At 44.4% G+C, this 115,343-nt stretch carries 91 protein-coding genes, 1 other RNA gene and 5 pseudogenes (2 of these 97 cut by a window edge); 59 read left to right on the top strand and 38 right to left on the bottom strand.

The features are described from left to right. Both NLZ44_RS13210 and mfd read right to left on the bottom strand, forming a co-directional pair. On the bottom strand, positions 1–397 hold the 5' portion of the coding sequence (locus tag NLZ44_RS13210; protein ID WP_493752995.1) for an energy-coupling factor ABC transporter ATP-binding protein. It extends 347 nt beyond the left edge of the window; the window shows 397 of its 744 coding nt (coding positions 1–397); it begins with the start codon at positions 395–397; its stop codon lies off the left edge, out of view. 268 nt (positions 398–665) lie between these two features. Continuing rightward, positions 666–4,169 (bottom strand): transcription-repair coupling factor, encoded by a 3,504-nt coding sequence (gene mfd, locus NLZ44_RS13205; RefSeq protein ID WP_493750071.1) that lies wholly within the window; start codon positions 4,167–4,169, stop codon positions 666–668. A 275-nt stretch (positions 4,170–4,444) separates the two neighbouring features. Between mfd and NLZ44_RS13200 the strand changes: the two genes are divergently transcribed. From NLZ44_RS13200 to NLZ44_RS13160, 9 genes are all read left to right on the top strand, one after another. Next, entirely contained in the window at positions 4,445–5,653 is a 1,209-nt protein-coding gene (locus NLZ44_RS13200) for an alginate O-acetyltransferase AlgX-related protein (RefSeq protein ID WP_493750070.1), read from the top strand. Next, on the top strand, positions 5,650–6,771 hold the full coding sequence (locus NLZ44_RS13195; RefSeq protein WP_008054075.1) for an SGNH/GDSL hydrolase family protein: 1,122 nt from the start codon (positions 5,650–5,652) through the stop codon (positions 6,769–6,771). Before NLZ44_RS13200 ends, NLZ44_RS13195 begins: the two co-directional genes overlap by 4 nt. A gap of 433 nt (positions 6,772–7,204) precedes the next feature. Next, complete coding sequence (locus NLZ44_RS13190) at positions 7,205–7,873, top strand: FeoB small GTPase domain-containing protein (RefSeq protein WP_493750069.1); 669 nt, start codon at positions 7,205–7,207, stop codon at positions 7,871–7,873. Next, positions 7,797–9,248 carry a ferrous iron transporter B gene (locus NLZ44_RS13185; protein ID WP_006669497.1) on the top strand — a complete coding sequence of 484 codons (1,452 nt, stop codon included), beginning with the start codon at positions 7,797–7,799 and terminating at the stop codon, positions 9,246–9,248. Before NLZ44_RS13190 ends, NLZ44_RS13185 begins: the two co-directional genes overlap by 77 nt. Beyond that, positions 9,248–9,478, top strand: coding sequence for a FeoA family protein (locus NLZ44_RS13180; protein ID WP_111893674.1), 231 nt, complete (start codon positions 9,248–9,250; stop codon positions 9,476–9,478). Before NLZ44_RS13185 ends, NLZ44_RS13180 begins: the two co-directional genes overlap by 1 nt. Positions 9,479–9,709: 231 nt before the next feature. After that, complete coding sequence (locus NLZ44_RS13175) at positions 9,710–10,018, top strand: hypothetical protein (protein WP_493750068.1); 309 nt, start codon at positions 9,710–9,712, stop codon at positions 10,016–10,018. A gap of 502 nt (positions 10,019–10,520) precedes the next feature. Beyond that, a complete protein-coding gene (locus tag NLZ44_RS13170) occupies positions 10,521–11,111 on the top strand; it encodes a hypothetical protein (protein WP_493750067.1) in 591 nt (196 codons plus the stop codon). Positions 11,112–11,122: 11 nt separating this feature from the next. After that, complete coding sequence (locus NLZ44_RS13165; protein WP_493750066.1) at positions 11,123–11,431, top strand: hypothetical protein; 309 nt, start codon at positions 11,123–11,125, stop codon at positions 11,429–11,431. 11 nt (positions 11,432–11,442) lie between these two features. Continuing rightward, entirely contained in the window at positions 11,443–11,784 is a 342-nt protein-coding gene (locus NLZ44_RS13160; protein WP_493750065.1) for a hypothetical protein, read from the top strand. A gap of 70 nt (positions 11,785–11,854) precedes the next feature. Here the strand turns inward: NLZ44_RS13160 and NLZ44_RS13155 are convergent, their stop codons facing one another. Next, the gene (locus NLZ44_RS13155; protein WP_006623610.1) at positions 11,855–12,109 is read right to left on the bottom strand and encodes a DUF8620 family protein; all 255 of its coding nucleotides are present in this window, start codon (positions 12,107–12,109) and stop codon (positions 11,855–11,857) included. A 57-nt stretch (positions 12,110–12,166) separates the two neighbouring features. Between NLZ44_RS13155 and NLZ44_RS13150 the strand changes: the two genes are divergently transcribed. From NLZ44_RS13150 to NLZ44_RS13140, 3 genes are all read left to right on the top strand, one after another. Further along, a complete protein-coding gene (locus tag NLZ44_RS13150; RefSeq protein ID WP_111893668.1) occupies positions 12,167–12,691 on the top strand; it encodes a hypothetical protein in 525 nt (174 codons plus the stop codon). Positions 12,692–12,760: 69 nt separating this feature from the next. Then, on the top strand, positions 12,761–13,864 hold the full coding sequence (gene thiO / locus NLZ44_RS13145; RefSeq protein ID WP_493750064.1) for a glycine oxidase ThiO: 1,104 nt from the start codon (positions 12,761–12,763) through the stop codon (positions 13,862–13,864). Between the two features lie 2 nt (positions 13,865–13,866). Continuing rightward, positions 13,867–14,475 (top strand): hypothetical protein, encoded by a 609-nt coding sequence (locus tag NLZ44_RS13140; protein ID WP_008054084.1) that lies wholly within the window; start codon positions 13,867–13,869, stop codon positions 14,473–14,475. A gap of 164 nt (positions 14,476–14,639) precedes the next feature. On the opposite strand, the gene rlmD is transcribed toward NLZ44_RS13140, so the two are convergent. Beyond that, on the bottom strand, positions 14,640–16,025 hold the full coding sequence (gene rlmD, locus NLZ44_RS13135) for a 23S rRNA (uracil(1939)-C(5))-methyltransferase RlmD (RefSeq protein WP_006623606.1): 1,386 nt from the start codon (positions 16,023–16,025) through the stop codon (positions 14,640–14,642). A 396-nt stretch (positions 16,026–16,421) separates the two neighbouring features. Here rlmD and NLZ44_RS13130 point away from each other — a divergent pair, with 396 nt between their 5' ends. Then, a complete protein-coding gene (locus NLZ44_RS13130; RefSeq protein ID WP_315765984.1) occupies positions 16,422–16,907 on the top strand; it encodes an allophycocyanin subunit alpha-B in 486 nt (161 codons plus the stop codon). Between the two features lie 162 nt (positions 16,908–17,069). After that, positions 17,070–17,690 (top strand): hypothetical protein, encoded by a 621-nt coding sequence (locus NLZ44_RS13125; protein WP_493750063.1) that lies wholly within the window; start codon positions 17,070–17,072, stop codon positions 17,688–17,690. 548 nt (positions 17,691–18,238) lie between these two features. Here NLZ44_RS13125 and phaB read toward each other — a convergent pair. From phaB to NLZ44_RS13110, 3 genes are all read right to left on the bottom strand, one after another. Then, positions 18,239–18,961 carry an acetoacetyl-CoA reductase PhaB gene (gene phaB, locus NLZ44_RS13120; RefSeq protein WP_006623602.1) on the bottom strand — a complete coding sequence of 241 codons (723 nt, stop codon included), beginning with the start codon at positions 18,959–18,961 and terminating at the stop codon, positions 18,239–18,241. A gap of 27 nt (positions 18,962–18,988) precedes the next feature. Further along, entirely contained in the window at positions 18,989–20,179 is a 1,191-nt protein-coding gene (gene phaA / locus NLZ44_RS13115) for an acetyl-CoA acetyltransferase PhaA (protein WP_369299304.1), read from the bottom strand. A 199-nt stretch (positions 20,180–20,378) separates the two neighbouring features. Further along, on the bottom strand, positions 20,379–23,555 hold the full coding sequence (locus tag NLZ44_RS13110) for a sll1366 family intein-prone helicase (RefSeq protein WP_493750062.1): 3,177 nt from the start codon (positions 23,553–23,555) through the stop codon (positions 20,379–20,381). A 322-nt stretch (positions 23,556–23,877) separates the two neighbouring features. Between NLZ44_RS13110 and NLZ44_RS13105 the strand changes: the two are divergent. Both NLZ44_RS13105 and NLZ44_RS13100 read left to right on the top strand, forming a co-directional pair. Then, positions 23,878–24,266 (top strand): annotated as a pseudogene (locus NLZ44_RS13105) (zinc ribbon domain-containing protein); the annotation flags it as partial. A 370-nt stretch (positions 24,267–24,636) separates the two neighbouring features. Further along, positions 24,637–26,799: a polyribonucleotide nucleotidyltransferase gene (locus NLZ44_RS13100; protein WP_493750061.1), complete on the top strand. Its 2,163-nt coding sequence runs from the start codon at positions 24,637–24,639 to the stop codon at positions 26,797–26,799. A gap of 265 nt (positions 26,800–27,064) precedes the next feature. Here the strand turns inward: NLZ44_RS13100 and NLZ44_RS13095 are convergent, their stop codons facing one another. Both NLZ44_RS13095 and NLZ44_RS13090 read right to left on the bottom strand, forming a co-directional pair. Continuing rightward, positions 27,065–31,486: a Calx-beta domain-containing protein gene (locus tag NLZ44_RS13095; protein WP_493750060.1), complete on the bottom strand. Its 4,422-nt coding sequence runs from the start codon at positions 31,484–31,486 to the stop codon at positions 27,065–27,067. A 126-nt stretch (positions 31,487–31,612) separates the two neighbouring features. Further along, the gene (locus NLZ44_RS13090; protein ID WP_008052563.1) at positions 31,613–31,825 is read right to left on the bottom strand and encodes a hypothetical protein; all 213 of its coding nucleotides are present in this window, start codon (positions 31,823–31,825) and stop codon (positions 31,613–31,615) included. 125 nt (positions 31,826–31,950) lie between these two features. On the opposite strand from NLZ44_RS13090, the gene NLZ44_RS13085 reads away from it, so the two are divergent. Then, complete coding sequence (locus NLZ44_RS13085) at positions 31,951–32,145, top strand: hypothetical protein (RefSeq protein ID WP_006669505.1); 195 nt, start codon at positions 31,951–31,953, stop codon at positions 32,143–32,145. Between the two features lie 93 nt (positions 32,146–32,238). Here NLZ44_RS13085 and ssrS read toward each other — a convergent pair. Further along, a non-coding RNA gene (gene ssrS / locus NLZ44_RS13080) (6S RNA) lies at positions 32,239–32,423 on the bottom strand. 555 nt (positions 32,424–32,978) lie between these two features. Between ssrS and NLZ44_RS13075 the strand changes: the two genes are divergently transcribed. The 3 genes from NLZ44_RS13075 to NLZ44_RS13065 all read left to right on the top strand — a co-directional run bounded on the left by NLZ44_RS13075 (position 32,979) and on the right by NLZ44_RS13065 (position 36,602). Further along, entirely contained in the window at positions 32,979–33,980 is a 1,002-nt protein-coding gene (locus NLZ44_RS13075) for a pentapeptide repeat-containing protein (protein WP_493750059.1), read from the top strand. Positions 33,981–34,131: 151 nt separating this feature from the next. Continuing rightward, positions 34,132–34,296 (top strand): hypothetical protein, encoded by a 165-nt coding sequence (locus tag NLZ44_RS13070; RefSeq protein ID WP_493750058.1) that lies wholly within the window; start codon positions 34,132–34,134, stop codon positions 34,294–34,296. 1,361 nt (positions 34,297–35,657) lie between these two features. After that, positions 35,658–36,602, top strand: coding sequence for an Hpt domain-containing protein (locus tag NLZ44_RS13065; RefSeq protein ID WP_493750057.1), 945 nt, complete (start codon positions 35,658–35,660; stop codon positions 36,600–36,602). 8 nt (positions 36,603–36,610) lie between these two features. Here the strand turns inward: NLZ44_RS13065 and NLZ44_RS13060 are convergent, their stop codons facing one another. From NLZ44_RS13060 to NLZ44_RS13050, 3 genes are all read right to left on the bottom strand, one after another. After that, the gene (locus NLZ44_RS13060) at positions 36,611–37,246 is read right to left on the bottom strand and encodes a hypothetical protein (RefSeq protein WP_493750056.1); all 636 of its coding nucleotides are present in this window, start codon (positions 37,244–37,246) and stop codon (positions 36,611–36,613) included. 4 nt (positions 37,247–37,250) lie between these two features. Continuing rightward, positions 37,251–38,627 (bottom strand): magnesium transporter, encoded by a 1,377-nt coding sequence (gene mgtE / locus NLZ44_RS13055; protein ID WP_493752994.1) that lies wholly within the window; start codon positions 38,625–38,627, stop codon positions 37,251–37,253. Between the two features lie 276 nt (positions 38,628–38,903). Continuing rightward, complete coding sequence (locus NLZ44_RS13050) at positions 38,904–40,217, bottom strand: RNA-guided endonuclease InsQ/TnpB family protein (protein ID WP_493750055.1); 1,314 nt, start codon at positions 40,215–40,217, stop codon at positions 38,904–38,906. Between the two features lie 45 nt (positions 40,218–40,262). On the opposite strand from NLZ44_RS13050, the gene tnpA reads away from it, so the two are divergent. The 3 genes from tnpA to ald all read left to right on the top strand — a co-directional run bounded on the left by tnpA (position 40,263) and on the right by ald (position 42,687). Further along, entirely contained in the window at positions 40,263–40,667 is a 405-nt protein-coding gene (tnpA, locus tag NLZ44_RS13045; protein ID WP_006668333.1) for an IS200/IS605 family transposase, read from the top strand. Positions 40,668–41,065: 398 nt separating this feature from the next. After that, a complete protein-coding gene (locus tag NLZ44_RS13040; RefSeq protein WP_493750054.1) occupies positions 41,066–41,386 on the top strand; it encodes a hypothetical protein in 321 nt (106 codons plus the stop codon). Positions 41,387–41,601: 215 nt separating this feature from the next. After that, complete coding sequence (gene ald, locus NLZ44_RS13035; RefSeq protein WP_493750053.1) at positions 41,602–42,687, top strand: alanine dehydrogenase; 1,086 nt, start codon at positions 41,602–41,604, stop codon at positions 42,685–42,687. Between the two features lie 298 nt (positions 42,688–42,985). Here ald and NLZ44_RS13030 read toward each other — a convergent pair whose 3' ends face one another. Together NLZ44_RS13030 and NLZ44_RS13025 are read right to left on the bottom strand one after the other, a co-directional pair. Beyond that, positions 42,986–43,567, bottom strand: coding sequence for a TIGR04376 family protein (locus tag NLZ44_RS13030; RefSeq protein WP_493750052.1), 582 nt, complete (start codon positions 43,565–43,567; stop codon positions 42,986–42,988). Between the two features lie 99 nt (positions 43,568–43,666). Further along, positions 43,667–44,359, bottom strand: a complete 693-nt coding sequence (locus NLZ44_RS13025; RefSeq protein WP_493750051.1) for a ComF family protein — start codon at positions 44,357–44,359, stop codon at positions 43,667–43,669. Between the two features lie 89 nt (positions 44,360–44,448). Between NLZ44_RS13025 and NLZ44_RS13020 the strand changes: the two genes are divergently transcribed. Then, a complete protein-coding gene (locus tag NLZ44_RS13020; protein WP_493750050.1) occupies positions 44,449–45,369 on the top strand; it encodes an NAD(+) kinase in 921 nt (306 codons plus the stop codon). Positions 45,370–45,452: 83 nt separating this feature from the next. Then, positions 45,453–46,857, top strand: a pseudogene (locus tag NLZ44_RS13015) (site-specific integrase). A 414-nt stretch (positions 46,858–47,271) separates the two neighbouring features. On the opposite strand, the gene NLZ44_RS13010 reads toward NLZ44_RS13015, so the two are convergent. The 8 genes from NLZ44_RS13010 to NLZ44_RS12975 form a co-directional block, all read right to left on the bottom strand. Further along, positions 47,272–48,894: an adenylate/guanylate cyclase domain-containing protein gene (locus NLZ44_RS13010; RefSeq protein ID WP_111891040.1), complete on the bottom strand. Its 1,623-nt coding sequence runs from the start codon at positions 48,892–48,894 to the stop codon at positions 47,272–47,274. 9 nt (positions 48,895–48,903) lie between these two features. Next, positions 48,904–50,505: an iron uptake porin gene (locus tag NLZ44_RS13005; protein ID WP_493750049.1), complete on the bottom strand. Its 1,602-nt coding sequence runs from the start codon at positions 50,503–50,505 to the stop codon at positions 48,904–48,906. 161 nt (positions 50,506–50,666) lie between these two features. Then, the gene (locus tag NLZ44_RS13000; protein ID WP_006619291.1) at positions 50,667–50,879 is read right to left on the bottom strand and encodes a ssl0294 family protein; all 213 of its coding nucleotides are present in this window, start codon (positions 50,877–50,879) and stop codon (positions 50,667–50,669) included. 102 nt (positions 50,880–50,981) lie between these two features. Continuing rightward, on the bottom strand, positions 50,982–53,102 hold the full coding sequence (locus NLZ44_RS12995; protein WP_493750048.1) for a transglycosylase domain-containing protein: 2,121 nt from the start codon (positions 53,100–53,102) through the stop codon (positions 50,982–50,984). A 10-nt stretch (positions 53,103–53,112) separates the two neighbouring features. After that, the gene (locus NLZ44_RS12990) at positions 53,113–53,289 is read right to left on the bottom strand and encodes a hypothetical protein (RefSeq protein WP_199456412.1); all 177 of its coding nucleotides are present in this window, start codon (positions 53,287–53,289) and stop codon (positions 53,113–53,115) included. Beyond that, positions 53,279–54,271, bottom strand: a complete 993-nt coding sequence (chlG, locus tag NLZ44_RS12985) for a chlorophyll synthase ChlG (protein WP_493750047.1) — start codon at positions 54,269–54,271, stop codon at positions 53,279–53,281. The genes NLZ44_RS12990 and chlG overlap by 11 nt, the downstream gene beginning before the upstream one ends. Positions 54,272–54,495: 224 nt before the next feature. Next, a complete protein-coding gene (locus NLZ44_RS12980) occupies positions 54,496–56,208 on the bottom strand; it encodes a hypothetical protein (RefSeq protein WP_493750046.1) in 1,713 nt (570 codons plus the stop codon). Between the two features lie 39 nt (positions 56,209–56,247). Further along, the gene (locus NLZ44_RS12975) at positions 56,248–57,462 is read right to left on the bottom strand and encodes a glycosyltransferase family 4 protein (protein WP_493750045.1); all 1,215 of its coding nucleotides are present in this window, start codon (positions 57,460–57,462) and stop codon (positions 56,248–56,250) included. 83 nt (positions 57,463–57,545) lie between these two features. Here NLZ44_RS12975 and NLZ44_RS12970 point away from each other — a divergent pair, with 83 nt between their 5' ends. The 9 genes and pseudogenes from NLZ44_RS12970 to NLZ44_RS12930 all read left to right on the top strand — a co-directional run bounded on the left by NLZ44_RS12970 (position 57,546) and on the right by NLZ44_RS12930 (position 76,440). Then, complete coding sequence (locus tag NLZ44_RS12970; protein WP_493750044.1) at positions 57,546–58,550, top strand: Npun_R2821/Npun_R2822 family protein; 1,005 nt, start codon at positions 57,546–57,548, stop codon at positions 58,548–58,550. Between the two features lie 54 nt (positions 58,551–58,604). Further along, positions 58,605–59,435 (top strand): hypothetical protein, encoded by an 831-nt coding sequence (locus tag NLZ44_RS12965; protein WP_493750043.1) that lies wholly within the window; start codon positions 58,605–58,607, stop codon positions 59,433–59,435. 58 nt (positions 59,436–59,493) lie between these two features. Beyond that, on the top strand, positions 59,494–60,441 hold the full coding sequence (locus tag NLZ44_RS12960) for a glycosyltransferase family 2 protein (RefSeq protein WP_493750042.1): 948 nt from the start codon (positions 59,494–59,496) through the stop codon (positions 60,439–60,441). Positions 60,442–60,713: 272 nt separating this feature from the next. Further along, positions 60,714–61,922, top strand: a pseudogene (locus tag NLZ44_RS12955) (protein kinase domain-containing protein); the annotation flags it as partial. A gap of 844 nt (positions 61,923–62,766) precedes the next feature. After that, positions 62,767–67,437, top strand: coding sequence for an ATP-binding protein (locus tag NLZ44_RS12950; protein WP_493750041.1), 4,671 nt, complete (start codon positions 62,767–62,769; stop codon positions 67,435–67,437). Positions 67,438–67,495: 58 nt separating this feature from the next. After that, entirely contained in the window at positions 67,496–70,699 is a 3,204-nt protein-coding gene (locus NLZ44_RS12945) for a PAS domain-containing sensor histidine kinase (RefSeq protein WP_493750040.1), read from the top strand. Positions 70,700–70,793: 94 nt separating this feature from the next. Further along, complete coding sequence (locus tag NLZ44_RS12940) at positions 70,794–72,035, top strand: MFS transporter (protein ID WP_006625318.1); 1,242 nt, start codon at positions 70,794–70,796, stop codon at positions 72,033–72,035. A 72-nt stretch (positions 72,036–72,107) separates the two neighbouring features. Beyond that, positions 72,108–74,168 (top strand): single-stranded-DNA-specific exonuclease RecJ, encoded by a 2,061-nt coding sequence (gene recJ, locus NLZ44_RS12935; protein ID WP_493750039.1) that lies wholly within the window; start codon positions 72,108–72,110, stop codon positions 74,166–74,168. Positions 74,169–74,343: 175 nt separating this feature from the next. Further along, positions 74,344–76,440, top strand: coding sequence for a M3 family metallopeptidase (locus tag NLZ44_RS12930; RefSeq protein WP_493750038.1), 2,097 nt, complete (start codon positions 74,344–74,346; stop codon positions 76,438–76,440). Between the two features lie 78 nt (positions 76,441–76,518). On the opposite strand, the gene NLZ44_RS12925 is transcribed toward NLZ44_RS12930, so the two are convergent. Beyond that, entirely contained in the window at positions 76,519–77,217 is a 699-nt protein-coding gene (locus NLZ44_RS12925) for a pentapeptide repeat-containing protein (RefSeq protein WP_493750037.1), read from the bottom strand. 148 nt (positions 77,218–77,365) lie between these two features. Between NLZ44_RS12925 and NLZ44_RS12920 the strand changes: the two genes are divergently transcribed. The 6 genes and pseudogenes from NLZ44_RS12920 to NLZ44_RS12895 form a co-directional block, all read left to right on the top strand. Next, a complete protein-coding gene (locus NLZ44_RS12920; protein WP_493750036.1) occupies positions 77,366–78,085 on the top strand; it encodes a lysophospholipid acyltransferase family protein in 720 nt (239 codons plus the stop codon). A 19-nt stretch (positions 78,086–78,104) separates the two neighbouring features. Then, complete coding sequence (locus tag NLZ44_RS12915; RefSeq protein WP_493750035.1) at positions 78,105–78,947, top strand: Rpn family recombination-promoting nuclease/putative transposase; 843 nt, start codon at positions 78,105–78,107, stop codon at positions 78,945–78,947. Positions 78,948–79,098: 151 nt separating this feature from the next. After that, positions 79,099–79,977 carry an Rpn family recombination-promoting nuclease/putative transposase gene (locus NLZ44_RS12910; protein ID WP_493750034.1) on the top strand — a complete coding sequence of 293 codons (879 nt, stop codon included), beginning with the start codon at positions 79,099–79,101 and terminating at the stop codon, positions 79,975–79,977. 151 nt (positions 79,978–80,128) lie between these two features. Then, positions 80,129–81,043: an Rpn family recombination-promoting nuclease/putative transposase gene (locus NLZ44_RS12905; RefSeq protein WP_493750033.1), complete on the top strand. Its 915-nt coding sequence runs from the start codon at positions 80,129–80,131 to the stop codon at positions 81,041–81,043. 34 nt (positions 81,044–81,077) lie between these two features. Further along, the gene (locus NLZ44_RS12900; RefSeq protein ID WP_493750032.1) at positions 81,078–81,584 is read left to right on the top strand and encodes a DUF4351 domain-containing protein; all 507 of its coding nucleotides are present in this window, start codon (positions 81,078–81,080) and stop codon (positions 81,582–81,584) included. Continuing rightward, positions 81,559–82,077: pseudogene (locus NLZ44_RS12895) on the top strand (Rpn family recombination-promoting nuclease/putative transposase); the annotation flags it as partial. The gene NLZ44_RS12900 and the pseudogene NLZ44_RS12895, both read left to right, overlap by 26 nt. Positions 82,078–82,135: 58 nt before the next feature. Here NLZ44_RS12895 and NLZ44_RS12890 read toward each other — a convergent pair. After that, positions 82,136–84,754 carry a M1 family aminopeptidase gene (locus tag NLZ44_RS12890; RefSeq protein ID WP_493750031.1) on the bottom strand — a complete coding sequence of 873 codons (2,619 nt, stop codon included), beginning with the start codon at positions 84,752–84,754 and terminating at the stop codon, positions 82,136–82,138. A gap of 273 nt (positions 84,755–85,027) precedes the next feature. On the opposite strand from NLZ44_RS12890, the gene NLZ44_RS12885 reads away from it, so the two are divergent. Next, positions 85,028–86,194 carry a pyridoxal phosphate-dependent aminotransferase gene (locus NLZ44_RS12885; RefSeq protein WP_493750030.1) on the top strand — a complete coding sequence of 389 codons (1,167 nt, stop codon included), beginning with the start codon at positions 85,028–85,030 and terminating at the stop codon, positions 86,192–86,194. A 34-nt stretch (positions 86,195–86,228) separates the two neighbouring features. On the opposite strand, the gene NLZ44_RS12880 is transcribed toward NLZ44_RS12885, so the two are convergent. Further along, positions 86,229–86,531, bottom strand: coding sequence for an acylphosphatase (locus NLZ44_RS12880; protein ID WP_006625310.1), 303 nt, complete (start codon positions 86,529–86,531; stop codon positions 86,229–86,231). A gap of 108 nt (positions 86,532–86,639) precedes the next feature. Between NLZ44_RS12880 and NLZ44_RS12875 the strand changes: the two genes are divergently transcribed. After that, on the top strand, positions 86,640–88,397 hold the full coding sequence (locus NLZ44_RS12875; protein ID WP_493750029.1) for a HEAT repeat domain-containing protein: 1,758 nt from the start codon (positions 86,640–86,642) through the stop codon (positions 88,395–88,397). Positions 88,398–88,595: 198 nt separating this feature from the next. Here the strand turns inward: NLZ44_RS12875 and NLZ44_RS12870 are convergent, their stop codons facing one another. Then, positions 88,596–89,090 (bottom strand): SgcJ/EcaC family oxidoreductase, encoded by a 495-nt coding sequence (locus NLZ44_RS12870; RefSeq protein WP_493750028.1) that lies wholly within the window; start codon positions 89,088–89,090, stop codon positions 88,596–88,598. A 101-nt stretch (positions 89,091–89,191) separates the two neighbouring features. After that, complete coding sequence (locus tag NLZ44_RS12865) at positions 89,192–89,545, bottom strand: hypothetical protein (RefSeq protein ID WP_493750027.1); 354 nt, start codon at positions 89,543–89,545, stop codon at positions 89,192–89,194. 73 nt (positions 89,546–89,618) lie between these two features. Here NLZ44_RS12865 and NLZ44_RS12860 point away from each other — a divergent pair. The 4 genes and pseudogenes from NLZ44_RS12860 to pruA all read left to right on the top strand — a co-directional run bounded on the left by NLZ44_RS12860 (position 89,619) and on the right by pruA (position 94,707). Then, a pseudogene (locus NLZ44_RS12860) lies at positions 89,619–90,227 on the top strand (IS607 family transposase). Then, positions 90,184–90,333: a helix-turn-helix domain-containing protein gene (locus NLZ44_RS12855; protein ID WP_493752974.1), complete on the top strand. Its 150-nt coding sequence runs from the start codon at positions 90,184–90,186 to the stop codon at positions 90,331–90,333. The pseudogene NLZ44_RS12860 and the gene NLZ44_RS12855 overlap by 44 nt, the downstream one beginning before the upstream one ends. Then, positions 90,323–91,300, top strand: a complete 978-nt coding sequence (locus NLZ44_RS12850) for an RNA-guided endonuclease InsQ/TnpB family protein (protein ID WP_493750026.1) — start codon at positions 90,323–90,325, stop codon at positions 91,298–91,300. Before NLZ44_RS12855 ends, NLZ44_RS12850 begins: the two co-directional genes overlap by 11 nt. Before the next feature lie 428 nt (positions 91,301–91,728). After that, positions 91,729–94,707 carry an L-glutamate gamma-semialdehyde dehydrogenase gene (pruA, locus tag NLZ44_RS12845; RefSeq protein ID WP_493750025.1) on the top strand — a complete coding sequence of 993 codons (2,979 nt, stop codon included), beginning with the start codon at positions 91,729–91,731 and terminating at the stop codon, positions 94,705–94,707. A gap of 54 nt (positions 94,708–94,761) precedes the next feature. Here pruA and NLZ44_RS12840 read toward each other — a convergent pair whose 3' ends face one another. Then, positions 94,762–95,811 carry an anthranilate phosphoribosyltransferase family protein gene (locus tag NLZ44_RS12840; RefSeq protein WP_493750024.1) on the bottom strand — a complete coding sequence of 350 codons (1,050 nt, stop codon included), beginning with the start codon at positions 95,809–95,811 and terminating at the stop codon, positions 94,762–94,764. 85 nt (positions 95,812–95,896) lie between these two features. Then, a complete protein-coding gene (locus NLZ44_RS12835) occupies positions 95,897–96,892 on the bottom strand; it encodes a LysR family transcriptional regulator (protein WP_493750023.1) in 996 nt (331 codons plus the stop codon). A gap of 109 nt (positions 96,893–97,001) precedes the next feature. Between NLZ44_RS12835 and NLZ44_RS12830 the strand changes: the two genes are divergently transcribed. Continuing rightward, a complete protein-coding gene (locus NLZ44_RS12830) occupies positions 97,002–97,463 on the top strand; it encodes an SRPBCC family protein (RefSeq protein ID WP_006670478.1) in 462 nt (153 codons plus the stop codon). Next, the gene (locus NLZ44_RS12825) at positions 97,447–97,635 is read left to right on the top strand and encodes a CPXCG motif-containing cysteine-rich protein (RefSeq protein WP_035759523.1); all 189 of its coding nucleotides are present in this window, start codon (positions 97,447–97,449) and stop codon (positions 97,633–97,635) included. Before NLZ44_RS12830 ends, NLZ44_RS12825 begins: the two co-directional genes overlap by 17 nt. Here the strand turns inward: NLZ44_RS12825 and menD are convergent. Further along, positions 97,632–99,374: a 2-succinyl-5-enolpyruvyl-6-hydroxy-3-cyclohexene-1-carboxylic-acid synthase gene (gene menD, locus NLZ44_RS12820; RefSeq protein ID WP_493750022.1), complete on the bottom strand. Its 1,743-nt coding sequence runs from the start codon at positions 99,372–99,374 to the stop codon at positions 97,632–97,634. The genes NLZ44_RS12825 and menD overlap by 4 nt on opposite strands. A 186-nt stretch (positions 99,375–99,560) precedes the next feature. Here menD and NLZ44_RS12815 point away from each other — a divergent pair, with 186 nt between their 5' ends. The 3 genes from NLZ44_RS12815 to NLZ44_RS12805 all read left to right on the top strand — a co-directional run bounded on the left by NLZ44_RS12815 (position 99,561) and on the right by NLZ44_RS12805 (position 101,384). Then, complete coding sequence (locus NLZ44_RS12815) at positions 99,561–99,896, top strand: DUF565 domain-containing protein (protein WP_493750021.1); 336 nt, start codon at positions 99,561–99,563, stop codon at positions 99,894–99,896. A 13-nt stretch (positions 99,897–99,909) separates the two neighbouring features. Then, the gene (locus NLZ44_RS12810; protein WP_493750020.1) at positions 99,910–100,953 is read left to right on the top strand and encodes a glycerate kinase; all 1,044 of its coding nucleotides are present in this window, start codon (positions 99,910–99,912) and stop codon (positions 100,951–100,953) included. 257 nt (positions 100,954–101,210) lie between these two features. After that, complete coding sequence (locus NLZ44_RS12805; protein ID WP_008051279.1) at positions 101,211–101,384, top strand: hypothetical protein; 174 nt, start codon at positions 101,211–101,213, stop codon at positions 101,382–101,384. Positions 101,385–101,497: 113 nt separating this feature from the next. Here NLZ44_RS12805 and NLZ44_RS12800 read toward each other — a convergent pair whose 3' ends face one another. Further along, positions 101,498–101,950 carry a pentapeptide repeat-containing protein gene (locus tag NLZ44_RS12800; protein WP_199325023.1) on the bottom strand — a complete coding sequence of 151 codons (453 nt, stop codon included), beginning with the start codon at positions 101,948–101,950 and terminating at the stop codon, positions 101,498–101,500. Here NLZ44_RS12800 and NLZ44_RS12795 point away from each other — a divergent pair. Further along, positions 101,919–102,509, top strand: a complete 591-nt coding sequence (locus NLZ44_RS12795; protein ID WP_008051284.1) for a YraN family protein — start codon at positions 101,919–101,921, stop codon at positions 102,507–102,509. The two genes, NLZ44_RS12800 and NLZ44_RS12795, sit on opposite strands and share 32 nt — an antisense overlap. 42 nt (positions 102,510–102,551) lie before the next feature. On the opposite strand, the gene NLZ44_RS12790 is transcribed toward NLZ44_RS12795, so the two are convergent. After that, on the bottom strand, positions 102,552–102,941 hold the full coding sequence (locus NLZ44_RS12790; protein ID WP_006670471.1) for a hypothetical protein: 390 nt from the start codon (positions 102,939–102,941) through the stop codon (positions 102,552–102,554). 336 nt (positions 102,942–103,277) lie between these two features. Here NLZ44_RS12790 and queA point away from each other — a divergent pair, with 336 nt between their 5' ends. Further along, complete coding sequence (queA, locus tag NLZ44_RS12785) at positions 103,278–104,396, top strand: tRNA preQ1(34) S-adenosylmethionine ribosyltransferase-isomerase QueA (protein ID WP_223064827.1); 1,119 nt, start codon at positions 103,278–103,280, stop codon at positions 104,394–104,396. Between the two features lie 58 nt (positions 104,397–104,454). On the opposite strand, the gene rpmF is transcribed toward queA, so the two are convergent. Beyond that, complete coding sequence (gene rpmF / locus NLZ44_RS12780) at positions 104,455–104,631, bottom strand: 50S ribosomal protein L32 (RefSeq protein ID WP_006618712.1); 177 nt, start codon at positions 104,629–104,631, stop codon at positions 104,455–104,457. A 133-nt stretch (positions 104,632–104,764) separates the two neighbouring features. Then, positions 104,765–105,268 (bottom strand): 2TM domain-containing protein, encoded by a 504-nt coding sequence (locus tag NLZ44_RS12775; RefSeq protein WP_035759515.1) that lies wholly within the window; start codon positions 105,266–105,268, stop codon positions 104,765–104,767. 139 nt (positions 105,269–105,407) lie between these two features. Here NLZ44_RS12775 and NLZ44_RS12770 point away from each other — a divergent pair, with 139 nt between their 5' ends. Beyond that, the gene (locus NLZ44_RS12770; protein WP_493750019.1) at positions 105,408–106,556 is read left to right on the top strand and encodes an AAA family ATPase; all 1,149 of its coding nucleotides are present in this window, start codon (positions 105,408–105,410) and stop codon (positions 106,554–106,556) included. 249 nt (positions 106,557–106,805) lie between these two features. Then, positions 106,806–108,758 carry a methyl-accepting chemotaxis protein gene (locus tag NLZ44_RS12765; RefSeq protein WP_493750018.1) on the top strand — a complete coding sequence of 651 codons (1,953 nt, stop codon included), beginning with the start codon at positions 106,806–106,808 and terminating at the stop codon, positions 108,756–108,758. A 59-nt stretch (positions 108,759–108,817) separates the two neighbouring features. Here NLZ44_RS12765 and NLZ44_RS12760 read toward each other — a convergent pair whose 3' ends face one another. After that, positions 108,818–109,666, bottom strand: a complete 849-nt coding sequence (locus NLZ44_RS12760) for an alpha/beta hydrolase (protein WP_493750017.1) — start codon at positions 109,664–109,666, stop codon at positions 108,818–108,820. A 147-nt stretch (positions 109,667–109,813) separates the two neighbouring features. On the opposite strand from NLZ44_RS12760, the gene NLZ44_RS12755 reads away from it, so the two are divergent. From NLZ44_RS12755 to NLZ44_RS12740, 4 genes are all read left to right on the top strand, one after another. After that, positions 109,814–110,518, top strand: a complete 705-nt coding sequence (locus tag NLZ44_RS12755) for a RibD family protein (protein WP_493750016.1) — start codon at positions 109,814–109,816, stop codon at positions 110,516–110,518. Positions 110,519–110,554: 36 nt separating this feature from the next. Continuing rightward, on the top strand, positions 110,555–111,751 hold the full coding sequence (locus NLZ44_RS12750) for a GNAT family N-acetyltransferase (protein ID WP_493750015.1): 1,197 nt from the start codon (positions 110,555–110,557) through the stop codon (positions 111,749–111,751). A 157-nt stretch (positions 111,752–111,908) separates the two neighbouring features. Then, positions 111,909–112,166: a hypothetical protein gene (locus NLZ44_RS12745; protein ID WP_008051295.1), complete on the top strand. Its 258-nt coding sequence runs from the start codon at positions 111,909–111,911 to the stop codon at positions 112,164–112,166. 93 nt (positions 112,167–112,259) lie between these two features. Continuing rightward, positions 112,260–113,822 carry a tetratricopeptide repeat protein gene (locus NLZ44_RS12740; protein ID WP_493750014.1) on the top strand — a complete coding sequence of 521 codons (1,563 nt, stop codon included), beginning with the start codon at positions 112,260–112,262 and terminating at the stop codon, positions 113,820–113,822. Positions 113,823–113,912: 90 nt separating this feature from the next. On the opposite strand, the gene NLZ44_RS12735 is transcribed toward NLZ44_RS12740, so the two are convergent. Next, complete coding sequence (locus tag NLZ44_RS12735; RefSeq protein ID WP_493750013.1) at positions 113,913–114,749, bottom strand: hypothetical protein; 837 nt, start codon at positions 114,747–114,749, stop codon at positions 113,913–113,915. Then, on the bottom strand, positions 114,740–115,343 hold the 3' portion of the coding sequence (locus NLZ44_RS12730; RefSeq protein ID WP_008051302.1) for an AAA family ATPase. Its footprint extends 506 nt past the window's final position; the window shows 604 of its 1,110 coding nt (coding positions 507–1,110); its start codon lies beyond the right edge, outside the window — the gene reads right to left on this strand; the stop codon is at positions 114,740–114,742. The genes NLZ44_RS12735 and NLZ44_RS12730 overlap by 10 nt, the downstream gene beginning before the upstream one ends.

The raw sequence follows: 115,343 nt of genomic DNA, 5'->3' as shown, positions 1-115,343 counted from the left end.
ATTGGGCTAACAATTGATGGGCGATTTCTGAGGCTTGCTCATTACTAACCCCATAATTACAGGGACCGAACATGACATCCTCAAAAATGGTCGGCATAAATAGCTGGTCGTTAGGGTCTTGGAAACCAAAACCTATCTGGCGGCGTATCTGTCGCAGGCTTGACGGTTCTACCAGGGTTCCCTGAATCCAAATCTTGCCACTATTAGGGCTTTTTAAGCCAATTAGGGTTTCCATCAGTGTACTTTTACCCGTCCCCGTTGGTCCGAGAAGCCCTAGACGTTCTCCTGGGTTCAAGCTAAAGGAAATTTCCCGCCAAATTGGCTTTTCACCACCATAGCTAAATGTCAGATTCTCAACTCTTATGCTACAATTAGATTCCCAATGCGATCGCTTCATCAAAACGCCGTCTATCTTCAAACTCCTAAATAGTCATCATTAATTATCCATTATCCATTATAGCCCGTGGGGCGGGTTTATTAAGATGGTCGTCAGCCATTTATAATTCACAGCGGAGGCGCGCCCCTACCTAATTATTTATTAGAAGTCAAGAAACCGGGTTTCTAACCGGTGATTATTATTCGCCGTGGGGCGGGTTTATTAAGATGGTCGTCAGCCATTCATAATTCACAGCCGAACCCGCCCCTACCTAATTATTAATTATTAATTATGATTGGATTCCCTCCTGCATAATTTGTAACCATTGAATGAGACAATCGAGCTGCTTACTAGGAGGTAACGCCCCCAAGCCACGAATCTTTACCTGTTGGCGACCGTAGATAAAACGAGGCTGTAAATGTTCAGGTAAATTCTGCTTTAATAAATTCCAGGCGGGTTCTTCCATAGGTGTTTCTAAAACAATATTCTGCTTAGAATCATCCAGTCTAATGCGAGCGAAACCCAACTTTTTAGCAATTTGTTTTAACTCCATTACCCGGAGTAACTGTTGGGCTGGTGCGGGAATTGTACCATAGCGATCGCTCCAATCTTCCTCAATTCTACTTAACTCTTCCGAATCCTGACAAGATGCCACTGCCCGATAAGCACTCATTTTTTGATCTAAATCTGTGATATAATCTGATGGGATGAATGCCGTCAAAATCAGATCCACCTGAGTATCATCGACCTGGGGAATTTCCTGTCCGCGTACCTCTTGGATAGCTTCCTGTAGCATTTCGGTATATAAATCAAAACCGATCGCATTCATTTGACCCGACTGTTGAGCGCCCAAAATATCCCCAGCGCCGCGAATTTCCAAATCTCGCATCGCCAATTGATAACCAGACCCCAACTGGGTAAACTCCTTAATCGCCCTCAGTCGCTTAACCGCATCTTCTGTCAAAGCCACCTGTCCGTCACCTTTAACCGGATAAAATAGCCAAGCGTGGGCTTGAACTCCCGCCCTCCCCACACGACCGCGCAACTGATACAATTGTCCTAGCCCGAATTTATGGGCATCCTCGACCAGAATAGTATTAACGCGGGGGATATCTAAGCCCGACTCAATAATGGTCGTACAGACGAGAATATCAGCCTCTCCGGCGCTAAAAGTGAGCATGATCGACTCTAACTCTCCAGCTTCCATTTGACCATGAGCGATCGCCAATCTAGCGCTAGGGACCATTTCTCTAATCGCCGCCGACTTCTCCTCAATACCCTCAATACGGGGAACCACATAAAACACCTGTCCTCCCCGATCTAGTTCCTGACAAATCGCCGCCCTAATAGTTTCCTGGTTTAATGGTCCTAAATGGGTTTGAATTGGGCGACGAGAGGGTGGTGGGGTTGCAATTAAACTCATTTCTCGAATACCTGATAACGCCATATACAGCGTCCTGGGAATGGGAGTCGCCGTCAGAGTCAAAACATCCACATGAGTTTTTAGGGCTTTAATTTTCTCTTTTTGATTCACCCCAAACCGCTGTTCTTCATCCACTACCAACAGTCCCAAATCCCGAAATTTAATATGTTTCGATAACACCGAATGCGTACCCACAATAATATCTATTTCTCCGGTCGTTAACTTTTGTTGAATTGACTTTTTTTCACTAGCGCTACGGAAGCGATTAAGCAATCCAATTTCAATGGGATAAGGCGCAAAACGTTCTTTGAGTGTGTGATAATGTTGTTGGGTGAGAATCGTTGTGGGGGCGAGAAATGCCACTTGTTTCCCCGCCGTAACTGCTTTAAAAATTGCCCTAATTGCTACTTCCGTTTTCCCAAAACCGACATCTCCACACACCAGACGATCCATAGGGCGATCGCTTTCCATATCCCGTTTCACATCTTGGCTACATTTCAGTTGGTCGGGAGTCGGTTGATAGGGAAAAGAATCTTCCATTTCCTGCTGCCAAGGTGTATCATCGGGATAGCTAAATCCAGTTTTTTGGGAACGTTCGGCGTAAAGTTTCAGCAAATCAACCGCCAATTTTTTAATGGACTTACCCACTTTTTCCCGACTTTTTTCCCAGGCTTTACCCGTCAACTTATTGAGTTGGGGAACCTTCGACTCTGACCGCCTTAGACGGGATAAAGTTCCCACCTGATCCGCCGCCACTCTTAGGGTTCCATCTGCATATTGTAACACTAAATAATCGCGGATTTCTTGATTAATAGTCAGGCTTTCCAACTTCACAAATTTACCGATTCCATGTTGGCGGTGAACCACATAATCTCCCGGTTGTAGTCGATTCGGATCTACCTGTTTGGAGGCGGCGCGGCGGCGTTTGCGGATATAACCAGAAGTAGCTAAAGCGTGTTGACCATAAAACTCTCTGTCCGTGATAATAACTAAACGGAAGGTGGGGAGAATAAACCCTTCTAATTCGGCTAGTCCCGTATATTTTAAAGCAATGGGGGTATTACGGATTAATGAGTCTATGGCTGGATAGTCGCGGGGGTTGGGTATAAATTTAGATGGGCAATCATGTTCCGATAACAAAGCCACTGAGCGGCTAGGTTGGGCGGAAATTAGAAAGACTGTAAATTGGCGATCGCGTTGTTGGCGAATCACCTCCGCAATTTTTCCGAATTGGTGGGGAGTCACCGGGACGGGACGACTGGCTAAGTTTATCGATGCTGTGGAAGCCGGAATAAGAGGGGATTTATAATCGACCAGTTCACTCAGATACAGCCTATCAAAACGATTTTCAACCGCCGCTAGGGACTCCCGGAAGCATTGATGAATTGCCGGAATTTCCAGGGATATCCCTTCTGCTGTTACCAGCTTACCTTGTTCATTTTGCCACTGTTCATCGATATGTTCAAACCAGCGATCGCCATGACCTGCACATTGGTCAGGTTCATCAATTACCGCTAAAGTTAATTCCGGTAGATAATCAATTAAAGAAGCTGGCTTGTGATATGCTAATCCTAACAGATGAGATAGTCCGGTTTTCGTCTCCGATATCTGAGCCGATTTGAGAGTTTCTAGGGTCTCCGTAGATAGGGATAAATTCGCTTCGATAATGGGAGCAAAATTCGTCGGCGTGAGAATTAGTTGCTCAACCCGATCAAGCGATCGCTGTGTCACCGGGTCCAGTTCCCTAATTCTTTCTAACTCATCCCCAAACCATTCCAGACGCACCGGAAGTTCTGAAGCCACAGGGAACACATCTACAATATCTCCCCGGCGACTCCACTGCCCCTCAGTTTCCACCACTGCCACCCGTTGATATCCCAACCGGGCGAGTTTTTCGTCTATGGTTTTTCCTTCCCAGGTCATCCCCAACTTCAGGGTTAGACAATAACTCTGGAAGTCACTCACCGGAGGGAGATGGGGTTGTAAAGACCTCTCTGTAGCTACCACCGCCACCGGGTCCGCTTTCCCCGTGTTTCTTGTCACTAAGTCCGCTAATACCTGCATCTGTCCCCAGACCATCTCTTCGCTATAACTGGGTTCATAGGGGGATGCTTCCGAGGTCGGGTAAAAGTGTACTGTCTGCCACCCCATCACCTCTAGCTGGGCTGACCACCTACCAGCCTCTTCCAAAGTAGCTGTTATCACCAATAGGTTTAACCCCGCTTCCTGGGCTAAAGCTGAAGCCGTCAGTCCTTTGGGAACACGGGGAAGACCGTTAAGGTGAAGGGCTTGCTGTTGGTTCAGTTTAGTCAGAAGTTCAGCCGTCAGAGGCGATCGCCCCAAGGCCCGAACTACAGCAGAAAAGGTCATAAGTTAGCCGACTGACAACAAAATATTTTTATATTCTATAACCTTTGGGCTATTTTGACGGCAACTTCTCTGATTTCCCCCACTTACCCTGATTGCCTATTTATCAACTCCACATCATCCGCCCATTTCCCTTCTGCCTTTTGATTACACTATTATCAAGTATTTATACCCCTAAACCACGCCCCTCCCTATTCCCTGTTATCATAGGTATGGACAATATCCGTCGGGACTGCTATCCTAATCAATCATCCGAGGAAGTAAATCCATAAGACTTCATGAAAAAATTATTACCATCTGTAAAATTACCCCCCTGGCGGCAAATTTTACTCCTACTGTTTTGCTGGACAATTCTACCGTTCTTCTTAGTAGAAGTAATCATGATTGTCTCTGAACCCTATTTATTTCGCGGACTCTATCAATACGACCCTGATATGGGGTTTAAAATTCGCGGTCATGCTAACGGTAATAATCAATTTGGTTTCAATGACCGAGACTATCCCCTCCAACCAGATCCTGATATATTTCGGATGCTCATTCTCAGCGACTCTTTTAATTGGGCTGGTGGTCAAGAAGGCAACTATACCGCCTTATTGGAAAACCAATTTAGCCAACATTACGGACAGCATCAAGTCGATGTCATTAATGCTGGATATCCCGGAACCCATACCGCCGAACAACTAGCCTTATTGAAAAAATATGGATTGCAGTATAATCCCCATTTAGTCGTCTTGGGTTTTTTTGTGGGGAATGATTTTGTTGATGCTGACCCCTATCGAAAACGAATCATTGTGAACGATCTTTACATTGATATAGACCCTCGCCAAGAGTTAATTATATTTGGTTATCCGATTATTCCTAAATCACGACTATTACTGTTTATTCAACAAAAATATAAAATCTTTCGAGAAGCCGCTAGGTCTCAACAGTCTCAACAGTCTCATCAACTCCCCCAGAGTCAGTTAGTCGCGACTACTGAGGCGATCGCCTTAGACGAACCCGAAACATCCCCAGGTATTCTGTCCCTGGAGAAATTTCTGGATGTAGAACGTGGTCGGATGAGTTTCTGCAATATCGAGAAGCTACAAAATGGCGATCGTGATGCTAACATTAACTATATCTTGGATAGCATCTCAGAAATGAATGCCATTCTCCAAGACAGGAACATTAAGTTTATCGTGGCTATCTATCCCGACGAATACCAGGTTAACGACCACTTGTTAAATCAACTCCAGTCTACCTTTTACCTAAACTTAGATGATTATGACATTACCTGTCAGCAAAATATCCTCATCCCACATTTGGAGTCAAACAACATTCCCTATATTGACCTCACTCCTAGATTTAGAGTAGAACAACAAAACCGCCATCTCTATCTATTCCAAGAACCCCATTGGAACTCCCACGGAAACAAACTGGCTAAAGATATCTTGTTTGAACACTTAGTTAAAATTACCGACTCCGTATTCGCACCCGAGGAAAAATGAACCAAGAAAAGTTAAAAATTTCCCAAAAATTACCGATAAAAGCCATTGTTAATAACCCAGTTTGTAAATTTTTTAGCCAAACCTTAATTATCGCGGGAATTACATTTCTGCTAACCGAGGCTACCTTCAGGATTTATCACAGAATTAATCCCACATTTGTTTTCTATAACCGTTCATATAATCGTTGGCGAGGAAGACCCCACGCCCAAGATTTTGACTTTCAACTAAACTCCCATGGCTTTAAAGATGTGGAATTTACACAAGCAAAACCGGAGGGTATTTATCGAATGTTGGGAATTGGTGATTCCTTCGCCTTTGGAATAGTTCCCTATCACTATAATTATTTAACCTTGATTGAGAAACAGCTAAACAGCCAAGATAAAAATATCGAAGTGATCAATATGGGAATTCCTGGCTTAGGACCCGCCGCCTATTTGGCTTTATTGATTAATGAAGGGTTAGTGCTTAATCCTGATAAAATACTCCTATCCTTTTATATTGGTAATGATTTTATCGACAATCACCTAACTTCCCTCGATAGAAATAAGGAAACCTTCTATACCGTCGCCTTTTTACAATCTTTGATTAAACTCCAAACTCAGTTTGAAGGGACTGTCTATAACCCCAATAACCTCGAATATAAAGACGACCACCCCACCTTAACTGATGAGTCCTATCTTGAACAGGTTTCTAACCTAAGTCGTATGTTTGATATTAGGACAAGGGACGGCATTTTCCTAGGGTTTTTTGAAGACGCTATGGCGGATATTCGCCGCATTAAGGAGATTTGCGATTATCGAAATATTGACCTAACCATTGTGATTATTCCTACCGAGGTACAAGTCAATAAACAACTACAATCCCAAGTTATTGATATCCTCAAGCCTGATGACCCCCAAGGTTTGGATTTTGAGCACCCTAACCGCCTCCTACGCGATCGCCTTTCTCAATACAATATCAACTATATCGACTTATTAGATGATTTTAGGCAGGTTTCCCAGACTACCCGACTCTACCGACCTAATGACAGCCACTGGAATATCGCCGGAAACGCATTGGCCGCGGAATTAATTACCAAACATCTACTTACTCACCACTTCAACTCTGACGGGGATTAGCATAAATGTGGAATTTTGTCAAGCCCCCTAATTTTGGCCTAAAAAATACTCGTGCATCGCGGCGAAATCTTCTCGAGTCTCTATTCCCGAAATTGGTCAATGTCACTACGGCTTTACTGGCTTTGGGTTCCTATAATCTCTCTTGTAGCTGACATAACCCACACCAAGAGGAGCATAACCTATAGATTCCACTCTATCATTAACATTGGGGCTTGTCAAGTACCGATTCTCTCGTCAGATTTTTTGCGATAATGAGAACCATTATCACCCCAAAATTTACAGATTGATTTAATGTTTGTATCTAAAACCATGTTTAGATAATCCTAGATTATGTTTTATAGCCAGAAACCGGGAATTTTTGTGATTGACGATATTGTAGTGATATTCTATAATTCATGGATTAAATAAAAGTGAATTATTACTAATAATCTACATGAGTTGTAATTACTGCTCTAAAAACTGTTCAGGTAAAACGTCTAGCTCACCGAGACCTTGGTGGAAGTGGTGGAGACCGAAAAGCGATCGCCATTTCTCGGCGGTGTCAAATAAGCCTACAGTCGCCCTAGTGGGTTCTCCGAATGTGGGAAAAAGCGTATTATTTAATGCCCTAACTAGCCATTATGCCACAGTTTCCAACTATCCGGGAACCACCGTAGATATTTCCACAGGAGACATGATAATTGGAGACAAAGCGATCGCCATTGTAGACACCCCAGGGATGTATTCTCTCTTACCCATTACCGAAGAAGAAAAAGTCGGTCGAGACCTATTGATGACTAGGGGGATAGATTTGGTCATTCATGTAGTAAATGCCCAACATTTAGGGAGAATGCTAAACCTAACCCTACAATTACTAGAAGCCGGATTACCAGTTTTATTAGCAGTTAATCTGATTGACGAAGCCGACCATCTTGGTATTAAAATCAATGCTGAAGACTTAGAGGAAAAGCTAGGTATTCCCGTAGTGTTAATGGCTGCAGCCCATAATATTGGAGTTCAAGAATTAAAAACCAAGGTAGTAGATTATGTTGAGTCCAGTAGTGTATCCTCCGACCATAGAAATAGCGATCGCTCACATCGAATCTCTGTTATTGAAAGATAATAGTCTCCCCTCCTATACCCTCTCCCATAGAAGTTTAGCCCTACTAATTTTGCAGCGAGATCCCCAATTTTTGGAGACCATAAAAACCAGCCCCTATCGGGAAGAATACGATCTGGCTATTATGGAAGCCCAGGTCAGTCTTGATGTTCCTATTAGTCGTGCGATCGCCATTACCCGACAAGAAAAAGCCGGGAATATTGAAAAAGAAGTCTTAACCGAATCAGCCTCCGACACCTCAGACCTAGCCGAAAAATTGCACCAGATTACAGTTAATCCGATTACCGGGTTTCCTCTACTTTTAATCATCCTATATTTCGGCGTTTATAAATTTGTCGGTGAGTTTGGCGCGGGGACTCTAGTAGACCTAATTGAAGGCGGTTTTGAAACCTATATTAATCCCAGGGTAGATGCTTTCGTAGCCGCCGTAATTCCCCTAGAGATATTCCAGGATTTATTGGCTAATGATTATGGTATTATTACTCTAGGAGTTCGTTATGCGATCGCTATTGTCTTACCCGTAGTAGGGACTTATTTTCTCATGTTTTCCTTATTAGAAGATAGTGGATATTTACCCCGGCTATCTCTCATGCTAGATCAGTTATTTAAGATAATAGGCTTATCAGGAAGGGCGGTAATTCCCATGGTATTAGGCTTAGGATGTGATACTATGGCAACTGTCGTCACTCGCACCCTAGAAACTCGTCGGGAGAGGATGATTACCATTTTTCTCCTCGCCCTAGCTGTTCCCTGTGCCGCCCAGTGGGGCGTGATTTTAGGACTACTTTCCATGAAACCAACAGCCCTATTAATTTGGGGGGGATTTATCCTCTCCGTTTTTCTAATAGTCGGCGCATTAACTTCTCGGATTATTCCCGGAAATAGATCCGAATTTTATATGGAAGTTCCCCCTTTGAGAATACCCAAGTTACAGAATATCCTCATCAAAACCTATCTGCGTATGAAGGGATATTTTTGGGAAATAGTCCCCCTATTTATTTGGGTTTCCGTGTTTATTTGGATTGGTCATTTAACCGGAGTCTTTAACTGGTTGGTTGGTTTATTAGAACCCATTACTTTAGCCTTGGGACTACCTCGAGAAGTCGCACCTATTTTCCTCTATGGTTTCTTTCGTCGTGATTATGGCGCGGCGGGACTTTTTGATTTAACTCAAACTGGTATATTAACAGGTAATCAATTAGTCGTTACCGCCATAGTTTTGACTCTGTTTCTTCCCTGTGTGGCGCAGTTTCAGGTAATGGTTAAAGAACAAGGTTTGAAAATTACTCTGATTATGGTAGCATTGATTATACCTTTTGCTTTTACCATGGGATATGGTGCGAATTTTTTACTGGACCTGGTTGGGGTGAATTTTTAATGATTTCTCTCGTGAGTTTGGATCTGAGGGTAGATGCGATCGTTGTCGAGATTAAAACCCAACAGGACACTATCCTACATAAACTCTTTGCTATGGGAGTTATGCCCGGAGTTCCTCTATTTTTGGAGCAACGTTTTCCCTCCTATGTTATCAAAATAGGACGTTCACGGGTCGCTTTAGATACCGAAACAGCTAAAACTATTTTTGTCGAGGTGAAAACATCACCCTAAACCTCTGTCAATTCATCTTCTCAACCCTCACAGGTCCGAGACTCTCCCTCAAACAAAAGTCACCAGTCGGGAGAGTTTCCCTCATATCACCTACCCACATAAGAGTTTTCAGCTTGACTTGAAAAGGTCGCGGTTTTCCGAAGTCGGAAGTTGGGAGAGTTTCCCTCAAACGGAAAGTCACCAGTCGGGAGAGTTTCCCTCATATCACCTACCCACATAGGAGTTTCCCCGTTGACTGGGAAAGGTCGCGGTTTTCCGAAGTGGGAAGTCGGGAGAGTTTCCCTCAAACAGAAAGTCACCAGTTGGGAGAGTTACTCTCATATCACCTACCCACATAAGAGTTTCCCTGTTGACTGGGAAAGGTCGCGGTTTGGAGAAGTTGGAAGTCGGGGAAGTCTGCCAAATATCACCTACCCACATAAGAGTTTTCAGCTTGACTTGAAAAGGTCGCGGTTTTCCGAAGTGGGAAGTCGGGAGAGTTTCCCTCAAACGGAAAGTCACCAGTCGGGAGAGTTTCCCTCATATCACCTAACCACATAAGAGTTTTCAGCTTGACTTGAAAAGGTCGCGGTTTTCCGAAGTCGGAAGTTGGGAGAGTTACCCTCATATCACCTACCCACATAAGAGTTTTCAGCTTGACTTGAAAAGGTCGCGGTTTTCCGAAGTCGGAAGTTGGGAGAGTTACCCTCATATCACCTACCCACATAAGAGTTTTCAGCTTGACTTGAAAAGGTCGCGGTTTTCCGAAGTGGGAAGTCGGGAGAGTTTCCCTCAAACGGAAAGTCACCAGTCGGGAGAGTTTCCCTCATATCACCTAACCACATAAGAGTTTTCAGCTTGACTTGAAAAGGTCGCGGTTTTCCGAAGTCGGAAGTTGGGAGAGTTACCCTCATATCACCTACCCACATAAGAGTTTTCAGCTTGACTTGAAAAGGTCGCGGTTTTCCGAAGTCGGAAGTTGGGAGAGTTACCCTCATATCACCTACCCACATAAGAGTTTTCAGCTTGACTTGAAAAGGTCGCGGTTTTCCGAAGTGGGAAGTTGGGAGAGTCTCCCGAAAAAAGAAAGTCGGAAGTCGGGAGAGTTACTCTCATATCACCTACCCACATAAGAGTTTCCCTGTTGACTGGGAAAGGTCGCGGCTTGGAGAAGTTGGAAGTCGGGGAAGTCTGCCAAATATCACCTACCCACATAAGAGTTTTCAGCTTGACTCGAAAAGGTCGCGGTTTTCCGAAGTGGGAAGTTGGGAGAGTCTCCCGAAAAAAGAAAGTCGGAAGTCGGGAGAGTTACTCTCATATCACCTACCCACATAAGAGTTTTCAGCTTGACTTGAAAAGGTCGCGGTTTTCCGAAGTCGGAAGTTGGAGAGTCTCCCTCAAACGGAAAGTCACCAGTCGGGAGAGTTACTCTCATATCACCTACCCACATAAGAGTTTTCAGCTTGACTCGAAAAGGTCGCGGTTTTCCGAAGTCGGAAGTTGGGAGAGTTTCCCTCATATCACCTACCCACATAAGAGTTTTCAGCTTGACTTGAAAAGGTCGCGGTTTTCCGAAGTGGGAAGTTGGGAGAGTCTCCCGAAAAAAGAAAGTCGGAAGTCGGGAGAGTTACTCTCATATCACCTACCCACATAAGAGTTTCCCTGTTGACTGGGAAAGGTCGCGGTTTGGAGAAGTTGGAAGTCGGGGAAGTCTGCCAAATATCACCTACCCACATAAGAGTTTTCAGCTTGACTCGAAAAGGTCGCGGTTTTCCGAAGTGGGAAGTTGGGAGAGTCTCCCGAAAAAAGAAAGTCGGAAGTCGGGAGAGTTACTCTCATATCACCTACCCACATAAGAGTTTTCAGCTTGACTCGAAAAGGTCGCGGTTTTCCGAAGTCGGAAGTTGGGAGAGTTTCCCTCAAACGGAAAGTCACCAGTCGGGAGAGTTACTCTCATATCACCTACCCACATAGGAGTTTCCCCGTTGACTCGAAAAGGTCGCGGTTTTCCGAAGTGGGAAGTTGGGAGAGTCTCCCGAAAAAAGAAAGTCGGAAGTCGGGAGAGTTACTCTCATATCACCTACCCACATAGGAGTTTCCCTGTTGACTGGGAAAGGTCGCGGTTTTCCGAAGTGGGAAGTTGGGAGAGTTACCCTCATATCACCTACCCACATAAGAGTTTTCAGCTTGACTCGAAAAGGTCGCGGTTTTCCGAAGTGGGAAGTTGGGAGAGTTACTCTCATATCACCTACCCACATAAGAGTTTCCCTGTTGACTTGGAAAGGGTCGCGGTTTTCCGAAGTGGGAAGTTGGGAGAGTATCGGTAAAAGGGAAAGTCGATAATTGGGAGAGTCAACTATCGACTATCAATCATTAACTGTTTAGGGGGATGATAGATTATGATTGGGAGTCAGGACGTACTAACCATTTAGAGATTTGATTCATAGCCCCGATTAGTAACGCACCCGCCATCAATAGACCGATCGCCGGTGTGAAAACAGGTTCCCAGAGTTGATACCAAAGTTCTAATCCCAGGTTAACCCCCATAGATTTACCCAAAACAGCGATCGCCAACCATAGGAAACTCAATAACACCAAAAACACATCAGCTACCAAAAGGCGGTTCAACCAGAGAATAACTTGCTCTTTCATGTTCGGATTCTGCTAAAATATTTATCTCAATAGTCATTCTAGGCAATCTGTGTCAATATGGTTCGCTACACCCTCCCCCAAAGTCCAGAAATTCTCCTGTCTGTCCGGGGTAAAGACTCCCCTAAAGCCCGTGAACAGGCTATGGATAAACTTATGGAACTTATGGATAATGGAAAATTACCCACTGAGTTGGAAGATGGCTTTAGTCCAGAGCAGTTTGTGGAGGTTAAGGAAACCTCTATGGCAACTACTGGAGAAGAAGATGCTGTCACGGAAGCTGTCCAGACCCTTAGCAACCTCGCTTCACTCAAGTTAAAAATGATGGAGTCTCGCGAAGAAGCCCTAAAAGCACGTGACCAAATTGATATCCTCTTTAGTGACCAAACTACCACCATGGAAGAAATTACTGACCTCAAAGAAGGGTTTAAGGCTTTGAAAAATTTTGCGGTCGCTAACCTTCGCTACCGGGAAGCGCGCAGCCATGCTGAGGCTGCTAGAATGGTTTTAGATGAAGCCCTAAAGTCTTCTGACAGCCACTCCCCCCCTCAAACCGATACCCCCAACGACAAGAAAAAAAACTGAGACTACATTGATTTACCGCGTCAGAAGTCAGATCTAAATTAATTCATAATTCAGAATTTGTGACTAACAATGATTACCTCAAGTCATCAAAAAAGTGATATAATTGTTATAGGTGGTGGTATTATTGGGTTATCTGTGGCGATCGCTCTCCAATGGCGAGGCGCAACTGTCACCGTCTGTAGCCGCAATACTCAAGAGGCGGCGGGATATGTGGCGGCGGGGATGTTAGCACCCCAGGCGGAAAGAATTCCCCCAAGTCCTCTGCTTGATTTAGCCCTCCGTAGTCGATCGCTTTATCAACCTTGGACTAGACAAATTCAAGACCTCACTGGCTTAGATACCGGTTATTGGCCTTGTGGTATTCTCGCCCCCGTTTACCAATATCCCCACCAAACACAACTACCACAAACTCCTGAAAGTCCCGCTATCTGGCTAGAAGCTGATCAGCTGATCACTCAACAACCCGGTTTAACTTCAGAAGTGGTTGGAGGATGGTGGTTTCCACAAGATGGTCAAGTTGACAACCGCCGCCTATTAATGCGATCGCTAATTCATGCCAGCCAACAATTAGGCATCCAAATTAGGGATGGTGTAGAAGTCCAAGAAATCGCCACCACCACTAATAAAATTAAGCAAATCAACACTAACCAAGGGGCGATCGTCGCTTCCCACTACATTCTCGCAGGCGGAGCTTGGTCAGGTCAAATCCTGCCTATCCCAGTATACCCCATAAAAGGTCAAATGTTATCACTGCGAGTCCCTAGTGATATTTCCCAACTACCTCTAAAACAAGTTCTATTTGGGTCTGGTATTTATATTGTACCACGCCGTGATGGTTTAATCGTCCTGGGGGCTACCGCTGAAAATGTCGGCTTTCACAAGAGTATAACCCCCAAAGGAATAAATACTCTCCTCTCAGAGGCTACCCGACTTTATCCCGGACTCGCAGAGTTTCCCATTGAGGAATTTTGGTCCGGTTTTCGCCCTACTACCCCCGACGAATTACCTATCTTGGGTAGGAGTCCCTTTGAGAATTTAACCCTAGCTACAGGTCATCACCGTAACGGTATTTTACTAGCCCCTATTACCGCTGAATTAATTGCTGATTTGGTATGCTATGATAAATTAGACCCTCTACTAGAATACTTCTGCTGGGACCGCTTTTCTAGCTAATTATGTGGTGGCTGTGTCAGTCCGTTTCCCTGGTTAAAGCTGAAAGCCGATTTTTGGTCCAGTGGGTCGCTGTCACTGTGGCTGGGTTTCTGGTCAGTTTGCTATGGATAGAAGTGGGAGAACGTCCTGATGTTAATTGGTTGGTCGGAGTTGTTGGTGGGTTGAGTGTTGGCGGCGCGCAATGGTTTGTCCTCCGTCACCATATTTCTTACCCCTGGCGTTGGATTTTCGTTAGTGCGATCGCTTGGTGTTTAATGGGGTTAACTCCTATGGGTGCTATGGGTTGGATGGCACCGCGGACCCTTAACCTGTTTCTCCGTCTGTTTTATGGGGTCATAGAAGGATTCAAGGTCGGTGTGGCGTTGGGACTGTTTCAATGGTGGGCTTTGCGAGAGTCCGTATTTTGGGGTCGTCGCTGGGTCGTCGCTAGTGTTGTGTGTTGGAGTGTGGGATTACCTATAGGGTGGCTATTAGGTGGCATTTTGCGACAGTTGACAGGCTTTTTCTTGGGAGATGTTATTGGTTTGACCCTCACCTGGACTATAGTTGCTGGTCTCACTGGAGTTGGTCTTATGCAACTGTTTTGGACTCAAGTCAGAATTAGGCAATAGATTGACCCGTCTGGGCTGCGCTAACTAGGACAGCCATATATATGCCCGCACATTTTCCCATAATACTATTGTAGGTCAAGTCGCATAATATGTCAATAGTAAATTTGGGAATTAATCAGAGAGAGACAGGAAGGGGTGGGAGGAGTTTTTGGGCATGAGTTAGATTAGTGACTAAGAGTCAAAAAGGCTGCACATTCAACATGGGAGGTTTGTGGGAAAAAATCGGCAGGTTGTACTTTGGTGAGTTGATAAATGCCGTTTTCGCAGAGTAGTTGTAAATCTCGTGCCAAAGTAACGGGACGACAACTGATATAAACAATGCGTTGAGGCTGTAGATTTAAGAGAGTTTGAATAACAGTGCGATCGCATCCTTGTCGGGGTGGATCTAGCACAACTATATCTGGCTGAAATGGTATTTCTGGCAAGAGTTTTTGGACGTTACCGACGCGAAACTCTACATGATTAATATCATTTAAATCAGCATTAGAAATAGCTTGTTCTACCGCCCCAGCTTGGGACTCCAAACCGATCGCCCTAATTTCTCCTGGGGGGAAATTCTGTCCTAATTGCTTGGCTAGGGGTAGAGTAAACGTGCCGATACCACAGTAAGCATCTACTAGAATTTCGTGACCCTGCAAATTCAACTCCGAGGAAATAGCTGATAACAGAGATTCCGCCGCTTCCGTATTGACTTGAAAGAAATTGTCCGAAGTCAAGCGCAACTTTAAATCAGCAAATATCTCATGTATATAAGGTTTGCCGATGAGACAATGGGTATTTTTGCCAAGGATAGCATTAGTGCGATCGCTATTGATATTAAGACAAACTCCTACCAATTGTGGATATTGCTGTAGCCAGATATCAGCCTGTTCTTTAAGTTGTGGTAAATTATTATCTTTGACTACAAGAGTGAGCAAAATTTCCCCTGTGCGCCGCCCTATGCGAAAAGAAAGATGGCGGATAGTGCCAGTGTGTTGTTGTTCATCATAAACCAGCCACCCGCGATTTTGGATATCCTGTTTAATGTTAGCCAATAAAGGATTGAGGCGCTGATCTTGCACCGGACACTGATTCAAATTAATTAACCGATGGCTGCCCTTTTGATAATATCCAGCTTGTACCTGACCTGTAGAAGATAATCGTAGGGGATAGGTAACTTTATTGCGATAGGCTAAAGATTGAGGGGAGGGCAAAACTGGGGCTACTGGTGGTTCTATAAATCCCCCCATTTTGGTTAACGCATTAACTACTAAACCCCTTTTAGCTTCTAGTTGGAAATCATAATCTATATGCTGCCACTGACAGCCCCCACATTTGTCAGCAACAATGCAATGGGGACGGATACGGGATGATGACGTTGTGATCAGTTTAAGTATTTTGGCTTCTGCGTATTTAGACTTAACCCGTGTGAGTCTGACCAAAGCGCGATCGCCTGGGACCGTATCAGGGACAAACACAACTCGGTCTTGATATCGTCCGACTCCGTTTCCGCCTTCTGCTAAATCTGTAATTGAGACTTCTATCTGTTGACCTTGCTGCCAAGTTGCCATACTTTTAAATCCGATAGTGTGAAATGATCAGGTGAAAACCTCTGGGAGGCTTTTTCGTAGGATAAGCGTTTTTTCGGTTGGTGTCTGTAGCCCTCTGTAGTCCTGAATCGCTAAACTACTTAATGTTAGTGGTCTGAGAGGCATTAGGGGAAGCCTTATGGGAAAGGGCGAGTTAACAACTCCCTCAGACCGGGACAATCTGTTCATGATGCGATCGCGAGAATATATCAGTGGGTCAACCTGAATAATACTGGTAAGTATAAGCCGTACCGATAACCCCCAGCATTTAGACTAGGATCGGTATGAGGGGAAACTTTAATGTACCATTCTCAATAGGGGAGGTAGACTGTGAAGGCTATCTCGACCGGAAATTATTGTTTATCTGTTTGAAAAACGATGACTGTAGTAAGCCAAGTTATTCTCAAAGCCGACGATGAACTCCGTTACCCGACCACTGGGGAACTCAAGAATATTAGTGATTTCTTGAAAACTGGTGAGCAAAGGTTGCGGATTGTCGATACACTTACCGAAAACGAAAAAAAGATTGTTGACCGTGCTAGTGGACAACTGTGGAAGAAGCGCCCAGATTTTATTGCCCCCGGTGGTAATGCCGCTGGACAGCGGGAACGTTCCTTGTGTTTGCGGGACTATGGCTGGTATCTGCGTGTAATTACCTATGGCATTCTGTCTGGAGATAAAGATCCTATTGAAAGCATTGGCTTGATTGGGGTTAAGGAAATGTACAATTCTCTGGGTGTTCCTATGCCGGGAATGGTAGAGGCTATCCGTTGCCTCAAGGAAGCATCTCTGGCGCTTTTGGATGATGAAGATGCTAAGGAGGCAGCCCCTTACTTTGACTTTATTATCCAAGCTATGTCCTAACTAGGGATTGTTTGGGTTTTTAGCTATAGGCACAAACAGCCCCATGTCTAAAGGCTATTCTTGGGCGATCGCATCCCAGGGTCGGCATGGGGTTGATTTTGTTAATTATTTGGCTATGATGGGTCTGCCATCAGATCTTTAAAACTGAAGGAGTCGGTGTTAATGAGTATTAATAGAACAGAGATAAATTGGGAACACATCGGTCATGCTAACTATGTGGTCGCTATGGCTGCCATGGATGGTGCCCTTTATGCAATTACTCAAGATTATAAGTTGTGGATTAGGGTGGCTGTCCCTGGGGATATTAACTGGCAGGTGATTGGTCAGGCTAATCAGGCTGTCGCTATGGCTGCCGCTAATAATATGTTATTTGCTGCTACCCAAGATGGCTCCTTCTGGGTCCGTGAAGGGGTGGCTGAGGATATCAAGTGGGATAAGATTGGTCAGGCTGAGAAGGTGATAGCCATGACCGCCAGTGACGGTAATCTCTATGCCGTTACTTCGGATAATAAGTTATTGACTCGGGAGGTCAATACTGAGGATATTCCTTGGGTCGAGATTGGTCATGCTAATAATGTGGTGGGATTAACTGCTACGGGTGGAAAACTTTATGCTGCTACTTCTGACAATAATCTCTGGATGCGCGATACTGTCCACGAGGATTTGATCTGGCAGCAAATTGGTCATGCTAATAATGTGGTGGCTATGGCTGCTAGTGAAGGGAAATTGTTTGCTGCTACTTCTGATAATCGTTTATGGATACGTCCGGCTGAGGCTTCTTAACGGGATAATTGATCACCCGACTTTAGGGTGCGTCAGACCCCCGACTATGGCGATTATAAGAGGATAATTATCAACTGACGCACCTTCCCCCTTCCCCCTTCCCCCTTCCCCCTTCCCCTGTAATTCCCCGGTGGGGTAGGGCGGGTTTATGGCTCTGGTCGTGGGGAATTGAGAATTGACAGCAGAGGCGCGCCCCTACAATTAATAATTAATTCGGAAATAGGGTTGACAGGTGGCGGGGAGTAGTGGTATTATATTGACATATTTATAAATAATTGGATATTTGCAAAAATAAAAAAAATGTCAATAATCCGATTATCTAATATAATACCACGATTCAGCGACAAAAGCAAGCAACCCCGCCACAAAAATTTTTTCGCAACATTTCTTAATTTTTGTTTACAAAACTTAACATAGTGTGAGTTTTGAACAAGCGATCGCGAATTATGGGGATTATGGAGTGGCGGGTTATAATGGAGGTTTTTAAAAACGGAAATCCGACTAATAAACCCGCCGCCATTTAGGAGTAGCTAACCGCGATGAAAAGCCTAGGTATGGTGAGCGCCATTAACACGCAATACCTCTCCGGTGACATAACTACTAGCGACAGGAGAGAGTAAAAAAGCGACAGCCCAGGCGATATCTTCAGGTTCACCAAAACGCCGGAAAGGAATTTCTGCGGTAATTTTATCGCGGACTTTATCAGGGATTTTTTGAGTCATTTCGGTATTAATAAAACCGGGTGCGATCGCATTAGCGCGGACATTAAAACGAGCGCCTTCCCGTGCGATAGATTTCATCATCCCAATGACAGCAGCTTTAGTGGAAGCATAATTAGTTTGTCCAGCATTACCGCGATCGCCTGAGATAGAACTAATAGCGACGATAGAGCCAGCATTCTGGTCATACATACCTTGAATAAAAGGCTGAATGGTATTTTTCACCCCTTTAAGGTTAACAGCAATAACCTGATCCCAATCTTCATCAGTCAACTTAGTAAAGAAATTATCGCGGGTAATACCAGCATTAGCGACGACACCATAAACAGTCCCCAACTTCTCGCCAATTTCCTTAGCAGCGGACTCCATACTGTCCAACTTAGTGACATCAGCTTTAAGCGCCAGTCCACCTGGGGGAGTTTCCCCGTCAATGACATCAATAGATGCAACTTTCGCGCCAAACTCGACCAATAACTTCACAATAGCCGCGCCGATACCCCGTGCGCCGCCAGTGACAATAATCACCTTATCCTCAAGTCCTAAAGAAACCATTTATCCTCCTTAAAAAAACCGAAAAAACTACACACGCTCAATAGCAAAAGCCGTACCGCCACCAGTACCATGACACAAAGCGGCGAGACCCAAACTCTTATCATGTTGTTCCAAAGCATTAAGTAAAGTCACAACAATGCGGGAACCGGAAGCGCCAATAGGGTGTCCGAGAGCGATCGCCCCACCATTAACATTCAACTTATCTTGAGAGACCCCCAACATTTTATCAAATAACAAGGTACTAACAGCAAAAGCCTCGTTATTTTCAAACAAATCGAAATCATTAACCGACATTTTCAGGCGACCCAGTAATTTCTGAGTAGCGAAAATCGGCACTTCTGGAAACCGCCAACTTTCACCACCAGCCCAAGCGCCGCCCAGCACTTTAGCCAGAGGTTTCAAGCCATACTTTTGTACAGCAGCCTCACTAGCCAAAACAATCGCCGCCGCACCATCAGAAATTTGGGAACTATTCCCAGCAGTCAAGACCCCATCTTTCTGAAAAGCCGGACGCAACTTAGCCAAACTTTCCAAAGTAGTCTCAGCGCGGATACCCTCATCAGTATCAATCACCTGAGTTCCCTTACGGCTAGACACCTCAATGGGGGAGATTTCATTTTTAAACAATCCCTTTTCGGTAGCTTCCGCCGCGCGTTTTTGGGAGTAAAAAGCCACCTCGTCCAAAGCCTGACGACTGAAACCATGTTCAGCGGCCAAACGTTCAGTTTCATCCCCCATACCGTCTCCGGTAGTAGAGTCTGTCAAACCATCATAAAGCAGAATATCCATCAACTGCTCTGGGGCTCCCATAAGGAACTTATAACCCCACCTAGCGCGGTGAGACAAAAAGAACCCCGTTTGCGACATACACTCAGTCCCCCCTGCCAGCACTAGATCAGCCTCTCCAGCTTTAATAGTGTAGCAGCCATTGATGAGACTCATCATAGCAGAAGAACAAACCATATCAATGGCATATCCATCGACTGTAGCGGGTATACCTGCTTTCAAAGCGGCTTGACGGGGTATTAGTTGTCCGTGTCCTGCTCGCAACACATTTCCGAAAATATAAAGATCCAGGTTTTCACCGGAAACTCCAGCTTTCGCCAATGCAGCTTTCATGGTATGAGCGCCTAGGTCAGCCGGAGAAAATCCAGATAACCCCCCCCCAAACCTACCTAGGGGGGTGCGTGTGGCGGAGACGATATAAACTTCTGTCATTAGTCCTCCCAAAATACCCAGTTCGATACTAATTCATCGAATTTTGCAGTTGTACTCTATCACTGGCTGTTGAACTGAAGGGAATTTGTTAGGTTTTTTTAACTTATGCTGGACTTGTAGGGGAAAATATGGAGAATTACCCAGAAGTCCAGCGGTAGGTCTGTTGGTTTGAGGGGACGGAGAGGGGACGGAGGAAAGTTTAGGTTTCTTCGGACTCTTCGATAATGGAACTTCTGTCTAAAATCAATAGGTTTCTGAGTTGGTCGGTATCCATTTCGGTGAGCCAGTCTTCGCCGGAACTAACTACTTGTTCGGCTAAGGCTTGTTTACTTTCTATGAGGTCATGGATTTTTTCTTCTAAGGTTCCGGTACAGACAAATTTATGCACTTGTACATTGCGAGTTTGACCAATCCGAAATACCCTATCGGTGGCTTGATTTTCTACGGCTGGGTTCCACCAACGGTCAAAGTGAAATACATGGTTAGCGCGGGTTAGGTTTAAACCGACTCCCCCAGCTTTGAGAGATAAAATCATCACCGGAGGTCCCTGGGGGTCCTGTTGAAAGCGATCGACCATTTGTTCTCGCTGAAGTTTCCGACTTCCCCCATATAAAAACAGGATTTCTCGATTTAACTTGGCTTCTAAATAGGGTTTTAAGAGTTTACCCCATTCGGCGAATTGGGTGAAAATCAAAGCGCGATCGCCTTCTGATATTAACTCCTCTAACATTTCATTTAAACGCTGCAACTTCCCAGAATAGCTAGGGTTTAGGGTTGGCGATTCTTTCTTAGCTTTGGTTTTCGCACCTAATAATAAGGGATGATTACAAACCTGCTTTAATTTTACCAATAATCCTAAAATCATCCCGCGTCTTTGTATCCCGGTAGAAGATTCAATTTCTGAGAGTGATTCATCTACCAACTTTTGATATAAACTAGCCTGTTCTTTGGACAGAGGACAAAATACGTTATTTTCTTGCTTTTCGGGTAAATCTTGAATAATATCTTTATCGGTTTTGAGGCGACGCAGAATAAAAGGTTGTACGAGCGATCGCAAAATTTGCAATGATTCAGTATCCCCATACTTTTCAATGGGAATAGCAAAGCGACGCTGAAAAAATGGTCGTTGTCCTAGATAACCAGGATTCAAAAACTCCAAAATTGACCATAACTCAGATAACCGATTTTCTACGGGAGTTCCAGTTAAAGCAATTTTAAAATCCGCCTCTAAGGTCTTGACTGTTTTCGATTGTTTGGCTTCGGGATTTTTAATATTTTGCGCTTCATCTAAAACCACACCCTGCCATTTTACTGATTGTAATTCGGACTGGTCTCGATAGGTCAAAGCATAGCTAGTAATTACCAAGTTTTTGCCTTTAATAGCCGGGGGAAAAGCCTTTCCTTTGGCTCGTTTATCTCCATGATGAACCAAGGTTTTTAAACAGGGTCCAAACCTCTTAACTTCCCGTTCCCAGTTCCCTAAAACGGAGGTAGGACAAACCAATAAAACTGGATTTATCAGATTTTCTTGTAGCTGTAAATGTAGCAAAAAAGCAATCAATTCTATGGTTTTTCCCAACCCCATATCATCAGCCAAACAAGCACCCAGACCCCATTCTTGCAGAAAATTCAACCAACCCGCACCTCGGGCTTGATAAGGTCTTAACTCTCCCTTAAAAGTGGGGGGAGTAGCGATCGCATCAATGGTACGATTATCAGTTAAAGCGGTTAACAAGTCCGCCAACTTCCCTCCAGCTTCAAAATCAACGACAGGGAGTCGTTCAATAGTTTGAGTATCTCCAGTAGATAAACGCAAAGCATCTTCCAGAGAAAGATTCATCTGTTCTTTCCGACTCGCAAAAAAAGCCTGAGCGGCTTTAATGTCTCGTTCTCGCAACTCGACCCATTCACCGTTAACCTCAACTAGCGGACTATTTTTTGCCACCAAACGGTCAAATTCTGCCTTAGATAAACTTTGACCACCTATGGCTAACTCCCACTTAAAATTTAACAGACTTTTTAAACCCATTTTCCCAGAAGTTTTACCCCTAGGAGCATTGGCTTTAATCCGCAAACCCAAACGACTCGCCCAACCTTCACGATTACTTAATCCTGGTGGTAAAATGACCCCCAAGCCACTATCATTAAATCGCCAAGCTACACGAGTAATAAACTCATAAACCTGACCAGATTCGAGCCAGCAGCCCTGGGGACTAGCTTCTGACAAACTCTTCTCCATCAGCGGATATAATTTACAAGCTAATCCTAAACCAGCCAGGAGAGTTTCTTGGGGATAACGAATCGTCCTTTCCCGATAAATAAAAGCCTCAACTGGGTGTTCCCAAATAGTCGCCGCCTCAACGACAAAATCAGGGTCATCAATAGCCTGTAAACCATATTCTAAACGCCAGTCTTTAGTTTTTCCCTGGGGAGGTTGCAGACTAAAACTCGCCCTAAATAGGGTTTGTTCGACCAAAGACTGTTGGAGGGGAAACATCCAATTCTCTAAGCTGGTCTGGAGGGTATCTATTTCCTCCGTATCAGCTTCTATGTAGCCGCCAGCATCATCGGCTAAACCATGCAACCACATTCTAACCACAGGGGTGAGAATGGCTACATTAGTTAAGGCTTTGCGTTCGACTTCTTGGGCAATAGGACGCACCTGGCAATCAATGATTGCCCCTAAAGCCCCTAATATCAAATCCTCAGCACTTCCGGGCAAAAATAGGGCAGAAAAGATAGATGAGCCCTTCTGTGGCTGTAGGGGCGATAAACCGTACATTCGACAAACGGTCGGCATTAAGCCAGCAAATTTTAACAGGCGGGCGCGATCTGTGGCACTATCAAGAATGGGCTGCCATTGGGCGATCGCTTTTGAGTCACTGGCGCTAATCACAGGTAAAAATTTACGCCTAGCCAGAAGGTCTAAACTCCAGCGGTTTACATGAGACCAAAACCGGACATCCTCTCCTAACCAGTCTAAATCTATCGCACCTAAAGGTAAGGACTCGAACAGGTCAAAAGCATCACTGGGGTTCAGCCGATACCCGGTAACTAACCAAGGATACAGGTAGATATCTGCGGCTTCTGCGGCTTCTGTGGCCGCGGAATGAATGGGGGTAAGATGACCAGTATGGCTGTCAATATGGGTGGGAAGGGCGATCGCTTCTGTGATAGTATCGGGAGAGAGTTTAGATAAGGCTATATCTTGCCCGAGAGACCATTGGGAGAGTTCCTCCTCGGTCATAGCGAAACTATAGGGCGCTATTTCCGACGGGTTATCCTGTTGTGCGCCACCCCCCCGCCAAGTTTCCCCCCAAATGAAGACATAACTATCGTCCGGGTTAATCCGCCAAGTTCCATGTAAAATAGCCATATTGCCCCCCAGTATCTACTAGCAACCGGTTAAATTTTAAGCGATCGCGTGCTATGGTCGCTCTGTTCTTCAGAATTAGCCCAATTTCGAGAAATATTAGCTCTGGTTCAAACTTTCCAGAAGTGATCTACAATAGGTGTCAACATCCGAGAGCTTAATTTAATCGCAGATTAGTTGAACCAATTAGGGCGATGCGCTACAATACCAAGTATGGTGCGAGACCTTCGGGTATGAAATAGAGCTGAAATGGGCGAAATAACTACCCGGTGAGGACTTCAACCCCTTGGTTGATTGGGTCGCATCCCTGACCATCCCATAACACAGCCGGATTTTTTGGCCCACCTTCGAGACTTCCAATATGGCCAGTCAGGTGAAGCGGAAAATCAGGTCTAAGACTGCCCGCGCCATGCTGACATGGGCGCATTATCGATTCAAACTAACCCTGAGACATCAAGGGGAAATAACTGAACAGTTGTAGATGTGACCGAAGAATACACCAGCAAAACCTGTACTCACTGTGGTCATGTCCATTCCCAGCTAGGTGGCTCAAAAGTGTTCCGATGTCCGGAGTGCGGGTTCACTCTACCACGGGACTGGGACGGTGCTTTTGGAATCTTTCTAAAAGCTTTGCGGGATACCGCCTCTGTTACCTTAACGGGTAATAGTGCTGTCGTCGCATTGTCCGGGAACAACCGGAAAAATGTCGCGTAAATGTATCAGTCCCTTGATATCTCTTGATGTAAACATCAGATGATCAGAAACAGTCTGGCTTACAGCTAGGCTAATTACTGATTGACTGATTAAACCCCTCCCACGCTCGATGTGTAAACTGTGCCAACATAGCTGAAAATGTATCTTTAAAGGTGGCAGCAGCGATCGGTACTGAAAAATAAAAAATAGGCGGGAAAAATTTTCAGCCTGGGGTATGACTCCCCCATAATGGGGCGGGGAAATCTTTAACCCATTGCGATCGCATCTACAAAAACTGGATAGGCGGATACCTGGGATGGTTCCCCTGTTTTTGGTTAGGTGAGTGTCAAGATGGTGAGAATTTGTGATAGCAGGAAGGAAGAGAAAATAGATGCAAGAAATTGATAAGTCGATATCCTTTGATGGACGGGATATTAGACTCAAGATTGGATTACTAGCGCCGCAGGCGGGAGGAGCCCTGTTAGTAGAATCAGGAGATACATCAGTTCTGGTAACAGCAACTCGTGCAGAAGGAAGACCGGGAATTGATTTCCTGCCCCTATTAGTAGATTATGAGGAAAGACTTTATGCTGGTGGTCGTATCCCCGGCGGATTTCTACGGAGAGAGGGTCGCCCCCCAGATCGCGTTACTCTCACCAGTCGCTTGATTGACCGCCCCCTACGTCCTCTCATTCCCGGTTGGATTAGAGATGATATTCAAATAGTTGCCACTACTTTGTCTATGGATGAACAAGTACCACCGGATGTTCTGGCGGTAACAGGTGCTTCTGTGGCTGTGTTGTTGGCCAGAATTCCTTTTTATGGACCTATGGCTGCGGTGCGTGTGGGGTTAGTGGGAGATGATTTCATTATTAATCCTACCTACAAGGAAATTAGAAACGGTGACCTCGATTTGGTGGTGGCTGGGTCGCCCCAAGGTGTGGTCATGGTGGAGGCGGGGGCTAATGAATTGCCAGAACATGATGTGATTGAGGCGATCGATTTCGGTTATGAGGCGGTCATGGATTTGATTAAAGCCCAAACTGAAATTATGCAGGAATTGGGGATTGAGAACCCGATCGAAGAACCGCCACCAGAAGATCCGACTTTGATAGAATTTATCCAAGAACGGGTTACAGAACCAGTTAAAAAGGTTCTGGGTCAGTTTGAGTTGACCAAAGATGAACGGGATGCTGCTCTTGATGTGATCAAAGAAGAGCAAATTGTCAGTGCGATCGCACTAATGCCAGAAGATGACCCCATTAGCTTGTTCAATACCGAAAATCCTAAAGCGGTGGGGATGATCTTTAAAGACATCACCAAAAAACTCATGCGACAGCAAATCCTCTCCGAGGGAGTGCGGGTTGATGGTCGCAATTTAGACCAGGTGCGTCCGGTGTCCTGTCGGGTGGGATTATTACCAAAACGAGTCCATGGTAGTGGTTTATTTAATCGCGGTCTAACTCAGGTCCTCTCTATTGCTACTCTGGGGACCCCCGGAGATGCTCAAGATCTTGATGACCTCCACCCCCAAGATGAAAAACGCTATATGCACCACTACAATTTCCCTCCCTATTCTGTGGGGGAAACAAGACCTATGCGATCGCCAGGACGTAGAGAAATTGGTCACGGTGCTTTGGCGGAAAGGGCTTTATTGCCTGTGCTACCATCAAAAGAGCAGTTCCCCTATGTGATTCGGATTGTCTCTGAGGTGCTATCCTCTAATGGGTCTACTTCTATGGGGTCCGTTTGTGGGTCCACTCTGGCTTTGATGGATGCTGGGGTTCCCATTACCAAGCCTGTGAGTGGCGCGGCGATGGGTTTGATTAAAGAAGGGTCGGAAGTTCGTATCCTCACAGATATTCAAGGGATTGAAGACTTTTTGGGAGATATGGATTTTAAAGTCGCAGGTACCGATACCGGTATCACCGCCCTACAAATGGACATGAAGATTACTGGCTTGTCCTTGGATGTAGTCGCAGATGCGATCGCCAAAGCTAAACCCGCACGGCTGCATATTCTTGAGAAAATGCTGGAAGTGCTACCTAAAGCTCGTCCTGACCTGTCTCCCTTCGCACCTCGCCTGCTTACATTGAAAATTGATCCAGACTTAATTGGTTTGGTCATTGGTCCGGGAGGTAAAACCATTAAAGGAATTACCGAAGAAACAGGCGTTAAAATTGACATCGACGATGATGGCACTGTTACCATTGCCTCTACAGACAGCGAAAACGCCGCCCGCGCTTACCAAATTGTTCAAGGTATGACCCGCAAGCTAAACGCCGGAGATGTCTATGTAGGGAAAGTTACCAGGATTATTCCTATTGGTGCTTTTGTGGAAGTTCTACCCGGAAAAGAAGGCATGATTCACATTTCCCAATTAGCAGAATACCGAGTCCCCAAAGTTGAGGATGAGGTGGCTGTTGGAGATGAGGTCATCGTGAAAGTCCGCGAAATTGACCCCAAAGGTCGGATTAACTTAACCCGCCTAAAAATACACCCCGACGAAGCCGCCGCCGCCAAGGCTGCTGCTAGTAGTGGCACTGTGCAATAGTTGACCTAATTGCCCTCTCCACAAGCGTTTCCCCGCAGTAGGGGCGAAAATTGTTCGCCCCTACAATTGTTTATTAATCATCCTCGGAATCTGTGAGGGTCAATTTTACACTATATATGCGCCCACATTTTCCCATGATAATATTGTAGGTCAAGTCTCATCAGATGTCAATAGTCAATCTGGTAATTAACCACAGAGAAGGGTGAGGGGAATAGGGGAGTTATTTGTCCATGATGGACTATTCCCATATCCCCAGTTTTTCTAGTTAAAATTCCGACTCAAAAGCCCCAATATCAATGGTATCGTTGACAATGCGAGGGAATCCGAGACCCCGGCTGTCGAACTCTCCGGGATTAACAAAACCACCAGCAAAGGTATTATTCCCGGCATTAATTGCTGGTGAATTTTCCAAAAGAGCAATAGTTGGGATGAGTCCTCCATTATTAGCCAGGGGAGAGATGAGAGCATCCACAGGGTCATCTGCGCTGCCGATTATATCACCATTTACCCCATCAGTTAAGCCAGAGGCATCACTGCCATCTCCAATCAAATTACCCCCACCACTGTTAAAGGCAAATTCAGGAGCCGCTGCGGCATCAGGACCGAAGGGAGCGGTATTATTAGTAATCAAAGTATTTTGGAGACTAGCACTACCACCAATGTTGCGGACACCGCCACCACTGGCGATCGCTGTATTATCAACAATGGTACTGTTGGTCAAAGTCAGATCAGCAACAGAGTTAAAAATCCCGCCGCCGATTTGAGCCGAGTTATTAGCAATAGTGCTGTTGGTAACATTAACCTCTCCATCAATAATAATGATGCCACCACCATTAACAGCCTGATTATCAGCAATAGTGGAATCGATAACATTCAGAATTCCCGAATTAGCGATCGCCCCTCCATTATTAGCCGCATTGCCTTCAATCAGACTGCGGATAATAGTAACATTCGCATCAGTAGAGACAATAGTGATCGCACCGCCGCGACTACCAGAAGTAGTGCTTACAGAAACGTCTAGGTCAGTTCCAGGTGCCAAACCATTAGCCAACCTTAACCCATCAAAAGTCATCGTCCCCGTATTGACCCTAAACAGGCGAAACTCATCAGTCAAGTCCGGATCACGCTGGATCGTCAAATTATTGGCTCCCGGACCCTGAAAATAAATATCTCCATTGAGAGTTGGTAATGCACCCACCAGGTTAATTGTTCCTGATTCTGCCTCATCAAGAAAAGTAATTCTTTGTGTGCCACCCAAATTCACAGCATTGATAACAGCCTGTCGCAAGGACCCTTCAATACTGTCAAAATAGGCTTCTTCACTCGTATCAAGACTATCAGTTAACCGCCTGACCCCAGTACCATTAGCTAGAATCGTTAATGTCCCTTGGTTATCATTTGAGTCAACAATATAAAAATCAGATTCTGCCAAGCGGAAAGTCAAAGACTCATCAGCCTCTGCGTGGTCATCATCAAGTGGCACCAACTCCAGTTCAATTCTACTTTCACCATCAGGAATCGTCACCTGTGCCGTTTCCCCGTCTGTGGCCATCACTTCACCATCAATTTCGAGTTGATAATCTTCCAAAGAAATCCGATTTCCTTCCAGATCCAAAGTTATCTCAAGATCCCCAAAATTATCAGGTTCGCGACTAATCCTCAAGACGGCATTACTAGAGGGAGTGATAGCCGGAGGGTCTTGCCTCCAATCCAGACTAGACTGGACAGCACTGGGAGTAAGCACCTGTAGGGAAACTGTGGCGATATCATCATCGAGAATCGTCAAAATTGTATCAGGATTGATAGTGCCAGCCTGACCTAGGACTTGCTCCTCTCCTTCCACTATCCCCAGGAAATTATTTAGATCTAGTTGCAGTGTTCGATCAGGCTGCACCAGATTATTACCCAGAATTTCAATAGGAACCTGAGCCTGGGTTTCTCCCTCAGCAAACTGAATTGGTATCACACTACCAACAAAGTCATCTCCTTCAGTGGCTGTAATTCCAGTTAAAACCACATCCACAGAAGAGGGAGAACTCAGATCCCCGGACCGCAACAATTCCACCACCATGGTGGTATTTCGCTCATCGCCCTCTTGAACCTGATATTCAGACTGACCAAAATCATAAGTTGGGGGTGAGTCATTATCGAGAATCAATAAAGTAGCCGTAGGATGAGTTACACCTGCGCGTCCCCTCGGTTCAAAATCCTCAAAAGATAAGATAATCGACTCGGTGGGTTCAGCTATTTCGTCATCAACAATTTCCAGGGGAACCCTAGCGACTTCTTGACCCGGCGCAAACTCCAACCGCACCTCAGTCTCGACAATATCAACTCCCGGCGTAGCTGGATTTTCCGGACCCGGTTGCAAAACCACAGTTACAGATGATGCATTGCTGGCATTACCACCGCGCACCACCACGACAGTCTCAGTTACACCATCATCTTCCGAGACCTCAAAAATACTGCGACTGAAATCATAGGTGGGGATATCATCATCGTCGATAATAATTAATTCAGCGGTGGGGTTCTCCTCGCCTACCAGTTCCCCTTCTGCGGGAACCAAACTTAACCGGAGATTTCGATTAGGTTCAGTCACCAAATTACCCAAAATGGTGATGGGAACAGTTTGGGAAATCTGATCAGGTTGGAAATTAATAGTTATCTCCTCTGGCTCAAAATCTATTCCCGGAACAGCAGTAATACCACTTAACTCAACGGTGACTGAAGATGCTTCCCTAATTCTGCCAATTCTTTCAACAGTCACAACTTCTGTGACGTTGGTATCGGAACCCTCTAGGGTGGTGAACAAACTCTGACTGAACTCATAGCTAAATGGTCCGTCATCATCCAAAATCACTAGGGTAGCCTCGGGGTTCTGGCGGCCTGGTTGTCCCCCCTCAATTTCCCCGGCTGTACTCTCAATAAAGAAGTTGGTAAAGGATAAATTGGCGGTTCTGGTGGGGTCTGGTTCGGTATTGGGAATTAGTTCAATTTGAACGGTGGCGCTGGTTTGTCCCGCGTCGAACATGACTGGGGTGGGATCGGGAGTGGGCTCAAAATCTCGACCAGGTTCAGCAGTAATGGGTGTAATTGCCACATCGACTCGTGAGGGTGCCTCGGTGGCGAAAGAACGCTCAATGGTGACTTCCACAAATTCAGGATTATTAGGATCATCTCCCTCAACACCTATAAAACGACTGTCGCTGAAGTCATATAAAGGGGGACTGGGGGGTGGGTCATCATCTATAATAGTGCCAGTGGCCGTATTCCCTCCGATTTCGGCGATATACAAAAATCCTGAGTCGTCTAAAACGACTTCTATGGTTCTGTCTAGCTGAAAAATATCATTAGCAATGGGGGTGATCAAAAATTGGGTGGTAGTAGCGTTTTGGTCAAATATTGCGGTTCCGCGATCGCCATCAAATCTAACGGCTCCGCTAACTGTGTAGTCTTCCCCTAAAATAGCAGTCCCACCTACGGAAAAATCTACGGCTATAGGCACTCCCAAAGAATCTGGTGTGCGGGTTAATGTATAAACTAAACTGTTGCCACTATCTTCTTCTACGGCTTCCGGTTCAATAGTGAGGCTCACCTGAGAAGTTGATGGCAGATTTAGCGCCGGTAACTCTGGAATGGGTGTCGGCGTCGGTCCTGGGGGCGGGGGCGGTACTGGTGCGGGTTCATCATCTTGGATGTTAATGATAAACTCATTCCTTTGGCCAATACTGGCTCCCCCAGAGGGATCGGCTAGGGTTAGGCTAACTGGTCTCGGTCCGTCAGGGGTATCGTTATCGACTATAGAAACGGTAAATTCTTTGAAGGTTTCAAAGGGTTCAAAAATTACGGGAATTTCTGCGATCACGTCAGCGGTGCTATCACCAGCTACTACTAGAGTTGCTCCTACTCTATCAAGAGGAGATCCGGTTCTGGTGATGGGGATTTGCAATAATGACTGATTTTCGTCAGCGTTGACGCTATCTTCCCAAAATTCCAAGACTGAGGTAATGCTGGTGATGGATTTGGTAAAGTTGCCACTGTTGAGAATGGTGCTATCTGTGGCTTCTAGTAGCACTAATCTCTCTCTGGTTTGGCGATCGCGAATTAGGGTATCATTCCCCTGCTGTGCAATTTCTAGATCGGCAAATTCCAGACCATTAGCTAAAGCAATTAGGTCAAACCCCGGTCTAAAGTCTGTAATTACATCGGTCTGACCGCCATTGAACCCTACACCAATTACAAATAAATCTGACCCCGCGCCTCCGGTTAAGCTGTTAAAACCACTACCTGTATAAAGGATATCATTACCGCGATCGCCAAATAGCAGATCATCTCCCTCCCCCCCTATCAGCGTGTCAGACCCCTGACCGCCATAAATAGTGTCGTTTCCTGACCCGCCAACTATAGAGTCATTCCCCGCATTTCCCAGGATGAAATTGTTTCCTTCCCCCCCATAGATAACATCATCCCCTAACTCACCGAATAGGGTATCGTTACCTGGTCCGCCGAACAAATAATCATCCCCCTGTCCACCAAATAGCAAGTTATTGCCTTCACCGGCGAACAGCGTATCATTCCCTTGAAACCCCAAAAGGGTATCGTCCCCTGCTAGACCTTGAATTTCATCATCTTCTGAGGTTCCCAACAGTAAATCCGGGTCTGGAGTGCCAATAATAATGTTTACCATCTTAACGATACCTTTCCTTATAAGTCCTTTTTGCTAACTTGATCAAGTCAGCGCACAATATCACTTGGATTATGGATCATTGCATAATCCACATAATTCCGGATCTAACTAAGCAACTTAGCTATTCTATGCTGCTGTTGCTGTGAGGGTCTCTTGAATTGATTTAAGTTTACCCATAATTTTTTGAATATCAACAATACCAGAGTTTTTGTTTTCTGTTTTCGAGGGGAAGTCCCCAGACTTAACCGTGGGTAACTTCAGATCCTCTGGTCTTGAACATCCGGGATTAGGGTAGATGGGTACAGGGACACAGGGGCGGTCAATGTAACGGTTTGTCACAGAAGCCCATCATAAAGATTAAATATCATTACAAGGTTAGTCAAGTTTGTACATAAGCATGATACTCTCTATGAGTGATTACGAACACCTTAGATTGAGAGACGAGAAACACTTTGAATTTAGATATGGATAGATACCCAGCTTGTTCCCTTCGTCAAGATGTTAGCGAGTATGTGGCTGATCTCCAGCTACACATGACACTACAGGCTCGTAACCTCATCCCTACTTTAACTAAAACCAAAGAAAATGATAGTCGGGAGGAGATGCTTCAGCAAACTCAGGCTTATTTTGAAAAAATAGCTTCTCGTCAGGCTAGTTAACAGCACAACGGTTACACTCAAATAAATGCAGCCCGAAAAAGTCGAGTTATCTACTTCTCGACCTCGGGCTTTTTTCGTTTTTCGTTAATAAACAGCCCAACCGCAACGCCGTCTTACCTCAGTTTTTGACCTGGACGAGCCAGGTGGGCACCACTGCCGAGCTTCAAGTTTCCGGGTACAATGCCCGGTATACTGCCACTCGATTCTAAGGGGTTCCCTTGTTTTTAGAGTTATAGATCAAAAAAACATTTTGGCAGTCACCAACGTCACAGCCGGACCTTGTTGCCATTATAGCGCTTTCTCAAAAATTGTCTAGGGGTTAACAATGGATCATGCAAATCCCTCTCCCCAGAGGGCTGGCCCGTCAATCTTCTCCGCCGCCGGGGAGCAACTCGCGCTCTGGGATAGGGCGCTAGAAGGGAGATAGAGAGGGGGTTGACTTTTTTCCCTGCCCGTGCTACTCTTTTGTATAATTAATCTCTTTGTCGCTTTTTTTAAAATAGCAAAATTCCAATTATATAAAAGGATAATATCATTAGTTCCGGTGGCGGTCAATCCTTGGGGCGGCTTGGCGTGAACAATTGTTAAAAATTGCTTAAAAAATCAACAAAGACATCAGAGGATAATTAGGTGGACTCTTGATAAGTCAACATTTGTAAACAATATGCCCAAATTTTGTCTGGTACAGATAAAATAAATATTAAGAGATTATTAGCAGTAGCTTTTATCGTCAGAGGTGTAGCAAATTAAGGCATCTGAATCAGTCGAAACTCAACTAAGCGATCGCCGGAGACTGTTTCAGAACTTGTGTGATGAAAAAGGAGATCCTCAACATGAAAGAAACAGAAATCCTAGAGCGATATCTTAGGGGAGAAAGAGATTTTCGTGGACTCGATTTAACCGCAGTCAACTTGATTGGTGCTAAATTAATCGCGGCTAACCTGTCGGGTTCTAATTTAAAAGAAGCATCCTTAGCTCGCGCTTACCTAGAACGATGCTTTATGTTAGAAGCCAACCTGAATGGGGCTTTTTTGTATGGTACTAACCTTAATTATGCGAAACTGCGAGATAGCTGCTTAATTGAAGCTGATTTAACTAAAGCAGACTTGAGCGGCGCGCAACTTCATAAAGCTAACTTAAGGGGAGCGAAACTCAGCGGCGCGGTGATGTCTTGGGTGACACTGTATCGGGCTAATTTACCGGGTGTTAATCTCTGTGGGGCTAATCTTAATGGGATTAATTTGCGATCGGCTAACTTAGAAAAAGCTAACCTAAATTGGGCTAATTTGACGGGAGCGCGACTGAGTGGGGCTAACTTGCGAGGAGCGCAATTAAACGGGGTTAAACTTGAAAAAGCCTTTCTGAATGGCTTAACTTTAGAAGCGATCGACTTTAGTAGTTTAGAACTGAGTGAAATTAAACTCAGTGGCGCTAAAATGGCAGGTGCTAACCTACAGGGGACTAATCTCAAAGATTCCCAAATGCGGTTTATTCGCTTGGATGAAGCTAACCTACAACAGGCTAACCTACAAGGTAGTAATATTCGCGGGGGTCAGTTTATTAAGGCTAATTTGATGAAGGCTGACCTGGAAGAGTGCGACTTGAGAAATGCGGATTTGAGCAATACTAACCTTAATTTGGCTAACTTGCGAGGTGCTGACCTCACGGGGGCTAACCTTCGGGGTGCTTACCTTTGGGGTGCTAATTTGGATGGTGCTAACCTTGAAAATGCTGACCTGCGCGATGCTAGTTTCCGCGATGCTACCCTCAATGGCGCTATCCTAAATGGTGCTATCCTAACTGGTGCAATTATGCCAGATGGTCGCATTAGATAATGGAACTCCCCCCTCTCCCAGGGGGGTTGCTTTTTGGTTTTGCCTGTGCTACCCCGGAAAGGGTGGGGCGGGTTTATTAATATCCGGGTGGGGGCGGAGAATTGACAGCCGGAGAGGGCGGGTTTATTAAGATAGTCGTAGGGATGGAAAATTGACAGCAGAACCCGCCCCTACAATTAATAATTATTACCCTCGTAGCGTCAGAGGGATAACCTATCGGGTCAACGGCAAATTTTATTCATCTGACGCAGAATATCGTGGTCAAGAAACCCGGTTTTTCCCCAGAGGTCAAGAAACCGGGTTTCTGAATTATTAATTATCGGTGGTGGGGCGGGTTTATTAGTATCCGGGTAGGGATAGAAAATTGACAGTAGAACCCGCCCCTACAATTTTATATGGTAATTATGGGAAAAACAAAAAAGTTACAAAGGTAACCATTATCTATGATTGTGTCAAGATTGTATCATTAGTTCCGGTGGCTGTCAAGGATTGAGGCGGATTCTGGTGAGGCAATTTTTTAAAATTGATTAAACAATCAACCTATGATAGTGGTCAGACCTGGAAAAACTGTGCAGGTGATAGTATAACAGAGAGAAGTGCGAGACGTTTAGGAGTGAAATAAGGCTGCAATGCCTGAAATAACCTCCTAGAGGGAGATAGACTGACTCGACCAGTTTACCCCTTAACTGTATATATGTCCCAACGCTTAGGAAGTTGTGATTCTAAGCAAGGCAGGGAACTCAAGGTCAATCCCATTTTAAGAAATCGCAATATACCGTCCAAGTATTACCTAGGAGGAGTATTATAACTCACTTGGGGCGATTATGGGAAAGAGTAAAGGCGGTAGCCACCCCCAGTTTCAGAAATCACAAATCTGGGATTGAAGCGGGGAACGGAAGGCGTGATGTAGAACCTACTACTATAGGCGACCACTGCCAACCATCCATGATTAGGGAAACCGAATGTCTGGCCTGAACCATCGTCATTATAAAGTAGCGAAATAGGTTGACACGCTGCGCTCAAAAGAGTAAGGGGAAAAGTAGGAGTCTTTCTATACTACCTACACAGACCTTTAAATGTACCCCGGTGGATAGGACAAATCTAAAGATGGAATGCCCATATATACGGAACGTTTAAACCCCTATTGGGCTCTCTGCGAGTACATCTCGTAGAGTAGTGAAAAGTGTAAGCGCATGCCCATAAGGGGAAAGGATGTGACTGAAAGCCAATGCCTAACTGTAATGGTTGGGATATGCCCACTAGTCACGGTGTGGATATAGAGACTGCGACAAGTAAGAGTGCTTATGACGTGAGCGAGTTTAAAGACTACGTGGTGTATATAGCTCCCAAAGTTGAGGTCATAAAGCAGGGGGTAGTAACCCTGTTCCTACTGATAATAGGGTGTTCACATCAGGAGCCGTGTGCTGGGAAACTCGCATGCACGGTTTTGAATTGGAGTTGGAGGGGGCGACCTCTCTTTCGACCATACCAGCTAGCCGCCTTTGAAGGCTTGCCGTGAGTTGGTCGAAGGGGGCGGAGCTTGAAACCCATAATTTGGGGTAAGTGATGAGTAGGGTTGTCTGGCAATGGCTTCTAACTTGTAGTGTTAAGACATACCAGGTTAACAGTACCGCTCATAATAAAGCTCGGCGTTAAATTGTCGATAGGAGGGCAGCCGTGCCGACGAGCCAAGACCAAAAAATAATCGCTATCTTTATGGAAGAGGCGGGAGAACGCCTCGAAGAACTTAGTACGGGGTTGAAGGATCTGCCAAAAATTATGGCTGACTCCGATCGCGAACCGATGATTACTATGTACAGAGCGGCGCACTCGATTAAGGGAGCCTCGGCTATGTTAACGCAACAGATGCCGAGTTTAGCCAGTATTAATAAGGTCTCTAAACGACTTGAAGATTGTTTTAAGTCGGTTAAAGACACTCCCATAAAAGCTGATAGCAAGGTTGTTACACTGTCAAACAAGTGTTATGAGGTACTAAAGAACCTGATTGAAAGGGCACAAAGTCCGTCGGGTTTATCAGTGGAAATGGGGGAAAAAATTGCTACGGCTGCCCTTCCGGTGTATGATATGCTGGAGAAGCATCTAGCGGATTTGATGAGTGGCAAGGCAACACCAGCGGTGGCGGCGGCTTCGTCTGGGGGAAGTAAACCGGTACCGTCGGCGCTGGCTAAGGTGACGGCGGTTCTGAAACCGATGTTGCAGGGTTTGAGCAAACCGGAATCTCCGGCGCTACGGAAACAAATAGCGGGGCTGTGTGGTCATTTGCTGAAAATTGCACCAGGAGTGGAACCTTGGCAAAATTTAGTGAAAACTACCCATGGCGCGATCGCTAATCCCAAGGCTCCTTTCCCGGTTCTGAAAAATACGGTAATTAAGGAACTTCAGCAGGCGGCGAAACTCCTGGAAGCGGGAAAAGCTGATGCTATAGCGCCCAGTGATGCTCTAGTTAAACTGGGAAGTAGCCAAGGGGGAGTCCCGGCGACTGCTAAGGAAATTACGATACCAGCAGATCCGAAGGAAGTGGTGAAGGTGTTACTGAAGACTTTTAACAAAAAAGAACTTCAGGCGATCGCTCAATTGTTGATCAAGCACATCAAATCCTGATTGAGATTCTAAGTGGAATTATCCAAGCGATCGCTGATGGCGACTTCAACCTGTCGAGGTAAATCAGCGATCGCCCCAGAAACTCTTTCCTGTAACTGATTTAACTGTTGCTGTTGAAGGGCTCCCCACTGGGGTAGTTGATTGATAAACTGCTGTAAATCGACAATGACATGGGTTAAATTCTCGACCTGTTCTAACTCTGGTCGCTGCTGAAACTTTCGCACAACCAATTCCAACTCTCCCTGAATAGCATCGATCGCCTGTTCGAGGGCATTTTGGCGCTCTAAAATATTCTGGAGAGTCCCATTAAGGGTAGTTAAATTATCGGTCAGCGCCGCCATGTCTAAATTAGCGGTAGATTTGAGGGTGTTGATATTAGCAGAAACAGCATTAGCCTGAGCAATATGATTTAACTGTTCGATCGCCTGAGTGTTCAAGTCAACGTTAGCTTTGACATTGAAAGTAAGCGATCGCATATATTGCTTTAACAGATAGCGGTTAACTAGACCAATAGCTAGAAAAATCAATAGAGGAATGCCGCCATATAATAGCGATCGGCCGGTGAAAGTGGCGACAGTTCCCACCACAGTGACCGCCAAACCGACATATTCAGCTATTTCTAGTAGATTACGGTAATGCAACATTCTGTTAATTGAGACTATTACTTTGCAAAATCATCCGAGCTAAATTCAAATATATTAACACCCCCAAGACATCAACGGCGGTGGTAATAAACGGCGCAGACATCAAAGCCGGGTCTAATTTGAGCGACCGGAACAAAAAAGGCAAAGCGGAACCGGCGACAGAAGCCAACAGGGAAATGGCCAATAAACTAATACCAACTGCGATCGCGACTGCTATTTGACCGGGGACAATAAATACACTAGCCCATATAGTCGCCAAGGTCCCCAAAATCAGACCCAGTAAAGTCCCAGCCATAGCCTCCCGCCGGATTACCTGGAAAGATCCCAAAGACCAAATTTCATCAGTATTCATCCCCCGAATTACGACGGTGGAAGACTGAGCCCCGACATTTCCGCCAGTTCCGGTCAAGAGGGGGATAAAAAAGGATAAGGCTACCACGTCTTGGAGAATATCTCTCTGGGTCTTGAGAATAGATCCGGTAATACTATTGGTCACTAACAATACTAACAGCCAGACGACCCGGCGGCGGGCTACTGTGAGTAAACTTACCTGAAAATAGTTATCTCCGTCGGCTTGTAAGCCACCCAAGGCGTAGATATCTTCGGTGGTTTCCCTCTCGAGGATATCCAAGATATCATCAACGGTAATAATTCCGACGAGTCGCTTTTCACTATCGACGACAGGAACTGCTAGAAAATCATATCGCTGAATGATGCGGGCAACTTCTTCTTGGTCTGTATCGGTTTGTACAGAGACAAAATCCCGGCTGAGGATTTCACCAACGGTTTGCTCTAACTGAGCAGTTACTAAGTCGCGCAGGGAGAGAATGCCAATTAAATGGCGATCGGAGTCGGTAACATACAAAGAATAAACGGTTTCGGTAACATGGGCTAAACTGCGAATACGCTCTAAACTCTGACCTACGGTGTACTCTTCCTTGAGGGAAATGTATTCAGGAGTCATAATTCGCCCGGCTGTGTCAGCCTCATAACCTAGTAATAAGGCTGTGGCTTGGCGTTCAGCTAGACTCAGTTCGGCAATTAAGCGACGCACGACGGCGGCGGGTAGTTCGTCAAATAGTCTAGCGCGATCGTCCGGGGACATTTTATCGACAATATCGATGACTTCCTGGCGTTTGAATTTTTCGCACAATGACTGCTGAACGCTAGAGTCGAGTTGCTCATAAACCTTGATCGCCTCATCCTTGGATAATAGGCGAAAGGCAATGACCTGCATGGTTTCGGGTAATCCCTCAATGGCTTCGGCAATGTCTGCTGGTTGGACTGGAACTAAAATAGCCTTGGCAGTTTGCAGATCTCGGCGTTCTAACAATACTTGTAGTTGCGATCGCACTAATTCCCTCAGTTCTTTACGCGACATGGTAGACAGGGGAACGGATGGTTGAGGGTTTTCAGTCAAGGGATGATCTCCAAAACTGCTACTGAAAATCTTAGCGTGACATGAGCGATCGCTGATACTGCCCAGAACTTTTCTAACCAGAAACCCGGTTTCTTTTAGGTTCGTTGGGTAGGGGCGGGTGGGAGGGTTAGCCATACCCAACACTAGGCGACTGTCTCAACTCGCCCAAGGGATAGAAAGAAGCGTTTACCGTTGTCTTGGAGTTGTAGAGGTCCAGATTGTTGACTACTCCCCGCGCTAAAGCGACGGGGATTCCCCGGAGGGATTACAGCACTTCTGAGTTAGGATCGACACACCAGGAAGATCCCAAATTCTCAGACGCCTAGGCGAAGTCAAAACGCCTCTTGCGGGGATGCCTTGCATCCCCGTTACTTTTGCTTTGCGACCGATATTCCACGCCCCGTTGCAGTCGGCATTGACCTCAACGCCAGCAGCAGAGCGATAGGTTCCACGTCGAATGCGCCTACCTGAAGCCTTCCAACCCTCGGGTTTTTCACCGTAAACGGGAATACTGTCTAGGTCTAACGCGGACGCTTGCGACGTATAACTTTCCTCCTGTTCAACGAACAAAATACCGTGGGCCTCGCAAAGCTGAGCTATTCGGTTCTTCAGCCTTGCCGTAGGAATCTGCACAAATTTCTGGTTGGTTTTGCAGCCCATGCTGGCCCCGTTTTTTTGCCCCTGATTCCAGCCAAAGACCACAGTGCCAATGCCATGCTTCAGGCAGTGATTGACCACTAGCCTATCCGCCTTGTTGACGGCATCCCGCATCTGGCGATTACGCTTGCCCGTGAGCTTATCTAGCAACCTGCACCAAAAGGCATGAGGCTTTCCCTCTTTGATGGTGGCGACCCGTTTGTTGTAGAACTGGTTGAGCGCCTTCAGGTGCTTGCCGTCCACAATAAAACTATGGCCCTCGCTATCCACACAGGTCAGCCAGTTGTGAATGCCGTGATCAATGGCTAGCGACTTCTCAGGGTCTAGATCCACGGGCACAACGGGGGGTGCTTCGCAGATCCAGACGGCATCAAAGTAGCCTGCACGAGGAACAATCTGCACCTCTCTAACCTTTTCCCAGTCAAGGTTTGACGGGAAAGGCAGGAAGATTTCGGGTAGGTCAAACCAGACCTTGCAGGCCGTTCCCATTGGCACCCTAACCTGACCATCAACCCGCCTCAGCCACCGCCTAGGGTAGCTAAGCTGAAACATGCCGCCAGACTTGCGGTAATTGGGCGGCTTCGGCTTTTCAGTCAGCCCACCGCTGCGCCATAACTTCAGTAGCTCACGGTAGCCCTTGAACGCCTCACCCACGCTGATACAGGTTTGCTGTGCAGCGCTGGTATAGAGCGCTTTCATGTGGGCGTTGTGCTTCATCTGGCTCGATAGCCAGCGCCCATTCGAGAATTTACCTGCCTTGAAATACAACTGCCTAGCCAGGTAAACCGTGCAGTTGTAGAGGTTATTTGAAGCCGTGCCAAGATACTCCAGTGCGGCCCTCAGGGGAGGGTCGTCAGGGAGTTGATTGACTTGTGCTGCAAAGGTTTTAGCCATAAAACAAGTATACTAGAATTGTCGATAAATGGGTAGCCTTCAACAATGCGAGATGAGTCAATCAACTACCGCCACGGCAACCACTCGGTAGGGCTGGCCCATGTTCACCTGGTCTGGATTCCGAAAAGGCGGAAGAAGGTTTTGGTCGGCAACGTCAAGATGAGGCTTGCCGCAATACTGAATGAGGTTGCCCTAGAAAATGACTGGCTGGTCAAGGCTCTGGAAATAGCCCCTGACCACGTTCACATCCTGGTAGAGCACGGCTCTCAGGTCGCCATTCACCAAATAGTCAAAGCTATGAAGGGGCGTTCATCTAGGCGGATCAGGCAGGAGTTCCCTCACCTCTGCAAGCTACCTTCATTGTGGACTCGGTCGTATTACTACGAAGCTACAGGGAAAGTCAGCACGGCTAAGGTGACAGCTTACATTAACGACCCTCACCATTCCTGATGGCCGCTAAAGCCGCCGTGTCGCTTTTCCGCCCCGCTCTAAAGAGACGGGGCTACCAATCTCCCGAGTTTTTATCGTGTAACTGTTTTTACACGCCTAATCTAGCCAACCCCAAAGAGGGTGGAGAATTTACCATCAACAACTTAACTCCCCCCTTCGGTTATTGGTAGATCTGCCGGCGGCAAATAAGCGATCGCCTTAATCTGAATTTTCCTGGGATGGGGGGGAAGCGATCGCATTACCGGCTAGCGAACAAATATAGGGAAGGCTGACCTGATCGCCCGCCGCCAAAATTTCCCCCAAGTCTCCGAGTTGATTCCATCTGGCTAAGTCCGTCCACTACAATAGGTAAACAGGAAGGGCGATCGCTTAATCCGACCATCTGGGCAACTGGGGAGATGCTAGGCTACCTGAACCTTCCAGAATTTGATTGTTACCACCGTGTGTTTGATAAGTTCGGGTTTGGTTCCCGCGAACGAGGCTGGCTGCTCACTCGGATCGTACCCTTTGATGAGATGTTTAAATGCCTTCCCAAGTCTAAAGCCATGCGACGATTCCGGCAGTTGTGCGGGTTGGGGGCTACTCAAGTGCAATCTGGTAAAGCGGATACTCGTAGCAGTTTTACCGGAAGTAAAGAGGCGCGATCGACCTTAACTTCTAATGTCGGAACTAAGTTGATCCCGCTGGATTTATTTACTTTTCTGCAAAACTTTTTCTAATGTCGGAACTCGGTTTGTCCCGCTCATTTGATTTGATTTCCTGCTAGACTTTAGCTTCTGGTTTTAGTCCGCTGTTTTCAAGATAACCCAACCTATAGGATCTGGTGGATGCCAGAAAACCAGTGCTAGGTTATATTTTAGCTGGTTGCTACACCTGCAAGGAATTTGTAGGGCGTGCAGTTCAGGCATTCTCGCAAAATTAAGGTTCAGGTAAGATGGAAATTGGTGTCCCCAAAGAAGTTAAAGATCAGGAATTTCGGGTGGGATTAAGCCCCAGTAGTGTCCGAGTCTGTTGTGAAAAAGGCCATCAGGTTTTTGTAGAAACAGAAGCCGGGGTGGGGGCGGGATTTTCTGACCAGGACTATCTCGAAGCAGGCGCTGAGGTGGTTTCCTCACCCACAGAAGCCTGGAATCGTGAATTGGTGGTCAAGGTCAAAGAACCCCTACCCTCAGAATATCCCTTTATTCACAAGGGACAACTTTTATTCACTTATTTACATCTGGCTGCGACTAGGGAATTGACGGAACACCTTATTAATAGTGGGGTGAATGCGATCGCCTACGAATCAGTAGAATTATCAGACCGACGCTTACCACTACTCACTCCCATGAGTATCATTGCGGGTCGCCTTTCCGTACAGTTTGGAGCCAGATATCTGGAACGCCAACAGGGGGGGCGCGGCGTTCTCCTGGGTGGTTTCCCCGGTGTCAAATCCGGTCACGTCGTGATTTTGGGTGGTGGTATCGTCGGCACCGAAGCTGCCCGCATTGCCGTTGGTATGGGCGCTATGGTCACAATTATTGATATTAATGTCGATCGCCTCTCCTATTTGGAAACTTTGTTTGGTTCCCGGGTAGAATTGCTTTACAGTAATTCAGCCCACATTGAAGCTACTGTTCCCCAGGCTGATTTACTCATTGGTGCGGTCTTGGTTCCAGGTTTTCGGACCCCGATTTTAGTTTCCCGTGAATTGGTCGCTAAAATGTGCCCCGGTTCTGTATTAGTTGACGTGGCGGTTGACCAAGGCGGTTGTATTGAAACTCTCCGACCTACTTCTCACAGTCAACCCACTTATATTGAGTATGGCGTGGTTCATTATGGCGTTCCCAATATGCCGGGGGCTGTACCCAGTACCGCTACCCAAGCCTTAAATAATAGCACCTTGCCTTATGTTCTCAAATTAGGCGATCGAGGACTTCGCGCTTTAGCTGAAGATGCCGCTTTAGCTAAGGGGTTAAATGTCGAAAATCACCAACTTGTTCATCCTGCTGTTAGGGAAGTTTTCCCTGATTTGGCTTAGGCGTGCCATTCTCCATGTACCGACCCTACCGGGTCGGTTTCCCAGAATCACTGTTGATTTTTTATTCAAAAAAAAATTTGTTCGGCCCCTCCTGCGCCGAGGGTTGACAACAGCCGGGAACTTGTGGTAGGATATTTACATACAGTTTAATAATCAAAATATATACTTAAATTTGAAAAAAGTCACTATTCCCATTATCTAAAGTATAGCCGGGAGCGCCACCAAAAGCAACCCCTCCCCCCGAAAAAAAAATTTTTGCAACATTTCTTAATTTTTTGTAACAAAAGTTAACACAAAGTTATTGACGCATATTGCGCTTGAGTTGTTCGAGTTCCTCATCCATTTCCCACTGACGAAACTGCTGTTCGAGGGGGTCAGGGGTAGCTTGAAAGCGAGTGTAATCATTTCCTTGGTTCCATCCCTGTGTTTCCCAAGATTTAGTTTGGGTAGCTTTAGCGCGGTTAGCGGCCAATTCCTGCTGTTTAATTTTAACCTCTTTGCGTCGCTGTTGAATCTGGCGATAGAGTTCCTTAGACTGTTCGATGCGGTTTTTAACGCCCTGCATTTGTCCCCAGTGCTGATTTCCCTGTCGCAATAGGGCGGCTTCTCTTTCTTGGGCGGCTTCAGCGAGGTCAGGGCGGTTGGCGGCTTGTGCTTTAGCGACCCATTTATGCCATTTTTGGATATCTTGTGCGATCGCCAAAATTTCTTCAGTGCATTTCTTTTCCTCACGCTGGAGGTCAGCAATTAATCGGAGGGTGTCCTCTTCCTGTTGACGCAACTGTTCCTCAAGGGCTTGCAATTCCAAATCAGGATGATCTCGCAAAAATTCCTCTAGGCGGGTTTCCAGAAAGCGGCTGAAATCTTCAAATAAGCCCATAATGATTGTCGGTGATGGCTATGATGGCTAATTATATTTTAGCGAAATCTAGGGAGATATTAACCAAAAGGAATAAGTTATTGGTAGGGTTGTCAGTACCTAGCCCATAGATGATAGTGAACGAGGGGAAGATTTAGGGGAAGCTGTGGTAGCTAATGCGACGACTCCAGCTACTTTAATTTTTCTCAACTTGAAGGCTTGAATAGCAGCATTAACGGTAGCCCCAGTGGTATAAATATCATCAATAATCAACACAGAACTGCGAGGGGGAAGGGGGTCTTTTCCGACTCGTAAAGCCCCCAGCAAATTCTGTTCTCGTTCTGGGCGGGACAAGCCGTGCAGGGCTTCGGTATTTTTGAGCCTTTGTAAACCATGGGGTTTCATAGATAAACCGGTGATTTCACAGAAGCCGCGCCCCAATAATTCGGCCTGATTAAAACCCCGTTGTTTGAGTTTAGCGGGGTGTAGGGGAATAGGAACTACAACTAAATTCTGGGGAACGCGCTTCACAGTATCGAGCCAGCCCTCGGCTAGACAATAGCCTAACATTTTGGCGATCTGTGGGTTCCCATCATATTTTAAAGCAGCGATCGCTTGTTTAAGCACTCCCCCATAACGACCCCAAACAAAAATCGGCACCTCGCCGGGGAACATTCCTCCGTGGGTAAATTGACATTCTAACAATTGTTGTTCGCAATAGCGGCAGAACTCCTGATCCGTAGGTCTGGCACAGATGGGACATTCTGGCTTTAAAAAGAGATTAAGGACAGATTGAAGAATAGAATTAGTCATGGCGAGTTAAAAAAACAGAGAATCAGACAATTGCTGTGTTCGGCAGTTTTGGTGGATAATCATAGATTAAACCAAGGTTAACTGGGACTGTGCAGATTAAACAAGTCATCATTGCTCATAAATCTAGGGATAGGCTGAGTCAGCGTTGGGCGCAACAGTACGCCAGACAATTTGAACAGCGGGGATGTCAGGTTTTGATGGGACCGAGTGGGGCGAAAGATAACCCCTATCCGGTGTTTCTAGCTTCTAGTGGTAGTCCTATTGATTTGGCGGTGGTATTAGGGGGGGATGGAACAGCTTTAGCGGCGGCGCGACATTTAGCGGAAGCAGGTATCCCCATTTTAGCGGCGAATGTGGGGGGGCATTTAGGATTTTTAACAGAGTCCTTTGAGGATATAGAGGATACGGAAACGGTTATAGATCGTTTATTTGAGGATCGCTACGCTATCGGACAGCGGATGATGTTACAGGCGGCGGTTTTTGAAGGTTCCCGCCATAACCTGGAACCGTTAAGCGATCACTTTTTAGCCCTCAATGAGATGTGCATCAAACCTGCTTCTGCGTATCGAATGCCTACTTCTATCTTAGAGATGGAGGTTGACGGGGAAGTAATTGATCAATATCAAGGAGATGGCTTAATTGTGGGAACCCCCACGGGATCTACCTGTTATAATGCGTCTGCAGGCGGTCCGATTGTGCATCCGGGGATGGATGCGATCACTGTTAGTCCCATTTGTCCCCTCAGCTTTTCCAGTCGTCCTGTGGTAATTCCTTCGGGGTCAGTGGTCAGTATTTGGCCCCTAGCTGACCTCGAACATGATACTAAATTATGGACTGATGGGGTATTGGCTACATCGATTTGGCCGGGACAGCGGGTTGATGTGAGGAAAGCAGACTGTCAGGCTAAATTTATTATCCTGCGGGAGGACTATTCTTTTTATCAAACCCTGCGGGAAAAATTGCAATGGGCGGGGGCGAGAGTTAGACATATTAATAATCACCGGAATTAATCCAAGTTTCAAGGTTGTAACCCTCATTCTACCGTCACTCTAATGCACTCAATGCCGATCGCACATTTAGGAGTTGGTGCAAAATGAGTGTAAGTACAAACAGTGCACATAGTGGTACATATCAAGGCTTTGAGGATATTCTTGAATTTTTCAACCTATCCCGCAAACAATGTCCCAAAGGTGTGAGGATTAAGCGTAACCGGGGGACGATTCAGCTAGATATTACCACTGACCCAGAAACTGGGGGGCGTAAACAAAGGGGATGCAATTGTCAGTTCACTTCTGAGGGCATCCGTAAGGCTGTTGACAAAGCCTGGTTAGTTCATAAATCCCTTGACGGACAATTCCAGTCAGTATCTGAATGGCTGGACTGGTACAAGGCTACTATCCTTGATGAAAACAAAACCCCCCTAGAAAATGACTTAATCACTTACCGTCAAGTGTTTAAAGAGATGGAAGATGATTACTTTAATGGGGTACACAAGAATACTAAGCGGAAACGTTCCCGTAATATAGCTAGTGATGTTAAGTCTTTTACGGAAACCCATTTATTCCATTTCAATAAAGTAAAAGATTGGGATGATTACATCACGTGGGAGAGTATCAAAGATGCGCTATACAGTCCCATGAAGGATGGTAGCAACCCAGTAGGGAGTAAAACCTTTAAAGATAGATACTACCGACTCAAACAAGTAGCGGAACGCGCTGGATGTAAGAAGGCGTTGGAGAAATTAGAAAAGATTAACCCTACTCAGACAGTGTTTACTGAATCCCAAAGCATAGACTTAGATACCCTGCTAGGCTTGCTAGATAAAGAGCGCAATACTGATTATCCTTCTATCACAGAGAATCAGGCTCGTGATGATTGGTGTTGGGTGTCGGCAATGTGTGCCTTATACGGGTTGAGACCATCAGAGATAGCAGCGGCACAAAACCTAAACAAGGTAGTCAAGATTGACGGTATTACTTTCCCAGCCATATCCAACCCTAATAACCTTGAGTTAGTGCTAGTTATTGGTGAGTTTACTTACTTTGGTAGTAGCACCAAAACGGGTCAACGGTTGGCTGTCCCAATGTCAAAAGACAAGGCTTTGATTAACCGTCTAGGGATTCATAATGTCTGTTTACCTATCACAGAATCTAAGGACCCTAGTGGTTTTAACCGCAATCATTGCGCTTGGCTTAAACGTCATAAATGGGGATTTACTCAAGCCTATGCTTTCCGACATCTAGCCAACCAATTAGGTGAGATGAACGGGATACCACAGGAAATCAGGGCGCGTTGTTTTGGACATTCGGTGGCAGTCAATGACAGTAAGTACAAAAAAACGTCGCAACCTGGCTACAGAATTAGGTATCCTGACACAACATCACAAGCAGCCATTACCGCTAGAAATGGGGAAACAAGTCTTAATCAATATGGGTATCAACCCAGACCTACCAGAGGTTAAAGTAATCATCAGAGCTCTTTACCAGCTAGACGATTAATTCCCTAATAAACCCACAATACAATACCCTCTAGGTTAAATATCTAGGGGGTTTCATTTTGCACTCACTCCTAAATGTGCGATCGCCCTTGAGTGCACTAGAGTAACGGTAGAATAGGGGTTACAGGTTGTAAGCTGGGCACGAGAGAGTTACCCTATCCCTTGTCTGGTTAGGGGCGTGATATGGGTATTTGACAGATTGATTAAGTTGTGCTTATTGATTAACCCGTCAATAATTAAAATTTGTTGCTGAGGGATATGCGCTAATTGTCCCGTAGTATGCTAAGACTGAATGGAGTGTATTTTGTGTGCAATGGTGCGACTACCGGGTTGAGTATTTCCCGATAATCGCTGCTCGGATAAGGCCATAGAAAAAACGAGCATGGAGGGAATTAATCCAATTATACTAGGGTGATCAAGGTTTTCCAACTCCCACATTTTGATAAATGGTGACAGGATGATCAATGCCTTTAAAGGTGTAGTCTCCCATTATATCAAATTGCTCAGGCGATCGCAACATTTGATAAGTAGCCTGACTAATGACACACTTTCCTGGGGGACAAATCGGCTCCATTCTCGCCGCCAAATTAATTGTTCCCCCCAATACGGTATAATCTACTCGTTGGGAGCTACCGACATCCCCAACTACTGCCCTACCGCTATTAATAGCAATTCGCAGTTGTAGTGGTTCGGATAACTTGCCTTCAGCGTTGATTTTTTCCAGGCGTTCTAACATTCCCAAAGATGCCTCTACAGCGCGTTCTGCGTGGTCTGCTTGGGGTTCAGGCGCGCCAAAAAACGCCATAATACAATCACCAATAAACTTATCTAAAGTTCCTCCCAGGGCAAAAACTTCCTGCAACATTTCCTCAAAAAAAGCATTAAGTAATGTAGCTAATTCATTAGCAGGTAAGCGTTCAGAAAGGGCTGTAAAACCGACAATATCAGCAAATAAGATACTAATTTCAGCATCTGTGGAAGGCAAACGTCCATTGTCTAAAGCGCCCACATTGATTAAATGCTGTACCACCGCCGGGGTGTGGTAGCGTTCAAGACGTTGACGGATAGTGCCTTCCCGCTGCAATTTTTGAGTAAGTAACCAACGTTGAATACTAGCAGCCACTAAATTTCCTAAAGCCGAGAAAAAGCTCAAATCTTCATCTCCGCCACGAGTCCAGTAGTCAAAGGAAAAATGAGCATCTCCATATAAAACACCTACGACATTATCCTCATCCCATAGGGGAACTGCAATGCAAGATCGGATATCTTTAACTAGGATACTGGGTTCACTTTCAAAGCGTGTATCCTGTTGAGCATCAGCGGTTTTAATGGCGATTTTATCACGAAAAACTCGCTGACAAATACTGCGACTAATCCAACTGCCATCACTAGAGACATCTAGGCTTTGACCTGATTTTTTGGAGGCAACTTTGACGAGTTCTAATTGTCCGTCGCCATTGAGGTCAACGAGTAAAGCCAAGCGTTCAATAATGGGGATATCATGAAAAATCACGGACTGAGTTTGTGAGAAAATGGCATCAATAGACTCAGCACTATTCAAACATTTAGCAATTTCTACTAGGTCTTGCAGGCGGGCTACAGCGCGACGATAATTATTAATATCCTCATCAAATTGGGTGTTACTTTGAATCCATTGTTGTTTAAGATCCTGAACCCGACCAATTAAATTAGTTCCTTCCACCATAGTCCCAATTTTGCGCCCGCCATTTTTCTTGGTATCTGGTGCTAGGATATCTAAGCGGATCTGATCAATTCGCAACTGGTCGTTAACTTTGAGGGGGTGAGGCTGGGTTAAGGATATATCATTTAGACAAGTGCCGTTTTTACTACCTAAATCTTCCACCCACCAACCACCATCAGTCCCTTTATAAATGCGGGTATGACGGCGCGATACTTCAATAAAAGGCAGTTGCAAGTTACACTCAGGCGATCGCCCAATAATAAATTCATTGCGATCGACTGGAATTAGCCTTTCGGGTTGGTTTTCAAGAATCAGTCGCAGCCTGAGTTCAGCCATGAAAAATGATTAAAATAAGAATGTGGTACGCAAAACACCGATTACAACTGTGTCATTATTAGCATTATGTTCTGGATTTGTCACCATAAATACACCCGGTGTCACCCAGATATAATCACTGACACGGAAACGGTAGAAAGTCTCGAAGTGTAAGGAGGTATCGCGATCTTCTCCCAAGGGCAAATTACGGCCGGCTACCAGTTTAGGCGGTTGACCAAAGATAAAGGCAAATAGGTCGCCATTACGGCCGAAGGGTTCAGACCAACCCAGAGAAAGGCTGTAGGTAGTAGTGTTGGCATAGGCGTTGCTGGTGGTTGATTCCCCAAAGGTCACGCCCCCAAAGGCGGCGAGGGTGATATTAGATTTGATGCGCCACTGGAATGACCCCCCTACTGCATTAAAGTTCATGGGTTCATCGAGTAAACCGGAGGTATCGGCGCTAAAACTTCCGGTGAGGGTGTCTAAGCGACCATTGGCAGAGTAGGCATTAATATAGGTTAAACCTGCCAAGGTGTTAGCACTGGGCTTGAGTAACAATTGTACTCCTAAAGCACTATGATCGGAATGACTAATGCCGAGCCTGGCATCGGAGGTGCCGCGAGTCCCATAGGCTACCTGTAGTCGCACTTTATCGGTAACTAACCAATCGAACCCAGCGCCTCCGTCTAAAGCGCCGATTTTAAATAGGGGGCTACCCTCGCCAAAGCGGGAAATAGCACCCCGACCGCTATCAAAAAAGGGTGAGTTAGCAGTGAGGACGTTGCTGAGACTAAATCCTACGGGGCGGACGGTGAAGACTACCCGGTTATTAAAGGCGGGAAATCTATATTCTAGGTAATCGAGGAATAGTTGATCATTGGTATCACTTTGGTATGACAGCAGGGCCATATCTCCCAACCCTGGATTTTCCAAGGTTCCGGCTAATCCTCTGTTTTCAAAGTTACCGGAAACGAAGCCTATGCGGAGACGGTCGAGACCACTAAAGGAAGATACGGTTCCGAGACGCAGGAGATAGTGGAGGGTAGCTTGATGGTTGTCTCCGGTGCCGGGAGGGTTTCCGCCTACAGCACCCGCAAAGCCGAAGATGGCTTCACCACCGAATATGGTAGTAGTGGAAAATTGGTTAGCTTCTAATTCTGCGGTTCTGGCTTCAAGGGCGAAGATACGACCTCCCAAGGTGGCGAGTTCGGCGGCAAATTCCTCTTGGAGACGTTGGAGGACGGCGAGATCTTCACGGGTGACTTTATCAACTACGGAGGCGGCGATCAGTTCGTTAATTCTTTCTAAACAGGCGTTGAGTCCGGCGGCGAATTCGTAGCGGGTCATCGCGCGGTTGCCTCTATAGGTTCCGTCGGGATATCCTGCTATGCAGCCATAGCGTTCAACTAGGGATTGTAGGGCTTGAAATGCCCAGTCTGTGGGTTGAACGTCTGAGAGTTGGGAAACGGAGGTAACTTGTCCCTGAACTTCTACTAGGTCATCGGTGCTAATGATGTCTTCGGAGAGTTGGGCGATCGCTGTATTGGTATGGATAATAGAAGCGATCGCACTGGTAAGGGGAAGAATTATTGCTACTTTTGACCAGAAACTATAGCCCCATAATTTGTTCATAGAACAACACTCCTCAGAATTAACACCTGCCAACATATTAAGCCGTATGCGAGAGCTACGCCAACCTCGGCTATCAAAGAGGGTTGCTGGTACTCAAGGCGCAGAGGTTGAACATTAGCGCTTAGGGACAATAGTTTCTCGGTGAAAAGATACCCGGCTGTTTAGTCAATGGTAATTGATTGAGGCCCATTACTCGAGCCATTATTGTCTCGGTCAGAGGTTGAGGAAGAGACTGGGGTTCCGGTTTCCTTTTCTAACCAGCTTTTCACTGGGTCTTCTGATAAGTTGAGTCGCAGGACGCTAGAGACAAAGCCACCCAAAAACGAGATCGGATCTTGGGTAAATTCTTTGAAGATGGGTGTCAGTTCATCCATGATTAGAGAAAGCTCCTGTAAAGAGATTTATTGTTATTCTGACTGAATTTTAGCTGAATCGGCAAAAATCAGTAAACCGGCCTGCCTACGCACAGGGAGTGGTTAGTAGTAATAGCCATCATTTCCATAGTCGCTGGAGTTATTAATATGTTTGTGGTAGTCGTCATCATCACGACGAATGGCCGCCGGTCCAGTTTGTACCCATTTAGGTTGATGGGGTTGAGCTTTAATGCTTCCCTGGTGGCTGTCGAGGTCGGGAAGTTCGGGAAACTCCTCAACGGGTAAATCCTCAACTACTCGTTTCATAAACTCACGCCAATTAAAGGCTGCGGTACTACTAGCGCCCCAAGTGCGATCATTGTTGTCGTTTCCTAGCCATACTCCGGTCACCAGTTGCGGAATATAACCAATAAACCAGAGATCCCTAGCTTGTTCAGAAGTGCCAGTTTTACCTGCGACATCGCGATCGGCGAGGTAAGCGGCCCCACCTGTGCCGTTGCGTACCACACCAGTTAGCATCCAGGTAGTAATAGCGGCGCTGTCCTGGTCAAGGACTTGTTTAGGTGTAAACTGAGCCTGATAGATAGTTTCGCCTTTCTGGTTGATGACTCGGCGGATACCATGAGCGGGGATATATTGACCTTGGGCGGCGAGGGTTCCGTAGGCGTTGGTTAGTTCTAAAAGATTAACTTCATAGGCTCCCAAGGCGAGGGAATAGGTGGGTTTGAGTTCAGATTTGATACCCATGCTCTGAGAGAGAGAAATAACGGGTTCAAAGCCGACATCAATTAGGACTCTAACGGCAATAACATTAGTTGAATTACTGAGGGCGTTAAGCATCGATCGCCAACCCCCGTAGCGGTTACCATAGTTTTGGGGGCGATATCCATCAACTCGATAGGGTTCATCATTGTAGCTATCATAGGGGGAGAAACCTGCTGCGATCGCCGCCGCATAGACCAACCCTTTAAAAGTCGATCCGGGCTGTCGTTGAGCTTGGGTCACGCGATTAAACTGACTTTCCCCGTAATTTGCACCCCCTACCATAGCTTTAACTTCTCCGGTAGCGGGGTCGATCGCCACTAATGCTGCTTGGTCAAACCCAGCGGCGCGGCCGTCTATTTCTACGGCTTCTCTAACGACCCGCTCGGCTATTTCCTGCCATTGCAGATTTAAACTGGTTTCCACCACCAAGCCCCCAATTTCTAGGGCTTCTGGAGACACATATAATGGTAGTTCCTTTTGAATAAAATTAGCAAAATAGGGAGCCTTAACCTGTAGACGTTTATGGGGGCTAGGATTTACAACTAGGTCACTTTGAATCAGTGAATTGGCGCGACCCTCAGAAATCATGCCCATTTCCTGCATTCGGCGCAGTACGACATTCCGGCGTTCGGTAGCTAGGTCTAAATTCACCAGGGGGGAATATTGACTAGGAGCGGGAGGCAAACCGGCCAAGGTAGCCATTTCGGAGAGGGTTAGTTGTTCTACGGGTTTGCTGAAATAGACCCAAGCTGCATCAGCTACCCCATAAGCTCCCGAACCCAAATAGACTAAATTAAGATAGCGTTCGAGGATTTCTTCTTTGGTGAGAGTTTTCTCAAGTTTTTGAGCTAGGATAGCTTCCCTAAGTTTACGAACTAGGCTGCGTTCATGGTCTAAAAACACCATCCGAGCCAATTGTTGAGTGATGGTGCTACCTCCCTGGACTACACCTGTAGCCATGACATTAGCGGATAAGGCTCTGATAATACCTTGGTAGTCAATGCCACGATGCTCATAGAAGCGTCGGTCTTCTATGGCAATAAATGCCTGGATCAACTCCTCTGGGATCTGGTCGAGAGATACCTGCTCCCTGGTAGATGGTCCGGTTTGCATGATAATGGTACCATCTGCGGCTTGAATGGTTAGGGTTCCATCTCGGTTGTAGGCTGATAGGTCAGAAATCTCGGGTAAACTTTGTTCAAGGCGATGGAACTGATAAGCTCCTAATGCGATCGCACTTCCGGCTATAGTAATTATACCAACGCCTATCCACAATCTAGGGCGAGGTTTCCATTGCCAACGCCTAATTTGACGGCGACGGGGTCCTCCCAACCGGGGGGTTTCGGCAGGGGGAGGCGGGGCTTGAGCCTCGGAGTCTTGGTGCAAAACGGAGGTAGGGGGCATAGTATTTTGACTATCCCTAGATTCGTCGGTAATTTTTGGGGAAAATTCTGTCACGTAAACCTCCTTATGTGGGAAGCCCCTTGCTAAAAGGGGAGGAAAAACGACTGGTGGCCATAGCCCCGATATAATCTTGAAAAGCGTTATTGATAAGCTGGTAGGGTGCGTCGGAGAAATCCATGAGATAGGTCAAGGCAAAATCTGGTTCATCTGACGCACCAATTGCTCCCCCACTAAACTGCATGACCTAGGGCTAAACCCACGACCAACATTCCTAGGACAAGGAAAGGTTGAGCGCTTGCCTGATATTTAACATCATTTTCCAGGGGATTGCGAAGAAAATACATATCCTGGAAGGTAATTTGTGGAATCACGAGTAATAACAAGATGGTGGCATAAAGGTTTTGCTTAATGCTGATCAAGTATAGGGCAACTCCGGCTTGAAAAATGTCAATCATTAATACACAGATCCAGGCGGCGGTGGTTATGCCAAACATAACAGGGAGGGATTGTAAGCCAAGTTGGCGATCGCCTTCGACACTCTTAAAGTCGTTAACAATGGCAATACCTAGCCCCGCCAAGCTGTAGAATAGGGTGAGTACCACAATAGTGGGGTTGAGTTCTCCGAATAGGGCATGACCCGCCCACCAGGGAAGGGCAATATAACTGGCTCCGAGAGCATAGTTACCTAACCAGCCGTTTTTCTTGAGTTTTAGGGGAGGCGCAGAGTAGATATAGGAAACGAAAGCGCCGCCAATACAGAGAACTGTGACCATGGGGAACTCATGACCTGCCCAGACATCTAGGATATAGGCAAGACCGATACCTGCACCCAGGAGAATCAGAATCTGGGATACGACTTGAGGGATGGAAATTGCACCGGAGGGAATAGGGCGATATGGCTCGTTAATGGCATCTAGGTCGCGATCGTAGAAGTCGTTGAGGGTTTGGGTATACCCTGCCATTAAAGGACCCGACAGCAGCATACAGGCGGCTGCTTTAAGGATATCTTCTAGTGTCCAGCTATAGCCTCCAGAGGAAGCCGCACCACAGACTACACCCCAAATTAGGGGAATCCAGGTGATTGGTTTCATCAGTTGCAGGCGAATTTTCCAGATGGATGTTTCTCCGGGGGCGGCCCCTTTCATCCCTAGTAACTGGCGGGTTTTTGACCCGGAGTTAGGGATAGCTTCTGAAGAGGTTTCGGGGGTTGGGGAATCAGACATAGTATTTTTTTAGCTATTATTTCGGGGTTATCGCTATGGTTTTTGATAAGGCCTGCCTGATCCCAATAAACCAGTGTCGGGATTGATTGGCAAGGCACAGATTGACAATTACGAAAAAACCCGAAGAGAATTTTAGCGCATTATCGTAGGGTGCGTCAGACACATCAATAATATGGGGAAACGGAGAATCTGGCTGCTCCTAAGAGAGCACCAGAGCCAATGGATTAATCTAACAGTTGGCGAATGCGGGTTTTGTTGTCTGGGGAGGCTTGAGATTGGGTTTCTAACCATGCGATCGCTTCATCTCTCCCGAATTGGGCCACCAAAATGAGAGCGCCCCAGGCTTGCAAATCTGGTTCTTCTGGGTTTTCCAGCAGCGCTGCTTGAATGCGGTTTTTGATTCTTCCCCCGTCAGCCTGTAGGAGGTTTAACAGTTCGGTTTGGTTAAGGCTCGCGCTTTGAACCACATTTAGGGCTTCACTCCAACGACCATCAATAAGTCCCGCGAGTACCTTTTGAGTCGGACTTGCCCAAGCTGCTGTAGCCTGAGCATCTGTAATGCTGGCATGGAACTGAATTAATTGCAGTTGTGCCTCCGCTAATGCTGGCCATTTTGGGGGATAATCGCCACCGGTGCCGGAATTGTTCTTGAGGGGTTCCATCAGACTTAAAGCCGGAGACCACAAACCGCTGCGAGCTAGTCTAATAGCTCTTCGATAAGCATAGTGGTCAACAACTTCTTGATCTAGGGAGATGCTAACTAACTCAATGGGGTTAGGAACAAAGCGGCGGGGTCGGACTTGATAAATGCTGAATTGTGGCTCCAGTCCCATGGTTTGTTCAACTAATAATTCTGGGTAAGGTCCCCCGGTGACGTTTTCCCATATAGGATGCTGTCCCGCAGCACTTTTCCACTCCAACATCGAACTGAGGTGATAATGTTTGGGGTTGTAATGAATTATATGTCCGTAGGGAACTCGGGTATCCCCCACCAGACGGGTTCCATATAAGTTAAACCATACTCCCGATTCAGGAACCCTATTTTTAAACGTCGTGATATCAGTTAGGGGTAGTGGTCTATTACCGCCCTGCTGATTAGCACGAGTTCCAATCAAAGATGCCAGTACAAAAGACTCTGCTGGTCCGTTGACGGGTAGTTGATAAACTAAGCGGTATAACTCAGGAGTCCCCACCGCTTGATAGGGAGTTTGTACTGATTTATAAACTCGCAGTTCCACAATTTCTTTACAACCAGTGGGACAGGGGATGGTTGTACTAGATTCGCGGGTCTGCATTACTGGAATTAACAGATCTACGGGTGTTTGAACGAGGGATTCATGGGGGAGTAGGAATGAGCGCCAGGGTTTGAGGTAGGGATTTTGGGCGAATAACCTTTGCTCTAGCCTAGCTGTACTCACACTATTGCTCATATCCCCTAAAACTTCTCGATTAGGAAGGGGTAGAGGTTCAGCAAAAAAACGACCTTGGGCTTTGAGTTCTTCTCGGATTTCCTCCAGGCTATAAAGATAATCGTTGGGTTTTAGGGGAATTTGGGTACTCGCGGGTAGAAATTGATTAAGCCAAATTCCTACGTCAGGATTGAGAATCAGTTGGTAACTAAACCAAGCGCTGACGCTGAATAGGGCTGAACCACCAAATAGTAGGCTAAAGGCTAGACTATCGGCTAACCACTTTTTTAGTGCTACTGATAGGGGGCTTGGGGACTGGCGAGTTCTGACAGTTGGCTTGTGTTTATGGTGGCGGATATTGCCCCCGCCCTGACCCGCCACGTTGGGCTTTTGGGCTAAGGGGCGGGAAGGGGGCTGCTGTGATAATGGTTGTTTCTGGCTACTGGGTGAAACAGCTTGGCGTTTCTGATTAGTCCCCCTGGATTTCTTGTCTATGGGTCGATTAAATCGGACTTGTCTATTGTTCATATTTGGCAACTGACTCCCCTAACTTTATGGTGATGACCTTCAACCGATGAGGACTTGTTCATAGCGCTGACCTGCTCGTTCCCAAGTATATTCAGTTTCGATGAGCGATCGCGCTTTTTGAGAAAGTTCTTGTCTGAGATCTGGGTTTTCAAACAGCCTGGCTATCTGTTGGACATATTCCTCAACTGTGTTAGCTCGTAAAGCCCGCAGTTCGACTCCTTCACCATCGACAGCTAAACCTTCTAAACCGCGATCGCTCGCTACCAAGGGAACTCCGGCAGCCATAGTCTCTAGGGTTTTATTTTTGATGCCGAACCCGGTTCGCATTGGGATTACACAGACTGTGGCTTTATGTAAATATTCTGCCATTGAAGGTACACGACCCGTTACGTTTACCCCTGGACAATAGGCTAGTTCTAACACTTCCGGTACGGGTCTTGCTCCTACGATGCTAATGGTGGTATCTGAAGCGCGTTTTTGGATCTGGGGTAATATCTCTAGGGCGAAAAATCTAGCCGCGTCAATGTTGGCTATGTTGTCCATGGCTCCGACAAAGATGAGTTGATGTCCACCTGGGTCGAAAGTTCGATAGGGAAACTGCTCAAAGTTTACGCCATTTGGGATGATTTCGACCTTCGCTATGGGGTTAAAGTTTTGCATCTGTTCCCCGTCCTCGGGAGTGGTGGCAACAATGGAGGAAAATTTAGTACAATATTGTTGCTCATAACGATACAGTAGGGGAAGGTTAAGGCGATCGCGTAGGGGTTTCTCTGCCGTTTGAGTCTCTAGCTGCTGCCGACAGGTTGCATAAACTGAACTGTGGACATTAACGACTGTTTTTAAGCGGTCTTTCCATTCGGGGCGCACATAACTCTCATTAATGCTATGTTCGCAGGTGATGACATCATAGCCTTCGTCTTCAACTACTTGATCAATCCACTCCTGCATATCCACCGAGTAGGTTGCTCTAACATTGGGAGGAGTGCCACTGAGTAGGAATTGGCCAAATCGAGAGATTTTGCCGAAAATGCCCCAGTTTGCTTCTGCGGGTTCACTTCTGGGAAACACCTGGAGCCGATCTACGCACTGACTGAGTTCTTCAATGTCATCATCGGTGACATCGGGGGTGCGTTGTGTTACAAGAGTAATAGGGTGTGTCTGGCTCAAAAATTTGAGTAGGTTAAAGGTACGGACTTGGGTTCCTCCTTTGGTAGGAGGATAGGGGAATGTGGAAGAAATCATTAAAATTTTCATCGGCATTTAGGTTGATGGGAAAGTCTCAGTAATTAACTGGGTAATTGTTAATTCAAATTAGATCTGATTAAGGAGTTGACCCCATGGCATCTTGTGGTATATACACTTTAGCAAATGATGTGGTTTTCGATCAACTGGTAGCTTTTTTAAATAGCGTAGAGGTTAATGTGAGTCCAGATATACCTATTTGTATTATTCCCTATGATGACCGTATGGAGCAGGTAAAAAAGGAAATTGGCGATCGCCCCAATGTTAGCATTTATGAAGATCAGCAAGAGATCCAGCGATGGGAAGATTTTGCTAAAGAAGTGTGGATGAACCATCCCCTAGCATCCCAGAAAAGTGATGCTCGTCTCATCGAATCAAGGATGCGTTTTCAGAGAAAAATGGTGGCTTTTAAAGGAGACTTTGATAAGTTTGTCCTTTATGATGCTGATACTTTAGCGATGAAACCAGTAGATGATATATTCCTGAAACTAGATACCTATGATTTGGTATTTGATGATTGGGAACACGCCAAAACTAGATTGACCGCTCTTGATATCCCTCGGATTGAGGCGACAGGAGAGTTTACCGAATCCCAGATTAGACCTAAGTTGCACTGTGCGAGTTTTTTTGCTTCTAAAAATGGCTTATTTTCTCCTGAAGATGTAGCCGAAATCAAAAGGCGTTTAATTGAGGAGAGAGAAATCGAGTGGATCAATAGTATATCAGAGGCTTTTTTATTTAGCTATTTAACACTGCGAAACTACTCTATTTTTAACTATACACTCAGTCCCAACGGTGAAGATAGAACCGGAAACTGTGCTGATGCTGATCCGTTTGTGAACAAGGATAATGTTTTGTATAATGAGCAAGGCTTAAAGCCTATACATCGCATCCACTACATGAATTTTTCCTCCGCAGATTTTGCCAGAGTTAGTAGAGGAGAAGATGTTAATATTCCCCATCGTGATGTATTTCTACACTATCGTTTTCTGAAACAACCTAACGCCAAACCCAGTAATTTTGCCGAACCAGATTTATTGACCAAAATCGGACGTTTCAAAGATAAAGCCATCAAAAAAATTAAACGTTCCATCACTTAGTTAAGTGGTAGGTAATTTGTTGATTGTTGAAAATCTCAAACAGGTTAATCATTTATGTTGGGTTTTGTCGTACCGATTAAAAGTCGTAAGATATCTAAATCTTGGGATAATCTTTCTCTCCTCTTTGAAAGAACTGCTAGGTCAATGTGCAATCAGACTAATCCTGATTTTCGGATGATTGTAGTCTGTCAAGAGAAACCTAATATTAAGTTTGAACATCCGAATTTACACTACCTGACCGTGGATATGGGTTTACCTGTACCGACAACAATAGTCGAAAAACGGGTGGATAAAATGTATAAAATAATCGCCGGAGTTCGTTTAGCCAAGGAAATCGGATGTGATCACATTATGCTGGCTGATGGTGATGATTGTGTGAGCCGATGTTTAGCTAATTTGGTAGCCCAAAATAAATCAGTTGATGGCTACTTCTTTAAAAGAGGGTATGTCTATAATAATAATAGCAATGTTATTAAAGTCATGCGTAAAGGGTTCCATCATTATTGTGGCACAACTCATATTATTAGAAGTGATTTATATGATACCTCAGAGGATACTTTAGGAAGAATTCCTGAGTCGATAACATCCCCTAGTCAAATACCTAAAGATATTCATGATTTCTACTATTGTCATAGATATTTTGGGAGTGCTGTAGAGTCGAAAGGAGCCCACCTTGAGCCACTTCCTTTTTTGGGGTCGATTTATATTTTAGGAAATCGTGAAAATCTATCGTCTGAAGATTTGGTTAATATGGAAAAACGGAAAAATATGTCTTTTAAAGTTAGACTGCTAAACCTGAAAGCCAGTTTATTAGATTACCGAAAATTAACCCCGAAGATTCGAGAAGAATTTGGTCTTTATGATATTGAACTAATCAATCCCTAGTAGAAAAGACGAGGACATATTAAACTTGATCATGTCGAGTGAAAGTTAAGCTGATTCTGTGGCTAAAATTACTGTTTGCATTCCTACTTATAACCGGGTTAACCTGTTACCGATCGCCATCGCCAGTGTTCTGGAACAAACGGAACAAGATTTCGAGTTAATTGTCTGTGATGACGGTTCGACTGATGGAACGGTGGAGATTATGTCTCGCTATGAAGACCCGCGATTGCGCTATATTCGCCATCAAAAAAATATTGGCAAAAGTAATAATATGCGATCGGGTTTTGATGCGGCTACGGGGGAATATTTTATTAAATTTGATGATGACGATCGCCTGACTCCAGAATTTCTCGAAAAAACCAGTGCCATTTTAGAGCAAAACCCTACCGTTGATTTTGTAGGGACTGACCACTGGATAATTGATATTAACAATAACCGAGACCAAACCGCCACAGATATTAACTCGGTCAAATGGGGACGCAGCCAACTCCCAGAAGGTATAGTTGAAAATCTCCTAGAAGTAGTATTTATTCAGCAAAGTTTTCAAATAGGAGCTACCCTCTGTCGTCGCCAAGCCTTAATTGATGTGGGGTATATGCGCCCGAATATTCAAAACTGCGAAGATAATGATTTATTAGTGCGTCTCGCCTTAGCCGGAAAGCAGGGATATTATATTCCCCAAAGGTTGATGGAATATCGGGTTCATGCTGAACAACAAGGGTTAAACCGGGCTATTCCTTATTTACGCGATCAAATCACTTATTTAGAAAATTTCCAATTCCCATCAGAAAAGCTGGAAACAATTAGGCGATCGCGCCTAGCTGAATCTCAACTTTTATTAGGGTTGCGACTGGTAGAAAATGGCGATACACAAGCCGGACGAGTCTTAATTGTAGCCGGACAATCAGCATCTCTCCCCAAAGCCTGGACAGGGTTGGCTATTTCTGTGCTTCCTCAACCTGTACGGAAACAAATCTTTACTCTTCTGCGGCAGGCTAAAAGCTAAAATCCTGGCTAGGAGTTTAGGCTGTGATGGGTTTTGGGTAAATCTACGCCACCAGCCCAAACCCAACAGCTATAAGAGATGGTATGGTTATAATTAAAGTGTTACGGCCCCAAAAAGCGTGGCTGATAACCTAAGCAGGAGTCAGTACGTTGCCATGGAGTTAGGGGGCTTCAGGCCTTTTTTCTGTGGCAGCATAGATATCGATCGCCATTTTAACTATTTGACTATTCATAAAACCATAAAAATCGAGAAACAACAGAAGCATTAAGGTTATGAATATTATTGCCAACTTACCCGGTTATCAAATCACAGAAGAGTTATACACAGGGAGTAGAACCCTAGTTTATCGAGGTATTCGTAGCAGTGATCAGCAACCTGTAGTTATCAAGATTTTACGACACGAATACCCCAATTTTAACGAACTGGTCCAATTTCGCAATCAATATACTATTGCCCAGAATCTCGACTTTGCCAATATTGTTAAACCCTTGAGTTTAGAAGTATATGGTAATAGCTATGCTTTAATTATGGAAGATTGTGGGGGAGTTGCCCTATCCCAATATTTAGAATCAGCCAGAAATAAACATGGCAAATATCACTATTTTCATGTTGAAGATTTTCTAAAAATTGCCATTCAAATTTCCGAGACTCTACATTATCTTCACCAAAACAGGGTAATTCACAAAGATATTAAACCTGCCAACCTTTTGATTAATCCTGATAATAAACAAGTTAAATTAATTGATTTTAGTATTTCATCCTTACTACCACGGGAAGCACCAGAAGTTGAAAATCCTCATATTTTAGAGGGGACATTATGCTATATTTCTCCAGAACAAACAGGTCGAATGAATCGAGGGATAGATTATCGAAGCGATTTCTATTCCCTGGGAGTTACCTGCTATGAATTGCTGACCGGAAAACTACCGTTTCAATCGTCAGATGTGATGGAGTTGGTACATTGTCATCTCGCCAAACAGCCCCCACCAATTCACGAAATTAACCCGAATATTCCTATAGTGATATCAGAAATTGTTAGTAAACTGATGGCGAAAAATGCCGAAGATCGCTATCAGAGTGCCTTGGGAATTAAATATGATTTAGAGGAATGTTTACATCAATTACAAGAAACCGGTAATATTGATAGCTTTGCGATCGCACAACAAGACATAAGCGATCGCTTTATTATTCCCGAAAAACTCTATGGTCGAGAAGCAGAAGTCCAGCAACTCTTAGCCGCCTTTGATAGAGTTAATATAAATCAAGAAACGGAAATGATGCTAGTGGCAGGTTTTTCAGGAATTGGTAAAACTGCAGTTATCAACGAAGTTCATAAACCCATAGTCCGACAAAGAGGCTATTTTATTAAAGGTAAATATGACCAATTTAATTGTCATGTACCTTTGGCTGCCTTTGTGCAAGCATTCCGGGATTTAATGAGTCAAATTTTATCAGAATCTGATGCTAAAATCCACACATGGTGCGAGACGTTTAGGAGTCAAATAAGGCTGCAATGCCTGAAATAACCTCCTAGTGGGACTTTCACCCCTTGGTGAAATATAAGGGACTCGTACCCTGACCATCCCATAACTGTTTATATGTCCCAACGTTTGGTATAGAAATATACAAAACAAGGCAGGGAACTCAAGGTCAAAACGCCCAACTGGAAATATTAATGATTCCTTAACAATTGCGTTGAGAGTAACGGCGATAGCCACCCCCAGTTTTGGGAATCATAACCCCAGGATTGAAGCGGGGAACGGAAGGCGTGAAGTAGAACCTACTACCAAATGCGACCACTGCCAACCATCCATGATTAGGGAAACCGAATGTCCGGCTTGAACCATCGTAATGATTTAGCAGCGAAACAGGTTGATACGCTGCGTTCAAAAGAGCAAGGGGAAAAGTAGGGTAATCATGACATCACCTACACAGACTTTTAAAAGTACCCCGGTGGAGAGGACAAATCTAAAGATGGAATGCCCGTATAAACGGAACGTTTAAACCCCTTTTAGGCTCTCAAGTGGCAGGATGTACCTGCGGAGTAGTGAAAGTGTAAGCGTATACCTTTAAGGGGAAAGGATGTGACTGAAAGCCAATGCCTAACTGTAATGGTTAGGATATGCCCACTAGTCACGGTGTGGATATAGAGACTGCGACAATTAGGAGTGTTTACGACGAAAGCGAGTTTAAACACTACGATGTTGTATTTAGCTCCAAAAGTTGAAATCACAAAAGCAGGGAGTCGTTACCCTGTTCCCGATGTCAAAAGGGGTATCCACATCAGGAGCCGTGTGATGTGAAAGTATCAAGCACGGTTTTGAATTGGAGTTGGGGAAGGCGACTTCCCTTTCGACCATAACGAAAACCCACATTTTGGAAGCGGTGGGAGAAAATGGTCAAGTTTTGATTGATGTTATCCCTGAGTTAGAACATATCATTGGTCCGCAACCACCAGCCCTAGAATTATCAGGTAATGCTGCTCAAAATCGCTTTAATCTACTGTTTGAAAAATTCCTGCAAGTTTTCACGAACAAAGAACATCCCCTGGTCATATTTTTAGATGATTGGCAATGGTCAGATTCAGCATCATTAAATTTACTGAAACTATTGATGCAAGATACCAAAGGATATTTATTAATCTTAGGAGCCTATCGAGATCATGAAGTTTCACCAGTACATCCGTTTATTTTAACAGTTAATGAGATGCTCAAAGCCGGAGCCACAATTAATACAATTACCTTATCACCTCTGCCAGAATTAGATATAAATCAATTAGTGGCAGACACCCTGAATTGTCAATTATCTATGGCTAAATCCTTGGCTAAGTTAGTTTACCAAAAAACCCATGGTAATCCTTTTTTTGCCACCCAGTTACTCAAGGCTTTCCATAATGAAAAATTAATTGTATTTGAGCAACAAAAATCCTCATTGAAACCGGGAGTCAGTCAAGGGGGATGGCAATGTGATATGGCGAAAGTGCAAGCCTTAACCCTTAGTGATGATGTGGTAGAGTTCATGGCATTACAATTGCAGAAATTGCCTAAAGATACTCAAGATATTTTAAAGTTGGCTGCTTGTATTGGGTCGGATTTTGATTTAAATACTTTAGCAATTGTGAGTCAGAAGCCAACAAATGTAACGGCTGTAGCTTTATGGAAAGCATTACAAGAAGGCTTAATTATTCCGACTACTAAAATTTATAAATTTTTCACTCAATCCGAAAATCAAGAACTGTTTAATAGTGCAGCAAATCCCACTTATAGATTTTTGCACGATCGCATTCAACAAGCCAGTTATTCTTTAATTCCTGACCACCAAAAACAAGCCACTCATCTGCAAATTGGACAATTGCTACAGCACAACTTATCACCGACCGAAGCAGAAGAAAAATTGTTTGATATTGTGGGTCATTTGAATTTAGGTCATGGTTTAATAACTGATACCAAAGAACGGGAAACTTTAGCCAAACTCAACTTATCAGCAGCACAAAAAGCCAGAAATTCTACAGCTTATGTGGCGGCGAGAAATTTGGTGGAAACTGGACTAGAGTTGCTGGCGGATGACTGCTGGGAAAGTCAGTACCAACTGGCTTTAAATCTTTATGTTGCTGCTACGGAAGCTGCGTACTTAAATGCTGATTTTGAGAGGATGGAAACCCTATCAAATCTAGTCATAAAATCAGCCAAAGGTATCCTTGACAAAGTTAAAATTTACGAGATTAAAATCAATGCTCTAACGGCTCAAAGTCGGATGTTAGAAGCGATCGCTGTAGCCGAAAATGCACTTAAAGAACTAGGAGTTGAGTTTTCATCCCAACCTGATGAAACATTGACCGCGAAAACATTAGAAACTATTTCTCAGCAACTAGAAGGCAAAAAAATTGACGATTTAGTGAACTTTCCAGTTATGGAAGATCCGGAAACCTTGGCGGCTATGGAACTCTTAGGGATTTTGTTTGCTCCTATTTTTATAGGAAATCCTAGTATACTACCTCTGCTGGGGTTCACTATGGTTGGTCTATCTCTGAGGTTTGGTAATGCACCTATATCAACCATTGGTTATGCAATTTATGGTATGGTACTTTCTGCCTTTTTAGGAGAGGTTAAAAAAGGTTATCAATTTGGGCGAGTCGCCTTGATTTTACTGGATAAGTTTAATGTCCGAAAACTAAAATCTCTGACATTACTGCTATTTGGTACTTTTCTTCAGCATCGTCAAGAACCATTAAGATCCGCCATTCCCACCCTCAAAAATGGTTATATGGCAGCCATAGAAACTGGTCAAATTCTCTATGCTGGTTATAACATTTTTAACTACTTTTATGATAATTTCTTCGCGGGAGTGCGGCTAGATGATTGGGAAGCAGAAATTGACAATTACTGTGTAGTTTTAGAGAAAGCCAAACAAGATTCTCCCCTAACCTACCTGAAGATTAAAAAGCAGATGGTGTATAATTTTCGGGAAATTGTCGATTCACCATATTTATTGAAGGGGAACGACTACAATGAAATAGTGATGATTCCTAAGCATCATCATGATAATGAATTAACTGCTCTGGCTGTGGTCTATATCTATAAATTGATTCTTGCTTATCTATTTGGTGAATATCATCATGCTGGGGAATATATTGCCAAAGCTGATCAATATTTGATGGCAGTGGGAGGAACAATTTATATTCCGGTTTTCCATTTCTATGCTGGTTTAACCTATTTAGCTTTATGCTCCACGTCAAAAATTGACCAAGATTATAGTCTGGATATGGTTAAAAGTCATCAGAAAAAATTAGCGGAATGGGCAGAGTCTTCCCCCAATAATCATCAGCATAAAGTTGATTTGTTAGCGGCTGAAAAATGTCGATTCTTTGGAGAAAAAGCAGAGGCTATTGATTTATACGATCGCGCTATTACCGGAGCCAAAGACAACAAATATATCCAAGAAGAAGCCTTAGCTAATGAACTAGCGGCTAAATTTTACCTAAATTGGGGTAAAGCTAAAGTTGCCGCTGGGTATATGCAAGATGCCTATTATGGTTATGCTAAATGGGGTGCAAAAGCTAAGGTGGCAGATTTAGAAAAACGCTATCCTAAACTGCTGAACCCGATTTTACAACGACCTCGTGCTACTAATTTATTCAAGGAAACTATTGCCAGGGGTATGATGACTTCTACTCATACTTCTAGTAGCATTTCCGAAATCCTGGATTTAACAACTTTGCTGCAAGCATCTCAAGCTATTTCTAGTGAAATTGAATTAGACAAGCTGATTAGTAACTTGTTAAAAATAGTGATTAATAATGCGGGAGCTAATAAGTGTATATTGGTGCTAAAACAAGATGATAAATTTAATGTGGTTGCCATATTAGAACAAGGAAAATCACCGGAGATATTACCATCAATTCCCCTAGAAGCCAGTCAAGATTTGCCGATTAGTGTAGTTAATCATGTGAAACGGACTGGCCAGCCTTTAGTCCTGGTAGATGCCAGAATCAATCCCAGGTTTTATGCTGATACTTATATCCAAAATAACCATCCTAAAAGTGTTATCTGTATCCCGATTATCAACCAAGGTCAGTTGATGGGTATTTTATATTTGGAAAATAATTTAACTGTAGGAGCCTTTACGAGCGATCGCGTTGAGTTGCTCAAATTTCTCTGTTCTCAAGCGGCTATTTCTCTGGAAAACGGGCGACTTTATGAGGAATCACAGACTTATAATCACAAACTAAAACAATATGTAGAAAAACTAGAATTAAGTGAAGCGCGTTATCGTTATTTAGCCACTGCTACATCTCAAATTATTTGGCTGGCTAGTCCTGAAGGAGAAAACCTAGATACAGTTCATTGGATTGCATATACTGGACAAACCCTAGAAGAAGTCAAGGGAAGGGGATGGCTAAATGCCTTGCATCCTGATGATCTCCCTCACACTACTAAAGTTTGGCAAAAAGCAGTGGAAACTAAGAGTTTATATAAGACCGAATACCGCATTCGTGGCGCTGATGGTATTTACCGTTATTTTGCTGTTCAAGGAGTCCCTATTTTGGCAGAAGATGGCAGTGTTAAAGAATGGATTGGTACTTGCACTGATATTGATGCGCGCAGACGTGCTGAAAATAAACTGCGTGAAAAATCTCAACAGTTAGAGCACACTTTACAAGAACTGCAAAATATGCAACTGCAACTGGTGCAGAATGAAAAAATGTCAGCTTTAGGAAATTTGGTGGCAGGTGTTGCCCATGAAATTAACAATCCGGTTGGCTTTATTAAGTGCAATATTCCCCCAGTTATTAATTATATCCAAGACTTGTTAGGTTTGATTAATTTATACGAACAAAAATATCCCGATCCTGATGATGATATTCAACAGGAAATAGAAGCCATAGAACTGGATTATATCCGAGAAGATTTGCCAAAATTAATCAGTTCAATGCGAGAGGCAGTGCGACGGATTCAAGACCTCAGTGTGAGTTTAAGAACTTTCTCCCGTGCGGATACCGATCGCCCGGTTGCTTGCAATATTCACGATGGCATTGATAGTACATTGATGATTCTGAAGCATCGCCTAAAAGCTAACCAGATGCGCCCAGAAATTCAAGTAATTAAGGAATACGGTAATCTGCCCAATATTAAGTGTTATGCTGGACAGTTAAATCAGGTATTTATGAATATTTTAAGTAATGCTATTGATGCTTTAGATGAATCAAATAAAGGGCGAGATTATGGGGAAATTAATAATCAGATTTTGGTGAAAACTGAGTTATCTGGTGACGGCAACTATGCCAGGATTCGGATTAAAGATAATGGCGTGGGTATCAGTGATGATGTGAAATTGAAAATATTTGAGCATTTATTTACTACAAAAAATGTGGGTAAAGGTACCGGTTTAGGATTGGCGATCGCTAGACAAATTGTGGTTGATAAACACTCAGGTATGCTAGAAGTAAATTCAACTTTAGGTGAGGGTACAGAATTTGTGATTTCTATTCCTTGTTAATCGTGTCAGATGGTTAATGATTGCCAATATTAGGTTCCTATATCAGACATATTTTCCCATGAAATTAAAGCAAAAAATCGCGGCTACCTATATCGCCACCCTAGGAATTGCTATCACCGGAACTGCTATCGGTTTACTGGTAGGTCATTACTCTCAAAAAAAGGCTATAATCAACCGGGATACTGTAGTTCAACAATACGCACTGCTCAACCATTTACAAGTTAAGATACTATACAGCCGACCTGGTAAACAACTGTCTCCCTATCTATCAGAACCAGAGGATTTTCGGGAGTCTGTTAATACCTTTATGCAAAGGTTAGATGAAATTGATGTTCTGCTAACAGAATATCAACAACTTGATGAAGATAACAAAACGCCTGAACTGCAATTACTATTTTCTGAATATCAGGAAACTGTGGCGATTTTTGCCGAAAGATTAAACAGATTTGCTACAGCAGTAGAAGGATTAAATTTTGCCGATGACCAAATACAAGCCGCACAGCAAGAGTTAATTGCACTTATCCAAAGTCCAGAATTTGCTAATTTTATCGAATTCCCCGACCAGCTAACTGATGTAACCAATCGTACTATAGAAAAGGTAAAACTGGCAGAATTAGAGTTAGCACAATCCCAAAAATTTAGGAATCATATTGCTACAAATAGCCTGCTATTATCAGTGGCGATCGCATCCCTAGCCGGAATGCTTCTCAGTCGAGCGATCGCCCGTCAGGAAATAGCTAACCAAGCTGAACGCGAACGACTACAATTAGCTTTAGAATCTGCAAATATTGCCACTTGGGAATGGAACCCACAAACCCAACAAGTATATTTTGATAGTCGTTGGAAAACCATATTAGGCTACCAAAGTGATGAAATTAAGGATTCCCTAGAATCATGGGAAAGTCGTGTACATCCAGAGGATATAGAGTTAGTTCATGAACAAATCCAAAAACACATCCGAGGTGAAATACCAATTTATGAAAATGAACATCGCCTGCGCTGCAAAGATGGTTCCTATAGATGGAATTTTGCCAGGGGTAAAGTGGTAGAGTGGAATCAGGAAGGAAAACCCATCAGGTTTATTGGCATTAATTATGATATTTCCGATCGCAAAGAAGCTGAAAATAAATTGCGTGAGAGTGAAGGAATTTGGCGAACTCTATGTGATGTAACTCCTGCGGCGATCGCCATGTTTGATACCCATATGCGATACCTAGTCGCTAACCGGGCTTGGTATCAACAATATGGCTTAGAAAATCAAGAAATTATCGGGCGATCGCACTATGAAATTTTCCCCGATATTCCCCAACATTGGAAAGATATTCATAGCCGTTGTTTAACAGGAGTAACCGAGAAATCCGCCGCCGATTTATGGATGCGTGATGATGGAGTTTCAGACTGGGTATGTTGGGAAATTCGTCCTTGGATTGATGGGAATGGGAGCATTGGTGGCTTACTGATGTATACAGAAGTAATTACCGAACGCAAAGCCAATGAAATCACCCTTTCCGAACTTAGTAAACAATTAAAAAAAGCCCAAGAAGTTGCCCATTTAGGTTACTGGTCTTTTGATATGACCACCCAAAAAATTAGTTGGTCGGAAGAAGTTTTTCACATTTTTGGCTTAGACCCCGACCAAGGAGAGCCAAATTTTGAGCAAAATCTCCAACTTTATCACCCCAAAGATCGTGACTTCTTTTTAGAGAGAGTTGGCGAAGCTAACCAAGGTATTCCTCAAAACTTTGATGCGCGTATTATCCGTCCTAATGGAGAAATTCGCTATATTAATAGTCGCATTGAATTAGAGTTTAGAGATGGTCAACTGGTGCGGATGTTTGGTATTGTCATAGATATAACCGATCGCCAAACAGAAGAAGCCTTACGTTCTTTGCTCACCCGCACTGAACTGTTAAGTCATATTAGCACAGAAATTCGCAATTCCCTCAACTTAGACACAATTTTACAAAATGCAGTTAATGCAATTTTTGCGGAATTGAAAGTAGATATCTGTAGCTTTGGTTGGTATAACCACCATGATGATTCCGGTATATGGGACGTAGTGACAGAGCAGAAAAAGCCAGGATTTCCCAGTTGGCTTGGTCATTATCAATTGAATGATTTTCCCCGGTTATTTGAAAAAATAATTAGGGAAGAATTTTATAGTTTGGATATTAGGAAATCAGAAGACCAAGAAGAAGTAGATTTTTGTCAGGGAATGGGGATTACACTTTATTTAGCCTTACCCATTCATACAGAAAGCAAAATTGGGGCTTTTGAATTAGGTCGTAGCCAGGGAGATGCACCTTGGCAAGATGATGAAATTGACCTCTTAAAAAACATTGCTAATCAAGTGGCGATCGCTATTCAACAAGCCCAACTTTATCAAGAATCCCAAGCCAAAAGCCAAGAAATTGAACGTGCTTACCGAGAACTCCAAGACACCCAAATGCAGTTAATTCAATCAGAAAAAATGTCAAGCTTGGGTCAATTAGTTGCCGGGGTTGCCCATGAAATCAACAACCCAGTTAGTTTTATTTATGGCAACTTAACCCACACATCCCAATATACGGAAGATTTATTATACCTACTCCAATTATATCAAAAATCCTATCCAGAAACTCCCGCCAATATTGCCGAGTTTATCCAAGAAATTGATTTAGATTTTCTGAAAGAAGATTTACCCAAAATCATCAATTCTATGAAAACCGGAGCCGAGCGCATTCGTGATATTGTCAAATCCCTGCGAACCTTCTCACGCTTAGACGAAGCAGAATTAAAAGCAGTAGACCTCCATGACAATTTAGAAAGCACCCTAGTCATTTTACAAAATCGGTTAAATGGTAGAGCCGGAAATCCCCCCATAGAAGTGATTAAAGATTATGGTTATTTACCATATTATGAATGTTATATCGGCTTATTAAATCAGGTATTTATGAATTTATTAGCCAATGCTATACAGGCTATTGAGGAGCGACAAAATTATCAAAAAGACCCCGATTATAGTGGCAAAATCACCATTACTACATCTTTAGATTTAATGTCTATATTCATTGCCATTAAAGATAATGGCATCGGTATGAGTCCAGAAGTTCAAGGCAAAATTTTTAACCCATTTTTCACCACTAAACCCATTGGTCAAGGCACAGGTATGGGATTACCCACCAGCTATCAAATTATCACCCAAAATCACCGAGGCGAGTTAAATTTTACCTCAGTGTTGGGGGAAGGAAGCGAATTTATGATTAAGCTACCCCTGAGTTGAGATAGCCTCTATCAAAAATCTGATATCCCCTTAATCCCCCTCAATCCCCCAGTGAAGACTCTATACTAATCACCATTGCTTATGGAGTTTTCCCTTGAATATCCTATTTATAATTAAAACCCGACAGCGACGCAGCCTGCTGATGCTGTTTATAGCGGGTCTATGTTTCTGGTCTGCCATTACTACATTGCTACCGACCCTCCCCCTGTATATTGCCTATCTGGGGGGGACTAAGCAACAAATAGGCTTAGTTATGGGGGCTTTTGCCCTAGGACTGCTACCCTCCCGCGTCTTCCTGGGTCCCCTAGCAGATAAACGAGGCAGAAAGCTAGTATTGCTGATCGGGACAATAGTCGCGACGGTAGCACCCCTTGGCTATTTATTCGCTGATTCGATGCCGTTAATGGCTTTATTAAGGGCTTTTCATGGCATCAGCATAGCAGCCTTTACCATTGGCTACACAGCCCTAGTCACAGATTTAGCCCCGGAAAACCGTCGCGGGGAAATAGTCGGTTATATGAGTCTGGTAGCCCCCATTGGTATGGCTATTGGTCCAGCTTTAGGCGGTTTTATCCAGGCGGGAATGGGTTATGGTCCTCTGTTTATCAGTGGTACTGTTTTTGGGCTATTATCACTTTTGGCAATTTCTCAGGTATTAGAAGCCTCAAGAAACCCAGAAACCAGCGACCAGTCACAAACAAAGGGATCACCCATAGCTAATTATCTCCAGCGTCTGGGAAGTCCAGCATTGAAAATCCCAGCCTTAGTTCTGTTGATGGTGGGGCTAATTTTCGGCACTTTAGTAACTTTTATCCCGCTATATATCCAAGATTCTGGGCTAAATCTCAATCCGGGGCTATTTTATAGCATGAAAGCGATCGCCAGTTTTGCCGTCCGTCTACCCATGGGTCGCGCCTCTGACCGCTATGGTCGGGGTATTTTTATCACCACAGGTCTGATATGTTATCTAGTTTCGATGTTCATCCTAGCGATCGCCAATAACAATTTTGATGTCTTGCTGGCTGGTTTATTTGAAGGTACAGCCGCAGGAATTACGATTCCGATGATGTTAACCCTAATCGCCGATCGCTGTTTACCCCAGGAAAGAGGCCAATTTTTCTCAATTTGTTTAGGGGGATTTGATTTAGGATTAGCCCTCGCCGGACCGATTTTCGGTTCCATCGCCGATGTGGTAGGATATCGTAACCTATTCACCATCAACACAGGTTTAGCCGCCGTCGCCCTACTATTATTTATCACCCAGTCTAGTCGCAACCTGCGCGAATCTTTCCGATTTGCTGTTGGTCGTGGTAAAGATAGTTATGCCATTAACTGATACTTCCTCAATAGCGAACCCCTGATATAATTATTAGGATCAAGGATGAAAACATTGGCAATTTGAGTCACCGTGGAAGACAAACCTCCCATCACCACAGAACCACTACTACCAAAACAGCGCTGGTATATTTTCCCAGAACGCCCCGAAATTGCCCAGAGTCTATCTGAAACCACCGGGGTTCACCCTATTATTGCCCAAATCCTGATCAACCGGGGAATCGAAACCAAAGAACAAGCCGAAGCCTTCCTTAACCCCCAATCCCAAACTCTCCCGGAACCTATGGAGGAGTTCCCCGACTTACCCAAAACTGTCCAATTGCTGCAAAATGCCATTGATAATCAACAAAAAATTGCCATCTGTGGGGACTATGATGCTGATGGGATGACGAGTACAGCCTTATTAATTAGAGCCCTTTCTCAATTAGGCGCAGATATTACATCAGCAATTCCTAGTCGGATGCAAGAAGGCTATGGTATCAATAATCGCATTGTCGAGGAATTTCACGATCAGGGTATCTCGATAATTATCACTGTGGATAATGGTATTTCGGCGATCGCTCCGGTGGCTAGGGCGAAAGAATTGGGGCTAACTGTGATTATCACCGACCACCATGATCTGCCTCCCCAACTCCCTAACGCTGATGCTATTCTCAATCCCAAATTACTGCCCAAAACTTCCCCCTATTATGGCTTGGCTGGAGTTGGTGTCGCTTATATATTAGCCCTATCCTTAGCGAAACTTAGAGGAGAATGGGAGAGTTTGCGCTGGCAGTTATTGGAACTATTTACCCTAGGGACTATAGCTGATATGGCTCCCTTAAATGGAGTGAATCGCCGTTGGGTTAAACGGGGGTTAAAAATTCTGCCGGAGTCTAAAATTGCGGGAGTGCAAGCATTAATTCAAATAGCAGGATTGGCTAACCAACAGCCGAATTTAAACAATTCTACTACTTCGATGAAACCAGAAGATATCGGCTTTCGCCTCGGACCTCGGATTAATGCGATCGGACGCATTGGACATCCCCAGGTGGTGATTGAACTGTTAACTACTGACCACATGGGAACGGCGTTAGAACAGGCGAAAGAGTGCGAAGAAACTAACCTACTACGGAAACAGCTTTGTGCGGATATTGAACAGGAAGCTATTGATTGGTATGAAAATAGTAATATTAACCTTGAACAAGAACGGGTTTTAGTTCCCTGTCACCCAAAATGGCATCATGGAGTTATTGGAATTGTGGCTTCCCGACTGGTGGAACGCTACGGAGTTCCGGTGTTTATTTGTACTTATGAAGATGAGGAAAATCTGCGGGGGTCGGCGCGGGGCATTCCGGAATTTCATGTGTTTGAAGCACTGCAATTTTGTCAAGATCTCCTCGGTAAATTTGGCGGACATAAAGCGGCTGGTGGCTTTTCTTTACCGGCGGCTAATTTGCCTAAGTTTAAACAGCGCTTGAGTGAATTTGCTCATCAATGTCTGCAAGTTGAACATCTCCGACCTTTAATTAATGTTGATGTGAGCATAAATTTGAGAGATATTAACTATAAATTATATGACCAAATTGATAAAATACAACCCTGTGGGATTGCCAATAGTGAGCCAGTTTTTTGGACTCCTAAGCTGCGAATTGTCCATCAAAAAATAGTCGGCAAAAGTCATATTAAACTAACTTTATCTCAAGATTTACCACCGGAAATCACCATGGCTGTTTTACCTACTATATCTGCGATCGCCTGGCGGTGGGCTGATTATTTTCCCCTCCCTTCCCCCCTGGATTTTGCTTATAAATTACGGAAAAATACCTGGAATAATCAAACGGCGATCGAGTTGGAAATTGTGGGTGTGCGACTTCCGGAAACCTGTGTTCCTCTAAATCGCCGCCTGGCTGAATTTAATTATTGCGATCGGACTTACAAGTGTAATATTACTCCTATTGGAGACAACTGGGAATTAAGAATTCGTAACCAAAAGGGAGAGGTTCTAGCTATTCAACCTGGACAAAAAACCGGGTTATTAGGAATTAGTCGATCCGCAGCCAAAACTGTTGATATTTCTCACCCCTTTTTTATGAAATTAATCGAAGCCGCCCAAGCCGCCCTGGGTGTTAAATTACCCTTTTTAAATAATTAACTACCTGAAATCAAGGAATCCTGTAGGGTCGGGTTCCAGTGTCACAAATTACCACCACCAACATTACTCAACTCGCCCCACCCAACCAGATAGTTAATTATCAGTTGATAACTATTCAAGCAGAGATTATATTATTATGCTATACCAAAAGTAGCGATAGCATTGATGTCAATTGATGAATCATAACACTATGACCCAGAATCCACTTTTAATCGGAAAAGGACTTCCCCCCTTTGCAGATATTACTACAGATAATGTAGTCCCAGGAATCACCCAACTTTTAGAGGAACTAGAAACCACCCTTAGTAAATTAGAAGAAAACGCCGAACCCACCTGGTCAGGATTAGTTGAACCTCTCCAGGAACTCCAAGAACGTCTGGTTTGGAGTTGGGGTATAATTAATCATCTGATGGGTGTTAAAAATAGCCCAGAACTGCGAGAAGCCCATCAAACAGTACAGCCCCAAGTGGTTCAATTTATCAACCGTCTGAACCAAAGCCAACCCCTATACAAGGCATTTAAAGCGTTAGCAGAATCACCCGATTGGGAATCCCTAGAACCTGCTCAAAAACGGATTGTAGAAGCCACCATTAGAGATGCGGAATTATCTGGGGTAGGATTAACCGGAGAAATATGCGATCGCTTTAACGCTATTCAACTAGAATTAGCCGAACTAGCTACCCAATTTTCTAACCAAGTTATTGACGCAACCAAAGCCTTTAGCCTCACCCTAACCACCCCAGAAGAAATAGACGGCTTACCCCCCAGCTTACTCAGTCTAGCAGCCCAAGCAGCCAGAGAAGCCGGAGAAGAAAACGCCACCCCAGAAAACGGACCCTGGCGAATTACCCTAGACTTTCCCAGTTTTGGACCGTTTCTTAAATATAGCACCCGCCGAGATTTACGCGAAACCGTATATCGCGCTTATATCAGTCGCGCCTCCGAGGGAGAACTCAACAATTTTCCCTTAATTGAACGCATTTTAAAACTGCGTAAAGAGAAAGCAGAAATTCTCGGTTTTTCCAGTTACGCAGAACTGAGTTTAGCCAGTAAAATGGCTCCCGATGTCGCCGCCGTTGAACAACTCCTAGAAGAACTGCGAACAGTTAGCTATGACGCAGGAGTTCAGGAATTTGAAGAACTCAAAGTCTATGCTAAATCCCAAGGGGAAACAGGCGACCTGAAACATTGGGATATTAGCTTTTGGTCGGAACGCCAAAGGTCAGACAAATTTTCCTATACAGATGAAGAACTGCGCCCCTATTTTCCCCTAAATCAAGTTCTGGATGGCTTGTTTGGACTGGTGCAGCGTATCTTTAATATTACCATTACGCCCGCTGATGGTTTAGCCCCAATTTGGCATCCTGATGTCCGCTATTTTCAAGTAGCTGATGAACAGGAAAATGCGATCGCCTATTTTTACCTAGACCCCTACAGTCGTCCCGCCGAAAAACGAGGCGGCGCTTGGATGGCTGACTGCATTAACCGCGCCAAAATCATCGAAGATGGTATCACTAAAATTCGCCTTCCCGTCGCCTATTTACAATGCAATCAGACCCCACCTGTAGACGGAAAACCCAGTTTAATGACCTTCTCCGAGGTAGAAACCCTATTCCACGAATTTGGTCATGGTTTACAGCATATGCTGACCACCGTGGATTATCCTGGCGCATCTGGTATTAATAATGTAGAGTGGGATGCTGTGGAATTACCCAGCCAATTTATGGAAAACTGGTGTTATGATCGCTCTACATTATTTGGGATGGCTAAACATTACGAAACCGGGGAAACTCTCCCAGAACACTATTACCAAAAAATACTTGCCTCCCGCAATTATATGAGTGGTACAGCCATGTTACGACAAATTCATTTTTCCTTGGTCGATTTGGAATTACACCACCGTTACCAACCCGGAGGTAAAGAAACTGTCAATGATGTGCGTCAACGTCTTGCTGCTGAAACCACCGTTTTACCACCTCTTTCAGAAGACGCATTTTTATGTAGTTTCGGTCATATTTTTGCCGGAGGATATGCCGCCGGATATTACAGCTACAAATGGGCGGAAGTTCTCAGCGCCGACGCTTTTGCCGCCTTTGAGGAAGCTGGATTAGATAATGATTCCGCCGTGGTTTCTATTGGGGAAAAATTCCGCCATACCGTATTAGCCCTAGGCGGAAGTTTGCACCCTATGGAGGTGTTTAAATCTTTCCGAGGACGAGAACCTAGTACCAAACCATTACTGATTCATTCGGGGTTAGTTACCGCTAGTTAAAATCAGCTTATTCTATGGGAAAATTGGTGCGTCAGATACCTATGACGCACCCCCCCTACAACTGGAAACCCAGAATATCTATAGGGCTGTATTTTCATCGGGAATGGAACCATCTGGCATAATTGTACCCTCTAAAATAACACCCCGTAAATTAGCATTAACTAAATTAGCTCCTTCTAAGTTAGCATGACTGAGATTAGTAGATTTTTGAAATTCTCGGAAATAAAAACTATGCAGGTCAGCTTCCCTCAAATTACTATCAGCTAAGTTAGCATATTCTAAGTTAGCACTTTGTAAACTAGACTGCCGTAAATCAGCACCAATTAGGTTAGCCCCCCAGAGTATGGCTTCGATTAAATTAGCACTTTTTAGATAAGCGCCCTGTAAATTAGCTAAGGTTAAATTAGCTTTTAATAGTTCCGAATCATTGAGATTAGCACTCATCAAATTAGCATGATTTAGGTCAGCTTCAAAAAGTTTGGCTCCCTGTAAATTAGCCCCCTGTAATTGGGCTCCACCTAGTCGCGCTCTCTGTAATATAGCATTTTGTAAATTGGCTCCTTGTAAATTGGCCCTAGTTAGGTTAGCACCAGTCAGATCCAGTTCTTGGAGATCAGCCCCCTGTAGATCACACACTTTCCACAAAAATGAGACACAGACATTCTGTTTAAGTAAGCGATCGCGATCAGATAAATTGGCAGCATTAACCGAGGTCATCAATCCCCAGGTCAGTGCAATACAGAGTACAATTGATATTGCCAATTTGAGCAGTTTCATTATCCTTAAATTAAATAGCTCATCACATTCTATGATAACCTTTATGTGTATAACATAACCGGAAGTGCGATCGCCATAATTATCATAATTATTAATAAACTCAGAGGGGTTATGATTAAGGAAAGCTAAATTTCAGGTGTCTATACTAATGTCAAACCAAACATCCCCTAGTTGCAACTCTTCAAACTCCTTTGAATCCGAGGTTTCCCCATGGTTAACCCCCCTCACTTACTGGCTGATGGGTCGAATTTTCATGCCTCTATATTTTCAACAAATTGAAGTAGAGGGTCAAGAGTATATTCCACGGGAAGGACCGGTAATTTTAGCCCCCACCCACCGTTCGCGATGGGACCCCCTTATCTTAGGCTACGTTGCTGGAAGGTCAGTTACGGGGAGAGATTTGCGATACATGGTTTTATCGGAACAAACCCAAGGACTCCAGGGGTGGTTTGTCAAAAAGTTGGGAGGATTTCCCGTTAATCGCGAAAATCCAGGAACCGCCAGCATTAGATATAGTGTCGAACTTCTCCAAAATCAGGAAATGTTGGTACTGTTTCCAGAGGGACATATTTTTCAAGATAATCAAATTCACCCGATTAAATCAGGTGTAGCCAGAATTGCACTACAAGCGATCGCCAATCAACCCGATTTCAAGTTACCAATTATTCCCATCGCCATTTGTTATGATCGACAACCTCCCATTTCTAAAGGAGCGCGGGTTAAGGTAAACATTGGCGCTCCCATTCCGGTTTACACAGAAGATGGTGAGTCCAAAAAAACAGCCACCAAAAGGATTACAGCTAATTTAGAACAGGCTTTAAAAATACTCTTTTCTGACTCCTTACAGACTCCCCACAACCGCCCGTAGATTGGGGTATAATACTAATATGTTTGACAATGTTTGCAAGTTCCTGGCTGAGACGTTTCCGGCGGATTTAGCCCAGTGGTTATTGGGAGAACCCATTCCCCTGACTGAACTCAGCCCGTCGGAACTTTCCCTAGAGCCAATTCGGGCTGATAGTCTCATCTTGCTGAAATCAGAGGGAGTCATCCTGCATCTGGAATTTCAGACCCAACCGGACCCAACTATTCCGTTTAGGATGTTAGATTATTGGGTGCGGGTCTATCGTCGGTTCCCAGAATGCTCCATGCAGCAAGTGGTGATTTATTTAAGGGAAAGTTCCTCGGATTTAGTCTACCAAACCCAGCTAGAAATAGCTCAAACTCGCCATCAATTTCAGGTAATTAGACTCTGGGAAGAATCCGTAGATACGTTTATAAATGTGCCAGGATTATTACCTTTTGCGGTACTAGCTAAAACGGGCGATCGCCAAAAGTTATTAGAGCAGGTAGCGGCTAAAATTGATGCGATCGCTGACCGGAGAACCCAAAATAACGTGGCAGCATCCACAGCGATTCTGGCGGGTTTGGTCTTAGACAAAGTGTTGATTAAACGATTGTTGAGGCAAGAAATTATGCAAGAATCAGTAATTTATCAAGACATTTGGGAAGAAGCCCTTGAAAAAGGATTACAACAGGGGGTAACTGAAGGTGAAAAGACCTTAATTTTCCGGCTGCTCAATAGGAGATTAGGCAGTTTACCAGAAACGGTCATCGGTCAAATCAATCAGTTACCATTACCCGCATTAGAGGAGTTAGGAGAAGCATTACTAGACTTTTCGGAGATAGATGATTTGTTGGGATGGCTAGAAAGCCATCAGCCCGAATAAATATCAACCGGAATTTCCGCCTTGGGGTAATTTACTAATTACCCCAACATTATCAGGATTACAGCTAATTTAGAACAGGCTTTAAAAATACTCTTTTCTGACTCCTTACAGACTCCCCACAACCGCCCGTAGATTGGGGTATAATACTAATATGTTTGACAATGTTTGCAAGTTCCTGGCTGAGACGTTTCCGGCGGATTTAGCCCAGTGGTTATTGGGAGAACCCATTCCCCTGACTGAACTCAGCCCGTCGGAACTTTCCCTAGAGCCAATTCGGGCTGATAGTCTCATCTTGCTGAAATCAGAGGGAGTCATCCTGCATCTGGAATTTCAGACCCAACCGGACCCAACTATTCCGTTTAGGATGTTAGATTATTGGGTGCGGGTCTATCGTCGGTTCCCAGAATGCTCCATGCAGCAAGTGGTTATTTATTTAAGGGAAAGTTCCTCGGATTTAGTCTACCAAACCCAGCTAGAAATAGCTCAAACTCGCCATCAATTTCAGGTAATTAGACTCTGGGAAGAATCCGTAGATACGTTTATAAATGTGCCGGGATTATTACCTTTTGCGGTACTAGCTAAAACGGGCGATCGCCAAAAGTTATTAGAGCAGGTAGCGGCTAAAATTGATGCGATCGCTGACCGGAGAACCCAAAATAACGTGGCAGCATCCACAGCAATTCTGGCGGGTTTGGTCTTAGAAAAAGTGTTGATTAAACGATTATTGAGGCAAGAAATTATGCAAGAATCAGTAATTTATCAAGACATTTGGGAAGAAGCCCTTGAAAAAGGATTACAACAAGGTTTAGAAGAAGGATTACAACAGGGATTACAACAGGGGGTAACTGAAGGTGAAAAGACCTTAATTTTCCGGCTGCTCAATAGGAGATTAGGCAGTTTGCCAGAAACGGTCATCGGTCAAATCAATCAGTTACCATTACCCGCATTAGAGGAGTTAGGAGAAGCATTACTAGACTTTTCGGAGATAGATGATTTGCTGGGATGGCTAGAAAGCCATCAGCCCGAATAAATATCAACCGGAATTTCCGCCTTGGGGTAATTTACTAATTACCCCAACATTATCAGGATTACAGCTAATTTAGAACAGGCTTTAAAAATACTCTTTTCTGACTCCTTACAGACTCCCCACAACCGCCCGTAGATTGGGGTATAATACTAATATGTTTGACAATGTTTGCAAGTTCCTGGCTGAGACGTTTCCGGCGGATTTAGCCCAGTGGTTATTGGGAGAACCCATTCCCCTAACTGAACTCAGCCCGTCGGAACTTTCCCTAGAGCCAATTCGGGCTGATAGTCTCATCTTGCTGAAATCAGAGGGAGTCATCCTGCATCTGGAATTTCAGACCCAACCGGACCCAACTATTCCGTTTAGGATGTTAGATTATTGGGTGCGGGTCTATCGTCGGTTCCCAGAATGCTCCATGCAGCAAGTGGTTATTTATTTAAGGGAAAGTTCCTCGGATTTAGTCTATCAAACTCAGCTAGAAATAGCTCAAACTCGCCATCAATTTCAGGTAATTAGACTCTGGGAAGAATCCGTAGATACGTTTATAAATGTGCCGGGATTATTACCTTTTGCGGTACTAGCTAAAACGGGCGATCGCCAAAAGTTATTAGAGCAGGTAGCAGCTAAAATTGATGCGATCGCTGACCGGAGAACCCAAAATAACGTGGCAGCATCCACAGCAATTCTGGCGGGTTTGGTCTTAGAAAAAGTGTTGATTAAACGATTGTTGAGGCAAGAAATTATGCAAGAATCAGTAATTTATCAAGACATTTGGGAAGAAGCCCTTGAAAAAGGATTACAACAAGGTTTAGAAGAAGGATTACAACAGGGATTACAACAGGGATTACAACAGGGATTACAACAAGGGGTAACTGAAGGTGAAAAGACCTTAATTGTCCGGCTGCTCAATAGGAGATTAGGCAGTTTGCCAGAAACGGTCATCGGTCAAATCAATCAGTTACCATTACCCGCATTAGAGGAGTTAGGAGAAGCATTACTAGACTTTTCGGAGATAGATGATTTGCGGGTATGGCTAGTCTCCAACTCGCCATCAATTTCAGATAATTAGACTCTGGGAAGAATCCGTAGATACGTTTATAAATGTGCCGGGATTATTACCTTTTGCGGTACTAGCCAAAACGGGCGATCGCCAAAAGTTATTAGAGCAGGTAGCAGCTAAAATTGATGCGATCGCTGACCGGAGAACCCAAAATAACGTGGCAGCATCCACAGCAATTCTGGCGGGTTTGGTCTTAGACAAAGTGTTGATTAAACGATTATTGAGGCAAGAAATTATGCAAGAATCAGTAATTTATCAAGACATTTGGGAAGAAGCCCTTGAAAAAGGATTACAACAAGGTTTAGAAGAAGGATTACAACAGGGATTACAACAGGGATTACAACAAGGGGTAACTGAAGGTGAAAAGACCTTAATTGTCCGGCTGCTCAATAGGAGATTAGGCAGTTTGCCAGAAACGGTCATCGGTCAAATTAATCAGTTACCATTACCCGCATTAGAGGAGTTAGGAGAAGCATTACTAGACTTTTCTGAGATAGATGATTTGCGGGTATGGCTAGTCTCCAACTCGCCATCAATTTCAGATAATTAGACTCTGGGAAGAATCCGTAGATACGTTTATAAATGTGCCGGGATTATTACCTTTTGCGGTACTAGCTCAAACGGGCGATCGCCAAAAGTTATTAGAGCAGGTAGCGGCTAAAATTGATGCGATCGCTGACCGGAGAACCCAAAATAACGTGGCAGCATCCACAGCAATTCTGGCGGGTTTGGTCTTAGAAAAAGTGTTGATTAAACGATTGTTGAGGCAAGAAATTATGCAAGAATCAGTAATTTATCAAGACATTTGGGAAGAAGCCCTTGAAAAAGGATTACAACAGGGATTACAACAGGGGGTAACTGAAGGTGAAAAGACCTTAATTTTCCGGCTGCTCAATAGGAGATTGGGCAGTTTGCCAGAAACGGTCATCGGTCAAATAAATCAGTTACCATTACCCGCATTAGAGGATTTAGGAGAAGCATTACTAGACTTTTCGGAGATAGATGATTTGTTGGGATGGCTACAAAGCCATCAGCACGAATAAATATCAACCAGAATTTCCGCCTTGGGGTAATTTACTAATTACCCCAATATGATGCGGATTACTTAGTTTTAGCCTCTAAGTTTTCTAGGCGACTTCGTAGTTCTTGATTTTCCTTTTTGATTTTGTCCAGTTCCTCCCGTAACTGCTTAATAGCTTTGTCTGAACCCAGATTTTTTTGGACTTTTTGCACAGCCTCTTCCGCCCTGCGCCTGACCCGTCCATCCATGGTCTGTTCTGCTAGGTCATTCAAAACAGCGATCGCCTTGGGAGTTTCCATTTGGCTTAAAGCCATTACCACAGATATTTGAGTTAAGAAGAAATCTTCTTTAGCTAGTTCTTGAATCCGTTGCATAATACGTTCAAGATTGATGTTATTTTGACCTGTGGAAATGCGACCTAGACTAGAAATAGCATTTAAACGCAGGGCTTGAGGAACACCATTAGCGGTATATTTCAAAATCAGATTTAAAGCCATTTCCGAAGTTTTCATTTGACTCAAACCCAAAATCGCCCCAGACCGGACTACCTCATTCCAACCAGCCCTTTCTTGTAACACCATTTCTAACAAAGCGATCGCCTCAGCTTCTGTAGGTTCATCCTCGGTATTTCCCGCTGCTATTTTGGCGATCGCCTGTATAGCACTAGCCTCCACATAATAACTCGGATCACCATTTTCCACCAGAGGTTTAATCGCCTGATAACTTGCAGCCGTGTGAATTTCTGCCAAAGCATTAACCACCGCCCGCCGCACTCGTGGATTTTCATCTTTCAAGCCAGCCACCAAGCCATCAAAAGACTGATCAAGTTTAACCTTCACCAACTGTTTCGCCACTTCAACCCGGACTCCCCAGAAAGGTTCAGAAACCATCGCCTCACCCAAGGCTTTAGCCGATGCCAAATTCCCTTTTTTAGCCAAGGCTTGGGCGGCATAAATCCGGGAAATCGGGTCTGGGTCAAACTGAAGCTGTGCTTTTAACTCAGCTACTGGATAATCTAAAGTCACAGTTTTTAGCAAATTATTACCCACATCAAAACTGATAAAGTTAGGTTTATCTTCCAAAGGAAAGTAAAAACTCTGTTCGCGATCGCTAACTTGTACAGTCACCGTTTTCAACTCCACCTCAGCGGATTTCTTTTTGGATTTACCCTTAGATTTTTTCGTGTAGCCAAAACCTATAGGTATTTTCAGATTAAACAAATTAGCCTCACTGAGTTTCTCACTATCTTTCGCCTGGGTTTGTTTAATAGTCACCTTAGCAATTTTGCTATCATTATCCCAGGAATAGGAAACCTTATATTTAGGATGTCCCCCACGATAGACATATTGATCAAACAAAAACAGCAAATTCCGTCCCGTTGCCTTTTCGATCGCCCTCAATAAATCCACCGTTTCCACAGTTTTATGGGCGTTATCCTGCACAAAAGTATGAATAGCTTTGGCAAATAACTCATCTCCCAATTCGGCGCGAATCATGTGATAAACACAAGCGCCTTTTTCATAAATATGGCGATCATAAAGTTCAATCGCTTCTCGGTAAACGTGAGTTACAATCGGACGACTATAGCGGGAAGAATCCTCCGAAAAATAGCTACGGGCTTCATTTAATCGGTAATAAGCTGCCTCATCAGCCCCATATTCATGTTCAGTCCAGAGTACCTCAGAATAAGTCGCCATTCCCTCCTTAATCCAAGCATGAGACCAATGGGCAATTACCACCAAATCACCAAACCATTGATGGGCGAGTTCATGGACTACCAGGCTTTCTGTATTGCGGTTATCTAGGGTAGCGCGTTCGTCCAACAAACAGCGATCGGTTAACAGAGTTGTCGAGGTATTTTCCATACCTCCAAAAATGAAATCATCAACACAGACTTGAGCATATTTCGGATAGGGATAATCATAGCCAAAAGTTGCCGACAAAAACTCAATCATAGCTGGAGTTTTACCCATACTGCGTAGGGCATCTTCCTGGCGATTTTTTTCCACATAATAAACCACCGGAATCTGATTATACTCCTCTTTAATTTCGGCAAATTTACCCACCGCTAAAGCTATCAAATAACTGGGGTGAACCTGCTTTTGTAACCAATGATAAATTTGCTGATCGCCCTTAGTTTTGGTGGCGATTAATTCACCATTAGCGATCGCCAAAAAATCCTGGGGAACCCGGACTTTAATTTCTGAGGTGGCTAACTGTCCCGGATAGTCAAAGCAGGGAAACCAGAAACGGGAATCTTCATCTTCCCCTTGAGTCCAAACTTGAATCGGTTTATCAGGATAATCTGAATTTGGTCCGATAAAATATAGACCTCGTTGAGGATGATCAACAGTATAGTCGATCGCTATTTTCAGGGTTTGATTAACCTCTGTGGGTTGGTTCAGATGAACGTATAATTGCTGACCATCATGGTCAAAATCTACCTCATGCTTACCAATTTTAACTTGATTAATTTCCAGATCTACCGCATCGAGGGTGAGGGTATTAATACCACTGCGGATCGGATTTAGGGTAATAGTACAAGTTCCCTGAAAACTTTGGGCGGGAATATCCAAAACTAGGTCGAGAAAAATATGCTCAACCTGACCAGGGCGATCGGGGTTATAGTGAGGGCGTGCCCCTGGTAACTCGAAGGATTTAGAATCGTTGGTGTCTGAATCGAAATAGGAATACAACATTAATGAATCTATAGCTCGGAAGTCTAACATTTGATGGTTTACCTTTTTTGAGATCATGTCAACCGGACTTTATGCGATGACAGACTTATGGAACAATGAGACCTAGATTTTCAGCGCAACTGTAGTTCACATAGTTGACAAATAACGGGATCTGTGATAATAAACCCTGAATCAAATGAAAAAATGTCATCATTGCCCAACAATTAGGGTTGCAGACATTCATCACCCGCCGTAGAATCTCTAGTTTAAGACTACTAAAAAGAGTAATTTGATATGAAGCTGGCAGCCCGTGTAGAACAGGTTCCCCAATCTGTCACCCTAGCGATATCAGCCAAGGCCAAGGCCATGAAAGCCGAGGGACTCGACGTTCTCAACTTCAGCGTTGGTGAACCGGACTTTGACACACCCCAACACATAGTCGCTGCGGCTAAAAAGGCACTCGATGAAGGAAAGACACGGTACGGTCCAGCAGCGGGAGAGCCCAAACTGAGGGAATTAATCGCTCGCAGTCTGACTCAAGAGGTGGGTGTTAATTATAGCGCCGAAAATATCATTGTCACCAATGGCGGGAAACATTCCCTGTCCGAGTTGATGATGGCGATCATCGAGGCTGGGGATGAAGTGATTATACCTTCCCCCTACTGGTTAAGCTACCCAGAAATGGTAAAACTAGCTGATGGCACTCCGGTCATTGTCCCCACCGATGCGACTACCGAGTATAAGATTACCCCAGAATTACTGCGACAAGCGATTACCCCGAAAACTAAACTATTTGTCCTTAACTCGCCCTCAAACCCTACGGGGATGGTTTACACCCCGGATGAACTGAAAGCGTTAGCGGAAGTGGTGGTGGAGTCGGGGATTCTGGTAGTCTCTGATGAGATTTACTCCCAAATTCTCTATGATGGGGCGCAACATCTGAGTATAGCGGCCGCTCACCCAGAAGTCCATAAACAGACGCTGATTAGTAGCGGTTTCGCTAAGTCCTTTGCTATGACTGGATGGCGTTTAGGTTATATGGCTGGGGATAAAACTATTATTGGGGCGATGACCCGGATTCAAAGCCATAGTACCTCTAATGTCTGCACGTTTGCTCAATATGGAGCGATCGCCGCTCTGGAAGGTTCCCTCGACTGTGTAGAAACAATGCGACAAGCCTTTGCAGAACGCCGACAGGTGATGTATGAACTACTGAACGCTATTCCCGGAATTAGCTGTGTTAAACCCTACGGCGCATTTTATATGTACGTCAATATCGGGAAAATCGGCTTAGGGTCGGTAGACTTCTGCAATGCCTTGTTAGAAGAAAAGCAAATGGCTACAGTTCCTGGCTTGGCTTTTGGAACAGATGATCACATTCGCCTATCCTACGCCACGAGTTTAAAAAATATTGAAACTGGACTCAAGCGCCTAGAAGCATTTGTTGAAAGTAGGATCTAATTTGATCTAGACCGCGCTAGGGATGATTTCGAGGCTAATGGTAGAGAATATCAAAGCTGTAGAGTCCTTCGGCTCGCTGATACTCTACCTTAACCTGTGTAGCTTGAGCGGAGGGAGGTCCTTGGTAACACCATTTAATCATGGCCTCGATTTGGGCTTGACTACCCTCAAAAACCGCCTCGACCCGACCATCGGGCAAATTTTTCACCCAGCCGTTAACTCCCTTTTGGGTGGCAACTTGGCGAGTATAGTATCGATAACCGACACCTTGCACCCGTCCAGAGATGAGTAAATGGGCGCGAAGGAGGTCGGGTTTTTCATGAGTTGTGTTAGACACGATTATAATCTGGTAACGTATTTAGATACTCTGGGGACACAGAGTTATTAGAAACTGGGTTGATTAGATGATTGCTCTATAACTTTACCAAAAATTGGGAGATTACCTATGGACCTGATTAGTTTACTGATTATGTTAATTATTGGCAGTTTGGCTGGGTTGGGGGTCAGCTATACTGTGTTGGAGCGTCGCCTGACCGAGCAGAGAGAAGAATATGAGCGACAAATTCGCCTCTCGGCTGAGGAATTAGAAAAAGCCCATCAAGTCAGGATTCAGGAAATGGTCCAGTCCCTAAGAGATGATTACGATCGCCAACTGCGAGAGATGACAGAAACGCTCAAACAAGAACAGGAAGCTGAATTGACAAAAAGCAATGAATCCTTAACTCAATATTATCAGTCCCATATTGAGCAGCTTACCAACCAGGTACAAAGCCGTGAGGAGGAACTTCAAGAAGCTAACCAGCAGTTGAGGGAGTATCAGCAACGCTTGGGAAAGTTGAATGAGGAATTACATAGCCGTGAACGCCAGGTTGAGGAATTGAATGAGTTTTTGACTTCATATCAGACTCAATTAGAAGAGGTCAATCAAGACTTACAAGCCAGTCAAAGTCGCATCAATGAAATGGGTGAGTCTTTAACAGGCTATGAAACTCAACTTCATGATATGGATGGGGATATTAGCGAAAGTCAAGACCGCACTCAGCAGATGGCAGAATATATCGCGGGCTATGAGAACCAACTGCAACAACTTGAGCAGGACAACTATACTACCAGAGAGGAAATTCGCCAAACTATCGAAAATATCCGACAGCACAGTGAACAAGAAATTCAGAAGCTACGCGCTGATCTTGAACAAGATCAGGAGACTCGGATTCAAAATGCTATTGATAACCTGGAAGAACAATATAATGATGAAATTCGCGCGGGTACTGAACAACTCGTGCGAGCTATGCAGTCTCAAACTGAGCACATGATAGAGTCGCTGCATGAGCGTTTGGAATTTTTGCCTGAGTTGTTGGCAGAAAGTGAAGCGGAAGAGGCTACAGAAGCAGCTACAGAAGAGGAGACACCAGAAGAAACGGAAGTGGCGGCGGAAGTGTCGGAAGAGGTAGAAGAATCAGTGATGGCTGATGGTTTAATGGTCTCGGAGATACCGACAGAAGCGGCTACAGAAGAAGAGACACCAGAAGAGACGGAAGTGGCGGCGGAAGTGGCGGAAGAGTTAGAAGAATCAGTGATGGCTGATGGTTTAATGGTCTCGGAGATACCGACAGAAGCGGCTACAGAAGAAGAGACACTAGAAGAGACGGAAGTGGCGGCGGAAGTGTCGGAAGTGTCGGAAGAGTTAGAAGAATCAGTGATGGCTAATGGTTTAATGGCAGTAGATTCGGTTAAGCCTCCTCTCAATCTGAAAGTTACTGGACATAGCAGCCATGAGAAGGAAGACTTGCTGATAGCGATCGCTAAAGTAGGAGAGTCACAAAACCTCTCAGCTATTGCTAACCTGGTTGGCTATACTCGACACGCAGATACAGAAATACGCACTCAATTGGCCGCGACTCTGGGTAGACTAGCAAGCACCCATGGCTTACGTCCAGAAATCCAACAAGCGATTCCTACTTTAACTCAACTCAGCCAAGATAGTAGCGCTCAAGTGCGTCAAGAGGCAATTTATGCTCTGGGTATGATTAAAAGCGATCGCGTGATTCCCATACTTAAACAGGGTTTGCGAGACCCCGATCCGTCTGTAGTGCAAGCGGCTAGTATGGCTATGGAGAAATTTAAGTTTTATCCCCAAACGGATAAGCAAGCCAAACCGATCGCGTCTGTTTTTCAGAAACCGGAGGATGGCTCGAAAGGTTGATAGTTCCCGATACATGGGAGGTTGACTCAAAGGCTGTACAGACAAGGCCTGCCTTGCCTGTACACTCTCAGAGGGTTAAATTTCTGGAGCATCGGCTATCAAAAGCTCATATTTAACCATCTTTTATGGGTGTGATATCAATGATTATCAAGGGATGGCTAGATACACCAGAATGTAGAAGGCAATTTGATGGGAAGCCTAATTAGCTACAGTTTCTGGCATTAAGGATGAATGGTGATGATCAATTAACCATTCACCATCCTTATAGACATAAACATAGGAAAAGCGGGCTACTGCTTCGGTGGTTTGTCCTTGGTCATCTGTAAATGTAAAGGTATAAACTCCCACGTCATGAGCCTTGTTACAACCAATGGCAATAGTCCGGGTGTTAATCACTCCTTGGGGGTTATTTGGCAGAAAGTCCACAAAATAGTCTCTAATGCTTTCATGGTCGGTGCGGGGAGTGTTGGAAATGGTTGGCAGTAATACGGCTGTGGGGGTATAGTTAGCTACTACTTGATCAGGATCTAGGGTAGCGAGGGAACTATTCCAGCGATCGAACAATGCTGCAATGTCGGCTTCGGTGACTTCAGCGCAGGCAACTTCCCCGGTTTCAGCCACTGGAGCGCAACCTGACATGGTAGCTGCTAAAAAACTAGCAGACAGGGTGGAACAAAAAAGTTTTTTTATCATCGGTTAATCACCAGATATCTTAAAGAAAGATAACAATAAACTAATTGATGATAACACAAAATTACTGATTTGGAATAAAAAACCAAATTTTTTATGACAAGCTATTTTACGGCTAATTTCATCTGGTTTTCCTCAAAATAGGGTAATGTGCCCCCGACCCTAATTTTAGAATAAGGGTGATTTTGGGGGTACATGAGCATTTTTATAACAGACGTATCCCAAAAGTTAGTCCCATTAATGCAATAGTGGGAACTTCTGGGAGGGATGGAATCCAGATAAAAATCAATGGTTTTGATTTTATCATAGATTTGGAGATTGGGGAAAATTTGATGACTCAGGCGGGGGTTTGGGACTGATTTAGTGGCGATCGCATGATTCGCATGATTCGCATGATTCGCATGATTCGCATGATTCGCATGAGTAAGGGTGACTATGGCGGTGTGGGTAGAGAGCATGATTTAATCTCAAATTAGGTTAATATTTTAGGGCAATAGGGTCTAATAAGCGAGAAGGGTTGAGGATAAACCTATTGCCAGATATGTCAAACCCAAGGAAGCCGCCCAAATCCTTGGAGTCCATGAAAGAACACTCCGCAGATGGGACGACAATGGCTCAATCGAGACCATCAGAACCCCCGCTGGGCAACGACGATAAAACGTTGAGTGATATACTGCTGCCAAATCAGGCAGTGACAAACGCAAAGTCGTTATCTATGCCAGAGTTAGTAGCCGCGCCCAGCAGTCCGACCTCAACCGACAGGTGGCCGCACTGTCCAACCTCTACCCCGAAGCAGAAGTCGTCTCAGAAATCGGAGGCGGGCTCAACTTCAAGGGAAAGAAAATGCTGGCCTTACTGGGACATCAATTGTCAGGAGATGTCCGCATGGTTGTCGTTGCCCACCCAGACCGATTGGCAATATGGGGATTTGACTTGTTTCGATGGCTCTGTGAGCAAAACAGGTGTTCACTCATGGTTCTCAACCAGACAAGTCTCAGTCCAGAACGAGAAATGGTTGAGGACATCCTCGCCATCCTCCACTGCTTCAGTTCCCGATTATACCGACGGAGTAAATACAAAACTCAGGTCAAAGAAGATCCGGATTTACCCCAGCCCCGAGCTAAATCAAGTCTGGCGTAAATGGCTGGCTGCTTGTAGGTATTGCTACAACCAAGCAATTGCATTATCTAGGAGTGGTAAACGACTAAGCAAGTTAAAGTTACGCTGGGGAAGTGATGCAGAGTGACTTACCCGAATGGGTCAAAGAAACACCCTGCCACATTCGGCAAAATGCCATCTTTGATGCCTATCAGGCTTTGAGCGCCAGTCCTGGCGCAAGGTTTAGGAGCTGTCGGGATAGTTCTCAAGCCATCAAGTTTAACGATGCTAATTTCTCTTCAGGGAGTTGGTATCCAAGACTCACGAAAGGATTAACTTTCATGGTTTCCGAACCCATCCCTAAAACTTGCGGGCAAGGGACTCAATTAGTCTTTGCCAAGGGGCGGTGGTTTGCGGTGTTTCCTGAACCAGTTGCCGTTACCCCAACTGACGCTACTGGCGTGATTGCATTAGACCCGGGCGTCCGAACTTTTATGACCGGGTTTGATGGTTCACGATTTCTGGAATTGGGCTCCGGAGATATAGGACGCATCACTCGGTTATGTCAACATTTGGATGATTTGATGAGCCGAATCGCCAAGGAACCCTGTCGTTTAAGAAGGCGACGGATGAGGCAAGCGGCTCAACGAATGAGAACTAAAATCCGGAATTTAGTGGATGAAGCCCACAAACAAATTGCTCACTACTTGACTCACAACTACAGCATAATTTTTCTGCCGACCTTCGAGACTTCCGATATGGTTGCCAAGGTGAAGCGTCTAATCAGGTCTAAGACTGCCCGCGTCATGCTGACATGGGCGCATTATCGATTCAAACTAACCCTGAGGCATCAAGCCGAGATAACTGGAACCACAGTTGTAGATGTGACGGAAGAATACACCAGCAAAACCTGTACTCACTGTGGTCATGTGCATTCCCAGCTAGGTGGCTCAAAAGTGTTCCGATGTCCGGAGTGTGGGTTCACTCTACCACGGGACTGGAACGGTGCTTTGGGAATCTTTCTAAAAGCTTTGCGGGATACCGCCTCTGTTACCTTAACGGGTAATAGTGCTATCGTCGCATTGTCCGGGAACAACCGGAAAAATGTCGCGTAAATGTATCAGGCGCTGAATTGGTGAGAAACCTTAGCTTAATCAGGGTTGGGCGATTTGGGGCGGGGAAAAAATCCGGGACATTTCCCGGAAAGTTATACAGCAGATTTAAATGGAGTTAAAAGGGGAGGGGTTTGGGTGTGTCTGAGTCGCCCCAAACCAGGGATAAAGGCGGGTGAATGGTGGCTCCTGATTCATGGTAAAATTAGTGGGCAGAGGGGGGATTTTAGGAAAAATGGGGGAAGATCATGAAGATTTTGGCGGCGCTTCTCGCCCTAGGAGTTTGGGCCCGGCACCCTTAGACCCCAGAAGATTAAATCTGTCCCTTTGGGGGTAGATCGCCGTAACCCAAATCGTGAGGTTTGGGAGTCCCCGTCCGTTTAAGGGCGGGTCTTATATCAATGTTCACCATTTCTGATACTCAATAACCTGTGGTTGCACAACTATCTAATAATACCTACGAACCCAAAACCCAAGAAATCGCCCGAGAACTTCTAGCGGCGACCCAACAGAAAAAACAATCTCTGTTTGGTAAAATCCAGGACCAGATGCGTTGGGATGACAAAATCCTGGACTGGGCGATGTCTAACCCCGGTTTGCGGGTGCAATTGTTTCATTTTATCGACTGTTTACCGGCGCTGCGGAGTAAACCGGAAATTGCGGCTCACCTTCAGGAATACCTGACGGCGGAAGAGGTGGAACTCCCGGACTCGCTGAAAAAGCTGCTTAATTTTGCTAACGCTGACTCGGTAGCTGGGAAAATGGCAGCTACGACAGTAGCCCCGGCTGTAGAAACGCTGGCTCAGAAATATATCGCGGGGGCGGATATTCCGCAAATTATCAAAACTCTGGAAAGGTTGCGTAAAGATAAACTAGGCTTTACTGTAGACCTGCTAGGAGAGGCGGTGATTACGGAAACGGAAGCGGAATCATATCTGAATAGTTACTTGGAATTAATGGAAAAACTGTCGGCGGCGGCGCAGCTGTGGTCAACAGTTCCCCAAATTGATGAAGCGGACGGAAAGGCTATTCCTAGGGTGCAGGTTTCGGTGAAATTGACGGCTTTTTATTCGCAGTTTGACCCGCTTGATGCTAAGGGAAGTGAGGAGAAAGTAAGCGATCGCATCCGCACTTTATTAAGACGGGCGAAAGAAGTTGGGGCGGCGGTGCATTTTGATATGGAACAATACGCCTATAAGGACCTAACTTTAAGCATCCTCAAAAATCTGTTAATGGAAGAGGAATTCCGCGATCGCACTGATATCGGTGTCACGGTTCAAGCCTACCTACGCGATAGCGCCAAAGACCTAGAAGGCATTATTGAATGGGCAAAATTGCGGGGATATCCGGTGACGGTTAGACTGGTAAAAGGTGCTTATTGGGACCAGGAAACTATCAAGGCGATGCAAAATGACTGGCCGCAACCAGTATTTAATGATAAGGCTGCGACTGATGCTAATTACGAAAGGCTGACCCAATTAATGTTGGAAAATCACGCCTATATTTATTCTGCTATCGGTAGCCATAACGTCCGTTCCCAGGCGAAAGCGATCGCTATAGCGGAAACCTTAAAAGTACCCCAACGCGCCTTTGAGATGCAAGTTCTCTATGGTATGGGAGACCAACTTGCCAAACAATTAGCCGCTAAAGGTTATCGAGTGCGGATGTATTGTCCCTATGGTGAACTACTACCAGGGATGTCTTATCTAATTCGGCGACTGTTAGAAAATACGGCTAATTCCTCTTTTATTCGCCAAAGTTCAGAACAGCGACCTTTAGAAGAACTATTAGCGCCTCCTGTTGGTGATAATGATAGCACAATTCACCAGACTTGGAAACCTGTATTTCCTAATGCGGCGGATAGTGATTATGCGGATGCAATTATTCGCGATCGCGCTTTGGCTGCCTTGGGAAATGTGCGATCGCAGTTGGGTAAAACCTACTTACCTCTGATTAATGGTAAATGGGAAAATACAGAGAATTTTGTGGATTCCGTTAACCCGGCTCAACCTACGGAAATAGTCGGCAAAATTGGTTTGGCTAATATTGAACAAGCCGAAAAAGCGATCGCTGCTGCGAAAGCTGCATTTCCTAGCTGGAAAAAGACCCCCGTTAGCCGACGCGCCGCTGTATTACGGAAGGCGGCAGAATTGCTAGAACAACGTCGCCATGAATTATGCGGCTGGATGGTGTTTGAGGTGGGGAAAGCCTTATCTCAGTGTGATGCGGAAGTGTCGGAAGCTATTGATTTTTGCCTTTTTTATGCGGCGGAAATGGAACGGCTAGACCAGGGTTATATTTATGATACAGCCGGGGAAAGCGATCGCTATTCCTATCAACCTCGTGGTATCTCGTTAGTCATTTCTCCCTGGAATTTCCCCCTAGCTATTCCGGTGGGGATGACTGTCGCTTCCTTAGTCACGGGAAATTGTACCCTGTTAAAACCTGCGGAAACTTCTGCTATTATTGGTGCGAAAATTGCCCAGATTTTGGTGGAAGCTGGGGTTCCTGATGGGGTGTTTCAATTTATCCCTAGTAAGGGTTCAACCGTGGGGGCTCATTTAGTTAAACATCCTGATGTTCAGATGATTACCTTTACAGGTTCTCAGGAAGTGGGTTGTTGGATATATGCAGAGGCGGCGATTTTGCGACCAGGACAAAAACACCTTAAACGAGTAGTGGCGGAAATGGGTGGCAAAAATGCCATTATTGTTGATGAAAGTGCAGACCTTGATCAAGCGGTCGGGGGAGTTGTTTATTCCGCTTTTGGTTATACGGGTCAAAAATGTTCTGCTTGTTCGCGGGTGGTGGTTTTAGAACCTGTTTATGATGTGTTTGTGTCGCGGTTGGTGGAAGCGGTGCGATCGCTTAATGTGGGTGATCCGGCTGATCCTAGTACCTTTGTGGGTCCGGTGATTGATCATAACGCCCAAACCAAGATTAAAGAATACATTGAGATGGGTAAACAAGAAGCAGAAATTGCGATCGCATTAGATGCACCATCTACCGGGTATTTTGTCGGTCCGACCGTGTTTGTTAATGTTTCTCCTACTGCGAAAATTGCCCAAGAGGAGATTTTTGGTCCGGTTTTGGCGGTGATTAAAGCATCAAATTTTGATGAGGCGATCGATATTGCTAACGGGACTAATTATGCTTTGACTGGGGGTTTGTATTCTCGCACCCCTTCTCATATTCAGAAGGCTAAGGCTGATTTTGAAGTGGGAAATCTCTATATTAACCGGGGAATTACCGGGGCGATCGTTTCCCGTCAACCCTTCGGTGGCTTTAAACTCTCTGGTGTCGGTTCCAAGGCGGGGGGACCTGATTATCTCCTGCAATTCTTGGAACCTCGCACTATTACGGAGAACATCCAGCGACAAGGTTTTGCACCTATTCAAGGGGTGGATTAATTACCTTGACAAATGGGGCATTATGCCCCATAATTAAACCATTGGTATGGGTGGTTATAAACTGTTGGCGATCGCTTCTAATTTCTGGGCTACCATCCCTTGAGTTAGTAACTCCTGCGCGTGTTTCAGACCTGTTTCTATGTCCGCACAAACTCCCGCACACCACAGATAAAAACCCCCATTCCAAATGGCAGCCTGCATTAACTCTCCCGGTTCCCCCTCCAAGACAGCCTTGATATTATTAATCAGTTCATCTAGGGAATTAAGAGCAACTTCTTTCCCCCCATAACCATAATCATGGGGATGCAATAACAGACGTTCAAAAGTCGAGGTTTCCGGGTTGTCTATACTGGGGCGGTTGATGCCGATAATACAGGTGCGATCGCGGGGTAAATCGCAACTACCTTCTAATCCCTTAACCGTGATAAATTGCCGCTGATTTCGCAATTCTAGGGCGGTTCGGAACATTGATTCCGTGGGGGGGTGAACATAGCCACAGGCGATAGTTGCATCTCCTAAATAGGGAGACCACATTAACTCTAATGTAGCAATAGGCGGACGTTTCCCAATTTCTCGGCGGGGTCCAACTAGGTTCATGGCTAGGGGAAAATGGGTGGGAAGATGAATAAATCCTAAATCTGTCGTCTGGAAGATTTCCTGCATTCTAATTAGGCTAATTCCTTCCCAATTTATGCCTAATTGTTGCCAAATTTCATGTAAACAAATACCCTCTTTGGTCGGCATTCGATCGCCTCCATGTAAAATGGTTGGGACTCCGGTGGCGCTGAGAATTAACCCGGTGAGAATGGTCATGGGAACAGTACGCGATCGCCCATCATAGGGATGAGTTAAAATCATCGGAGGACGCACAGCATTAGTTAAATGGGGTCCTAATTCTGCATAAACATCTAGCATTCCCGCTAATTCTTCTCCCGTGGGTCGCCGAATGCGGTGGGCGATTAAAAAAGCCCCTACCTGTACGGGTGTTGCTTCTTGCTGTAACATCATGCGTAAGGCTTCGGCGGCTTCTTCGCGAGTTAGGGCTTCGCTGGTGTGGGTTCCGCTTCCCACTTTTTTCAGTAATGTTCTAAAGCGATCGCTCATTTAAGTTGCTGTTGTGGTAGTGAACAGAAGAGAAAACCAGTATAATCGAAAGCGGATACCTTTAGGAATTGTTAGCTATTTGATGTTAACCAATTAAGCATTTTATCCCCAATTCTTCCAACTCTGAGTCTACCTCTGGGGGGATTAATTCGTGTACCAATTTCCAGAAATATTGTATGGGGGGAATTTGCAGGCGATCGCGACTGGTGACAATGGCAACCTCCCGAGTCCAACCCAAGTCAGATCCACCACTATAAAAGGAACCTGATTTACTATTTATAGCCCCTTCAAAAGGTGCGATCGTTCTAATCGCTAAACTGCTATCCGTCGCCGCTTCTACTAATGCTGAACGTGGTAACAGTGCAATTACTTCTCCCTGACGGACTACACCCCGAAAAGCATCCAGTGTATTTAACTCTAAAACCGCCTTGAGAGTAGCGCCAGCTTCAGCAAATCTTTCCTGTACTAAACGCTGCATTCCATAACCATCTTTAAATACCACTTGAGGATAACTAATTAACTCCTGCCAAGGAACATGATTATATCGCGCTAGGGGGTGATTTTTTGCCATTAATACTTGTATCGGTTCTTTATAGAGAATATCCACCAATAAATCGGAACTAGCCGTAAAAGCCCGATTATTCATGACAAGTGCCACATCAACCAATCCATCTTTTAGCACTTTTAAAGCGCGATCGCTTCCTAATGATGTTACCCGCAATTGTACATCAGGATAAGCATAGCAAAACTTTTGCAAAACTGGGGGGAGATAAGACGCACATAGGGAGTGAATAGCCGCCACGCATAATTCCGCCTGCTGTCCCGCTAATAATGATGCTAATTCCTGTTGGGCATTTTCCCAAGCCTGACAAATTTTCCGCGCATAGGGCCAAAACCTTTCACCTCCTACCGTCAATTTAGCTTGGTTGCTACGGTGAAATAGGGGTAAACCCAGTTCCGTTTCTAGTCCCTGTACCTGGCGACTAATCGTTGATTGCGTCACGTTGCACTGGACTGCTGCTTTTTGAAAACTTCCGGTTTCGGCAACAGATAAAAAGGCTTGAAGTTGCTCTAAACGCATAGAAATTGGGGTTTGAATATGGCAACGGTAGCATAGACCCCATCCTAACCAATTTCTCGATATAATTTGGTAAAAATTGCTACAACTTTTGATTTAGTATGGTGTTTTTATGCTGCACTTTCAATACTCGTCCCTAATTAACGCGCCCGTTGATGTGGTTTGGAATTTTCACGGCCGATCTGATATCCTGGAGTTGCTGACCCCACCTTGGCAACCTGTGGAAATTATCCGCCGGGAAGGAGGTTTACAGGTGGGGGCTAGATCGGAATTTCTGCTATCTCTTGGTCCAGTTTCGGTGCCATGGGTGGCGGTGCATACTGAGTGCATTCCTTACCAACTGTTTACTGATGAACAGCAACAGGGTCCCATGGCTATTTGGGTACACCGACACCAATTTTCGGAGGTGAATAATCGCACTCGGTTAACTGATGCGATCGCTTTTAGTTTACCAGGTGGCTCCGTGTTTGACAATACCTTGAGTTGGTGGGTTTATTCCCGTCTTCAAGATATGTTCCGCTATCGCCACGATGTTACTAAACTTGAGTGTGAAAATTATGCAAAATACCGCTGAATTTACCTGCGCCTATTGTGGCGAAAGTAATGTCACATTTATCGATTTTAGTGCGGGAGGTCAACAGTCTTATATTGAAGATTGCCAGGTTTGTTGTCGCCCGAATCTTCTTTATATCAGCATAGACGAAGATACATTAGAGATAGAAATTTTCACCGAATACGACGGCTAAAACCTCCATGATATTTCGCGGATTTTGTCCGCCAATTCTTGGTGCAATTCTTGATTTTGTTTGCGGTTAGTCTGCACTTCAATAATCGCCGAAGTTTGGGAGGCGATCGCCTGTTGATAATCTTTCACCAATTCCTCTGGTGTTTGGGGTGAGAAATAGTTGAGATTAAATAATTTGGCAGCATGGTCAAATTGGAGATTGTGGGGGGTGGCGAAGTAGTTTTCAAATAAATCATTAAATTTAGCAATGGGTAAAAATGAAAATATCCCGCCCCCATTATTATTAATAGCAATAATCCACAGGGGATGATTCAGGGAATTAACCATAGATAAAGAGTTGAGATCATGGAGGAATGCCAAATCGCCAATTAGCAGAGTTGTGGGAGTATTTAAACCCTGACCAAACCCAGTAGCAGAGGCAATAATTCCATCAATGCCGCTAGTCCCTCGGTTGGCTGCTATTCTGACTGAATTTCCCCCATAAATTCCATATTGATCCATATCTCGAATTGGCATACTATTGGCTAAAAATAAGCCACTGTCTGCGGGGATATGCTGGGAGACTAAATGGGCGATCGCCATTTCATTTAAGGTGGAATCTTTAGTTAAATAGCTGTCAATAGTTGCGCGAATTTTCGCGGACTTTAGCCATAATTTATCCTGCCAATTTTGGCAAATATTCGGATCTAAAAGAGGTGATAATGACTCACATAATTGTTCGATCTTACTTTCAATGCGATGGGAAACAATATGGGCCGGGTCGTGGCGGCTGGGTGAGTCCGTTATCATAATATAGTAACGGGGTGGGTGGGTTTCTAAATACTCTAAAAACCGTTTTGATAAAATGCGATCGCCTATTTGTATCACCGTCTCTAGGCGATCGTCACTCAGCCCTATATCCGTTAAAAATAACTGATTATCAATAGTGTTTCCCAACCTTAAACCTGAACGAATATCCGCAAAAATAGGGAATTGTAGCCTTTTTGCGAATTGTGCAACTGCTTTAATTTCCGACATAGAGTTTAATCTACCAATGGCTAAAACTCCCCTTGTCGTATTATTTAAAATCTTGAATATTTCATTAATAATATGGGCGGATTGTGTGACCATAGGAGTAGGGTAATCCGTCCAAGCCCTACCACTATTTAACCAAGGTTTGAGGGGGAGAGTATAACCCAATGTAATCGCTGAATTAGTCGGGGCGAGGGGTTCGCGGAACATACAATTAAGGTGAACAGGTCCGTGCGATCGCTTGGCACGATAAACAGCTTGATCAATAGTCGTTAAAACAAACGTCGGCGAAATCTTTTCATCAGGACAAGGAATATCAAATTTCCAACGCACATAATCACCATAAAGATTGACCTGATCAATAGTCTGATTAGCCCCCGTTTGTCGCAATTCTGGTGGGCGGTCAGCCGAGATAATAATCATCGGTAAATTATCCGTAGCCGCCTCAATAACAGCCGGGAAATAGTTAGCAGCAGCCGACCCAGAAGTAGAGACCAAAACCGCTGGCTTTCCTGTCGCCCTCGCGTAGCCGATCGCATGAAACGCCGCACCCCTTTCGTCTAAAAAAACTCGCCGTTGCGCTTCGGAATTACGGGCGATCGCCACAGTTAAAGGAGTGGATCGGGAACCAGGAGATACAATAAAATAACTCGCCCCATTGCGAATTAACTCCTCGACAATTAGGTTCCCCCAAAGTATATTAATATTGGGTGCGTCAAACAAATTCAATGGTCAAACCTCAGTAAATTGTCAACGTTATCATAGATCTGCGATCTGGGACAAGTGTTATAGCCAATGGCGAGTTTTGACACCTGTAGACTAACAAATATAGCTGATTGGGGAGTTGATGCCACAACCGCCGTTATAATACTTTCATCCTACAGTATATTTGACATATCGCTGCTATAATCTCCTATGCAAAACACTCGTTTAAACAGATTTACTGATGCGATCGCCCAGCAAACCTTGCAATGGTTTCGTAACCCCTGGCGGCGGATCTCCGTATTATTGATTAGCCTATTTTTTGGCTTCTTCCTGGGAGTGGCGATCGCCACAATAGTTGGACAAGCCGGAAGTTGGGATGTCACCGTCGCATTTATCACCCTCCTAGTCACCGAATGGATTAGTTGGCTATCTTACCGCAAAGTCCCTCGCAGTGAAATCAATTCTTTATGGCTAGACCTCCTTAATAGTCTGAAAATTGGCATGACTTATAGTTTATTTTTGCTGGCATTTTTACTGGGTTCTTAGAGATTATTCAATCATGATAGAAATTTTACAATCTTTGGCAACTGCTACCCAACCAACACCTGAACAATGGCAACAACTGCTGAAACGAGAATTAAATAATCCCCAGAAAATGGCGGCTTTTGGTATCACTCACGAACAGCTAGAAACTACAATTAGACAACGTTATAAATTAGGGCGATCGCTCCTTAAACATAATCCAGATTTACCGATTCTCTGGGAACAGCTACCCACATTGTGGGAATTTTGGCTACCATTAGCCATGCAATTATCTCAGTTAAGACAAATTCTTAATCGTCCTTTAGTACAGGGAATCTTAGGCGGACAGGGAACCGGAAAAACTACCACTACAACTGTCATTTCTCGGATTCTAAATCTACTTAACTATCAAGCCATTAGTATTTCTATTGATGATTTATATAAGACTTACGCCGATCGTCAAAGGCTGCGAGAACAAGATCCCCGTTTAATCTGGCGAGGTCCCCCCGGCACTCATGATATTGACATCGGAATACAACTTCTTGACCAACTCCGAAACCCTACACCCGGACAAAAAATAACTATTCCCCGGTTTGATAAGTCTCTCTGGAATGGAGAAGGCGATCGCATAGAACCCCAACAGATAGAAGCACCTGATATCATCTTATTTGAGGGCTGGTTTGTGGGATGTCAACCCGTAGAAGACCAGGCGTTTAATCATCCACCACCCCCTATTATTACTGATAGCGATCGCCAATTTTCGCGAGAAATTAACCACAAATTAAAAGAGTATTTACCCCTCTGGCAACGTTTGGATAGATTAATAGTTCTCAACCCCGTTGATTATCGCTTATCCCAACAGTGGCGCGCACAAGCTGAACAGGAGATGAAAGCATTGGGTAAGTCGGGAATGACCGACACAGAAATCAATCAATTTGTCGAATACTTTTGGAAGTCCTTACATCCCGAATTGTTTATTAATCCTCTACTAACAGATAGCGATCGTGTCCATTTAGTAGTCGATATTCAGCCAGATCATTCCGTCGGGAGAGTTTATAAACCTGTCCCCAGATTAAGGTGATATTTTTACAGCCATCTGTGCTATAGTGAAATTTAGCTAAACTGAGTGCATCTTAGTAGTCGCTAATTTAACTCAAATCCTCGGAAATCAACCCCAATTAATAAGTATAAATACTCACCCTCTAACCATTGATTGATTGATTGAGATAACTTATGAGAGTGACAAGTAATTCTTACCTCAAACCATTGCTTTTTCACTATCCATAATGTGATAATGATTCAAAAGATATCAACCCGATGTGTTAGGAGGGTGTGTTAATGGATAATTATATTGCTTACGGACTTTTGTTAGCTTTGGTAAACGGTGCTATCTGTATCTCCATCCCCGCGTTGATATCTTACACCAAGCGCAAAAGCCATCCCCAAGCCACCCCAGATGATGTCGCCGCCACAATCAACCTGAAAGAACTATTGTCTCAGGAAGCCAACTAGGAGAGCTTTTTTGAGTGACAGCCAAAAACCCGGCAATTTCGGGAGATAACCTAGGATTCGCAATGGCTTCTCAGGTTATCCCTGTTGTTTGGTCTGCTGATAGAGAGTTTAATTTAATCGCAGTAGAGAGTCTCGCGGGTATCGCGTCCCGTGACTGGATTTGTACCGTCCGCCACTTCACAAAGCAGTTGTTGCTGATCTCGACGCAACATGACATCAGTAAAATCAGCCCCAGTAATAATCGCCCCACGGAAATCCGCATTGTAGGCGTAGGCTTCCTCCAGCAAAGCATTAGTGAGATTAGCCCTAACTAACCGCGCCGTGTCTAGGGTAGCAAGACGTAAATCAGCAGACTCTAGGTTAATATCCTGCATTTTCGCCCCAAATAGGCTAACTCCCCGTAGGTCGGTATGACTGAAATTGCTACCCTGTAGGTTAGCAAAATCAAACTCGGAGTCCTTGAGGTCCTGTCCTGAGAAGTCCACGCCTATCAGATTGCGTTTTTCGTAGTTTTCCGCGATCGCCACAGTAGGTATGGTAATAGTAGCTATTATTGCCCAACCCATCCCTAAAATTAAAGCGATCGCTGCTATACGCGAGAGAATTGTCCTATTGATTATCCTGGGAAACGAGAAACCCATACCTTTTGATCTATCTATCCAAAAATCTATAATTGAGTTTACTGTAATGTCGCGTCATATAGGAACATTGGGAGAACAACTGGTCGCGCAATGGTTACAACAAACAGGCTGGCGGATTTCATACCATCAATATCATTGTCGTTGGGGAGAAATCGACCTGATTGGTCATCGAGAAACCACCATAATTTTTGTAGAAGTCAAAACCCGCAGTCGCGGAAACTGGGACGCAAACGGTGCTTTAGCCATTACTGTCACCAAACAAGCCAAACTGATCCGAACTGCAGAACACTTTTTAAGCACCCATCCCCATTTCAGCAATCATCCTTGTCGATTCGATGTCGCCCTAGTGAGATGTCAACACCAGAACCCAGCAGCAAAGAACCCGATTAAACCATCATCTCAAATTGTGACACCCGGTAAACCCATCGACATAGAAGCCTATCAGCTTACCCTAGAAGACTATATCGAATCAGCTTTTCCCTGAGCGAAATCGGCGCAACTTCCAGCCCAAAAATCAAGTTAAAGATCAGGCTAAAGCCTCTGGACAATACCCCAGACCCCTAACAAACTGAGTGCGGAATGTTTCAATATCCTCTCGGTTTGGGCTACCATGAGAAACCACCGCCACCTGGTAGCGACGCATCACACTCAAGGGAGATTGTCCCGTTTCCAAGGCCCACAAAGCCATCTGAATGCGAATGTCGGGTTCATAGGGAATCCCCAATTCGTACATAAAAGCCCTAAAATCACCGTGTTGGTGGGGCGTTAAATATTCACTCATCTTAACTTTGACGATCCAGCCGTCAATTTGATGAATCACGGTCATAAACTTGACCGGAAGCTGAGTTTCACCCCTAAGAAAATCAACAACTCTCAGTGTTAAACTCGTATTGGCAAGGTAATATAGATATTCCATTCCGTTTTTCTCCCGCGTCTTGCTGTCTCCCCCACCCGCTTGCAACTCCTCAATGGTCAAGGACTTGTTACCCACTGCTGCGACAGTGCAATAGTTATTAGGGTATCGGTTACTAGGTTTCGAGTGTCGGGTGTTAGGTCTCAGCCAGAGGCTTTCAGAAAAATTCCTTACTCCCCGTTCTGGTGTTCCCTATTCCCTGTTCTGTATTTCCTGTTTTGACAAGGCTATACTTATATCATTGCGGGATATTACCCCTTTTAATAGGGGAAAAACACCCGATCTGATCTGGGGGATTCTACCCAAGTTTACCCCAGATCAGCGATTTTATTGTTGGGAATGACAGAAGTAGTGGACAAATTAGATAGAACTTTGCAGGGGTATGACTATGAATTACCTCCCGATCGCATCGCCCAAAATCCAGTAATCCCTAGGGACTCATCCCGCCTGTTAGTGGTGGATTCGCCGCCGTCCCATCAACACCGTTTATTTCGGGATTTACCCGATTTATTGCAACCAGAGGATTTACTGATTCTCAATAATACCCGTGTACTCCCCGCCCGTCTCTACGGTCGCAAGAGTACCTCGGCGGCGATTGAGATTTTATTGCTACAGGAACAAGCCCCAAACTGTTGGTTAGCTTTGGTCAAGCCCGGAAAACGGTTTAAGATAGGCGATCGCCTAGAGTTTCCCTCCAAATCTGGCCGCGAAATACTCTATGCTACTGTTATTGATACCAACCCCGGTACGGGCGGAAGGTTGCTCAAGTTTGAGGTTCCCCAAGGTCAATCTTTGGTTTCCATTTTAGATCAATTTGGCGAAATCCCTTTTCCTCCCTATGTTACTGATTCTCAGGCTGTGGCGGAACAGTATCAAACTATTTATGGGACGCGCCCTGGGGCGGTAGCTGCACCCACCGCCGGGTTACACTTTACAGAAGAACTATTCCAACGACTTTCAGACCACCACATTGATCATGCTTTCCTCACCCTTCATGTGGGGTTAGGGACTTTTCGCCCCGTAGAAGTTGAGGATATTACCACCCACCAAATGCACGCCGAATGGGTGGAATTGCGCCCGGAAACCGTCGATAAAATTAATCAAACCCGCGCCCGTGGTGGTCGCATCATTGCCGTGGGAACTACGGTAGTGCGGACTTTGGAAGGCATAGCAGCCGCCCAAAATTCTCTCGATGGCTGCATTCAACCCTACTGCGGGGAAATTAACCTATTTATTTATCCTGGCTATCGGTGGCGGGTCATTGATGGACTGATTACTAATTTTCACCTACCGCGATCGAGTTTACTGATGTTGGTATCCGCTTTAATTGGTCGCGAAAGACTGATGAAATTATATCAGGATGCCTTAGAACAACCGCCCAATGATTTCGGGAACCGATATCGCTTTTACTCTTTTGGTGATGCTATGTTGATTCTGCCATCAGCCGTTCAAAAATAACCCCAAAGCCGGACATCAACACAAACTGACATCCGGCTTTTGAACCAACATCCCGGGGTTATTCCTCGTCGCCCTCCTCATCATCTGTCGGATAGACGAAACTTGCGGATCGACCTGTAAGGACCGATTTACCTAGGGATAAGGCTTTTTCGGCTTGGACTCTAGCTTTGCGCTTCCAAGTCGCTTTTCGCATATTCCGCTTTGATTTAGAGGTTCGTTTCTTTGGAACAGCCATGACCAGATTAAACTCAAATTTAACAAGACAAACTCTGATTGTATCATATTCGGCGACAATATGGCATCGGCTACCCGGAACCCCCAACCCCAACCCGTCAGCTAAACCCCAATACCCAATTCATTGATAACTATTATGATTGAATGCCTTTAATGACGCGATCGGCAATCATTCCCAGGGAGTTTCCTAGCTGCTTTTTCAGCCGCCATTTGGCAAAGTCTTTATCGTATGCTTCTCCCTGAGTTTGATAGGCTTTCCAGGCTTGCAAACTCAATCCTAGACCCCATAGTAAAGCGATCGTTAAAGCAAAAGCCATACCCTGGGTAGTCACCAGATTTAATAAAATCAGGAAAGAGTTAACGATCGCATATTTAACAGCATCTTGCCGTAATTTTTGCCGACGTTCCTGATTAAATACCTGTTTTTCGGTTAACTCGACTTTCCGAGTCTGCCATTCCAATTCCGCCGCCTGTAAATTTTCCGGGCTAATTCCCAACTCCATTGCCATTTCCTCCAACTGGGTGCGGGTGAGTTCCCCAGTTTCTTGACCGCGTGCCATGGCAATTTGTAAAATTTCCTGGGCATCTTCTTGTTGAATATAAGTGGGACTGATGTTGGTATTTAGATTATTTTCCATAGCCAATGTCTGTATAACTGTTCTCATAACTGCGATTTTAGCAAGTTTTGAGTAAACTTGAGCAGTCGCCACCGTCTCCGATTATCCAGTCACCGCAGATATATTCAGTTATACTATAGCCAAAATTATGGTCATTTAGATGATTATATCACACATAATCCTGAAAAATTGGCGCAACTTTCGCGCGGTTGAGGTGGACTTATGCGATCGCATATTTATAGTAGGTCCAAATGCCTGTGGTAAGTCTAACTTTCTCGATGCTTTCAGATTTTTAAGGGATTTAGCCAAACCCGGCGGCGGTCTGCAAAAAGCCGTAAGCGATCGAGGTGGAGTTTCTCAAATTCGGAGTCTTTCCGCCCGTCGTTATCCTCATGTAGAAATCGAAATCCATCTATCCCCAGCCAATGGGACAGCACCCCTTTGGAAATACGCCATAGGATTTAAACAGAGGAAAGGTGGGAAAAATGAACCCATTATTGCTTATGAAAAAGTCTGGCATCACCACCAACAAATTATCAACCGACCTGATCAAGATGATCAACGAGATGAGTTAAGACTTACCCAAACATATTTAGAGCAAATTAATGCCAATGCCCAATTTAGAGACATTGCCAAATTTTTAGAATCGATTTTATACCTACATATAATTCCCCAATTAGTTCGCCACCCCGAAGCATTTGCTACCCCCGGACTTTCCGAAGATCCCTTTGGCAGAAATTTTTTAGAAAGGGTAGCCAAGACACCCGAAAAAACTCGCAGATCACGACTCAAAAAAATTGAAGAAGCCCTCAAGTTAGCTGTCCCCCAGTTAAAAAATTTAACTGATACTAAAGATGAAATGGGTGCCCCTCATTTAGAGGCGATTTATGAACATTGGCGACCCCAAGCCGGAAAACAAAGGGAAGACCAATTTTCTGATGGTACATTAAGACTAATTGGACTACTCTGGTCTTTGTTAGAATCGGATTCCTTATTATTACTAGAGGAGCCAGAATTATCATTAAATTCGGGAATTATCAACCAGCTACCTGCCCTAATATATCGACTACAAAGGTCTAAAAAAAGGCAAGTTATTATTACTACCCATAGTGCCGATTTACTTTCAGACCAGGGTATTGGTGGCGAAGAAGTTATCTTAATGATACCTAAGCCGGAGGGAACCGAAGTTAAAATTGCTTCTCATGATGACAACATTAGACTGTTATTAGAAGGAGGTTTAACTATAGCAGATGCTGCATTACCTCAGACCGTCCCCCCTCAAATTCAACAACTAAGTTTATTCTCATGATTAAGTTTGTGCAAAAATCATGGCAAATAGAAGGGGCTAAGGTTAATTCTCCTAGTCTAAGGCGGGCTATGGATGTAATCATAGCGTTTCAGCCTACATGGACTTAATACAAACCCATCACTGGGGTGAGCAAATTTTACCAAAACTTTACATATTAAATAAGCACTGGGATAAAGCCAACATAATGGTTATGCTATAATCACAGCAGATCATCACAGAACCCTCAATCCTTAATCAATTCATATAATTATGTTAAACTCCCATAGCCCAAATCAACCAAACTCCCAGTTTACCCTCAAAAGTTCTCTGACCAGAAAAACCTTATTTCAGATTACTGTATGTACAGCTTTAATTGTGACGGTTAGTGCGATCGCTAATTATATGCAAGCGATATCAGCATTGAGAAATCAGAAATTAACGCAACTAGAAGAATATGTAGTGCAAAGAGTAGCCAGAGAACAGCAAATCTTTGATTTGGCGGCGGATAATCATGCTATCCTGAAATCGGAAATTCTGAGGACATTTGCACAACCAGCCCCCGCCAATTTAGAAGAGGAATTTAATAATTTATTTATCCGATACCCGGACGGCGTTATCCGTAACAACCCCGCCAATTTTGATGGGGAACGTCAGGCGGGAGTGTATATTGATAAATCCTTAGAAATTACCCCAGAAATTCGTCGTAAAGTCATTGATTTACAAAGGTTAATCGAATCCTACGGTAGGGCGTGGCATCATCGTTTTGATAGTACCTTCATTATGACCCCGGAGAATATTACTATTGTTTATTGGCCGCAAGTTCCTAATTATGTTAAAGAAGCTGATCCTAACTTTTATATGCCCCAAAAACCAGAGTATTTAGTCGCCACTCCTGAGAATAATCCTCAAAGAAAAACTGTGTGGACTACACCCTATTATGAACCAGTCAGTCAGCTTTGGTTAGTCACGGCTTCAACCCCCGTTGATTATAATGGTCAAACCATAGGAACTCTTGGTCATGACATCACCCTAAATCAGTTAATCGAAAGAACAGTTAATAATCATATTGAAGGAGGATATAACCTAATTTTTACAGGAGATGGTCAGTTAATCGCTCATCCCGACCTCATAGATAAAATTCAAGATAGCACTACTACGGTTAAGATCCAAAACTTGCAGGATAGTAACTTAATGAATATATTTCAATTAGTGACAAATGCTCCCCAAAATCAATTTATAATACCTAATTATCAAGATAATCAATACCTAGTTTTTCGACAAATGCCTGGTCTTAACTGGTATTTTGTTACGGTTTTTCCTCGGTCTATTTTAAGAAAACAATCCCTAATTTTTGTGATGACAAATATCCTGATTGAAGTAATTTTACTATTATCATTAATGGTCTTAGTTTGGGTGGTTTTAAAACGACAAGTATCGGCACCATTGCAACAACTAATTAATGCGACTCAGACAATTTCCGCAGGTAATTATAATGTGTCTATTCCAGACAAGAGACAGGATGAACTAGGTTTTTTGGCTCACTCTTTTAACTTAATGGCTGCGGAGATATCTAATAGAAACAAAGAATTACAAGGAACATTACAAAATCAGAAAATGTTAGTGCATGAAGTCACGATAACTATGAATGAGTTAAACAGTTCAGCTAGGGGTTCCGCTGAACAGGCTTCTAAGGCAGCATTAGCAGCTAAACAGGTATTATATTTGATTAAAGGTTATCACGAATCTGCGGATAGTTATTACCATGATGGTTTACAAGAAACGGTGAATAAACTTGCCGATAAAATCTCGGATTTAAACAATAAGATTGTCCAAATTGGCTTAATATCTACTATGGTCAGTAATTTCGCGAATCAAACTAATATATTGGCTTTAAATGCTGCGGTTGAGGCGGTACAAGCTGACCATAATAGTGGACAAGGATTTAATGTAATCGCGAATGAGATTCGTAAACTGGCTGATCAAAGTAAATCCTCAGCGGCAGAAATTAACAATTTAGTAAATGATATTAAAAAAGCGATGAGTTCTACAGTCCGAGTCACAGAGGAAAGTAAAACCGGATTTAATGAGGTGGTTAATGGGATTAACAGTATAGTAGAAAATTCTCAGACTATTTCTCTCAATATTAATCAGCAATCAGTAGCTATTGAACAGGTTTTAGAGATGATGAATGATTTAAATGTCAATTATGAAATTCCCAGATAAATCGGGTTAAATTGATGGGGCGATCGCTACAGTTTAGACCCATGATAGATAAAATTGTTTTACAGACTTTCCAAAAATTTCTTGATGGTTTCCCGATAGCGATCGCCTCCCATTTCTCTGACATGATTGTGATCAGCATCAGGAATCATCAGCAGTTGTTTGGGTTCAGGACAAGCCTGGTATAACTTCTCACTCATACTGGCGGGAACCAACTCATCAGCAGTCCCGTGTGTGAATAAAATCGGCATTTTCAATTCCCGAACTTTCGCAATAGAATCAAATCTTTGATGCAATAACCAATTAATTGGAAAAATCCCATATTGTTTCTTGACCTTGACCAGATCGAGAATAGAAGTAAAGGAACTTTCGATAATCAATCCGGCAATTTCGGGGTGTTTGGTAGCCAAGTTAATAGCGATCGCACCTCCCAAAGAATGCCCAAATACGACAATTTTATTGGGGGGTATTTGGCGCTCATTAACCAAATAATTAAAAGCTAACTCGGCATCTTCATAAACTTGTTGTTCACAGGGAAAGCGATCGCTACTACAACCATAACCTCGATAATCTATCAACCACACGGAAAATCCCAGATTATGAAATTGTTTAGCATAGCCCAAATTGCCACCAATATTACTACTGTTCCCATGCAAATCCAAAATCACCATGTCGGAATCTCCAGGAATCCACCAACCATTAATCTGTTCACTATCTGATGCAGAATCGGGGAATTTTAACCAAACCTCTTGATATGGCATCCCTAACAAATCGGGAGTTTTTTCAATCATCCTGGACGGGAAAAAAATCAACCTATTTTGAAACAAAAGCAACCCGACACAAATAACGAGATAGCTAACTATAGCCAGGACAGTGATAATTAAGATAGCTTTAGGGAACAATGAAATCATAGAATTAAATCTGATGTCTATTTTCGGAAATTAATGCCGATCTGTAGATCATGGCTAGTATATCTAAACTAGATATACTGTCTTGCATCTGGTGAGACCCTGTTTTAAGATCACTAATGGCAAGTTGAGAGCCAAAACTAGGCGCTTATGGATGAGATAATTCCAACCACCCGACCCTACACTACTGTTATTTTAGCCATGAGTGCGGATGGCAAAATTGCTGATCCGATGCGATCGCCTGCCAGATTTGGCTCTAATGCCGATATAATTCACCTAGAACGACAAATTGCCCAAGCCGACGCTGTACTGTTCGGAAACGGCACTCTCGCCGCCTATGGAACGGTTTTAAGGGTGTCTTCAACGGAATTGTTAGGCGCGCGGGAAAAAAACGGAAAACCCCCCCAACCAGCTCAAATAGTCTGTTCCGCATCAGGAAAAATTAACCCAACCCTCAAATTTTTTCAACAGCCTGTTCCCAAATGGTTACTGACCACATTCTTAGGGGGTCAGCCTTGGAAACGATTTTCCGACCACTTCGACGAAGTGATCGTCGCTGACGACTCCAATGGAGTGATCACCTGGTCAGAAGCGTTACAGCAACTGAGAGACCGAGGTATACAGAGACTAGCGGTCTTAGGTGGTGGTCAGCTAGTGGCATCTTTAATGGCTTACCATGCGATCGATGAGTTTCAACTCACAGTCTGTCCCCTAATTTTGGGGGGAACCACATCACCCACTCCGGTGGACGGAGAAGGATTTTTATCTCGCTTCGCACCCCATTTACAATTGTTGAGTGTCCAACAGGTAGATGATGAGGTATTTCTGCACTATCGGGTTAAATCTCCCGATTAAAATCGCTAGAATATCATAGCGCTTTTAATTTTCAGCATGAATACCTTACACTCAAATCAATCGCCGTATTCGGTAGCTTGGATTAGTCAAATTTCGGAAGTCCCTCAGTCGGAGTGGGATCAACTCGCCCAACCCCTGAAAACTCCCTTTTTTGAATGGGACTGGCTGCATAATTTGGAGGCTTCTGGTAGTGCCACGGGACAGGCGGGTTGGCTACCCAATCATCTGACAGTGTGGCGAGATTCTCAATTAGTCGCGGCCGCACCATTATATCTCAAAGGTCACAGTCGCGGTGAATTTGTTTTTGACCACCAATGGGCTGATTTGGCTTATCAATTGGGGATTGAATACTATCCCAAAATGTTGGGGATGTCACCTTTTACACCAGCAGAAGGCTATCGATTTTTAATTGCACCCTCGGAGGATGAGGAGGAAATTACTGGGTTAATGGTGCATGAAATAGATCGCTTTTGTATTAACCATAAAATTTCGGGCTGCCATTTTCTTTATGTAGATCGTCAATGGCAGTCTACTCTGGAAAAACAGGGATTTACCCCTTGGTTGCATCATAGTTATATCTGGCAAAATCAAGGATATAATAGTTTTGATGATTACTTAAAAATATTTAATGCTAATCAACGCCGTAATATCAAACGAGAACGAAAAGCCTTAGACAAAGTGGGGCTGGAAATGCGGATTTTGACGGGTGATGATATCCCTAAATCTATGTTTTCGCTGATGTATGATTTTTATGCGAGTACCTGCGATAAATTTGGCTGGTGGGGAAGTAAATATCTGACTCGGAAATTTTTTGAACAGTTACACCATGATTATCGTCACCGGGTGGTTTTTGTAGCTGCATATACTGAATTAGACGATCGCCAACCTATGGGGATGTCATTCTGTTTGACTAAAGGCGATCGCCTATATGGTCGCTATTGGGGAAGTTTACAAGATGTCGATTGTTTACACTTTAATGCTTGTTATTATTCCCCTATTGAATGGGGGATTAATCATGGGATTCAATCCTTTGACCCCGGGGCGGGAGGACGACATAAACAGCGTCGCGGTTTTCCAGCCAGACCTAACTACAGTCTCCATCGTTTTTATGATGGTCGTCTCTCTCAAATTCTCCGCAACCATATTCACCGCATTAATGACATGGAAAAACAGGAAATTAACTACCTTAATCAAGATTTACCATTCACCGATAACAGCTTAACTGATTTTTAGATATAGCCACGAGTTCCCAGACTGGCTGTGGTCATGGTCTTAACCCGCCATAGCCTAGTCTTCATAGTTAGTTAGAAAATATCCCCCCACAGATAGATAATAATTCAGATACAATTTGCTATAATTGAGACGGTGTGCAAATATATATACAATAATTATGTCAAATTCCCCCAGATTACAAGGAACTGATCTAGTAGATTGTGCCAAATCCAGTGCGAAACAGGGACTAGAGGAAGCCGCCCGCAATTGTGGATATGGAGAAGATATAGAAGCCTTTACTAGCAGCTTAAAAAAGGCTTGTCATGATATGGGAATCAAGAATGTTGAAACCCTCAGCGATCTAATTACCGATCGCCAAAAGATAGTACAGCAAGGAGGCGTTGAAATTGCCCCCGACAGTGCGAGTTCCCTATAACTGCTAACTCAACCGGATCAATCCGAAATCCTCAGAAGTAAGGAATGGGATAGGTTCAGACTCCTACCCAGTCAATACTTCCATAGGTGCGCCATGAGTCTAGTTAAAAATTGTTTGCGTCCGGTGCAAGCTATCATAGCAGCCGGAGTAATCACCCTGTTATCTGTCAGTAATGCGATCGCCCTAATGGCGGAAGAAATCGATCGCATCAGTGAAAAAATTACCGTCTCCATCAACGGTATCAACCCCGGTTCAGGAGTAATTATCGCCCGTGAGGGAGACCTGTATTATGTACTGACAGCTAACCATGTTGTCCGTAGTCCCGATGAATACATAATTATCACCCATGACGGCGAAAAATACCCCCTAGACTACGATCGCGTCATTAGACTACCGGGAATCGACTTAGCAGTTTTAGCCTTTAGTAGCGATCGCACCTACCCCCTGGCGCAAATTGCCGATTATGATTATGATGCTGAATCCAGACATATTTTCATTTCCGGCTGGCCAGAATTTCAGCCCCGCCTATTTACCGCCGGGTTACTAATTAGCCAAGCCTACAAACTCGCCTTTGTCAAAGAACCCACCACCCGTGGTTATGACCTATTTTATACCAATTTCACCCAGGTAGGTATGAGTGGGGGGCCGATTTTAGACACCCAAGGTCAGGTAATTGGTATTCATGGAATGTCAGAAGGTCAAATCCTCATAGACCAGATCACCGGAACCAGCAATCGAGTTACAGTAGGCTACAGTGCAGGTATTCCCGTCAACCGATTTTTGCAATCAGGGATTCCCCTTAACCTCAATATCAGCGATCGCCAACCAGACCCCCCTACCCCCCGCGAATTACAATCTATTTCGGCTTATATGCAGGTTCCCCAAGTTAGCGATCGCTTTAGCGCCATCGACTGGACCAATCGCGGAAATCAGCTTTATCGCCACGAAAGATGGCGAGACTCCTTAGAAGCCTTTGAAAGGGCGATTAACATACAGTCTAATTTTTATCCGGCTTGGTATGGTCGCGCCAATGCGTTATCCTCCCTGAGTCAATACGATGAGGCGATCGCATCCTATGATCGCGCTACCCAACTCCAACCTAATTTTCATCCCGCATGGCGCGATCGTGGGGCGCTATTAATGTCTCTCGGTCGCCACGAGGAAGCCTTACAAGCCTTTGACCGCCTCCTACAAATTCAACCTGATGATTATGGGATTTGGTATTTACGCGGCAATATTTTAATGAATCACCTAGATGACTACCCAGAGGCGGCGAGATCTTATGCTCGCGTGATCAATATCAAACCTGATTTTACCCCCGCTTTCACCGCTAAAGCCCAAGCCCTATTTCGCCTGGGAGACTATGGAGAGGCGATCGCATGGCTAGATGAGTCTCTCCATCAAAATTCTCACCAAAGGGAAGCCTGGGTTTTAAGGGGTCAAATCTTTATGGCAATTCAACGTTACGCACAAGCCCTTAATGCCTATAATCGCGCTGTTAATCTTGATAGTAACCACTCTCAAAGTTGGTTAGGTAAGGCGATCGCATATCTGCGACTCAACCGCGACCAAGAGGCTAAAGATGCAGCCCAAAGGGCATTAGAAATTAATCCTGGCGACCTAGAAATTCAACAATTTCTACAAACACTCCCCTAAAAATCAGTAGGGGCAGCTTTCCGCCGCCCCTAAGACCAAACTACATTGATGTACCTACACTTTCGCGATCGCCATTTCCCCCAATTTATTTCAACTTTCCGAAAAATCAGTCTCCTCAATCAACTGACGGAGTTTCTTCCATTCTGGTAACCACTCCCAAACCCCATCTGTGCGTTCAATTCTAGTCACAACTCTTTCAATGAATACTTCCTCTGGGTGCTTTTTATTTGAACTCTCTTCAAATCCCCAATCACCGAGTTTGTCTCTCATGGCGTAGAGTAAATCCTTCCCCGCAAAATAATGGAGATAATTTTGAAAACGAGATCCTGCTGATTTGAATTTAGGAAGTAAATCCCTGAATTTCCCTTGCACATCTTTCTCTGACACAATTCTCTCGCCCTTATATTCTCTAACAATTTCAGCTATCCTTACTTCGCAGTAATCTTCGCCTAGTTTGGGCGGGAATGAATGTCCTTGTCGAACTTTGTCACCCCAAAAATTCTTGAATTTTTCGCAAGCCAAAGCAGTTCTTGCCGCCGAATATGCAGCAATTTTCTGGGCTGCTTGGTCTAAAGCATTCTGATACTCAGAGTCTGATGGTGCTTTCTTTCCTAATGCATCTCGGACGACTACCGGATCGATTAAATAGTTTTCAATCTCTTTTCTCTCCCACGCCCAACCGACCCATATTTGGTCATATACACATCGAATGGGTTCATTGGTTATTTGCCAATCTCGACAATCGAAATCATGATCGACCAAACAAGCTAAATTTGGTTGTCGGTCACGGTCGGCGATAATACTACTCAGAAAGCTGGAAGTTTTGCCACCGAGAGGGTGAATTTCACATTTTGGTAATAACTGACGAATGACTCGAATATCAATGCTTTTAGGACCTCCTTCGCAGTAGAGATTGGTTACAGACACAGCGTTCCTCCCGGTAAACGGTAGGTTTCACTTTCTCCAACAACATTGCTCACCGAGTCAGAGTGAGTGGTAATAATAAATTGACAGGTCGGTTCAATTTTCATCAGTTGGGATACAAAATATTGAGCAGCCGGAGGATGTAAGTTCAAATCTATTTCATCGATTAATACCACCGAATAAGCAATTTGTTGCCTGACAAATTCATATAACAAAGGAAAAACAGACTGTTCTCCGGCTGACATTTCTTGAACGTCATAGGTTCGATATCCATCATTCAGCAGAAAATAAGTTTCTGAACCTGTTGGATCATTTTGAGTGGGCAGTTTTTCTATCCCAGCAAATGAGCGATCGGGAAAAACTTTTTTATAAAGTCTTTCTATCTGCAATAAATAACTATTTGAATAATCGCCAATTCCTGATTCTTGGTTTCTGTGCCAATCAATCAGGTATTGTCGTAAAATGCCGACTCCCACATCAAAGGATGCTTGACTACTACTTTCGTTGAGATTGTCTCTGCTACTGTCTGGCTTGGAATGGGAACCTAAGTTCCTGAACTGGTCAAACCAAAAAACTCCGGGAAGTTTGGCAAAATAA

The organism is Arthrospira sp. PCC 9901 (assembly GCF_059013425.1).
The sequence above is the reverse complement of the archived record's forward strand: the minus strand, read 5'-3'. Positions and strand labels throughout refer to the sequence as shown.

Excerpts from the sequence above, each read along its gene's own strand:
- mfd (WP_493750071.1), bottom strand. The coding sequence starts at position 4,169 with ATGACCTTTTCTGCTGTAGTTCGGGCCTTGGGGCGATCGCCTCTGACG.
- NLZ44_RS13200 (WP_493750070.1), top strand. The coding sequence starts at position 4,445 with ATGAAAAAATTATTACCATCTGTAAAATTACCCCCCTGGCGGCAAATT.
- NLZ44_RS13195 (WP_008054075.1), top strand. The coding sequence starts at position 5,650 with ATGAACCAAGAAAAGTTAAAAATTTCCCAAAAATTACCGATAAAAGCC.
- NLZ44_RS13190 (WP_493750069.1), top strand. The coding sequence starts at position 7,205 with ATGAGTTGTAATTACTGCTCTAAAAACTGTTCAGGTAAAACGTCTAGC.
- NLZ44_RS13185 (WP_006669497.1), top strand. The coding sequence starts at position 7,797 with ATGTTGAGTCCAGTAGTGTATCCTCCGACCATAGAAATAGCGATCGCT.
- NLZ44_RS13180 (WP_111893674.1), top strand. The coding sequence starts at position 9,248 with ATGATTTCTCTCGTGAGTTTGGATCTGAGGGTAGATGCGATCGTTGTC.
- NLZ44_RS13155 (WP_006623610.1), bottom strand. The coding sequence starts at position 12,109 with ATGAAAGAGCAAGTTATTCTCTGGTTGAACCGCCTTTTGGTAGCTGAT.
- NLZ44_RS13150 (WP_111893668.1), top strand. The coding sequence starts at position 12,167 with ATGGTTCGCTACACCCTCCCCCAAAGTCCAGAAATTCTCCTGTCTGTC.
- thiO (WP_493750064.1), top strand. The coding sequence starts at position 12,761 with ATGATTACCTCAAGTCATCAAAAAAGTGATATAATTGTTATAGGTGGT.
- NLZ44_RS13140 (WP_008054084.1), top strand. The coding sequence starts at position 13,867 with ATGTGGTGGCTGTGTCAGTCCGTTTCCCTGGTTAAAGCTGAAAGCCGA.
- rlmD (WP_006623606.1), bottom strand. The coding sequence starts at position 16,025 with ATGGCAACTTGGCAGCAAGGTCAACAGATAGAAGTCTCAATTACAGAT.
- NLZ44_RS13130 (WP_315765984.1), top strand. The coding sequence starts at position 16,422 with ATGACTGTAGTAAGCCAAGTTATTCTCAAAGCCGACGATGAACTCCGT.
- NLZ44_RS13125 (WP_493750063.1), top strand. The coding sequence starts at position 17,070 with ATGAGTATTAATAGAACAGAGATAAATTGGGAACACATCGGTCATGCT.
- phaB (WP_006623602.1), bottom strand. The coding sequence starts at position 18,961 with ATGGTTTCTTTAGGACTTGAGGATAAGGTGATTATTGTCACTGGCGGC.
- phaA (WP_369299304.1), bottom strand. The coding sequence starts at position 20,179 with ATGACAGAAGTTTATATCGTCTCCGCCACACGCACCCCCCTAGGTAGG.
- NLZ44_RS13110 (WP_493750062.1), bottom strand. The coding sequence starts at position 23,555 with ATGGCTATTTTACATGGAACTTGGCGGATTAACCCGGACGATAGTTAT.
- NLZ44_RS13100 (WP_493750061.1), top strand. The coding sequence starts at position 24,637 with ATGCAAGAAATTGATAAGTCGATATCCTTTGATGGACGGGATATTAGA.
- NLZ44_RS13095 (WP_493750060.1), bottom strand. The coding sequence starts at position 31,486 with ATGGTAAACATTATTATTGGCACTCCAGACCCGGATTTACTGTTGGGA.
- NLZ44_RS13085 (WP_006669505.1), top strand. The coding sequence starts at position 31,951 with ATGGATAGATACCCAGCTTGTTCCCTTCGTCAAGATGTTAGCGAGTAT.
- NLZ44_RS13075 (WP_493750059.1), top strand. The coding sequence starts at position 32,979 with ATGAAAGAAACAGAAATCCTAGAGCGATATCTTAGGGGAGAAAGAGAT.
- NLZ44_RS13060 (WP_493750056.1), bottom strand. The coding sequence starts at position 37,246 with ATGTTGCATTACCGTAATCTACTAGAAATAGCTGAATATGTCGGTTTG.
- mgtE (WP_493752994.1), bottom strand. The coding sequence starts at position 38,627 with ATGTCGCGTAAAGAACTGAGGGAATTAGTGCGATCGCAACTACAAGTA.
- NLZ44_RS13050 (WP_493750055.1), bottom strand. The coding sequence starts at position 40,217 with ATGGCTAAAACCTTTGCAGCACAAGTCAATCAACTCCCTGACGACCCT.
- tnpA (WP_006668333.1), top strand. The coding sequence starts at position 40,263 with ATGCGAGATGAGTCAATCAACTACCGCCACGGCAACCACTCGGTAGGG.
- NLZ44_RS13040 (WP_493750054.1), top strand. The coding sequence starts at position 41,066 with ATGCTAGGCTACCTGAACCTTCCAGAATTTGATTGTTACCACCGTGTG.
- ald (WP_493750053.1), top strand. The coding sequence starts at position 41,602 with ATGGAAATTGGTGTCCCCAAAGAAGTTAAAGATCAGGAATTTCGGGTG.
- NLZ44_RS13030 (WP_493750052.1), bottom strand. The coding sequence starts at position 43,567 with ATGGGCTTATTTGAAGATTTCAGCCGCTTTCTGGAAACCCGCCTAGAG.
- NLZ44_RS13025 (WP_493750051.1), bottom strand. The coding sequence starts at position 44,359 with ATGACTAATTCTATTCTTCAATCTGTCCTTAATCTCTTTTTAAAGCCA.
- NLZ44_RS13010 (WP_111891040.1), bottom strand. The coding sequence starts at position 48,894 with ATGGCTGAACTCAGGCTGCGACTGATTCTTGAAAACCAACCCGAAAGG.
- NLZ44_RS13005 (WP_493750049.1), bottom strand. The coding sequence starts at position 50,505 with ATGAACAAATTATGGGGCTATAGTTTCTGGTCAAAAGTAGCAATAATT.
- NLZ44_RS13000 (WP_006619291.1), bottom strand. The coding sequence starts at position 50,879 with ATGGATGAACTGACACCCATCTTCAAAGAATTTACCCAAGATCCGATC.
- NLZ44_RS12990 (WP_199456412.1), bottom strand. The coding sequence starts at position 53,289 with ATGCAGTTTAGTGGGGGAGCAATTGGTGCGTCAGATGAACCAGATTTT.
- chlG (WP_493750047.1), bottom strand. The coding sequence starts at position 54,271 with ATGTCTGATTCCCCAACCCCCGAAACCTCTTCAGAAGCTATCCCTAAC.
- NLZ44_RS12980 (WP_493750046.1), bottom strand. The coding sequence starts at position 56,208 with ATGAACAATAGACAAGTCCGATTTAATCGACCCATAGACAAGAAATCC.
- NLZ44_RS12975 (WP_493750045.1), bottom strand. The coding sequence starts at position 57,462 with ATGAAAATTTTAATGATTTCTTCCACATTCCCCTATCCTCCTACCAAA.
- NLZ44_RS12970 (WP_493750044.1), top strand. The coding sequence starts at position 57,546 with ATGGCATCTTGTGGTATATACACTTTAGCAAATGATGTGGTTTTCGAT.
- NLZ44_RS12965 (WP_493750043.1), top strand. The coding sequence starts at position 58,605 with ATGTTGGGTTTTGTCGTACCGATTAAAAGTCGTAAGATATCTAAATCT.
- NLZ44_RS12945 (WP_493750040.1), top strand. The coding sequence starts at position 67,496 with ATGAAATTAAAGCAAAAAATCGCGGCTACCTATATCGCCACCCTAGGA.
- NLZ44_RS12930 (WP_493750038.1), top strand. The coding sequence starts at position 74,344 with ATGAATCATAACACTATGACCCAGAATCCACTTTTAATCGGAAAAGGA.
- NLZ44_RS12925 (WP_493750037.1), bottom strand. The coding sequence starts at position 77,217 with ATGAAACTGCTCAAATTGGCAATATCAATTGTACTCTGTATTGCACTG.
- NLZ44_RS12920 (WP_493750036.1), top strand. The coding sequence starts at position 77,366 with ATGTCAAACCAAACATCCCCTAGTTGCAACTCTTCAAACTCCTTTGAA.
- NLZ44_RS12915 (WP_493750035.1), top strand. The coding sequence starts at position 78,105 with ATGTTTGACAATGTTTGCAAGTTCCTGGCTGAGACGTTTCCGGCGGAT.
- NLZ44_RS12910 (WP_493750034.1), top strand. The coding sequence starts at position 79,099 with ATGTTTGACAATGTTTGCAAGTTCCTGGCTGAGACGTTTCCGGCGGAT.
- NLZ44_RS12905 (WP_493750033.1), top strand. The coding sequence starts at position 80,129 with ATGTTTGACAATGTTTGCAAGTTCCTGGCTGAGACGTTTCCGGCGGAT.
- NLZ44_RS12890 (WP_493750031.1), bottom strand. The coding sequence starts at position 84,754 with ATGTTGTATTCCTATTTCGATTCAGACACCAACGATTCTAAATCCTTC.
- NLZ44_RS12885 (WP_493750030.1), top strand. The coding sequence starts at position 85,028 with ATGAAGCTGGCAGCCCGTGTAGAACAGGTTCCCCAATCTGTCACCCTA.
- NLZ44_RS12875 (WP_493750029.1), top strand. The coding sequence starts at position 86,640 with ATGGACCTGATTAGTTTACTGATTATGTTAATTATTGGCAGTTTGGCT.
- NLZ44_RS12870 (WP_493750028.1), bottom strand. The coding sequence starts at position 89,090 with ATGATAAAAAAACTTTTTTGTTCCACCCTGTCTGCTAGTTTTTTAGCA.
- NLZ44_RS12865 (WP_493750027.1), bottom strand. The coding sequence starts at position 89,545 with ATGCTCTCTACCCACACCGCCATAGTCACCCTTACTCATGCGAATCAT.
- NLZ44_RS12850 (WP_493750026.1), top strand. The coding sequence starts at position 90,323 with ATGCAGAGTGACTTACCCGAATGGGTCAAAGAAACACCCTGCCACATT.
- NLZ44_RS12840 (WP_493750024.1), bottom strand. The coding sequence starts at position 95,811 with ATGAGCGATCGCTTTAGAACATTACTGAAAAAAGTGGGAAGCGGAACC.
- NLZ44_RS12835 (WP_493750023.1), bottom strand. The coding sequence starts at position 96,892 with ATGCGTTTAGAGCAACTTCAAGCCTTTTTATCTGTTGCCGAAACCGGA.
- NLZ44_RS12830 (WP_006670478.1), top strand. The coding sequence starts at position 97,002 with ATGCTGCACTTTCAATACTCGTCCCTAATTAACGCGCCCGTTGATGTG.
- NLZ44_RS12825 (WP_035759523.1), top strand. The coding sequence starts at position 97,447 with ATGCAAAATACCGCTGAATTTACCTGCGCCTATTGTGGCGAAAGTAAT.
- NLZ44_RS12815 (WP_493750021.1), top strand. The coding sequence starts at position 99,561 with ATGCAAAACACTCGTTTAAACAGATTTACTGATGCGATCGCCCAGCAA.
- NLZ44_RS12810 (WP_493750020.1), top strand. The coding sequence starts at position 99,910 with ATGATAGAAATTTTACAATCTTTGGCAACTGCTACCCAACCAACACCT.
- NLZ44_RS12805 (WP_008051279.1), top strand. The coding sequence starts at position 101,211 with ATGGATAATTATATTGCTTACGGACTTTTGTTAGCTTTGGTAAACGGT.
- NLZ44_RS12795 (WP_008051284.1), top strand. The coding sequence starts at position 101,919 with ATGGTAATAGTAGCTATTATTGCCCAACCCATCCCTAAAATTAAAGCG.
- NLZ44_RS12800 (WP_199325023.1), bottom strand. The coding sequence starts at position 101,950 with ATGGGTTGGGCAATAATAGCTACTATTACCATACCTACTGTGGCGATC.
- NLZ44_RS12790 (WP_006670471.1), bottom strand. The coding sequence starts at position 102,941 with ATGGAATATCTATATTACCTTGCCAATACGAGTTTAACACTGAGAGTT.
- queA (WP_223064827.1), top strand. The coding sequence starts at position 103,278 with ATGACAGAAGTAGTGGACAAATTAGATAGAACTTTGCAGGGGTATGAC.
- rpmF (WP_006618712.1), bottom strand. The coding sequence starts at position 104,631 with ATGGCTGTTCCAAAGAAACGAACCTCTAAATCAAAGCGGAATATGCGA.
- NLZ44_RS12775 (WP_035759515.1), bottom strand. The coding sequence starts at position 105,268 with ATGGAAAATAATCTAAATACCAACATCAGTCCCACTTATATTCAACAA.
- NLZ44_RS12770 (WP_493750019.1), top strand. The coding sequence starts at position 105,408 with ATGATTATATCACACATAATCCTGAAAAATTGGCGCAACTTTCGCGCG.
- NLZ44_RS12765 (WP_493750018.1), top strand. The coding sequence starts at position 106,806 with ATGTTAAACTCCCATAGCCCAAATCAACCAAACTCCCAGTTTACCCTC.
- NLZ44_RS12760 (WP_493750017.1), bottom strand. The coding sequence starts at position 109,666 with ATGATTTCATTGTTCCCTAAAGCTATCTTAATTATCACTGTCCTGGCT.
- NLZ44_RS12755 (WP_493750016.1), top strand. The coding sequence starts at position 109,814 with ATGGATGAGATAATTCCAACCACCCGACCCTACACTACTGTTATTTTA.
- NLZ44_RS12750 (WP_493750015.1), top strand. The coding sequence starts at position 110,555 with ATGAATACCTTACACTCAAATCAATCGCCGTATTCGGTAGCTTGGATT.
- NLZ44_RS12745 (WP_008051295.1), top strand. The coding sequence starts at position 111,909 with ATGTCAAATTCCCCCAGATTACAAGGAACTGATCTAGTAGATTGTGCC.
- NLZ44_RS12740 (WP_493750014.1), top strand. The coding sequence starts at position 112,260 with ATGAGTCTAGTTAAAAATTGTTTGCGTCCGGTGCAAGCTATCATAGCA.